The 115,343-nt window shown below is 71.6% G+C and carries 99 protein-coding genes, 1 pseudogene and 1 riboswitch (1 of these 101 running past the window's edge); of the genes and pseudogenes, 32 read left to right on the plus strand and 68 right to left on the minus strand.

What is annotated here, in order from left to right; translation table 11 throughout:
* Positions 1-248 precede the first annotated feature (248 nt).
* Positions 249-2,006: an ABC transporter ATP-binding protein gene (locus tag LXN57_RS28235; protein ID WP_251801257.1), complete on the minus strand. Its 1,758-nt coding sequence runs from the start codon at positions 2,004-2,006 to the stop codon at positions 249-251.
* The gene (locus tag LXN57_RS28240) at positions 2,003-3,802 is read right to left on the minus strand and encodes an ABC transporter ATP-binding protein (RefSeq protein WP_251801258.1); all 1,800 of its coding nucleotides are present in this window, start codon (positions 3,800-3,802) and stop codon (positions 2,003-2,005) included. Before LXN57_RS28240 ends, LXN57_RS28235 begins: the two co-directional genes overlap by 4 nt.
* A gap of 111 nt (positions 3,803-3,913) precedes the next feature.
* On the opposite strand from LXN57_RS28240, the gene LXN57_RS28245 reads away from it, so the two are divergent.
* A complete protein-coding gene (locus LXN57_RS28245; RefSeq protein WP_251801259.1) occupies positions 3,914-4,525 on the plus strand; it encodes a TIGR03085 family metal-binding protein in 612 nt (203 codons plus the stop codon).
* A 65-nt stretch (positions 4,526-4,590) separates the two neighbouring features.
* The gene (locus tag LXN57_RS28250) at positions 4,591-5,892 is read left to right on the plus strand and encodes an APC family permease (protein WP_251801260.1); all 1,302 of its coding nucleotides are present in this window, start codon (positions 4,591-4,593) and stop codon (positions 5,890-5,892) included.
* On the opposite strand, the gene pdxR is transcribed toward LXN57_RS28250, so the two are convergent.
* Positions 5,778-7,184, minus strand: a complete 1,407-nt coding sequence (pdxR, locus tag LXN57_RS28255) for a MocR-like pyridoxine biosynthesis transcription factor PdxR (protein WP_251801261.1) — start codon at positions 7,182-7,184, stop codon at positions 5,778-5,780. The two genes, LXN57_RS28250 and pdxR, sit on opposite strands and share 115 nt — an antisense overlap.
* Before the next feature lie 118 nt (positions 7,185-7,302).
* Between pdxR and LXN57_RS28260 the strand changes: the two genes are divergently transcribed.
* The 3 genes from LXN57_RS28260 (at position 7,303) to LXN57_RS48010 (ending at position 10,293) form a co-directional block, all read left to right on the plus strand.
* Positions 7,303-8,448: a S8 family peptidase gene (locus tag LXN57_RS28260; protein WP_251801262.1), complete on the plus strand. Its 1,146-nt coding sequence runs from the start codon at positions 7,303-7,305 to the stop codon at positions 8,446-8,448.
* Between the two features lie 287 nt (positions 8,449-8,735).
* The gene (locus LXN57_RS28265; protein WP_251801263.1) at positions 8,736-9,950 is read left to right on the plus strand and encodes an MFS transporter; all 1,215 of its coding nucleotides are present in this window, start codon (positions 8,736-8,738) and stop codon (positions 9,948-9,950) included.
* 214 nt (positions 9,951-10,164) lie between these two features.
* Complete coding sequence (locus tag LXN57_RS48010; RefSeq protein ID WP_285904684.1) at positions 10,165-10,293, plus strand: hypothetical protein; 129 nt, start codon at positions 10,165-10,167, stop codon at positions 10,291-10,293.
* Positions 10,294-10,701: 408 nt separating this feature from the next.
* On the opposite strand, the gene LXN57_RS28270 is transcribed toward LXN57_RS48010, so the two are convergent.
* Positions 10,702-11,133, minus strand: coding sequence for a hypothetical protein (locus LXN57_RS28270; RefSeq protein WP_221376084.1), 432 nt, complete (start codon positions 11,131-11,133; stop codon positions 10,702-10,704).
* A gap of 93 nt (positions 11,134-11,226) precedes the next feature.
* Positions 11,227-11,883, minus strand: coding sequence for a membrane protein YczE (yczE, locus tag LXN57_RS28275; protein ID WP_251801264.1), 657 nt, complete (start codon positions 11,881-11,883; stop codon positions 11,227-11,229).
* A gap of 59 nt (positions 11,884-11,942) precedes the next feature.
* On the opposite strand from yczE, the gene yczR reads away from it, so the two are divergent.
* A complete protein-coding gene (yczR, locus tag LXN57_RS28280; protein WP_221376086.1) occupies positions 11,943-13,397 on the plus strand; it encodes a MocR-like transcription factor YczR in 1,455 nt (484 codons plus the stop codon).
* Between the two features lie 363 nt (positions 13,398-13,760).
* Here yczR and LXN57_RS28285 read toward each other — a convergent pair whose 3' ends face one another.
* From LXN57_RS28285 to hisF, 3 genes are all read right to left on the minus strand, one after another.
* Positions 13,761-14,213, minus strand: coding sequence for a pyridoxamine 5'-phosphate oxidase family protein (locus LXN57_RS28285; protein ID WP_251801265.1), 453 nt, complete (start codon positions 14,211-14,213; stop codon positions 13,761-13,763).
* A 292-nt stretch (positions 14,214-14,505) separates the two neighbouring features.
* Positions 14,506-16,329, minus strand: coding sequence for an AMP-dependent synthetase/ligase (locus LXN57_RS28290; RefSeq protein ID WP_251801266.1), 1,824 nt, complete (start codon positions 16,327-16,329; stop codon positions 14,506-14,508).
* A 237-nt stretch (positions 16,330-16,566) separates the two neighbouring features.
* The gene (gene hisF / locus LXN57_RS28295; RefSeq protein WP_251801267.1) at positions 16,567-17,328 is read right to left on the minus strand and encodes an imidazole glycerol phosphate synthase subunit HisF; all 762 of its coding nucleotides are present in this window, start codon (positions 17,326-17,328) and stop codon (positions 16,567-16,569) included.
* 123 nt (positions 17,329-17,451) lie between these two features.
* Here hisF and LXN57_RS28300 point away from each other — a divergent pair, with 123 nt between their 5' ends.
* Positions 17,452-18,366 (plus strand): LysR family transcriptional regulator, encoded by a 915-nt coding sequence (locus LXN57_RS28300; protein ID WP_251801268.1) that lies wholly within the window; start codon positions 17,452-17,454, stop codon positions 18,364-18,366.
* Here LXN57_RS28300 and priA read toward each other — a convergent pair.
* The 7 genes from priA to hisD are packed head-to-tail and all read right to left on the minus strand — an operon-like array spanning position 18,326 to position 23,162.
* Positions 18,326-19,051: a bifunctional 1-(5-phosphoribosyl)-5-((5-phosphoribosylamino)methylideneamino)imidazole-4-carboxamide isomerase/phosphoribosylanthranilate isomerase PriA gene (priA, locus tag LXN57_RS28305; protein ID WP_251801269.1), complete on the minus strand. Its 726-nt coding sequence runs from the start codon at positions 19,049-19,051 to the stop codon at positions 18,326-18,328. The two genes, LXN57_RS28300 and priA, sit on opposite strands and share 41 nt — an antisense overlap.
* Before the next feature lie 22 nt (positions 19,052-19,073).
* The gene (locus LXN57_RS28310; protein WP_251801270.1) at positions 19,074-19,394 is read right to left on the minus strand and encodes a hypothetical protein; all 321 of its coding nucleotides are present in this window, start codon (positions 19,392-19,394) and stop codon (positions 19,074-19,076) included.
* Positions 19,395-19,398: 4 nt separating this feature from the next.
* Positions 19,399-20,013, minus strand: coding sequence for an imidazole glycerol phosphate synthase subunit HisH (gene hisH, locus LXN57_RS28315; RefSeq protein ID WP_251801271.1), 615 nt, complete (start codon positions 20,011-20,013; stop codon positions 19,399-19,401).
* Positions 20,013-20,159: a CG2302 family histidine operon protein gene (locus LXN57_RS28320; protein WP_221376094.1), complete on the minus strand. Its 147-nt coding sequence runs from the start codon at positions 20,157-20,159 to the stop codon at positions 20,013-20,015. Before LXN57_RS28320 ends, hisH begins: the two co-directional genes overlap by 1 nt.
* The gene (hisB, locus tag LXN57_RS28325) at positions 20,159-20,770 is read right to left on the minus strand and encodes an imidazoleglycerol-phosphate dehydratase HisB (protein WP_251801272.1); all 612 of its coding nucleotides are present in this window, start codon (positions 20,768-20,770) and stop codon (positions 20,159-20,161) included. Before hisB ends, LXN57_RS28320 begins: the two co-directional genes overlap by 1 nt.
* Positions 20,767-21,846, minus strand: coding sequence for a histidinol-phosphate transaminase (locus LXN57_RS28330; protein WP_251801273.1), 1,080 nt, complete (start codon positions 21,844-21,846; stop codon positions 20,767-20,769). The genes hisB and LXN57_RS28330 overlap by 4 nt, the downstream gene beginning before the upstream one ends.
* A complete protein-coding gene (gene hisD, locus LXN57_RS28335) occupies positions 21,843-23,162 on the minus strand; it encodes a histidinol dehydrogenase (protein ID WP_251801274.1) in 1,320 nt (439 codons plus the stop codon). The genes LXN57_RS28330 and hisD overlap by 4 nt, the downstream gene beginning before the upstream one ends.
* A 150-nt stretch (positions 23,163-23,312) precedes the next feature.
* Here hisD and LXN57_RS28340 point away from each other — a divergent pair, with 150 nt between their 5' ends.
* Positions 23,313-24,020: an LON peptidase substrate-binding domain-containing protein gene (locus LXN57_RS28340; RefSeq protein ID WP_251801275.1), complete on the plus strand. Its 708-nt coding sequence runs from the start codon at positions 23,313-23,315 to the stop codon at positions 24,018-24,020.
* On the opposite strand, the gene LXN57_RS28345 is transcribed toward LXN57_RS28340, so the two are convergent.
* From LXN57_RS28345 to LXN57_RS28475, 27 genes are all read right to left on the minus strand, one after another.
* Positions 24,017-24,790, minus strand: coding sequence for a hypothetical protein (locus tag LXN57_RS28345; protein ID WP_251801276.1), 774 nt, complete (start codon positions 24,788-24,790; stop codon positions 24,017-24,019). The two genes, LXN57_RS28340 and LXN57_RS28345, sit on opposite strands and share 4 nt — an antisense overlap.
* A gap of 55 nt (positions 24,791-24,845) precedes the next feature.
* Positions 24,846-28,379: a DNA polymerase III subunit alpha gene (gene dnaE / locus LXN57_RS28350; protein WP_251801277.1), complete on the minus strand. Its 3,534-nt coding sequence runs from the start codon at positions 28,377-28,379 to the stop codon at positions 24,846-24,848.
* Positions 28,380-28,495: 116 nt separating this feature from the next.
* Positions 28,496-29,926 (minus strand): MinD/ParA family ATP-binding protein, encoded by a 1,431-nt coding sequence (locus LXN57_RS28355; RefSeq protein ID WP_251801278.1) that lies wholly within the window; start codon positions 29,924-29,926, stop codon positions 28,496-28,498.
* 125 nt (positions 29,927-30,051) lie between these two features.
* Positions 30,052-31,056: a hypothetical protein gene (locus tag LXN57_RS28360; RefSeq protein WP_251801279.1), complete on the minus strand. Its 1,005-nt coding sequence runs from the start codon at positions 31,054-31,056 to the stop codon at positions 30,052-30,054.
* An 18-nt stretch (positions 31,057-31,074) separates the two neighbouring features.
* Positions 31,075-31,959 carry an RluA family pseudouridine synthase gene (locus LXN57_RS28365; protein ID WP_251801404.1) on the minus strand — a complete coding sequence of 295 codons (885 nt, stop codon included), beginning with the start codon at positions 31,957-31,959 and terminating at the stop codon, positions 31,075-31,077.
* Between the two features lie 41 nt (positions 31,960-32,000).
* A complete protein-coding gene (gene lspA, locus LXN57_RS28370; RefSeq protein WP_251801280.1) occupies positions 32,001-32,561 on the minus strand; it encodes a signal peptidase II in 561 nt (186 codons plus the stop codon).
* Between the two features lie 29 nt (positions 32,562-32,590).
* Positions 32,591-33,022, minus strand: coding sequence for a TraR/DksA family transcriptional regulator (locus LXN57_RS28375; protein WP_251801281.1), 432 nt, complete (start codon positions 33,020-33,022; stop codon positions 32,591-32,593).
* Positions 33,023-33,296: 274 nt separating this feature from the next.
* Positions 33,297-34,838 carry a potassium/proton antiporter gene (locus LXN57_RS28380; protein WP_251801282.1) on the minus strand — a complete coding sequence of 514 codons (1,542 nt, stop codon included), beginning with the start codon at positions 34,836-34,838 and terminating at the stop codon, positions 33,297-33,299.
* On the minus strand, positions 34,835-35,164 hold the full coding sequence (locus tag LXN57_RS28385; RefSeq protein WP_251801283.1) for a DUF167 domain-containing protein: 330 nt from the start codon (positions 35,162-35,164) through the stop codon (positions 34,835-34,837). The genes LXN57_RS28380 and LXN57_RS28385 overlap by 4 nt, the downstream gene beginning before the upstream one ends.
* A 45-nt stretch (positions 35,165-35,209) precedes the next feature.
* Positions 35,210-36,055: a hypothetical protein gene (locus LXN57_RS28390; RefSeq protein WP_438872926.1), complete on the minus strand. Its 846-nt coding sequence runs from the start codon at positions 36,053-36,055 to the stop codon at positions 35,210-35,212.
* 38 nt (positions 36,056-36,093) lie between these two features.
* The gene (locus LXN57_RS28395; RefSeq protein WP_221376108.1) at positions 36,094-36,906 is read right to left on the minus strand and encodes a DivIVA domain-containing protein; all 813 of its coding nucleotides are present in this window, start codon (positions 36,904-36,906) and stop codon (positions 36,094-36,096) included.
* 43 nt (positions 36,907-36,949) lie between these two features.
* Positions 36,950-37,255 carry a YggT family protein gene (locus LXN57_RS28400; protein ID WP_221376109.1) on the minus strand — a complete coding sequence of 102 codons (306 nt, stop codon included), beginning with the start codon at positions 37,253-37,255 and terminating at the stop codon, positions 36,950-36,952.
* Between the two features lie 45 nt (positions 37,256-37,300).
* On the minus strand, positions 37,301-38,002 hold the full coding sequence (locus LXN57_RS28405; RefSeq protein WP_251801284.1) for a cell division protein SepF: 702 nt from the start codon (positions 38,000-38,002) through the stop codon (positions 37,301-37,303).
* A gap of 249 nt (positions 38,003-38,251) precedes the next feature.
* Positions 38,252-38,959 (minus strand): YggS family pyridoxal phosphate-dependent enzyme, encoded by a 708-nt coding sequence (locus tag LXN57_RS28410; RefSeq protein WP_251801285.1) that lies wholly within the window; start codon positions 38,957-38,959, stop codon positions 38,252-38,254.
* A gap of 23 nt (positions 38,960-38,982) precedes the next feature.
* Positions 38,983-40,134, minus strand: a complete 1,152-nt coding sequence (gene ftsZ / locus LXN57_RS28415; protein WP_251801286.1) for a cell division protein FtsZ — start codon at positions 40,132-40,134, stop codon at positions 38,983-38,985.
* 296 nt (positions 40,135-40,430) lie between these two features.
* Positions 40,431-41,189, minus strand: a complete 759-nt coding sequence (locus tag LXN57_RS28420; protein ID WP_251801287.1) for a cell division protein FtsQ/DivIB — start codon at positions 41,187-41,189, stop codon at positions 40,431-40,433.
* Between the two features lie 9 nt (positions 41,190-41,198).
* Positions 41,199-42,638 carry a UDP-N-acetylmuramate--L-alanine ligase gene (gene murC, locus LXN57_RS28425; protein ID WP_251801288.1) on the minus strand — a complete coding sequence of 480 codons (1,440 nt, stop codon included), beginning with the start codon at positions 42,636-42,638 and terminating at the stop codon, positions 41,199-41,201.
* 28 nt (positions 42,639-42,666) lie between these two features.
* Positions 42,667-43,779, minus strand: coding sequence for an undecaprenyldiphospho-muramoylpentapeptide beta-N-acetylglucosaminyltransferase (gene murG, locus LXN57_RS28430; RefSeq protein WP_251801289.1), 1,113 nt, complete (start codon positions 43,777-43,779; stop codon positions 42,667-42,669).
* Complete coding sequence (locus LXN57_RS28435; protein WP_251801290.1) at positions 43,779-45,155, minus strand: FtsW/RodA/SpoVE family cell cycle protein; 1,377 nt, start codon at positions 45,153-45,155, stop codon at positions 43,779-43,781. The genes murG and LXN57_RS28435 overlap by 1 nt, the downstream gene beginning before the upstream one ends.
* A 65-nt stretch (positions 45,156-45,220) precedes the next feature.
* Positions 45,221-46,324 (minus strand): phospho-N-acetylmuramoyl-pentapeptide-transferase, encoded by a 1,104-nt coding sequence (gene mraY, locus LXN57_RS28440; protein ID WP_221376117.1) that lies wholly within the window; start codon positions 46,322-46,324, stop codon positions 45,221-45,223.
* A complete protein-coding gene (locus tag LXN57_RS28445; RefSeq protein ID WP_251801291.1) occupies positions 46,321-47,706 on the minus strand; it encodes a UDP-N-acetylmuramoyl-tripeptide--D-alanyl-D-alanine ligase in 1,386 nt (461 codons plus the stop codon). The genes mraY and LXN57_RS28445 overlap by 4 nt, the downstream gene beginning before the upstream one ends.
* Positions 47,703-49,217, minus strand: coding sequence for a UDP-N-acetylmuramoyl-L-alanyl-D-glutamate--2,6-diaminopimelate ligase (locus tag LXN57_RS28450; protein ID WP_438872921.1), 1,515 nt, complete (start codon positions 49,215-49,217; stop codon positions 47,703-47,705). Before LXN57_RS28450 ends, LXN57_RS28445 begins: the two co-directional genes overlap by 4 nt.
* 106 nt (positions 49,218-49,323) lie before the next feature.
* Entirely contained in the window at positions 49,324-51,654 is a 2,331-nt protein-coding gene (locus LXN57_RS28455) for a peptidoglycan D,D-transpeptidase FtsI family protein (RefSeq protein ID WP_251801292.1), read from the minus strand.
* Positions 51,655-51,658: 4 nt separating this feature from the next.
* Complete coding sequence (ftsL, locus tag LXN57_RS28460; RefSeq protein ID WP_251801293.1) at positions 51,659-52,450, minus strand: cell division protein FtsL; 792 nt, start codon at positions 52,448-52,450, stop codon at positions 51,659-51,661.
* 392 nt (positions 52,451-52,842) lie between these two features.
* Entirely contained in the window at positions 52,843-53,904 is a 1,062-nt protein-coding gene (rsmH, locus tag LXN57_RS28465) for a 16S rRNA (cytosine(1402)-N(4))-methyltransferase RsmH (protein WP_251801294.1), read from the minus strand.
* Between the two features lie 286 nt (positions 53,905-54,190).
* Complete coding sequence (gene mraZ, locus LXN57_RS28470) at positions 54,191-54,622, minus strand: division/cell wall cluster transcriptional repressor MraZ (protein ID WP_221376123.1); 432 nt, start codon at positions 54,620-54,622, stop codon at positions 54,191-54,193.
* Positions 54,623-55,179: 557 nt separating this feature from the next.
* Positions 55,180-55,989: a C40 family peptidase gene (locus LXN57_RS28475; protein ID WP_251801295.1), complete on the minus strand. Its 810-nt coding sequence runs from the start codon at positions 55,987-55,989 to the stop codon at positions 55,180-55,182.
* Between the two features lie 6 nt (positions 55,990-55,995).
* Positions 55,996-56,181, minus strand: a riboswitch (cyclic di-AMP (ydaO/yuaA leader).
* A 456-nt stretch (positions 56,182-56,637) separates the two neighbouring features.
* On the opposite strand from LXN57_RS28475, the gene LXN57_RS28480 reads away from it, so the two are divergent.
* The 3 genes from LXN57_RS28480 to LXN57_RS28490 are packed head-to-tail and all read left to right on the plus strand — an operon-like array spanning position 56,638 to position 59,363.
* Entirely contained in the window at positions 56,638-57,858 is a 1,221-nt protein-coding gene (locus LXN57_RS28480) for a Mur ligase family protein (protein ID WP_251801407.1), read from the plus strand.
* Positions 57,848-58,558, plus strand: coding sequence for a type 1 glutamine amidotransferase (locus LXN57_RS28485; protein ID WP_221376124.1), 711 nt, complete (start codon positions 57,848-57,850; stop codon positions 58,556-58,558). The genes LXN57_RS28480 and LXN57_RS28485 overlap by 11 nt, the downstream gene beginning before the upstream one ends.
* 49 nt (positions 58,559-58,607) lie before the next feature.
* Positions 58,608-59,363 carry a TVP38/TMEM64 family protein gene (locus tag LXN57_RS28490; RefSeq protein ID WP_251801296.1) on the plus strand — a complete coding sequence of 252 codons (756 nt, stop codon included), beginning with the start codon at positions 58,608-58,610 and terminating at the stop codon, positions 59,361-59,363.
* A gap of 424 nt (positions 59,364-59,787) precedes the next feature.
* On the opposite strand, the gene leuS is transcribed toward LXN57_RS28490, so the two are convergent.
* Both leuS and LXN57_RS28500 read right to left on the minus strand, forming a co-directional pair.
* Positions 59,788-62,595: a leucine--tRNA ligase gene (gene leuS / locus LXN57_RS28495; RefSeq protein ID WP_251801297.1), complete on the minus strand. Its 2,808-nt coding sequence runs from the start codon at positions 62,593-62,595 to the stop codon at positions 59,788-59,790.
* A gap of 179 nt (positions 62,596-62,774) precedes the next feature.
* Positions 62,775-65,642, minus strand: a complete 2,868-nt coding sequence (locus tag LXN57_RS28500) for a M36 family metallopeptidase (RefSeq protein WP_251801298.1) — start codon at positions 65,640-65,642, stop codon at positions 62,775-62,777.
* A 271-nt stretch (positions 65,643-65,913) separates the two neighbouring features.
* Between LXN57_RS28500 and LXN57_RS28505 the strand changes: the two genes are divergently transcribed.
* Genes LXN57_RS28505 through LXN57_RS28515 form a run of 3 tightly spaced genes read left to right on the plus strand, consistent with a single transcriptional unit; the run spans position 65,914 to position 70,702 of the window.
* Positions 65,914-66,966 (plus strand): AAA family ATPase, encoded by a 1,053-nt coding sequence (locus LXN57_RS28505; protein WP_221376128.1) that lies wholly within the window; start codon positions 65,914-65,916, stop codon positions 66,964-66,966.
* 2 nt (positions 66,967-66,968) lie between these two features.
* A complete protein-coding gene (locus LXN57_RS28510) occupies positions 66,969-68,267 on the plus strand; it encodes a DUF58 domain-containing protein (RefSeq protein WP_251801299.1) in 1,299 nt (432 codons plus the stop codon).
* Positions 68,264-70,702: a transglutaminase TgpA family protein gene (locus tag LXN57_RS28515; protein WP_251801300.1), complete on the plus strand. Its 2,439-nt coding sequence runs from the start codon at positions 68,264-68,266 to the stop codon at positions 70,700-70,702. Before LXN57_RS28510 ends, LXN57_RS28515 begins: the two co-directional genes overlap by 4 nt.
* A 66-nt stretch (positions 70,703-70,768) precedes the next feature.
* Here LXN57_RS28515 and LXN57_RS28520 read toward each other — a convergent pair whose 3' ends face one another.
* From LXN57_RS28520 to LXN57_RS28585, 14 genes and pseudogenes are all read right to left on the minus strand, one after another.
* A complete protein-coding gene (locus tag LXN57_RS28520; RefSeq protein WP_251801301.1) occupies positions 70,769-71,233 on the minus strand; it encodes an STAS domain-containing protein in 465 nt (154 codons plus the stop codon).
* Positions 71,234-71,444: 211 nt separating this feature from the next.
* Positions 71,445-71,831, minus strand: a complete 387-nt coding sequence (locus LXN57_RS28525) for an SCO2097 family morphological protein (RefSeq protein ID WP_221376132.1) — start codon at positions 71,829-71,831, stop codon at positions 71,445-71,447.
* A 100-nt stretch (positions 71,832-71,931) separates the two neighbouring features.
* A complete protein-coding gene (gene dinB / locus LXN57_RS28530; protein ID WP_251801302.1) occupies positions 71,932-73,227 on the minus strand; it encodes a DNA polymerase IV in 1,296 nt (431 codons plus the stop codon).
* Positions 73,228-73,284: 57 nt separating this feature from the next.
* The gene (locus LXN57_RS28535) at positions 73,285-74,460 is read right to left on the minus strand and encodes an alkaline phosphatase family protein (RefSeq protein WP_251801303.1); all 1,176 of its coding nucleotides are present in this window, start codon (positions 74,458-74,460) and stop codon (positions 73,285-73,287) included.
* A gap of 67 nt (positions 74,461-74,527) precedes the next feature.
* Entirely contained in the window at positions 74,528-75,274 is a 747-nt protein-coding gene (locus tag LXN57_RS28540; protein WP_221376134.1) for a methyltransferase domain-containing protein, read from the minus strand.
* 32 nt (positions 75,275-75,306) lie between these two features.
* On the minus strand, positions 75,307-75,687 hold the full coding sequence (locus LXN57_RS28545) for an SSI family serine proteinase inhibitor (protein ID WP_251801304.1): 381 nt from the start codon (positions 75,685-75,687) through the stop codon (positions 75,307-75,309).
* Between the two features lie 35 nt (positions 75,688-75,722).
* The gene (locus LXN57_RS28550) at positions 75,723-79,079 is read right to left on the minus strand and encodes an error-prone DNA polymerase (protein WP_251801305.1); all 3,357 of its coding nucleotides are present in this window, start codon (positions 79,077-79,079) and stop codon (positions 75,723-75,725) included.
* An 8-nt stretch (positions 79,080-79,087) separates the two neighbouring features.
* The gene (locus LXN57_RS28555) at positions 79,088-80,761 is read right to left on the minus strand and encodes a DNA polymerase Y family protein (protein ID WP_251801408.1); all 1,674 of its coding nucleotides are present in this window, start codon (positions 80,759-80,761) and stop codon (positions 79,088-79,090) included.
* Positions 80,762-81,269: 508 nt separating this feature from the next.
* A pseudogene (gene imuA' / locus LXN57_RS28560) lies at positions 81,270-82,031 on the minus strand (DnaE2-dependent mutagenesis accessory factor ImuA'); the annotation flags it as partial.
* A gap of 579 nt (positions 82,032-82,610) precedes the next feature.
* On the minus strand, positions 82,611-83,012 hold the full coding sequence (locus LXN57_RS28565; protein WP_251801409.1) for an SAV_6107 family HEPN domain-containing protein: 402 nt from the start codon (positions 83,010-83,012) through the stop codon (positions 82,611-82,613).
* Between the two features lie 836 nt (positions 83,013-83,848).
* Entirely contained in the window at positions 83,849-84,844 is a 996-nt protein-coding gene (locus LXN57_RS28570; RefSeq protein ID WP_251801306.1) for an NAD(P)-dependent alcohol dehydrogenase, read from the minus strand.
* Between the two features lie 159 nt (positions 84,845-85,003).
* Entirely contained in the window at positions 85,004-85,672 is a 669-nt protein-coding gene (locus LXN57_RS28575; RefSeq protein WP_251801307.1) for a response regulator, read from the minus strand.
* Positions 85,673-86,800: a sensor histidine kinase gene (locus LXN57_RS28580; protein ID WP_251801308.1), complete on the minus strand. Its 1,128-nt coding sequence runs from the start codon at positions 86,798-86,800 to the stop codon at positions 85,673-85,675.
* A gap of 39 nt (positions 86,801-86,839) precedes the next feature.
* Complete coding sequence (locus tag LXN57_RS28585; protein ID WP_251801309.1) at positions 86,840-87,709, minus strand: bifunctional helix-turn-helix transcriptional regulator/GNAT family N-acetyltransferase; 870 nt, start codon at positions 87,707-87,709, stop codon at positions 86,840-86,842.
* A 39-nt stretch (positions 87,710-87,748) separates the two neighbouring features.
* Here LXN57_RS28585 and LXN57_RS28590 point away from each other — a divergent pair, with 39 nt between their 5' ends.
* The 8 genes from LXN57_RS28590 to LXN57_RS28625 all read left to right on the plus strand — a co-directional run bounded on the left by LXN57_RS28590 (position 87,749) and on the right by LXN57_RS28625 (position 94,971).
* Positions 87,749-88,543, plus strand: coding sequence for an SDR family NAD(P)-dependent oxidoreductase (locus LXN57_RS28590; RefSeq protein WP_251801310.1), 795 nt, complete (start codon positions 87,749-87,751; stop codon positions 88,541-88,543).
* 75 nt (positions 88,544-88,618) lie between these two features.
* On the plus strand, positions 88,619-89,881 hold the full coding sequence (locus LXN57_RS28595; protein WP_251801311.1) for a ferredoxin reductase family protein: 1,263 nt from the start codon (positions 88,619-88,621) through the stop codon (positions 89,879-89,881).
* Positions 89,882-89,891: 10 nt separating this feature from the next.
* Positions 89,892-90,380: a YbaK/EbsC family protein gene (locus LXN57_RS28600; RefSeq protein ID WP_251801312.1), complete on the plus strand. Its 489-nt coding sequence runs from the start codon at positions 89,892-89,894 to the stop codon at positions 90,378-90,380.
* 7 nt (positions 90,381-90,387) lie between these two features.
* Positions 90,388-91,035, plus strand: coding sequence for a monooxygenase (locus LXN57_RS28605; RefSeq protein ID WP_251801313.1), 648 nt, complete (start codon positions 90,388-90,390; stop codon positions 91,033-91,035).
* Positions 91,036-91,042: 7 nt separating this feature from the next.
* Positions 91,043-91,621, plus strand: coding sequence for a GNAT family N-acetyltransferase (locus tag LXN57_RS28610; protein ID WP_221376143.1), 579 nt, complete (start codon positions 91,043-91,045; stop codon positions 91,619-91,621).
* Positions 91,622-91,625: 4 nt separating this feature from the next.
* Complete coding sequence (locus LXN57_RS28615) at positions 91,626-92,435, plus strand: carotenoid biosynthesis protein (RefSeq protein ID WP_251801314.1); 810 nt, start codon at positions 91,626-91,628, stop codon at positions 92,433-92,435.
* Positions 92,432-93,538 (plus strand): glycosyltransferase family 2 protein, encoded by a 1,107-nt coding sequence (locus LXN57_RS28620; protein WP_251801315.1) that lies wholly within the window; start codon positions 92,432-92,434, stop codon positions 93,536-93,538. The genes LXN57_RS28615 and LXN57_RS28620 overlap by 4 nt, the downstream gene beginning before the upstream one ends.
* Entirely contained in the window at positions 93,535-94,971 is a 1,437-nt protein-coding gene (locus LXN57_RS28625; RefSeq protein WP_251801316.1) for a phytoene desaturase family protein, read from the plus strand. The genes LXN57_RS28620 and LXN57_RS28625 overlap by 4 nt, the downstream gene beginning before the upstream one ends.
* Here the strand turns inward: LXN57_RS28625 and LXN57_RS28630 are convergent.
* Positions 94,968-96,686 (minus strand): substrate-binding domain-containing protein, encoded by a 1,719-nt coding sequence (locus LXN57_RS28630; RefSeq protein WP_251801317.1) that lies wholly within the window; start codon positions 96,684-96,686, stop codon positions 94,968-94,970. The genes LXN57_RS28625 and LXN57_RS28630 overlap by 4 nt on opposite strands.
* Before the next feature lie 645 nt (positions 96,687-97,331).
* On the opposite strand from LXN57_RS28630, the gene LXN57_RS28635 reads away from it, so the two are divergent.
* Entirely contained in the window at positions 97,332-98,039 is a 708-nt protein-coding gene (locus LXN57_RS28635; protein WP_251801318.1) for a maleylpyruvate isomerase family mycothiol-dependent enzyme, read from the plus strand.
* A 46-nt stretch (positions 98,040-98,085) separates the two neighbouring features.
* Here LXN57_RS28635 and LXN57_RS28640 read toward each other — a convergent pair whose 3' ends face one another.
* The gene (locus LXN57_RS28640; RefSeq protein ID WP_251801410.1) at positions 98,086-99,009 is read right to left on the minus strand and encodes a LysR family transcriptional regulator; all 924 of its coding nucleotides are present in this window, start codon (positions 99,007-99,009) and stop codon (positions 98,086-98,088) included.
* A gap of 71 nt (positions 99,010-99,080) precedes the next feature.
* On the opposite strand from LXN57_RS28640, the gene LXN57_RS28645 reads away from it, so the two are divergent.
* The 3 genes from LXN57_RS28645 to LXN57_RS28655 are packed head-to-tail and all read left to right on the plus strand — an operon-like array spanning position 99,081 to position 102,506.
* Entirely contained in the window at positions 99,081-99,809 is a 729-nt protein-coding gene (locus LXN57_RS28645; protein WP_285904685.1) for a succinate dehydrogenase cytochrome b subunit, read from the plus strand.
* A gap of 4 nt (positions 99,810-99,813) precedes the next feature.
* Positions 99,814-101,760 carry a fumarate reductase/succinate dehydrogenase flavoprotein subunit gene (locus LXN57_RS28650; RefSeq protein WP_251801319.1) on the plus strand — a complete coding sequence of 649 codons (1,947 nt, stop codon included), beginning with the start codon at positions 99,814-99,816 and terminating at the stop codon, positions 101,758-101,760.
* Entirely contained in the window at positions 101,760-102,506 is a 747-nt protein-coding gene (locus LXN57_RS28655) for a succinate dehydrogenase/fumarate reductase iron-sulfur subunit (RefSeq protein WP_221376150.1), read from the plus strand. The genes LXN57_RS28650 and LXN57_RS28655 overlap by 1 nt, the downstream gene beginning before the upstream one ends.
* A gap of 221 nt (positions 102,507-102,727) precedes the next feature.
* Here LXN57_RS28655 and LXN57_RS28660 read toward each other — a convergent pair whose 3' ends face one another.
* The 5 genes from LXN57_RS28660 to LXN57_RS28680 all read right to left on the minus strand — a co-directional run bounded on the left by LXN57_RS28660 (position 102,728) and on the right by LXN57_RS28680 (position 108,411).
* The gene (locus tag LXN57_RS28660; RefSeq protein WP_251801320.1) at positions 102,728-104,026 is read right to left on the minus strand and encodes an MFS transporter; all 1,299 of its coding nucleotides are present in this window, start codon (positions 104,024-104,026) and stop codon (positions 102,728-102,730) included.
* A gap of 60 nt (positions 104,027-104,086) precedes the next feature.
* Positions 104,087-104,581 carry a hypothetical protein gene (locus tag LXN57_RS28665; protein WP_251801321.1) on the minus strand — a complete coding sequence of 165 codons (495 nt, stop codon included), beginning with the start codon at positions 104,579-104,581 and terminating at the stop codon, positions 104,087-104,089.
* Positions 104,582-104,727: 146 nt separating this feature from the next.
* The gene (locus tag LXN57_RS28670; RefSeq protein ID WP_438872922.1) at positions 104,728-105,627 is read right to left on the minus strand and encodes a deoxyribonuclease IV; all 900 of its coding nucleotides are present in this window, start codon (positions 105,625-105,627) and stop codon (positions 104,728-104,730) included.
* The gene (gene pknB, locus LXN57_RS28675) at positions 105,618-107,564 is read right to left on the minus strand and encodes a Stk1 family PASTA domain-containing Ser/Thr kinase (protein ID WP_251801322.1); all 1,947 of its coding nucleotides are present in this window, start codon (positions 107,562-107,564) and stop codon (positions 105,618-105,620) included. Before pknB ends, LXN57_RS28670 begins: the two co-directional genes overlap by 10 nt.
* Positions 107,565-107,679: 115 nt before the next feature.
* On the minus strand, positions 107,680-108,411 hold the full coding sequence (locus tag LXN57_RS28680; protein WP_251801323.1) for a hypothetical protein: 732 nt from the start codon (positions 108,409-108,411) through the stop codon (positions 107,680-107,682).
* Between the two features lie 33 nt (positions 108,412-108,444).
* On the opposite strand from LXN57_RS28680, the gene LXN57_RS28685 reads away from it, so the two are divergent.
* Positions 108,445-108,795, plus strand: coding sequence for an Rv2175c family DNA-binding protein (locus LXN57_RS28685; RefSeq protein WP_221376154.1), 351 nt, complete (start codon positions 108,445-108,447; stop codon positions 108,793-108,795).
* 7 nt (positions 108,796-108,802) lie between these two features.
* Here the strand turns inward: LXN57_RS28685 and LXN57_RS28690 are convergent, their stop codons facing one another.
* Entirely contained in the window at positions 108,803-109,858 is a 1,056-nt protein-coding gene (locus LXN57_RS28690; RefSeq protein WP_251801413.1) for a polyprenyl synthetase family protein, read from the minus strand.
* A gap of 50 nt (positions 109,859-109,908) precedes the next feature.
* Here LXN57_RS28690 and metF point away from each other — a divergent pair, with 50 nt between their 5' ends.
* The 5 genes from metF to LXN57_RS28715 all read left to right on the plus strand — a co-directional run bounded on the left by metF (position 109,909) and on the right by LXN57_RS28715 (position 114,264).
* Positions 109,909-110,832, plus strand: a complete 924-nt coding sequence (gene metF / locus LXN57_RS28695; protein ID WP_221376155.1) for a methylenetetrahydrofolate reductase [NAD(P)H] — start codon at positions 109,909-109,911, stop codon at positions 110,830-110,832.
* Positions 110,833-110,837: 5 nt separating this feature from the next.
* Complete coding sequence (locus tag LXN57_RS28700) at positions 110,838-111,482, plus strand: CDP-alcohol phosphatidyltransferase family protein (protein WP_251801324.1); 645 nt, start codon at positions 110,838-110,840, stop codon at positions 111,480-111,482.
* 153 nt (positions 111,483-111,635) lie between these two features.
* The gene (locus LXN57_RS28705; RefSeq protein WP_251801325.1) at positions 111,636-112,103 is read left to right on the plus strand and encodes a MarR family winged helix-turn-helix transcriptional regulator; all 468 of its coding nucleotides are present in this window, start codon (positions 111,636-111,638) and stop codon (positions 112,101-112,103) included.
* Positions 112,104-112,153: 50 nt separating this feature from the next.
* Positions 112,154-113,593, plus strand: a complete 1,440-nt coding sequence (locus LXN57_RS28710) for an MFS transporter (protein ID WP_251801326.1) — start codon at positions 112,154-112,156, stop codon at positions 113,591-113,593.
* A 47-nt stretch (positions 113,594-113,640) separates the two neighbouring features.
* Positions 113,641-114,264, plus strand: a complete 624-nt coding sequence (locus LXN57_RS28715) for a thymidine kinase (protein WP_251801327.1) — start codon at positions 113,641-113,643, stop codon at positions 114,262-114,264.
* A 145-nt stretch (positions 114,265-114,409) separates the two neighbouring features.
* On the opposite strand, the gene LXN57_RS28720 is transcribed toward LXN57_RS28715, so the two are convergent.
* Positions 114,410-114,886 (minus strand): NUDIX domain-containing protein, encoded by a 477-nt coding sequence (locus LXN57_RS28720; RefSeq protein WP_251801328.1) that lies wholly within the window; start codon positions 114,884-114,886, stop codon positions 114,410-114,412.
* Positions 114,883-115,343, minus strand: the end of a protein-coding gene (locus LXN57_RS28725; RefSeq protein ID WP_285904686.1) for a threonine aldolase family protein. 565 nt of this gene lie beyond the right edge of the window; the window shows 461 of its 1,026 coding nt (coding positions 566-1,026); its start codon lies beyond the right edge, outside the window; its stop codon occupies positions 114,883-114,885. The genes LXN57_RS28720 and LXN57_RS28725 overlap by 4 nt, the downstream gene beginning before the upstream one ends.

Raw genomic sequence — 115,343 nt, forward strand, 5'->3', positions numbered from 1 at the left:
TCACTCCTTCACGACGCACACACCGTGACCGTCTGCCTTACCGCGGCCCGCAGACCCCCGAAAGTGCGAAAGTCGAGAAACCCCGCGGCGTCGGAAAATCGACTGCCTCCTCACCAGCGGGGCGATCGCGGGTTGCTCACACTGGTGGGGCGCACGAGAAAAATAGGGTGTCGCGGGTTGCTCACACTGGTGGGCGCACGGGAGAAATCGGGTGTTGCGGGCTGCTCACACTGGTGGGGGCACGGGGATTAGCGGGTTTGTTCTAACCAGCTTGCGTATAGGTTGGCGTAGATCGAGTCTTCGTTTTTGATTAGTTCCGAATGCGGGCCGCGTTGGACTACGCGGCCGGCGTCCACGACTATGACCTCGTCGGCGGCTTGGGCTGTGGACAACCGGTGCGCGATGGCGACGGTCGTCCGGCCTCGGGTTACTGTGTCCAAGGCCCGTTGTAGGCGTACCTCGGTGGCTGGGTCTACTGCGCTTGTGGCCTCGTCGAGTACGAGCAGGTCGGGATCGGCTACGTATGCGCGTACCAGTGCTACAAGTTGCCGTTCGCCGACGCTCAGCGCCTCGCCTCGCTCGCCTACCGGGGTTTCCAGGCCGTTCGGGAGGGTGGCCAGCCAGTCGGCCAGGCCTAGTTCGGTGAACGCTGTTGCCAAGTGGCCGTCGGTCAAGGTGGGGTCGGCGAAGCGGATGTTCTCGGCGATTGTGGCGTCGAACAGGAAGCCGTCCTGGGGAACCATCACCACGCGTGAGCGCAGGGCCGAGAACCGTACGTTACGCAGTGGTGTTCCTGAGAGCAGCACCTCGCCCTCTGCGGGGTCCATCAGGCGGGTCAGCAGCTTGGCGAATGTTGTTTTGCCGCTTCCGGTCTCGCCTACTACAGCCACCTTCGTACGGGGCTGAATCTCCAGGTCTACGTCGGCCAGGACGATCGGGCCGCCGGGGTAGCGGAACGAGACATCTGCGAAGCGCACCGACAGCGGGCCGGCCCGCAGGTCTACGCCTACGTCGTCCGGGTCCTTGACGTCGGGTTCGAGGTCTAGCACGTCCAGCACGCGGCGCCAGCCGGCCACCGCGTTCTGGGCCTCGTTGAGCATGTCGGTGGCGATCTGCACGGGCTGGATGAACAGCGTCACCAGAAACAGGAACGCGGTGAGCCGGCCCACGGTCAGGCCGCCGTCGACCCCGATGAGCACGCCGACCACCACGACCCCGGCCAGGGCCAGGCCGGCCCCGATCTCGCCGCTGCTGAAGCTGGTCACGCTGGTGCGCATGGCCTTGCGCTGGGAGACCTCGAGCCGCTCGATCGAGTTGTCGAGCCGCTTGCCGGTGCGCCCGGCCACGCCGTACGCCCGAATGACCACGGCCCCGACGACGCTCTCGGCGATGACGCCCAGCATGACGCCGGTCCGCTCGCGGACCGCGCCGTAGACGGCGGCCAGCCTCTTCTGGAACAGGCGGATGACGGCCACAGCCGGGCCGAAGGCGAGCAGCACCACGATCGTGAGCTGCCAGGAGTAGACGAACATCACGATCGTCGAGACGAGCAGCTGACCGCTGGCGAGCAACAGTTGCACGCCGCCGGTCTGCAGGAACAGCGAGATCTGGTCGACGTCGCTGGTCACCCGGGACACCATCGTGCCGCGCCGCTCGGACTGCTGGTGCAACATCGACAGATCGTGGATGTGCCGGAACGTGCGCGAGCGCAGCGCGCCCAGGGCGGTCTCGCTGACGGTGAACAGGCGCCGGGTCATCAGGTAGCCGGCCACTGTCGAGATCATCAGCGCCACGAAGGTGAACGCCACGACCTCGGTCACGAACATCAGGTCGGGGCCGCCGGCGCCGCGGATGCCGTGGTCGATGCCCTGCTGCACGGCGATCGGCACCGCCACCCGGCCCGACATCTGCACCACGGCGAGGGCGATCGTGCCGCCCAGGCCGGGACGCAGCTCGGGCGAGAGGGCCAGGCCGCGCTTGATCGTTGCGTACGTGCCGACGCTCATGCCTCGACCCTTTCGGCGTCGGCCTTTTCGGCCTCGGCCTTCTCGTAGGCGGTCACGAGATCGGCGTAGCCCGCGTGGGTGGCCAGCAGCTCGGCGTGGGTGCCGGTGGCCACGACCTTGCCCTGCGCCAGATAGACGACCTCGTCGGCCAGCGCGATCGTGGCCCGGCGGTACGCCACCACCAGGATCGACGCGCCCGCGTCACCGCCGCGCAGCGAGGCCAGGATCGCCGCCTCCACCCGCGGGTCGACGGCGCTCGTCGCGTCGTCGAGCACCAGCAGCCGGGGAGCCCCGGCCAGGGCGCGGGCCAGCGTGAGGCGCTGCCGCTGCCCGCCCGAGAGCGAGGTGCCGCGTTCGCCGACCGCCGTGTCGAGCCCCTCGGGCAGCTTCGCCACGAAGCCGTCGGCCTCGGCCAGGCGCAGCGCGGCCCAGACAGCCTCGTCGTCGACGCCCTCCCGTTCGAGCGTGATGTTGCCCCGCACGGTGTCGTCGAAGATGAACGGCAGCTGCGGTACGAGGGCGGACGCGCTGGTCAGGCCGGCCTCACTGAGCGCGGGCAGGGGCGTGTCGTCCAGGCTGACCTGGCCCGCGCCGGGGTCGACGAGCCGCACGGCGAGCGACGCGATCGTCGACTTGCCGGAGCCGGTCGCGCCGACCAGGGCGACCGTTTTGCCCGGGGGCACGCGGAACGACACGTCTCGCAGGACCAGCGGACCGTCGCCGTACGCGAAATCGACCTTGTCGAAACGCAGCGTGGCCGGACCGCTCGCGGACGCGGTGGCCGAGCCGTAGGCGAGGTCGCCCTCGGCCGCCAGCACGGACTGCACCCTGTCCCAGCCCGCGACGCTGCGCGGCAGTTCGCCGAGCACCCAGCCGATCGCGCGCACCGGGAACGCCAGCACGGTGAACAGGAAGGCGACGGTGACCAGCTCGGTCACGTTGATCGCGCCGTTCTGCAGCCGCCAGGCGCCGAGCAGCAGCACCGCGAGGGTGCCGACGCTGGGCAGCGCGTCCATGATCGGGTCGAACAGGCCGCGCAGCCGGCCGACCGAGATCAGCGAGTCGCGCAGTTCGTCGACGAAGACCTTGAAGCGGCGGGACTCGTCCTCCTCGCGGCCCATGGTCTTGACCACCAGCGCGCCGTCGAAGCTCTCGTGCGCGACGGCGCTGACCTTCGCGCGCATCTGCTGCGCCCTGATCTGCCGCGGAGACATGCGCCGCGCGTAGAAGGTGTTCAGGGCGAACAGGACCGGGAAGAGGACGACGCCGACCATCGCGAGCACCCAGTCGGTGAGGAACAGCGCCACGACGGCGGCCAGGATCATCACGATCGTGCCGACTGCGAACGGCAGCGGCGCGATCGGCACGAAGGCCGCCTCGACGTCGGAGTTGGCGTTGGACAGCAGGCTGCCGGTGGCGTGCTGCTGGTGCCAGGCCGGGGGCAGCGACAGGTAGCGCCGGGTCACCGCGCGGCGGTAGCGGGCCTGCAGGCGGAACTGCATGTAGCCCGCGCCGAGGCGACGGCCGAAGATGGTCAGGACGCGCAGCGCGCTGAGGCCGAGGAAGGCGGCGGCGATCAGGGCGAGCGTGCCGGTGCCGGTGGAGCCGGTGGAGAAGGCGGGCACGACGACATGGCCGATGACGGCGCCGACCACGTACGAGTTCGCGATGACGAGCAGGCCGAAGAGACTGCTGCCGGCCACGCCGACCGTGAACAGGCGCGGCTCGGTGCGAATCGCCTGGCCCAGCACCCCTAGTCCCCGTACCAGCACATCGCGGCTGGACCTGGTGCTCAAAATTCCTACCTGACTGGTAAGTGTTTGCCGGCGGTTCCGGCCTTACATACCCATCCTGCCGAACGGGGTCGCCGCAGTTCACCTTCGTAACATGTGTCTACGATCACGTTTGTGACCGCCTATGCCCAGCGTGAACGACGCCTGCTCGCCGACCTGCTCCTCCGGCTCGGCCCGGACGAGCCGACGCTCTGCGAGGGATGGACCACCCGTGACCTCGCGGCGCACCTGGTCGTCCGCGACCGCCGCCCCGACGCCGCGGCCGGCGCCATGATCGGCCCGCTCCGGAGCCATGGCGAGCGGGTGCGGCTGCGGACGGCCGCCCGCCCGTACGCCGACGTCGTGCACGAGATGCGTACGCCACCGTGGTGGAGCCCCGTGAGCAATCGCCTGGTCGACGAGGCGGCCAACACGATCGAGTTCTTCGTGCACCACGAGGATGCGCGCCGCGCCCAACCGGACTGGGCGCCGCGCGAGCTCGATCCCGGCCTCGAGACCGCCCTGTGGCGGAACGTGAAGCTCACCGGCCGGCTGGTCCTGCGGCGGTCCGGCACGGCGGTCGAGGTCAGATCGCCCGGGCACGGGTCCTTCATCGTGGGCGACAATCCGGCGACCACCCTGACCGGCCCGCCCGGCGAGCTCGCCATGTTCCTCACCGGCCGCCGGGACAACGCCCGCGTCACGATCGAGGGCGACGGCCTGCGGGACGCCCGGCTGGGTCTGTGATTGGCCCAATTGGTCAGCCCTTGATTGGACCAAAACGCGAGCCAATGCGGCCCTAGCGTAGGCGCATGGCACAGAACTCCGGACTGTCTCTCGCCCAAGGGGCCGCGCTCTGCGTGGGCGCCGTTCTCGGCACCGGCGTGATCTCCATGCCGGCCCTCGCGGCTGAGGTCGCCGGCCCCGCCTCCCTGGTCGCCTGGATCGCCCTGATCGTCCTCTCGGCCCCGCTGGCCCTGACCTTCGCGGCGCTGGGCGCCCGGCACCCGGACGGCGGTGGGGTGTCCACCTACGTCCGGCTGGCGTTCGGCCCCCGTCTCGGCGCGGCTGTGGGCTGGTGCTTCTTCTTCGCGGTGCCGCTCGGAGCGCCGGCCGCGACCGCCTTCGCCGGCGGTTACGTGGCCGATGTGGTCGGCGGTGGCCGCATCACGGCGCTGCTCACGTTCCTGGTCATCGTCGGCGCGGTCTTCGTCATGAACTGGTTCGGGCTGCGCGTCACGGGGCGCGTCCAGCTCGCGCTCACGGGCGTGCTGGCAGCGCTGCTCCTGGTCACCGTCGTGGCCGCGCTGCCGCACGCCCGCTGGGACAACCTCACCCCGTTCGCGCCGCACGGCTGGTCGGCCGTCGGACCGGCGGCGGCCGTGCTGGTCTGGGGGTTCGCCGGGTGGGAGGCGGTCTCGTCGCTGGCCGGCTCCTACCGCAACCCGCGCCGGGACGTGCCCCGGGCGACCGCGATCGCCGTCGTCGTGGTGGGCGCCCTGTATCTCGGGGTCGCAGCCGTCAGCGTGCTCGTGCTGGGCCCGGCGCTGGGCAGCAGCGAGGCGCCGCTGGCCGACCTGCTGGCGTCCGGCTTCGGTGGCCCGGTCCGCGTGATCACGGCGGTCGTGGCGGTCCTGCTCACCGCGGGCGCGGTCAACGCGTACCTGGCCGGGGCCTCGCAGCTCGGGGCGGCGCTGGCCCGCGACGGCGCATTGCCCGCGCGACTTGCCGGCACACCCCGCAAGTCGCTGCTGGTGATCTTCGGGGGCAGCCTCGCCTCGGCAGCGCTGCCGATCGATCTGCACACCATGCTGCTGCTGGTCACCGGGTGCTTCACGCTGGTCTACGTGATCGGCACGGCGGCCGCGCTGCGCCTGCTGCCGCGCGGCGGCTCCCGGGCCGTGGCCGCGGTCGGGCTGGTCTCGGTGCTCGGGCTGCTCTGGCTCAACGGGCCGCCGGCGCTGCTCAGCCTCGTGATCGTCGCCGCGTCGCTCGCCTATCAGTCGTGGCGCGCCAGGAGGCCGGCGAAGATCGCCATCCCTTCGTCGATCAGCGCCGGGTCGGCCGCCCCGAACCCGAACACGAAGCCGTGCCTGGTCGGCGAGCCGGAGTAGTCGAGCAGATCGTCGAGCGCCAGCCCTCGCTTCGCGGCCGCGGCCACCACGGCCGTCGAGTTCACCCCGGTCAGGGCCGCGACGTGCAGGCCGGCAGCGCTGGGGACGATCGTCAGCTCCGGCATTCCGGCCAGCGCGGCCACGATGCGGGCGTGCCTTTCCCCGTACGCCTTCCCGGCCTTCCGGACGTGCCGGGCGAGCAGCCCCTCGTCGAGGAAGCGGGCCAGCGCAGCCTGCACGGCCGGCTGCCCGTAGCCGTCACCGAGCTGGCGCGCCGCGATCAGGGCGTCCCGCAGACCCGGGGTGGCCAGTACGAAACCGGTGCGCACGGCCGGGAGCATGCTTTTGGAGAACGTGCCGACATAGAGCACCCGCCCCGCCGAGTCGAGACTGTACAGCGGCTCGAGCGGGCGCGCCGAGAAACGGAACTCACTGTCGTAGTCGTCCTCGACGATCGCCGCCGGACGGCAGCGGGCCCAGTCGAGCAGCTCGCGGCGGCGGGTCAGGCTCATCGCGCGGCCGAGCGGGAACTGGTGGGACGGCGTGGTGTAGACCAGCCGGCAGTGGGCGGGCAGATCGGCGACGACAAGCCCCTGATCGTCGACCGGCACGAGGCTCACCCGGGCGCCGAGCGCGGCCAGGATCCGGCGGGCCGGCGGGTAGCCCGGCTCCTCGACCGCGACCACGTCGCCCGGCTTCACCAGCACCCGCGCCAGCAGGTCGAACGCATGCTGGGCGCCGTTGGTGACCACCACGTCGGCCCCGGTCGTCCGCACCCCGCGCGAGACACCCAGGTAACGCGCTATCGCCTCGCGCAGGGCGGGGTGGCCGGCCGGATCCCCGTACGTGCCGGGGTTGTTCGCCCGCAGCCGCAGCTCGGCGGTGACCAGGCGCCGCCACGAGTCGAACGGGAACAGGCCCGCGTCGGGAATGCCGGTCCGGAAGTCGTAGTGCGGCGGGCGGACCGCGCCGCTGGTCTCGAGCGGCTCCCACGACCAGTCCTCACGGGGCCGCAGCGGATCGGAGGCGGCGCGCCGCCGCGACCGGCCCCGGGACACCGCGGCCACGAAGGTGCCGGCGCCCACGCGGGACGACAGATAGCCCTCGGCGGCCAGCCGCTCGTAGGCGGCGGCAACACTTCCCCTCGCCACGCCCAGATCGGCGGCGAGCGCCCGGGTCGCGGGCAGCCGCTCGCCCGCCGGAAGCCGCCCGTCCACGATCGCCGTACGCAACGCCCGGTAGACCGCAGCGGTCTTCCCGTCCGTCCCGTCCAGCCGAATGATCAGGTCCACCCGCTCATTCTCCGCGCTATGGCCCAATCGGTATGGCGGCGATCGCGGACCGGCGCGCCTACGCTCTCCTCATTGAAGTGACAAACGTCAATTCAAGAAGCTCCGGGAGAGGAACAGTATGGCGACTCGACGCACCCTGGCCGCCGGCCTGCTCGCCGCGGTCACCGCCGCCGTCGCGGTGGGCACCCCCGCTGCCGCCGCCCCCACGGGGGACCTCCGGATGGCCGACGCCGCAACCGCGATTCCCGACAGCTACATCGTGGTGCTCAAGCCCGGCGCCAAGACGCAGGCCGGCAGCGTGGGCGGGCAGGTCCGGCAGCAGCTGGGCATCGTCAACGGCTACGAGGCCACCATGAGCGCGGCGCAGGCCAAGCGGCTCGCGGCCAGCCCCGGCGTCGCCTACGTGGAGCAGAACCAGACGATCTCCCTGAACGCCACGCAGACGAACGCGACGTGGGGCATCGACCGCATCGACCAGCGCGCCCGGCCGCTGAGCACGACGTACACCTATCCCGTCACGGCCTCGAACGTCACCGCGTACATCATCGACACGGGCATCCGTTACACGCACAACCAGTTCGGCGGGCGGGCCACGGCCGGCTACGACGCGGTCGGTAGCGGCGCGGTCGACTGCAACGGCCACGGCACCCACGTGGCGGGCACGGTCGGCGGCTCGACGTACGGCGTGGCCAAGGCCGTGCGCTTGGTCGGCGTGCGCGTGCTGAACTGCTCCGGCAGCGGCACCACGGCCGGAGTCATCGCGGGCGTCAACTGGGTCGGCAGCCAGACGGCCCGTCCCGCGGTGGCCAACATGAGCCTCGGCGGCGGCGTCAGCTCCACCCTGGACAACGCGGTCAACTCGGCCATCTCGAAGGGCATCACGTTCGCCCTCGCGGCCGGCAACTCGACCGCCAACGCCTGCAACTCGTCCCCCGCCCGCGTGGCCAGCGCCATCACGGTCGGCGCCACCACCAGCACGGACGCCAAGGCGAGCTACTCCAACTACGGCACCTGCCTGGACATCTTCGCCCCCGGCTCGTCGATCACGTCGGCCTGGTACAACTCGAACACCGCGACCAACTCCATCAGCGGCACGTCGATGGCCAGCCCCCACGTGGCCGGCGCGGCCGCGCTGGTTCTGTCCCGCAACACCGGCTACAGCCCGGCCCAGGTGCGCGACAGCCTGGTCAACAACGCCACCACCGGCGTCGTGACCAGCGCCGGCACGGGTTCCCCGAACCGCCTGCTCTTCGTGGTCCAGTAACCGATCGCCCGGCGCCCGGTTCCGCACACGCGGGCCGGGCGTCGCGCTGCCCGCTACGCGAAATCTTCAAGAACGCCGAACCGCCCTGGTCGGCCCGTCCCTAGCCCCCGCCCTCCAGGGGCGATGGGGTCGAAGCTACGCCGCCGTCAAGCCGAACGGGCCGGGTTGTCCACAGGGGCGGGAGTCAGCCGGATTGATGTCTGTGGACGGCGGATTGCGAATGCAGTACATATTCTCCATTGCGTGACCACGAGATTGCGGAACGTGTTCTGGTCCGGAGTCGCGCCATGAGCACGTTGTGGCGCAACCGTGAGTTCACTCTGCTGTGGACGAGCCAGAGCCTGTCGGATCTGGGTGGCGCGATCGCCATGCTGGCGATCCCGCTGCTCGTTCTCGACGTGACCGGCTCGGCGGTCCAGGCCGGCGCGGTCGGCACGGCGGCCCAGGTGGCCAGGCTGCTCTGCCGGCTTCCGTCGGGCGTGCTGGCTGATCAGCTCAACCGGCGGCGGGCGATGCTCACCTGCGACGTGATCCGACTGGTCGCGTTCGTGGCGCTGGCCGCGGCCGTGGCCACCGGGCGTGCGGGGCTGACCGAGATCATCGCGGTGGCCATCATCGACGCCGCCTGCGGGTCGCTGTTCAACACGACGGAACACGCGGCCCTGCGCAGCATCGTGCCGACCACCCAGCTGCCGGCGGCCGTGGCCCGTAACGAGGCCCGCAGTTACGGCACCGCGCTGGCCGGGCCGCCGCTCGGGGGTGTCCTGTTCGGGATCACAGCGGCGCTGCCGTTCGTCGGGAACGCGCTGTCCTATCTGGCCTCCCTCATCGGCATCGCCCTGATCCGCAAGCCGTTGCAGGCCGAGCGTGAGCACGACCATCCGGGACACCGCGCCGCCCTGCTGGAGGGCCTGCGATTCGTCTTCCGCAACCCGTTCCTGCGGACCGTGCTCATCGTCGCCGCCCCCTTGAACCTCGCGCTCTACGGCTCGATGTTCACGATCATCGTCACCCTGCAGGGGCACGGCGTGCAGCCCGGCGTGATCGGCCTGACCGAGACCGTCGTCGGCGCCGGCGGACTGATGGGCGCCCTGGTCGCGCCCACTCTGCAGCGCTGGCTGTCGTTCGCCGTCCTGATCCGCGGCCTCTGCTGGGCGGCGACCCTGTTCCTGGCGGTCAGCGCCTTCTTCACCACCAGCGTCGCCGCGGCCGCCCCGATCGCGCTGGCGATCTTCGTCGGGCCCGCCTGCAACGCGGCGCTCTTCGGCTACCAGGCGGCCATCACGCCCGACCACCTGCAGGGCCGCGTGCTGAGCGTCATCTTCCTGTTCGCCATGTCGGCCGCAACCATGGCGCCGCTGCTGGCCGGGGTCTTCGTCACGGCCTGGAGCGCGCCGGTCAGTATCGCGCTGTTCGCCGCCACGGTCTCGGTGTCGGCGCTGACCGCTACCGTCGCGCCCGCCATCCGCGACATGAAGCCCATCGAGACCCTCACGCCCTGACGCGACCTTCACGCCCCTTCGTCTCGCCATCAGCGCGGCGCAGAAGAAGATCCAGCGGCCGGCTCGGTAGCGCGGCCCGACGCGGACCCGTTCGTCTCGCAATGCGGCCGGCTCTGAAGTGCGGCGCCGTCATCTCGCAGTCAGCACGGCAGCAGCAGAAGAAGATCTACCGCTGCCTCGAAGCCCGGCCGGACACGGCCCTGTTCGTCCCGCAATGCAGCCGGCTCTGAAGTGCGGCGCCGTCATCTCGCAGTCAGCACGGCAGCAGCAGAAGAAGATCCACCGCTGCCTCGAAGCCCGGCCGGACACGGCCCTGTTCGTCCCGCAATGCGCCCGGCTCTGAAGCGCGGCGCCGTCATCTCGCAGTCAGCACGACAACATAAGAAGAAGATCCACCGGCCGCTTCGGAAGCGCGGCCGGAAGGAAGGCCAGATCCGAGAAGCCGCACCATCCTCACCCGAGGCGGCAATCTGAGCGACCGTCCGGAAGGTCGAACGGTTCGGTACGGACCGCACAGCCAAGCGAACGGTGGCCTGCGCGCAGCACGACCAAGCGAACGGCAGGGTGCGCGCAGCACGACCAAACGAACGGCAGGGTGCGCGCAGCACGACCAAACGAACGGCAGGGTGCGCGCAGCACGACCAAACGAACGGCAGGGTGCGCGCAGCGCGACCAGGCGAACGGTGGCCTGCGCGCGGCATGGACAAGCGAACGGTGGGGTGCGGACGGCGCGGCCGCGCGGACGGCGGGATCAGCGGTCGTCGGCGAGGCGGTGACGATATTCGCGTACGGCCTGGGCGTACGCCTGCTCGTCGAGCGCCCAATCGGCGTCGCCGGGCGCGCCGGCGCTTCGGTTGAGCTGGGTCTGCAGGGTCATGACGGCCGAGGAGAGGCCGCTGAACGGACGGCCCCGCCACAGTTGCTCACCGGCCGGGGCCACCTCGACCAGGTCGTCCTCGACGACGATCAGGCCGGCCCCGGCCAGGCGGCGCACGGATTCTTCAAGCTCGGCCCGGTTGGGAATGCTGTGGTGCAGAAAGTCGGCCGCGGCGAGCAGGTCGGCCAGGCTCGCGCCGACCATGGGCAGAGCGGCGTGCTGGGCGCGGTCACGCTCGAGGCGCTCGGCGATGACCGCGGACACGAAGATCCAAGCGTCGTTCCACTGCCAGCCGCCAGCCCCCATGGGGCAATGATGCCGTGCGACCCGGGCACCGGGAAGCGAATGTGTCGCGATGATCACAAAGCTGTGACCGACGATCTTGTGTGCTAAACCGAATCAGCGGCGCAAACCGCTCAGTCCTTTGTGGATCTCAGCCCGCGGCTCGCCGCCGCCCACGGTGCACCACGGCAGGAACACGTGCACGAGCGGGCCGATGGCCAGAGCGTACGCGACCGTGCCGATGCCGACCGTGCCGCCGAGCAGGAACCCCACGCCGAGGACGAGCAGCTCGATCGACGTCCGGACCAGCCGGACGGACAGCCGCGGGAACCGCCCGACGAGGCCGGTCATCAGCCCGTCGCGCGGGCCGGGCCCGAACCTGCTGCCGATGTAGAGGCCAGTGGCAAGACCGTTGAGCAGGATGCCGCCGACCAGGTAGCACACCCGGGCCGGGATCGTGCCGCCCGCGGGCAGGACGTGCAGGGCGGCATCGACCGCGAACCCGACCACGACCAGGTTGGCCAGCGTGCCGAAGCCCGGGCGCTGCCGCAGCGGGATCCACAGCAACAGGATCGGGATGCCGAGCAGGATCACGACCAGGCCGAAGCTGATCCCGGTGACCTTCGACAGGCCCTGGTGGAACACGTCCCACGGGTTGAGGCCCAGCGCCGACTCCACCATGAAGGCCATGCTCACGCCGTAGAGCACCAGCCCCGCGAAGAGCTGCACGGTGCGCCGGACGAGACGACGATCTCTGTTGTCACTGAGGGCCATGAATGCCACTCTGAAGGCCAATTGTGCGAAGCTGAAGAGCCAATTCGCCGGAGGTGGATGTGACGACGACAATACGTGGGGGCCAATTGGCTCGGCTGCTCGGTCAGTGGCATTCACTTCCGGGTCGCCACCGGAGTCCCGACTACGCCGCTCTCGCCGCCGCGGTGCGGGGGCTGCTCTCCGACGGGCGGCTTCCTTTGGGCGTACGTCTCCCGGCCGAACGCGAACTGGCCGAGGCGCTCGCCGTGAGCCGGACGACGGTCAGCGCCGCCTACCGCACGCTGCGCGAGACCGGCCATCTCACCAGCCGGCGCGGCGCCGGAAGCTGGACGACCCTGCCCAACGGCCACCGGGTCGCCACCTCGGGCCTGTGGACCCCCGAGGACGACCGCAACGTGATCGACCTGGGCGTGGCCGCGTCGGCCGCCCCGCCCGAACTGGTGCCGGCCGCCCGGGCCGCAGCCGACGACCTGCCCCGCTATCTGGGCAGCGCCGGCTACCACCCGACCGGCCTGATCGAGCTGCGCGAGGTGGTCGCGGCCGGCTATCAGGCGCGCGGGGTGGCCACCTCGGCCGAGCAGATCCTCATCACCGGCGGCACCCAGCAGGCCCTCGACCTGGTGCTCCGGCTGCTCGCTCCGCCCGGATCGCCCGTGCTGGTCGAAGCACCGACCTATCCCAACGCGCTGGCCGCCCTCTCGGCGCGCCGGGCCCGGATCAGCACCCACGGGCTCGACACGGCGACCGGCTGGGACGGCGAGATGCTGCTCGGGGCGCTGCGGCAGACCCGGCCGAGGCTCTCGTACGTGATCCCGGAGTTCCACAACCCGACCGGACACCTGATGACCACGAGCCTGCGCGAGCGGCTGGTCGCCACGGCCCACAGCACCGGCACCGACCTGGTCGTCGACGAGTCGTGGGTCGACCTGCAGCTCGACGGCGACGAGATGCCCCCGCCGGTCGCCGTGTTCGACCGGCACTCGCGGGTGGTGTCGATCGGCGGCCTCAGCAAGGGCTACTGGGGCGGCCTGCGGATCGGCTGGGTACGCGCCTCGGCCCCGCTGGTGCAGCGGCTGGCGGCCATCCGGGTCGGCGTCGACATGGCCAGCCCGGTGCTCGAACAGCTCGTCGCCGTGCGCCTGCTGGAGCACTCCCCCAAGATCCTGAGCGACCGCCGCGCCGAACTGCGCCGGCAGCGCGACGTGCTGGCCGCCGCAGTGACCGAACTGCTGCCCGAATGGCGCTTCGTACTGCCGCCGGGCGGTGCGACGATCTGGGCCGAACTCGACGGCCCGATCTCGAGTGCCCTGGCCCGGGCCGCCGAGGACGTCGGCGTACGCCTGGCCCCCGGCCCCCGCTTCGGCCTGGACGGCACGCTCGAACGCTTCCTGCGGCTGCCCTTCGCGCTGCCGTCCGAGCAGCTCACCGAGGCGGTCCGCCGCATCGCCTCAGTCCGGCACGACCTCGACCGCGCAACGATCCCTTCCTGGCGAACGCCGTCGGTCATCGCCTGACGCCGGGCCCGGCAGCTGGGCAGCCCGCGACGGACCGACCGAGGGGTCGTCGACCGCTCCGAACGAACAAGCCAACCGAGACGAGACGTCTCGTAGGGCACGGCGCGGCACGGGCATGGCACTGCGCGGGTGCGGGCATCGCACTGCGCGGGTGCGGGCACTGCGCGGGTGGAGTGCAGGCACGGCGCGACTCCGGACACGGCGCGGATGCGAGTGCAGGCACGGCGCGACTCCGGACACGGCGCGGGTACGAGTGCAGGCACGGCGCGGGTGCGGGTGCGGCGCGGGTGCGAGTGCAGGCACGGCGCGGGTGCGGGTGCGGCGCGGGTGCGGGTGCGGGTGCGGGTGCGGGTGCGGGTGTGGTCAGATGAGCCAGACGCCGTCGCGCATGAGTTCGCGGTCGGCGAGTTCGTTCTCCTCGCGCCAGGCCTGGACCCGCGTGGGGCTCAGCACGAGGAAGACGTATGCCTCGCCCGCTGTGCGCGGATCCCAGTCGTTCTGTTCGGCGTAGGCGGCGCCCTCAGCTTCGGCCTCGGTCACGGGGAGCGTCGCCTCCAGCGCCGCCTCGATCAGGATGACGTCGCGGGTGGGGCCGAAGCCGATTCGGGCCCGGCCGGTTGCGGCGATGTTGCGGCCGGTGGGTGACTTGCGGGCGGTGGCGATCAGCAGGCGTTCGCGGAACCAGCCCAGTGTGAGCGGCACCAGGTAGGGCTCGTCGTCCCGGGCCGTCGCGACCCAGGCGTCGGCCACCGGAGCACTCAGCCGCGCGAGCACGTCCGACTTGCGTTGCTGCTTCGACCTCGGTTCCTCAGCCATCGCCGCAGCCTACGACGCGTGACCCCCGCCGCGGCCCAACGCCCCACGACCCTGGCGCGGCCCCGGTCCGACCTCACGGCCACGGCGCGGCCCCGGGAGTGCAATGCCGCCGGCACGTCCCCGGCTACAACGGCCCGCCGCGACCCCACGTCCCAGCCCCCGCCGCGGCCCCGAGGTGCAACGCCACCAGCGCGTCCCTGGGCGCCACGCCCAGCCGCAGTCCACGCCCAGCCGCGGGCGCACGAGAAGCGGCCGGGGCACGAGCCCCGGCCGCTTTCCGGCAAACGCTGCGTCAGATCTGGGCGAGTGAACCCGCGTACATCGTGTCGATCTGCTCGGCGAAGTTGGTCTCGACCGAGCGCCGCTTGATCTTCATGGACGGCGTGATCTCGCCGGCCTCGATGCTGAGGTCGCGCGGCAGGATGGCGAACTTCTTGATCGTTTCCCAGCGGTTGAGCTTGTTGTTGAGTTCCTGCACGTAGCCCTCGACCATCTTCTCGGTCTCGGGGGCGGCCACGATCTCCTCGTAGCTCTTGCCGGCCAGAGGGCCGCCGGCCGCCCAGCCCTTGATGGCGTCCTCGTCGAGCGAGATCAGCATCGTCACGAAGTTGCGGGCCTGGCCGACCACGACCGCCTGTGAGGTGTAGGGGCAGACGGCCTTGAACTGGCCCTCGATCGCGCTGGGGGCGATGTACTTGCCGCCGGACGTCTTGACCAGGTCTTTCTTGCGGTCGGTGATCGACAGGAAGCCGTCGGCGTCTACTTCGCCGATGTCGCCGGTGCGGAGCCAGCCGTCCTCGGTGAAGGTCTCTTCGGTCTCCTTGGGCAGGTTGTGGTAGCCGCGCATGACCGGGCGGCCGCGCAGCAGCACCTCGCCGTCGGTGTCGATCTTGCACTCGAGGTCGCCCAGGGGCAGGCCCACGGTGCCGATCCGGAGCCGGTCGAGGCGGTTGACGAAGTTGGCCGCGCTGCTCTCGGTCAGGCCGTAGCCCTCCATGATCGGCAGGTTGGCGGCCGCGAAGAACTCGGCGATCTCGCGGCTGAGCGGGGCCGAGCCGCTGACCAGCACGCGCAGCCGTCCGCCGAGGCGGGCCTGCAGCTTCGAGAAGACCAGCTTCTCGGCCACGGCGAACTTCAGCTTGAGCCCGGCCGGGATCGGCTTGCCGGCCTGCTCGAGAGCGACCTTCTGCTTGCCGGTGGCGACCGCCCAGTGGAAGATCTTGACCTTCGCGCCGCCGCCGGCCAGGGCCGTGGTGACGGTCTTGTTGTAGACCTTCTCGAAGATGCGGGGCGCGGCGCACATGAGCGTCGGCTGGACCACCGAGAGCATGTCGACCAGCTTGTCGACGCGGCCGTCGACGTAGGTCGGCACGCCCACGTGGATGATGCCGCAGAGCAGCGTCTTGCCGAACGAGTGGGACAGCGGGAGCCAGAGGTATTGCAGGTCGGTCGACTCGAACAGGCCGAGGCCCTGCTGGGCGACGCCCTCCCAGGTCCAGCCGGCGTGCAACAGCTGGACGCCCTTGGGGCGGCCGGTGGTGCCGGAGGTGTAGATGAGGGTGGCGAGGTTGTCGGGGCCGATCGACTCGACCACCTCGTCGATGAGGGTGGGGCGCTCGCGCAGGACGGCGGCGCCCCGCTCCTCGAGCTCGGCCAGGGTGAGCTGGGGCGGGGTGGCGCCCGCGTCGGCCAGGCCGTCGATGAGCACCACGTGCGTCACGTCGGTCTCGACGCCGGCGATCTTCAGCGCCTGCTGGGCGTTCTCGGCGATGAGCACCTTGGACCCGGAGTTGGCCACGATGTAGCTGGCGTCCTCGGGCTCGGTGGTCGGGTAGACGGTGGTGGTGGCGGCGCCCGCGGCGTTGATGCCGAGGTCGGCCAGCACCCACTCGTAGCGGGTGCCGGACAGGATGGCCACCCTGTCCTCCAGGCCCACACCGAGGTCACGCAGGCCCGCCGCGATGGCCGAGGCCCGCTCGCCCACCTGCGCCCACGTGTACCAGATCATGCCCGAGTCGTCGGCGTTGGGCACCGCGAACGCCTGGCCGTTGGGAGTCGCGGCCACGCGCTTGAAGAACATGTCGGGGATCGACCGGTAGGGAACCTCGAGAGCCATCGGCGCCGCCTTATGGTCAGTTGTCCGGGGGGAGTTAACTTCCGTGTTACCGAAGGGTATTGGCACGGCTGCGGGAGGGCTAGTGCCGCCCCGGCGCCGATAGCGAGCTGGGAGCTTCACCGCAAGTGTATCGAGCGCCACATGTCGTCGTCCCACGACGTGAAACGCGTGTTTATCCGCATTTCAGCGGTCACGGTGCCGGACCGGGAAGACGTGGCTCTCAGCACATTGCCAGCTTCAGCGGACAGGATTGCCCGCCGCGCGCAGCGACTGCTTGACCTGACCGATGGACAAGTCGCCGAAGTGGAAGACGCTGGCGGCCAGCACGGCGTCAGCCCCGGCCGACACCGCGGGCGGGAAGTGCTCGACCGCGCCGGCGCCCCCGCTGGCGATGACCGGGATGTCGACGACCTTCCGGACGGCTGCGATCAGGTCGAGGTCGAAGCCCGCCTTGGTGCCGTCGGCGTCCATCGAGTTGAGCAGGATCTCGCCCGCGCCCAGCGAAGCGACCCGCCCGGCCCACTCGATGGCGTCGAGCCCGGCGCTGCGGCGGCCGCCGTGCGTGGTGACCTCCCACCCGCTGGGCTGTTCGGCCGAGCGGCGCACGTCGAGCGACAGCACGAGCACCTGGTTGCCGAACCGCTCGGCGATCTCGCGGATGAGCTCGGGGCGGGCGATGGCCGCCGTGTTGACCCCGACCTTGTCGGCCCCGGCCCGCAGCAGCACGTCGACGTTGCCGACCGAGCGCACCCCGCCGCCCACGGTGAGCGGGATGAAGACCGATTCGGCCGTACGCCGGACCACGTCGAGCATCGTGCCGCGATCGTCGGACGAGGCCGTCACGTCGAGGAAGGTCAGCTCGTCGGCGCCCTGCGCGTCGTACGCGGCGGCCAGCTCGACGGGGTCGCCGGCGTCGCGCAGGTCGACGAAGTTGACTCCCTTGACCACGCGGCCCGCGTCCACGTCGAGACAGGGGATCACGCGCACGGCAACCGTCATGCCGCAAGCCTAACGAGGTCCCGGCAGCCGGCTTCGGGCGGCCGAACGCCAAGCACTGCCGAAAGGGTGCGCCGAACGCCAAGCACTGCCGAAAGGCGCCGGGCGAAGCAGTAGCGTGGCTACATGATGGATCTGGGGCGGCTGCGAGCCCTGCACGCCGTGGCCAGCTACAAGACCGTGCTGGCGGCGGGCGAGGCGCTGCACTGCACCCCGTCCGCCGTGTCGCAGCAGCTCGCCAAGCTCGAGCGGGAAACCGGCGCCACACTGGTCGAGAAGCACGGACGGGGGCTGCGGCTGACCGAGGCCGGCCGGGTGCTCGCCCGGCACGCCGAGAAGGTGCTGGCCACGGTCGACGAGGCCGAGGCGGCGCTGGCCGCCCATCGGGACACGGTCGTCGGGCGCCTCACGGTGGCGGCCTTCGCCACCGCCTGCCGCGCCCTGCTGCCGTACGCGCTGCATCGCCTCGCCTCGGAACATCCGCAGCTCAGCACGGGGCTGGTCGAGGTCCATCCGCACGAGGGTCTCGAGATGCTGCACCGGGGGCACGTCGACCTCGCGGTGCTCGACGACTGGCCCGCGGTGGCGCTGCGCTATCCGAACGGCGTCACCCACATCGAGCTCGGCTGGGACGTGGCCGACCTGATCGTGCCGAGCGACCACCGGTTCGGCGACACGGTGCCGCTGGCCCGGCTCGAGGACGAGCGGTGGATAGCGGCCAAGGGGGGCGACGTCTGCCTCGAGTGGCTGCTGCGGGTGCTGCCGGGTGTTCAGCCCGACTTCCACGTCGCCGAGTTCGAAACCCAGCTGACCCTGATCGCGGCCGGACTCGGCGTCGCGGTCATCCCGCGGCTGGCCCGGTCGGCCGAGCTTCCCCCGGGCGTACGCGTCGTCCGCGTCATCCCCGAGCCCAGGCGCCGCGTCGTGGTCGCCTGGCGCGAGGCCTCCGCCGCGCGCCCAGCCGTGCAGGCGGCGGTGGAGGCCCTCAGGAAATCGTGGATCAGGGCCGGGCGAGAACGTCCAGCGCCTGCCGCACGGTGAACGCGCCCGCGTAGAGCGATTTGCCGGCGATCACGCCCTCGACCCCGACCGGCTCCAGAGCGGCCAGCGCCCGCAGATCGTCCAGCGTGGACACTCCGCCGCTGGCGATGATCGGCTTGTCGGTGGCCGCGCACACCTCGCGCAGCAGCTCGACGTTCGGGCCGCGCATCATCCCGTCCTTGGTGATGTCGGTGACGACGTAGCGCGACGCGCCGGCCTTGTCGAGCCGGGCCAGCACCTCGTACAGGTCGCCGCCGTCCCGGGTCCAGCCGCGGGCCGACAGCGTCCGGCCGCGCACGTCCAGGCCGATCGCCACGCGGTCGCCGTACTCGGCCACGACCCGGTCGCACCACTCCGGGTCCTCCAGCGCGGCGGTGCCGATGTTGACCCGCTCGCAGCCGGTGGCCAGGGCCCGGGTCAGCGACTCGTCGTCGCGGATGCCGCCGGACAGCTCGACCTTCACGTCGAGCCGGCCCACCACGCCGGCCAACAGCTCGGCGTTCGACCCGCGCCCGAAGGCCGCATCCAGGTCGACCAGGTGCACCCACTCGGCGCCGTCGTTCTGCCAGGCCAGCGCGGCCTCGAGCGGGTCGCCGTAGGCCGTCTCGGAACCGGCGGCGCCCTGCACGAGACGCACGGCCTGACCGTCCGCGACGTCGACGGCGGGCAGCAGCTGCAAGGTCATAGTGGTATCTCCAGAGTGTTGGTCAGCCGGCCTTGCGGCCGAGGACGACGACCACGAGGGCCGGCGCGGCGAGGACGAGCACCGCGGTGAGCACGATCCGCAGCGACAACTCGGGCACGAGAAGCCAGACCGCGGCGACGGCGACCGCCAGCCCGAGCAGGATGCCGAGTCGCTGGCTGCGGGTGCGGCGATAGAGCTGCCCGGTCTTGCGGGTACGCGGGGTCAGGCGCTTGACCAGCTGACGCCGGCGCTGCCGCCGCGCCACCTTACGGGCGCGCGCGGCCTTCTCCTTCTCCAGCACGGCGAGACGTTCCTCGCGGCGCCGGGCGCGCTCTTTCGACATCTCTTTACAGTCCGGCGACCCAGTTGCGCAGCAACGCGTAGCCGGCGTCGCCCGACTTCTCGGGGTGGAACTGGGCGGCGCTGAGCGGGCCGAGCTCGACGGCGGCCGCGAAAGGCTGGTCGTGGCTTGCCGTGGTCACCTTCGCGTCGGCCAAAGCGTCAAGATCATTGGCCGCGTACGAGTGGACGAAGTAGAACCTGGTCTCGGCGGGCAGTCCGTCGAACAGTCGCGACCCCGAAGGCACGTCGACCGTGTTCCAGCCCATGTGCGGGATGCGCTCGGCCGACAGCTTGTTGACCACGCCGGGCAGCAGGCCGAGGCCCTTGGTCTCGACACCGTGCTCGACGCCCGCGTCGAACAGGATCTGCATGCCCACGCAGATGCCGAGCACGGGGCGCCCGGCCGCGACCCGCGCCGCGATCATCGGGCCGGCGTCGATCGCCTCGATGCCCGACATGCACGCCGCGTACGCGCCGACGCCCGGAACGACCAGGCCGTCGGCCTCGGCCGCGACGGACAGGTCGCTGGTCACGGTGACGGTCACACCGGTACGGGCCACCGCCCGCTCGGCCGAGCGCAGATTGCCCGACCCGTAGTCGAGCACGACGACGTTCGCCATCAGACCGACCACAGGATGCCGCCGGCCGTGGCCAGGGCGGCGAGCACCCCGACCAGGCCGATGCTGAACTTCGTGGCGCCCGACTTCACCAGCTGAATCACGCCACCGACCAGGAAACCGGCGAGGATGAACAGCGCGATGGCCATCAGAGCACGCCCTTGGTCGAGGGCAGCTGGCCGGCGTTGCGGGGGTCGATCTCGACGGCCTCGCGCAGTGCCCGGGAGAACGCCTTGAACTGCGTCTCGACGACGTGGTGGGCGTCCGGCTTGCCGCCGTCGCGAGCCGCGCGAAGCACGCTGACGTGCAGCGTGAGCCGGGCCGCGTGGCCGAACGACTCGAAGATGTGCCGGGTCATGCTGGTCGGGTAGACCGGGCCGATGTACGGCGCGAGCTCGGGCTCGTCGTGCACGATGTACGGCCGGCCGGAAAGGTCGACCGCGGCCCGCACCAGCACCTCGTCCATCGGGATGGTGGCCGAGCCGTAGCGCCGGATGCCCGCCTTGTCGCCCAGCGCCCGCGCGAAGGCGTCGCCGAGCGCGATGGCCGTGTCCTCCATCGTGTGGTGGGCGTCGATCTCGAGGTCGCCCTCGGTGCGGACGGTCAGGTCGAAGCCGCCGTGCCGGGCCAACTGGTTGAGCATGTGGTCGTAGAAGCCGACGCCCGTGCTCAGGTCGCCCTTGCCGGCGCCGTCGAGGTCGATCTCGACGAGCACCTTGGTCTCGTTGGTGACGCGCTCCACCCTCGCGGTGCGACTCATGGCAGTGCCTCCAGGCTGAGCTTATTCAAGAACGTGTCGGTCTCAGCGGGCGTGCCGGCGGTCACGCGCAGCCAGCCGGGCAGGCCGACGTCGCGGATCAGCACACCGCGGTCGAGCAGCCGCTGCCAAGCGACTTTCTGATCCCCGCCCACCTCGAACAGCACGAAGTTGGCGTCGCTGTCGGCCACCTTCGTCCCCCGCGAACGGAGCGTGGTGACGATGCGGTCACGCTGCTGCTTGATCACCTCGACGGTGGCCAGCAGAGCGTCACGCTGGGACAGGGCGGCGCGGGCGGCGGCCTGGGTGAGCGCGGACAGGTGGTAGGGCAACCGGACCAGCTGCACGGCGTCGACCACGGCCGGATCGGCGGCCAGGTAGCCCAGCCGGCCCCCGGCGAAGCCGAACGCCTTGCTCATCGTGCGGCTGACCACCAGGCGCGGGTGGCCGGGCAGCAGGGCCAGCGCGCTCGGCGTGCCGGGACGGGCGAATTCGGCGTACGCCTCGTCGACCACCACCAACCCCCGGGCCGCCTCGAGCACGGCCGTGACCACCTCGGGGTCGAGCGCCGTGCCGGTCGGGTTGTTCGGCGAGCACAGGAAGATCAGATCGGGGTCGTGCTCGTCGATCTGCGTGAGCGCCGCGGCCGGGGTGAGACCGAAGTCGGGGTCGCGCAGCGCGCCGATCCAGCGGGTGCCGGTGCCCTGGGCCAGCAGCGGGTGCATCGAGTACGACGGCCCGAAGCCCAGCGCCGTGCGGCCCGGCCCGGCGAACGCCTGCAGCAACTGCTGCTGGACCTCGTTCGACCCGTTCGCGGCCCAGGTGTTGGCGCTGGTCAGGCCGTGACCGAGATAGTCGGCCAGGTCGGCCCGCAGCGCCACCGCGTCCCGGTCGGGGTAGCGGTTGAGGTCGCGCAGCTCCGCCTGCACGGCCTTGGCGATCGCGTCGACCACCACGTCGGGCAGCGGATAGGAGTTCTCGTTCGTGTTGAGCCGCACGGCCACGTCGAGCTGCGGAGCGCCGTACGGCGTCCGGCCCCGCAGATCGTCGCGGATGGGCAGGTCGTCGATGGTGGTCACCGCTCACCACCGGGGAAACGAGCCCGCACCGCGTCGCCGTGTGCCGGCAGGTCTTCCGCGTTGGCCAGCGCGACGACGTGACCGGCGACGTCGCGCAGGGCGGCCTCGTCGTACTCGATCACGTGGACGCCGCGCAGGAACGACTGCACCGACAGGCCGGACGAGTGGCGTGCGCAGCCACCGGTGGGCAGCACGTGGTTGGAGCCGGCCGCGTAGTCGCCCAGCGACACCGGCGACCACGCCCCCACGAAGATCGCCCCGGCGTTGCGCACCCGCAGCGCCCACTCACGGGCGTCGCGGGTCTGGATCTCGAGGTGCTCGGCCGCGTACGCGTCGACGACCCGCAGCCCCTGCTCGAGGTCATCGACCAGCACGACGCCGGACTGCTCGCCGGCCAGCGCGGTCTGCACCCGGGCCGCGTGCTTGGTGCTCGCCACCTGCCGCAGCACCTCGGCGTCGACCGCCTCGGCCAGCGCGGGCGAGTCGGTGACCAGCACGCTCGCGGCCAGCGGGTCGTGCTCGGCCTGGCTGATCAGATCGGCCGCGACGTGCCGCGGGTCGGCGGTGTCGTCGGCCAGGATCGCGATCTCGGTCGGGCCGGCCTCGGCGTCGATGCCGACCGTGCCGCGCAGCATGCGCTTGGCCGCGGTCACCCAGATGTTGCCCGGGCCGGTGATGATGTCGACCGGCTCGCAACGGTCACCGTCGCCCGCCCCGTCGGCGCCGTAGCCGAGCATGGCGATGGCCTGGGCGCCGCCGACCGCGTAGACCTCGTCGACGCCGAGCAGCGCGCACGCGGCCAGGACGCGGGCGTCGGGCAGGCCGCCGTTCTCTTTCTGCGGCGGGCTCGCCACGACCAGCGCCTCGACGCCGGCCACCTGGGCCGGCACCACGTTCATGACCACGGTGGACGGATAGACGGCCAGGCCGCCGGGGACGTACAGGCCGACGCGGCGCACCGGGATCCAGCGCTCGATGACCGTGCCGCCCGGCGCTACCTTGGTGGTGACGTCGGTGCGGCGCTGGTCGGCGTGCACCGTGCGGGCCCGCTCGATCACCACCTCGAGGGCGGCGCGCACGTCGGGCTCGAGCGTCTCGGCCGCGGCGGCGATGGCGGCCGCGGGCACCCGTAGCCGATCGAGGGTGACGCCGTCGAACCGCTGGGTCGCCTCGCGGATCGCGGAGAAGCCGTGCTCATGGACCGCCTCGACGACCGGGCGGATCTGCTCGACGGCCACGGAGACGTCGAGCTGGGCACGGGGCAGCAGGCCTCGCGGGTCCCGGTGGGAGCCGCGCAGGTCGATCCGGTTCAGCACGCTGCCAAGTTTAGGCGGAAGGCTCCGCAGAACCGCGTCCGCCGTGGGCGGGACCAGGTCGTGGGATCTCGATCACTCTCTCGCGACCGCCGCGCGGCCGCCACGGGTGGGACGGGTTGACCATGGTGGGGCGACCGATAGGCTGAACCCGTGAGCAATCGGCTGCCGGTGTTCCCGCTGGGTACGGTGCTCTTCCCCGGCCTGGTGCTGCCCCTCCACATCTTCGAGGAGCGTTACCGCACGCTCGTCCGCGAGCTGGTGGCCAGCCCCGAAGACGGGCCGCACGAGTTCGGCGTGGTGACGCTGCGCCGCGGGGCCGAGGCCCCGGCCCCCGAAAGCGCCGACGAGCCCACGCCGGAAAACCCGCCGATCGAGGTCGACGACCTCTACCCGACCGGCTGCACGGCCGAATTGCGCCAGGTCACCGAGCTGCCCGACGGCCGCTACGACATCATGACCGTCGGCCGGCGGCGGTTCACGGTCAAGGACGTGCGCCAGGGTGACGAGCCCTACCTGACGGCCGACGTCGAATGGCTGCCCGACGAGTCGGCCGACGAACTGGCCGAGCTGCTGGCGCCGCGGGCGCTGGCCGCCTTCCGGGCCTATCTCGAGCTGCTGCGCCCCGACTCCGAGGGCCTCGACGCGGTGCCCGGCGACGCGACCGTGCTCTCCCACCTGATCGCGGCCACCGCCCAGCTCACCACCGACGAGCGCCAGCTGCTGCTCTCCGCCCCCGACACGGCGACCCGGCTGCGCACCGAGCTCAAGCTGCTCAACCGCGAGTCCGGCCTGCTGGCGAAGGTGCGCGCCGTCCCGGTGCCGCTCAGCGACCTGGCCCGCCCGGCCAGCCCGAACTAACTACGCGGATCCCCCGGGCGGAAGCCATCCGGCTCGCCCGGCTGGTAATCGCGCGGGTCGCCCGGTGGTGGGTAGCCCTCGGTGTAGTCGCTGTTGGGGCCGTAGCCCGGTTTGGCGCCCGGCTGGTCGAGGTCGGGGTCGTTGGACCAGCCGGCCATCAGCGTCAGCGCGATGGCCGCGGCGAACGCCGGCACCAGCATCGGCCCGAGCGAGTGCACCTCGGGCGGCGCCGCGTAGGTCGCGCCCTGCTGGGCCGTCTCGATCCACTGCTGATAGTCGGACCGGCCCGCCAGCTCGCCCACCCAGGGCGCCACCAGCCAGCCCGCCCCGAGTGTGCCCAGCACGACGCTGAGCAGCAGGAAAGGGCCCCGGTCGCGGCGCAGCAGCAGCCACGCGCCGATCGCCACGAGCAGGCCGAAGCCCAGCCCGAGCAGCGTGAACCAGCCGTCGGCGGCGATGTATTCCTCGGGCGACGGGTCGTTGACCACCACACCCGCCTGGCCCGCGTCGATCACCGGCACGGACGGGGTGAGCCAGCGCCAGAGCAGTCCCAGCGGGCCGCCCAGGGCGAGGATCACCAGCAGGCAGGCGACCGTGACGACGAGCGTGCGCTTCCACGGCCGCGGCGACGACCCACGCAGGTCGACCGGGCGGCCGAAGAAAGTGCGGGCGGGTCCGGACGGGTGGGCCAGCTCGTACCCGTGCGGCGGGGCCTCGTAATCGAAGGCCGGGCGCTCGCCCGGCGGCGCCGGTTCCTGACTCGCGTTCACCCTACGATCCTGCCAGGTGCCGCCTGCCTGCGTCCCGCGTGCCCGGTCACGGTGCTCAGGCCACCGCGGACGGGCCGAGGATCATCTTGAGGTCGGCCCGCAGCGCCGGCGTCGGCGCGACCCGTACCGCGCCCAGCCGCAACACCGTCGTGCGGCTGCCGTTCTGCAGGTGGACGTGCACCTCGGCATCGCCGGGATGGCTGCTCAGGATCTCTTTCAGCTCGGACACCAGCGGCGGCGTGCACCGGGTGATCGGCATGGTCAGCGTGACCGGTTTGCTGTCGGGGTTGATGCTGACGTCGGGCAGCGACATGTCCATGGCCATGATGCGCGGCGTGTCGTCGCGCCGGTCGATGCGGCCCTTGACCACGACGATCGCGTCCTCGGCGATGAACTGGCCGATCACCTCGTAGGTGTTGGGGAAGAACAACGCCTCGACGCCGCCGGCCAGGTCTTCGAGCGTGGCCGAGGCCCAGGCCCGGCCCTGCTTGGTGATGCGCCGCTGCACGCCGGTCAGGATGCCGGCCAGCGTGACGATCTGGCCGTCGGGGACCGTGCCCTCCTCGTTGAGCGCGGCGATCGTGGTGTCGGCCGAGTTCTGCAGCAGCTGCTCGAGGCCGGCCAGCGGGTGGTCGCTCACGTAGAGGCCGAGCATCTCGCGCTCGAAGGCCAGCTTGTCGCGCTTGTCCCACTCGGAGTCGCCGATCGTCGGCATGGCGACCGTGGCCGCGCTGCCGCCCTCGGTGTCGCCGAACGCGCCGAACAGGTCGAACTGGCCGGCCGCCTCGTTGCGCTTCACGCCGGCATAGGCGTCGATGGCCTCGGCGTGCACCGCGAGCAGGCTCTTGCGGCTGTGGCCCATCGAGTCGAACGCGCCCGCCTTGATCAGCGATTCGATCGTCTTCTTGTTGCAGACGACCGCGTCGACCTTGGACAGGAAGTCGTAGAAGTCCTGGTATTTGCCCTTTTCCTCGCGGCAGCGGGCGATCGCCTCGACCACGTTGTGACCGACGTTGCGCACCGCGGCCAGGCCGAAGCGGATGTCCTTGCCGACCGGGGTGAACGGGCCGGAGGACTCGTTGACGTCGGGCGGCAGGACCTGGATGCCCATGCGCCGGCACTCGGCCAGGTACATCGCCATCTTGTCTTTGTCGTCGCCGACGCTGGTGAGCAGACCACCCATGTACTCGGCCGGGTAGTGCGCCTTCAGGTAGGCCGTCCAGTAGGACACCAGCCCGTACGCCGCGGAGTGGGCCTTGTTGAACGCGTAGCCGGCGAACGGGACCAGAACGTCCCACACCGCCTGGATCGCCTCGTCGGAGTAGCCGTGCTCGCGGCAGCCGTCGCGGAACGGGATGAACTCCTTGTCGAGGATCTCCTTCTTCTTCTTACCCATCGCGCGGCGCAGCAGGTCGGCCTGGCCGAGGCTGTAGCCGGCGAGGATCTGCGCGGCGCGCTGCACCTGCTCCTGATAGACGATCAGGCCGTACGTCGGTTCCAGGATCTCGCGCAGCGGCTCCTCGAGCTCGGGGTGGATCGGGGTGATCTCCTGGAGCTTGTTCTTCCGGAGCGCGTAGTTGGTGTGCGACTCGACGCCCATCGGGCCCGGGCGGTAGAGCGCCAGGACGGCCGAGATGTCCTCGAAGTTGTCGGGCTTCATCAGCCGCAGCAGCGACCGCATGGGCCCGCCGTCGAGCTGGAACACGCCCAGCGTGTCGCCGCGGGCGAGCAGCTCGTAGGCCGCCTGGTCGTCGAGCGGCAGCGCCAGCAGGTCGAGGTCCATGGCGTGGTTGAGCTTGATGTTCTTGACCGCGTCGTCGAGGATCGTCAGGTTGCGCAGGCCCAGGAAGTCCATCTTGAGCAGGCCCAGCGTCTCGCACGTCGGGTAGTCGAACTGCGTGATGATCACGCCGTCGGCCGGCCGGCGCATCAGCGGGATGTGGTCGATGATCGGCTCGGCCGACATGATCACCCCGGCCGCATGGACACCGGTCTGCCGGATCAGGCCCTCGATGCCGCGCGCGGTGTCGATCACCTTCTTGACGTCGGGGTCGGTCTCGTACAGCGTGCGGACCTCGCCGGCCTCGCTGTAGCGCTTGTGCTCCTTGTCGAAGATGCCGGAGAGCGGGATGCCCTTGCCCATCACGTCGGGCGGCAGGGCCTTGGTGATCCGGTCGCCGACCGCGAACGGGTAGCCGAGCACGCGGGCGGAGTCCTTGATCGCGGCCTTCGCCTTGATCGTGCCGAACGTGGCGATCTGGGCGACCTTGTCGTCGCCCCAGCGCTCGGTGACGTAGCGGATGACCTCGCCCCGCCGGCGCTCGTCGAAGTCGATGTCGACGTCGGGCATCGAGATGCGCTCCGGGTTGAGGAACCGCTCGAAGATCAGGCCGTGCGGCAGCGGGTCGAGGTCGGTGATGCCCATCGCGTACGCGATCAGGGAGCCCGCGGCCGAGCCACGGCCGGGGCCGACGGCGATGCCGTTGCGCTTGGACCACTGGATGAAGTCGGCGACCACGAGGAAGTAGGCCGGGAACCCCATCGAGATGATCACGCCGAGCTCGTACTCGGCCTGCTTCATGTGGGTCTCGGGGATGCCGCCGGGGAAGCGCCGCTTGAGGCCCTCGAACGCCTCGTGGCGGAAGTATTCCTCTTCGGTGAAGCCGTCGGGGATGGGGAACCGGGGCATCAGGTTCTTGAAGGTGAACATGCCCTCGGTGTCGACCCGCTCGGCCACCAGCAGCGTCGTGCGGCAGCCCTCCTGCCAGGCGTCGGACGAGTCGACCGCGCGCATCTGGTCGGCCGACTTGACGAAGTAGCCGTTGCCGTCGAAGCGGAAGCGGTTGGGGTCGGCCACGTTGCTGCCGGTCTGCACGCACAGCAGCACGTCGTGCGCCGCCGCCTGGGCCTCGTAGACGTAGTGGGAGTCGTTGGTGACCAGCGGCTTGATGCCGAGCTTGCGGCCGATCTCGAGCAGGCCGTCGCGCACCCGGCTCTCGATCGACAGGCCGTGGTCCATGATCTCGAGGAAGTAGTTGTCCTTCCCGAGAGCCTCCTGGTACATCGCGGCGGACTTCAGGGCCTCGTCGAACTGGCCGAGCCGCAGCCGGGTCTGCACCGTGCCCGAGGGGCAGCCGGTCGTGCCCATGATGCCCTCGGCGTGTTCCGCGATGATGTCGAAATCCATGCGCGGGTACTTGCCGAGCTGGCCCTCGATCGAGCCGCGCGAGTTGAGGCGGAAGAGGTTCTTCAGGCCGACGGCGTTGCGGGCCCACATGGTCATGTGGGTGTAGGCGCCGTTGCCCGAGACGTCGTCGCCCTTCTGCTCGGGGCGGCCCCACTTGATGCGGCTCTTGGTGAGGCGGGACTCGGGCGCCACGTACGCCTCGACGCCGATCACCGGCGTGATGCCGGCCGCCTTGGCCTGGGTGTAGAAGTCGTACGCCCCGTGCATGTTGCCGTGGTCGGTGATCGCCGCCGCGGGCATGCCCAGGCGCGAGGCCTCGGCCAACAGCTCCTTGACCCGGGCCGCGCCGTCGAGCATCGAATACTCGGTGTGCACATGGAGATGCACGAACGAGTCAGACACCCGGGCCCCCTTAACTTTTATGCCCTTGCAGTGCGGCGAAGCCGCCTCAGCTGGCACAGCCGAACCCGAGCGACTCTAGCCGGAGCCCCGGACGAGATTCGAGGGCTACACGCGTGTCATTCGGCGAATGGCTCGATCATCACACTGGCCGCCTTGAGCCACGCCGTGCGCGTCTCCTGCTGGAGCTCGCCGTACTCGATCGACGAGCCGACCTCGAGGGCCTGGTCGTAGGGCACGACGGCGACCGCGCGGGTGCGCGTGGCGAAGTGCTTGGCGAAGTCGTCGAGCAGCGGCAGCGGGCCCGGCGAGGGGCACGAGATCAGCGTGACCGCGTTGGAGACCAGGTCGCCCATGCCGCTGTCGTCGAGCACGTCGAGCATCCAGTCGGCGGTGAACGCGGCGTCCTCGCGGGGCACGGTGGTGATCACGAGTTGGTCGGCCTGGCGCATGACGGTCTGCCAGTTGACGCTCTCGACGTTGTTGCCGGTGTCGACGCAGATCACGTCGTGCGTGCGGCGCAGCAGGTCCATCACGCGGCGCACGGTGGCCTGGTCGAGCCGGGCCGCGAAGCGCGGGTTCTCCTCACCGGCGAGCACGTCGTACGAGCCGTCGGAGGCGTGCCGCAGATAGCCGTCGAGCTCCTGCAGCAGCGCGTCGCCGTGCAGGTTCTCGATCTGCATCAGGTCGGCCAGCAGGTGCTTGATCGTGCGGGCGTGGCGGGCGCTGCCGGCCCGCAGGCCCAGCGTGCCGCGCAACTCGTTGTCGTCCCAGGCGAGCACGCCCCGGCCGCGGACGCTGCCGATGGTGGCCGCGGCCAGCACCGTGGCGGTCGTCTTGTGCACGCCGCCCTTGGGGTTGGCGAAGGCCAGCACCCGCGGCTTGCCGAGCTTGCGGCGCATCGCCGACACGGCGCGCTCAAGCTGGTCGTCGGTGCGGCCCTGCCGCCACTCGATGCGGGCGGCAGCCGGCGAGGTGGGCTGCGGCGCCATCGGCGCGGGCGGTGGGGCGGCGGGCCGGGCCGGCGGGGCCGCCGGCATCGGCGGCGGCGCGACCGGCATGACCGGCGCCGCGGCCGACGCCCGGACCTGCGGATATTCGCGACCCGGGGGCGGCGCCGCCGGGGGCCGGGCTCCGGGGTTGAAGAAGCTGTGCTGCTCGTCGGCCTGGGGTGCGGCCGCGGGCGCGGGGGCGGACGCGCGTCGCGGCGACGGCGGCGCGTCAGCCGGGCGGCCCTGCCAGCGCGGGTCGAGCGGGTTGATCGGCCGCTGTGGCATCGGGCGCGGCTCAGGCTGCGGCGGCTCGGGCGGGCGTTGCTCGTAGCGGCCGGCGCCGTACTGGCCGCGGGTCTCGAGCGGGTTGACCGGGCGGCGTGTCGGCAACGGCTGGCCGTACTGCTGTTGCTGGGCCGGCGGCGTGGCGGCAGCCTCCCGCTCCTGCTCCTGCTGTTCTTCGGTCGGCCGGGAACCGTGCCGGGCGCGGTCGAGCAGCGCCCGCCAACGCGGGGCTGGTTCCGCAGGCCGGCCCCAGCCGGTCTCGGTCCCGTCCACGGGTCGTCCTTCCTGCGCTGCTTGACTGCCGGTGATCCACACCCCGGACTCCTCGCCCCTGACAGGCTACGGAGCGAACCCCGATCGGGCCACTGCCCGTTCTCCCGAACCGGCCGGCGAGAGGACTAACGCCCGGATCCGGCTCGAGGTGCTGCTGAACTGCTGGTCGCATCGTGAGCAGGAATCGCGTCCGAAGCAGAGGGTACGGCAGCGCGCTCCTCCGGTGCCGGGGTGGAAGGCGGCGTCGCGCGGACGGCGCCGATCGATGAGGCAGATGTCACAGGCGCCCCGGCCGACGACATTATCGGCGTGGATGGCCGTGGGGCAATGCCCTCGGACCCGGTTGGCACAGCGGGCGAGCGTGGCGGTTCGGCCGGAACTGTGCCGTTCTGCTCCGGCAGCGGCGGGCGGAACTCGGTGCGGTCCAGCTGACGCACCTCGGGAGCCGGGTCGACGGCCCGTACGCCGGGCCGGTCGGCCACCCCACGCAGCGCCGCCGGCGCCGCCCGGACCACGGCCGCGAAGACGCAGGAGCACCCCGAGCGGTAGGCCGAGGCCTCCGCCGCCGCAGTGCCGGCCGCCGCCGCGTACGCCCGCCGGGCCCGCCGCTGGTTCTCGTCGTCCCCGGTCAGGCGGCGGGCCAGCTGCTCGTACTCGGCCTGCTCCCGATCGCGCTCGAGGGCCGTGTTGAGCATGCCGGTGAGCACGTCGGCCGGCAGCCGGTAGACCGGGATCCGCACGACCGGGGTGTGCGCCGTGGCCAGCGGCACCCGGGCATACACCTGGGCCACCGCCGTGCCCGGGAACAGATCGGCCAGCAGCCCGGCGGCCACGTAGTGCTCCAGGCTCACCAGCGCCCACGTCTCGCCCGCGACCGGCGCCGACGGGTTGGTCAGGGCGTCCAACTCGTCGCGGGTCGCGTCGAGGTAGCCGGGCACCGACTGGCCCTGCACCACGCCGACCCGGACGACGTCGCCCGGATCAACGCCCGGCGTTGCCTCGGGCCGGCTCAGCCAGAGCGAGCCGAGCAGCAGCGCCCCGGCCGAGGCGACCGCGACGGCGGCGACCAGACGGGCCGAGGGGGTGCCGCGCAGCGGGTGCCCCCGTACTCGATGACCCGCGGGCCCCACGGTGACAGTGCTCCCGGATCAGCTCGCGTCCTGCAGCACGCTCAGCGCGTACTTCAGGTCGTCCGGGTAGTCGCTGACAAAGCGCACCTCGTCGTGGGTGCGCGGGTGCAGGAAGGCCAGTTCGCGGGCGTGCAGCCACTGGCGGTTGAGCTTGAGCCGGGCCGCCAGCGTCGGGTCGGCGCCGTACTGCGTGTCGCCCGCACAGGGATGCCGCAGGGCCGAGAAGTGCACCCGGATCTGGTGGGTCCGGCCGGTCTCGAGCTTCACGTCGACCAGGCTGGCCGAGCGGAACGCCTCGATCGTGTCGTAGTGGGTGACGCTCGGCTTGCCCGTCGACATCACCGCGAACCGGTAGTCGGCCGTCGGGTGGCGGTCGATCGGCGCGTCGATGGTGCCCCGCAGCGGGTCGAGGTGGCCCTGCACGACCGCGTGGTAACGCTTGTCGACCTCGCGCTCCTTGAACGCCCGCTTGAGCGTGCTGTAGGCCGTCTCGCTCTTGGCCACGACCATGATGCCGGTGGTGCCGACGTCGAGGCGGTGGACGATCCCCTGCCGCTCGGCGGCGCCGCTGGTCGCGACGTTCTGCCCCATGGCGGCCAGGCCGCTCACGACGGTCGGGCCGGTCCAGCCCGGGCTGGGGTGCGCGGCCACGCCGACCGGCTTGTCGACCACCACGATGTCGTCGTCGCTGTAGATCACCCGGAGGCCGTGGACGGGCGCGGCCACCAGCACCGGCACGCTCGCCGGCGCGGGCAGCGTGACCTCGAGCCAGGCGCCGGCGCTGACCTTGTCGGACTTGGGACGCGGGATGCCGTCGACCAGCGCGTCGCCCGATTCGACAAGCGTCGCGGCGGCCGTGCGGGACAGCCCGAACAGCCGCGATACGGCCTGGTCGAGCCGCATGCCGTCGAGCCCGTCGGGCACCGGCAGGGAGCGCTGGGAGCTCACTTCTGCTCGTCCTTCTTCTTCCGTACGGAGATCCGGGTGCCGTCCCGCTGCCGGCCGGTGAGCTCGAGCAGCACCGCGAGCACGACGCCCACGCTGAGGCAGCTGTCCGCGATGTTGAAGACGGCGAAGTATTCCGCGTACGGCCCGAAGAGGCTGATCATGTCAACCACGTGACCGTGCAGGAAGCCGGGGGCGCGGAACAGCCGGTCGATCAGGTTGCCCAGGGCGCCGCCGAGCACGAGGCCCAGCGCCAGCGCCCACGGCACCGAGCGCAGCCGGGTCGCCATGTAGGTGATCCAGCCGATCACGACCAGGGTGATCACCGGGAAGATCCACGTGTAGTCGCTGCCCAGGCTGAAGGCGGCCCCGCTGTTGCGCAGGAGCGACAGATAGATCAGGCCACCGAGGATCCGGACGGGATTCCCCTCGTCCAGGTTCTCGGTGGAGAGCCACTTGACCCACTGGTCAAGGGCCACGGCGACCACGGCGGTGGCGCCGAGGACGGCCACGGCACGCCCGCTGAGCCGGGGTTTCGGCCCCGGCTCCGGCTCGCCCACGGTGGTCGCGCCCGTAGCCTCGTCGGCGTTCAGCGTCGTTCCTCCAGCTGCTTGCAGGACACACAGAGAGTCGCGGACGGGAACGCCGCCAGTCGCTCGACCGGGATCGCGTTGCCGCACCGCTCGCACCAACCGTAGTTGCCCTCGCCGAGCCGGTCGATGGCGCGTTCCACCTGTGTGATGCGCTCCAGCAGATTGTTGGCCAGAGTGATCTCCTGCTCACGTTCGAGCGTCTTGGAGCCGGTGTCGGCCTGGTCGTCGCCGACCGAGTCGGCGACGCGGTCGCGCTGCAGCTCGGTGAGCTCGTTGATCGAGGTGTCGTACTCGGCCTGCAGCTCGTCGCGGCGCTCGACCAGCGCAACCCGGATCTTCTCGGTCTCGGCGGCGCTGCGGGTCCGCCGGCCCTCGCCCGTCGCGGTCGCCTTGGTTCCGGTTGCCTTGGTGCCGGTTGCCTTGGCCATGGTCGCTCCCTCACCCGCCCGAGCGGCGATCAGCGTGCAGATTACGAGCCGCGGGTGCCGCTGAGGCACCCCGGCCCTACCGTCGACGTTGCCCGCCGGCCGGTCGCTCGGGCCGGGCAACGCCGTAGATCTTCCCCCACCGGTCCCACCGGCGCGGCCGAACCCGCGGCCACGCACTCCAGTGGGTGGCAAGGATACGGAACGTATACCGGACCGACAACAGCCCGTACCGGATCTTGCCCCGCAATCCGCGCGAATCTCGGTAAAACAGTGGTTAGATACCGGCCGGATCCTCGTCGCCCTGCTCGCCGAACCAGCGGGCGAGGCTGCCCCGGCGGCTGACCGCCCGCAGGCGGCGCTCGGCGACGTCACGGACCGCGGCGGTGGCCACGATCAGCAGGGCGTCGCCGGTGCGCAGCCGCGTGTCGGGGCCCGGCACGAAGCCGGCGCCGTCCCGCACGACCAGGGTGACCGAGGCGCCCGACGGCAGGCGCAGCTCGTCGATGTGCACGCCGGCCAACCGGGATCCCTCGGCGATCTCCATCTGGAGCAGGTCGGCATTCATCCGCTCCAGCGGCGCGGTCTCGACGTGCACCTCGACCGCCTCGCCGGGGGCGGTGACGCCCAGCATCCGCGCGGCTGGGCCGAGCGTGCTCGCCTGCACCAGCGTGAAGATGATGACCAGCACGAACACCGCGTCGAACAGGCCCTCGGCGCCGGGTGTGCCGGCCGAGAGCGGGATCGTGGCCAGCACGATCGGCACCGCGCCGCGCAGGCCCGCCCACGACAGGAAGGCGCTGCCCCGCCAGCCCACCCGGTTGCCGGGGCGGCGGGGGCCACGCAGGGGCCGGGCCAGCACCGCCGCGATCACCACCGACAGCGGCCGGGCCAGCAACACCAGGGCCACCCCGACAACCAGCGCGGGCACCAGCGCATCGGCCAGCCGGTCGGGCGAGCTCAGCAGGCCCAGCAGCACGAACAGGCCGATCTGAGCGACCCAGGCCAGGCCGTCGGCGAATCCGAGGATGGCCCGGCGGTGCGGGATCCGGCCGTTGCCCAGCACCACCCCCGCGACATAGACCGCGAGGAAGCCGGAGGCGTGGGCAACAGCGCCACCGGCGTACGCCAGCACGGTGAGACCCACTGCCGCGATCGGGTAGAGACCGGCTGACGGCAGCGCGGCGTTGCGCAGCAACCAGCGCCCGGCCGCCCCCACCGCGTAGCCGATCGCCGCTCCCGCCGCCAGCTCGTAAACGACGATCGACAGCTCGTACCACCACGGATGCATCTCCGACAGGTCCGCGCTGAGCAGCACGACCAGCAGCACCACGGGCGCGTCGTTCATGCCGGACTCGGCCTCGAGCGTGGCGACGAGACGGGGCGGCAGCCGCAGCCGGCGCAGGGTGGCGAAGACCGCGGCGGCGTCGGTCGACGACAGCACCGCGCCGTAGAGCAGGGCCAGCTGCCAGGGCAGATCGAGCAGCACGTGGACGACGAGACCGACCACCGCGATGCTGACCGCCACCCCCACCGTGGCCAGCGAGCTGGCCAGGCCCAGCACCGGCCGCAGCGCGCTCCAGCGGGCGGTCAGCCCACCCTCGGCGATGATCATGATGAGCGCGCAGAAGCCGAGCGTCCGGGTCAGCTCGGCGTCGTCGAAGCGGATGCCCAGCCCGGCCTCGCCGATGAGGATGCCGATGGCCAGGTAGACGAGCAGGCTAGGCAGCCCGACCCGGGTCGAGACCCGGACCGCGGCCACCGCCACCAGCAGGACCGCGGAACCGATGAGCAGCGCGTAGTCCAGCCCGCCGGTCACGGCGTGGCCGTGCCGTCCCGCAGCGCGGTCAGGCGCCCGGCGACCCCGGCGGTGGGCGCGGCGACGGTGAACACCTTGTCGCGGCTGGTGGCGCCGAGCCGGAGTGCCACGGCGGCCGGGCGCACCCCGAGAGCGCCGGCCAGCGCCCGCCGCACGGCCTCGGTCGCCTTGCCGTCCACGGCCGGCGCACCCACGGCGATGATCAGGGCGGGCCCGTGCGGCCCCTCGTAGCGCCCGCCGACGCGGTCACGGCCGGCGCCCGGCCGCACCCGAACGGGCACGGAGAGGGCAGTCTCGTCAGGCGGAGGCACGCGGCGCTTGACCATGCCTCATTGTGCCGATCGGTGTCCGGCGTTGGGGAAGTCCGAAGTTCAGCCGCGGGCGGCCACGCCCACCAGCCGGTCGACCGGGCGGCACAGGCCGCACGGGCTGAAGCCGAGCTCGACGGCCTCGCGCACCGGGATCGGCTCGGTCAGGCGGCCGACCAGGCTCGGGCACTCGGGCACGTGGTAGCGCGGCCGGCCGTCGACGACCAGCACCTCGGCGTCGAGGCGGGCCACCCGGACCGCGTCGGCCGGCTGCACCGCCTGCGGCAGCGGCTCGTCGTCGGGATCGTCGGCGGCGGGCTCGGCGAACTCGTCATCGGCCACGTCCGGGCCGGGAGCGGTCGCCTCACGAGCGTCGGCGTCCGGGGCCTCTCGGCGCCAGGCGTCCTCGTCAGGGGCCTCACTGCGAGCGGCGTTGATGGTGGCGGAGGCCCGGCCGTAATCCGGATCCTCGGCTCGGGGGCGCTCATCTGCTGACAAATCGCCCGCAGGGACGCCGGCCTGGTCGGCGAAGTCGGCCTGGTCGGCGAAGTCGGGACCGGCAGAGGGCTTCGCCGCGGCCACGTCGGCCGGGTCGAACTGGACGGTCTCGCGTTGATCGCCGGCGAAGTCGTCGGCGGACCGGCGGGCGGCCATCTCTTCGGCGGCCGCGGCGAACTCGGGCTCGGCCACGTAGACCGCGTTCTCGTCGGTGTCGTCCTCGACGAGAGGAGGTGTCGCGGGTGTCGCGCGCCGCGCGGCGGCGGCCTGGCGCGCGCCGACGACCAGGAAGACGGCGGCCAGCAGACTGGCCACGATGGAGCTGATGAGCAGGCCGCTCGATCCGCCGGTGAGGCCCAGCACGAGCAGCGTCACCGCGACGAGGATGAGCAGCAGGCTAACAACGATCATGGCTCATCCTCGTCGGGTTCCGGAGGGAGAGAGAAAGCTCAGCGCCCGGACTCGATGGCGTTGCGGCCACCGTATGAACCGGCCAGTCCGGCCGCGGCGAGACCACCGCTGCCACCGACGGCACGCCCGGAGTCGGCCCGCGACATCTCCGCCTCGAGGCCCTGACCCCGGCCGTCGAGGTCGCGCAGCTGGCTCTCGAGGTAGGCCTTGAGGCGCGTGCGGTATTCCCGCTCGAACTGCTTCAGCTCCTCGATGTGCTTCTGCAGCGCGGACCGCTTGGCGTCGAGGCCGCCCATGGCCTCCTGGTGACGCTGACGAGCGTCGCGCTCGAGGGCGTCGGCCTTGGCGCGGGCCTCGCGGGTGACCTCTTCCGCCTTGGAACGGGCGTCGGAGAGCAGCTTGTCGGCCTCGCGGCGCGCGTCGGCGACGTGGTCGTCGGCGGTGCGCTGGGCCATCATGAGCACCCGCAGAGCCTGCTGCTCGCCGTCGGCGCCGGCGCCGGCGGCGCTGCCACCGGCCGGACCCTGGGCCCGGACCTGTTCGAGCTCGGCCTGCATCTGACGCGCGGCCTGCTCGGCCTGCGCCTTGTCGCGCTGCACACGGTCAAGCTGGGCCTTGACCTCGTTGAGCTCGGCCGCGAGGCGCGGGTCGGCGCTCGGACCGGCTGGCGCGCCACCCCGACCGCCGCGCTCCACCTGGGCGCGCAGCTCGTTGTTCTCCTCGATCAGACGGGCGAGCTCACGCTCGACCTCGTCCAGGAAGGCGTCGACCTCCTCCTCGTCATACCCCCGCTTGCCGATCGGGGGCTTCTTGAAGGCGACGTTATGAACGTCGGCCGGGGTCAGCGGCATCGAAACTCCTCGGGTCAGTCGCGGCCGCGGTTGGGGCTGCTGTTTAGCTGAAGTTCAGGATCAATCTTTGAAGCACGAACCTCATGAGCACGAACAGGATAACCAGCAGCACGATGGAAGCCAGGTCCAAACTCACGTTACCAATGCGCAGCGGGGGGATCACACGCCTCAACGCCTTGAGGGGCGGATCAGTGACGCTCCACACCGTTTCGAGTCCCGCCGACGCCCCACGACCGGGTTGCCACCGACGCCCGTACTGGAGTACCGCACCCAGCACGAACCTGGCAAGTAGGACCAGGAAGAAGATGTAAACGACTAAATACAATATTTGGAACACGATCGAGAGCACTCGTGCGGATCCCCCATCTGGGTGGCGGGCGCGCGGGCGCCCGCCTCAGGCCTGACCGAAGAACCCACCCTCAGCGATCTTGGCCTTGTCCTCTGCGGTGACCTGGACATTTGCCGGTGAGAGCAGGAAAACCCGGTTGGTCACGCGCTCGATCGTACCGCGAAGGCCGAAAGCCAGCCCGGCGGCGAAGTCAACGAGCCGGCGCGCGTCCCCTTCATCCATTTCGGTGAGATTGATGATGACCGGCACGCCGTCGCGGAAGTGCTCGCCGATGGTGCGCGCCTCGCGGTACGTGGTCGGGTGCAGCGTCGTGATCTGGTAACGCTGCTCCTCCTCGACCGGCCGCGGGCGGGGCTCCGGCTGATGCACGGCCTGCGGGGCCAGGGCCAGGTTCTCGCGCGTGGAGTAGCTCAGCGCGGACGAGTTGTCACCGACCGTGGCGGGCCGGGTGATCGATCGGACGCTCGCGCGCTCCGAACGTTCCGGGCGTTCCACCCGATCGTGGTCCTCCACGTCGGCGTGCGAGGACAGGCGGTCGGACCCGCGGCTGCGCTCCGTGCGCGCACGGGGCACGGGGCGCTCGTCCTCGAGCTCCTCGTCGTCGGCGAACTCGTCGTCGGAGTACCGGCTTCCCGAGTACCGGTTCCGCGAGCGGTAGGGGGCTTCTTCGTACCCGTTGTCGTAACCGCGGTCGTCGTCCTCTTCGACGAGGCCCAGCCAGACGCCCGCCTTGCGAAGCGCGCTCATGCCTTCACCCCGTCCCGCCACCGCGAGTTGACCCGACCAGCCATGTGCCCCCACCTTCGTCCGCCGCGCGGAACGCACCCCCTCGGCGTTACCGCATTCCCCCTTTGCACGGTCGGAAGCTCCGATGCGGACCCTCGTCCCGTGACGTGCCGCGCCGTCGACCCGACGCCGCCGTGGATGATCATGAAACATGCCCACAAACGGTTGTCGCGTAAACAACACCCATGTAGTTTGCTGCCCGCCGCAAGGCTACCGCAGCAGGTTTCGCATTCCGAGCAAAGAAGTGCCGATCCGGACGTGTGTCGCGCCGTGCCGGACGGCGGCCTCGAGGTCCCCGCTCATGCCGGCCGAGATGGCCGTGGCGGAAGGATGAGACTTGACCAGCCGCTCGGACAACCCACGGAGCAGCTCGAACGCGCGGTCGGGGGCCCAGTCCACCGGCGCCACCGCCATGACGCCGCCGAGTCGCAGGCTGTCGGCGGAGGCCACCGAGTCGGATACCCGCCAGAGGTCGTCGCCGGTCACGCCCCCGCGCGCCGGGTCGCCGTCGATGCTCACCTGGATCAGGATCTCGAGCGGATCCGGCCGCCCCTGGGCCGCGCGGGCGAGCGCCTCGGCCAGCCGCACCGAGTCGACGGACTCCACGACGTCGGCGTACCGCACAACCGATCGGGCCTTGTTGCGCTGGAGCTGACCGATGAAATGCCAGCGCGGGGCCGCCCCCGCCGCGCGCGCCTCGGCGGCCTTGGGAGCGGCCTCCTGATCGCGGTTCTCCCCGACGTCGGTGACCCCGAGCCCGGCGAGCAGCACGACATCGCTCGCCGGGTACGTCTTGGTGACCGCGACGAGGGTGACCTCGCCCGCGGCCCGGCCGGCCGCCTCGCAGGCGCGCGCAATCCGGCCGTTCACCTCGATCAAGGCGGCGGCCAGCTCGGACCGCCGCCCGTTGTCAGTCATGCCGTCCCCGATAGGAAAGAGCCTCAGGAGCCGTTCTTCAGGAAGTCGGGCACGTCGACGTCGTCGAAGAGCACCCGGCGCGGCGTCGGCGTGGTGGCCGGCGGCGGCGGCGGCGAGGCGGCGGCCGGGGCCGACACCGTGGTCGCCGGCGCCTGCGGTGTGGTCGCCGCGCGCTCGGCCGGCTGCTGGATGACCTTGCGCGCCGGCTCGGACGGCTTGTACGAGGGCGTGCCCCCGTCGAAGCCGGCCGCGATCACGGTGACCCGCACCTCGTCGCCCAGCGCGTCGTCGATGACCGCGCCGAAGATGATGTTGGCGTCCGGGTGGGCCGCGTCGGTGACCAGCTGGGCCGCGTCGTTGATCTCGAACAGGCCCAGGTCGGAGCCGCCGGCGATGGAGAGCAGCACGCCGCGGGCGCCGTCCATGCTCTGCTCGAGCAGCGGGCTCGAGATCGCCTTCTCGGCCGCCTCGACCGCGCGGTTGTCGCCGCGAGCGCTGCCGATGCCCATGAGCGCGCTGCCGGCGCCGCTCATGACGCTCTTGACGTCGGCGAAGTCGAGGTTGATCAGACCGGGGGTGGTGATCAGATCGGTGATGCCCTGCACGCCGGAGAGCAGCACCTGGTCGGCCTGGCGGAACGCGTCCATCATGCTTATTCCGCGGTCGCCCAGCGCGAGCAGCCGGTCGTTCGGGATGACGATGAGCGTGTCGCACTGGTTGCGCAGCTCGTCGATGCCGGACTCGGCCTGCACCTGGCGGCGCTTGCCCTCGAACGAGAACGGCCGGGTGACCACGCCGATGGTGAGCGCACCGAGCTTGCGGGCGATGTTGGCGACCACGGGCGCGCCACCGGTGCCGGTGCCGCCACCCTCGCCGCAGGTCACGAAGACCATGTCGGCGCCCTTGAGCACCTCTTCGATCTCGTCGCGGTGGTCCTCGGCGGCGTTCTTGCCGACCTCGGGCTGCGCGCCGGCGCCGAGGCCCCGGGTCAGCTCGCGGCCGACATCGAGCTTGACGTCGGCGTCGCTCATCAGCAGCGCCTGCGCATCGGTGTTGATCGCGATGAACTCGACGCCCTTGAGCCCGACCTCGATCATGCGGTTCACGGCGTTCACGCCGCCACCACCGATACCGACGACCTTGATGACCGCCAGGTAGTTGTGGGGAGGTGTCATGGGCTCAGCCTTCCCTTCCAGGGTTGTGGATGTCGTGGGCCCCGTGCGGTCCGGCCAGACCGCACCTTCGACACCCGCTGCCGGACAAGGGAGGGCGAGGAAACCCTCACCCTCTACTAGAGGCTTAGGGTTATGTCAACCACTCAGCCTCTCGTGGCAACGTAAGCGGAGTTCCGACGTCAACCAAAGACCCGGCGCGGCGTGTCGGCGTCCGCTTACGTGGCGAAAATCCGACGGAGCCGTAACCTGAGTCGAAATAAGCCGTTCGTACCTCAATGTCCGCTTAGGACCGGATGTCAGCGGATTGTCACGACCGACGGGGCGCTGACGTCGATCTCCTTGCCGGCCTTCTTCAGCAGGGCCGTCGCCACCTGACTCTTGGTGTCGCTCTGGGTGTCGTCACCCCACACGACCGTCCGGTCCTTGCGCAGCTCGAGACGGATCTGGGCCGGCTTGGGGACTGAGATCGCCAGCACCTGCTCGCGCAGCTCCTCGCTGAGCGAGGCGAGCACGGTCAGCGCCGACGCCGTGTTCAGGTCGGACCGGCCGGGGAAGTCGACCCGCACCAGCGGCAGACCCGGCGGCGCCTCCTTGACCTGGCGGAAGGGCACCCCGGCCCGATCGATCACCGAGAACTGGCCGTTCTGCGGCACGGCGGCCACCGGCGTACGCTCCACGACCTCGACGACCAGGGTGGACGGCCAGCTGCGCCGCACCACCACCCGGTCGACCGGTGCCAGCTCGCGCACGCGCGTGCGCACCGCGCCGAGGTCGACCCGGGCCAGCGGCTCGCCGTGCGGCACGGCGACGGCCTGCTCGACCTGGATCGGCTCGAGCAACTCGACGCCGACGACCTTGACCTCGCGGACTCCCAGCACCGACGTGCCGTAGACCAGCCAGGTCACGCCCCCGGCGACGAGCAGCACGCCGGCGGCGATCGCCCACGGCAGGGCAGCCCGCATCTTGCGCTGGCGGGCCCGGGCCATGAACCGCCGCGCGGACGACGGCACCGCGTCGGTGTCCGCCCGCACGAGCCGCCAGTTACGCCCCGTCATGCCGCCTTCCTAGATCTGAGCCTGTTGGCGGTCGGCTTCGTCGAACGCGGCCAGCAGCTCGTCGCCCATCAGCGAGATCGGCGGGGCGCCCATGGTCACCACGACGTCGCCCGGCCGGCTGCGGCGGAGGACCTCGGCCGGCACGTCCTCCCAGTCGGGCACGAAGACCTTGCGGTCGGCCGGCAGGTCGATGGCCGCGGTCAGCGCCACCCCGCCCTCGCCCGGGCCGCGCACCTCGCCCGGGCCGAAGACCTCCATGCAGATGACCTGATCGGCCAGGCTCAGCCCGCGGGCCAGCTCGGCCTGCAGGTCGCGGGTGCGATACACCCGGTACGGCTGGAAGACCACCAGCAGGCGGCCGTCCCCCGCCACCTCGCGCAGCGTGCGGAGCGCCGCCTCGACCGAGGTCGGGTGGTAGGCGTACTCGTCGTAGACCCGCACGCCGGCTGCGATGCCCTTGCGCTCGAAGCGCCGCCGCACCCCCGGGAACGACGCCAGCGCCTCGACGATCTTGTCGAGCGGCAGGCCGAGCCGGAGCGCGGTCAGCACGGCGGCCGCGCTGTTGAGGCCCATGTGCCGGCCGGGCAGCGACAGCCGGATCTCGCCGAGCGGCTTGCCGTCGAGCTCGGCGAGGTAGCGGACGCCGCTCGCCGTCGAGACCACGTCGCTGAGGCGGAGGTCGGCGGACTCGGATTCGCCGTACGTGAAGACGGCCTTGCCCTTGGCGCGCAGCGCCGCAATGAGGTCCTGCGTGCCCTCGTCGTCGGCGCAGGTGACCACGAAACCGCCGGGGTCGGCGAGCTCGGCGAACTGCAGGAAGCCGGCCTTGAGGCCCTCCAGGTCGCCCCAGTTGTTGAGGTGGTCGCCCTCGATGTTGGTGACGATCGCGACGTGCGGCCGGTAGATCAGGAACGACTTGTCGCTCTCGTCGGCCTCGACCACGAAGTGCGGGCCGGTGCCGTGGTGGCCGTTGGAGCCGGCCTCGCTGATCTCGCCGCCGATCACGAAGGACGGGTCCTGCCCGGCGTGCTGGAAGATCACCGTCATGATCGACGTGGTCGTGGTCTTGCCGTGCGTGCCTGCCACGGCGATGGCCTGGCGGTTGGTCATCGCGGCGGCCAGGGCCTCGGACCGGTGCAGCACCCGCAGCCCGCGCCGGCGGGCCTCGGCCAGCTCGAGGTGGTCGTACGGGATGGCGGTGGAGTAGACGACCGTGTCGACGCCGTCGAGGTTCTCGGCCACGTGGGCCATGTGGATCGTGCCGCCGAGCGCCCGCAACCCGGTCAGCGCCGGCCACTCGCGCAGTTCGCTGCCCGAGACCGGGATGCCGCGGGTGAGCAGCAGGCGGGCCAGCCCGGCCATGCCCACCCCGCCGATGCCGATGAGGTGCACGTTGCCCAGGTCCTCGGCGGTCAACTCGCCGGCCGGCCGCAGCTCCGCCGTGTTCACTGCTGTGCTCCCTCGATCGAGAAAAGGCTCATCGGTTCTTGGCCACCGCTTCGAGAACGAATTCGAGCAGAGCCTCGTCACCGTCGCGACGACCGTACCGGGCGGCGGACTGGCCCATCACGGCGAGGCGCTGCCGGTCGCGGGCCAGCGGGATGACGTTCTGCTCGATCCACTCGGGGGTGAGCTCGTCGTTGTCGACCAGGACACCGCCGCCCGCCTCGACCACCGGCAGGGCGTTGCGCTTCTGTTCCTGGTTGCTGAACGGGTAGGGCACGTAGACGGCCGGCACACCCAGCGCGGTCGTCTCAGCCACGGTGATCGCGCCGCTGCGGCAGAGCATGAGGTCGGCCGCGGCGTAACCCAGCTGCATGTCCGAGAGGTAGGGAATCACCTTGTACGGCACCGGCAGGTCGGCCGGAACCTCGAACGGGTCGTTGCGCCCGCCCTGCACGTGCAGCACCTGGACCCCGGAGTGGGCCAGCCGCTTGGCTGCCGCGGCGACGGCCAGGTTGATCGTGCGGGCGCCCGAGGAGCCGCCCGAGACGAACAGCACCGGCAGGTCGGGGCGCAGCCCGAACTGGTAGAGCGCCTGCGGCCGCAGCGCGGCGCGGTCGAGATGGGTGAGGGCCGTACGCAACGGGACGCCGACGACCCGGGCGTCCTTGAGCGATTCGGCCAGCTGCGGCTGCGTCGGGAAGCCGACCGCCACGTTCTTGGTGAACTTCATGCCCATCCGGTTGGCCACGCCCGGCGGCACGTTGACCTCGTGGATGACGATCGGCGTCTCGCGCCGCCAGGCCGCCAGGTAGGCCGGCACCGACACGTAACCACCGAAGCCGACCACCACGTCGGCCTGCACCTCGTCGAGGATCTTGCCGGCCGCGTGGGCCGACTTCCACATCCGGTCCGGAGTGCGCAGCAGGTTCAAGTTCACCGAGCGGGGCAGCTGGAACGCGGGGATCACGCGGAGGTCGTAGCCGGCCGGCGGGATCAGCTCGTTCTCCATGCCCTTCGGGCTGCCCAGCGTGGTGATCCGCACCTCGGGGAAATGCCTCTTCACCGCGTCGGCGAAGGCGAGCAGCGGATAGATGTGACCGCCGGTGCCTCCTCCGGCGAGCACGACCGACCGCAGCAGACCCATCACCGTCTCCCCTCAGCCCCCGCCTTGGCTTTGGCCGGAGTCGGCTTCGGCCGCCGCGACGGGGGAAGCGGCGGCAGCGGGGCCCAGACTAGCCGTACCCATCGAGCGGGCGGACGCGCGTTCAGTGCCAGTGACGCCTGCGGTTCGGCCCGGGCGAACGAGGCCAGCATGCCGACCGCCGCCATGGTGACGACGAGGGCACTGCCACCTGCGGAGATGAACGGCAGCGGGAGGCCGGTGATGGGCAGCATGCCGGTCACGCCGCCAATGTTGATCACCGCCTGGGCCACCAGCCAGGTGGTGATCGCGGCGGCCGCCAGCCGGCGGAACGGGTCCTGCGAGCGGCGGGCGATCCGGAAGCCGGTGTACGCCAGCACCGAGAACAGCGCCAGGACGACCGCGCAGCCGACCACGCCCAGCTCCTCGGCCACCACGGCGTAGATGAAGTCGTTGTCGGCCTGCGGCAGCCAGTTCCACTTGAGCGCGCTCTTGCCCAGGCCGACGCCGAACCAGCCGCCCTCGAAGATCGCCGAGCGGGCCTGGATGATCTGGTAGCAGGCGTCCAGGTCGCACTGGTCGAGCGGCTTGAGGAAGTCGGTGAGCCGGGCCAGCCGGTAGTTCGCCTCGCCCTCGCGGCCCGAGCCGGCGCCGCCGGACGCGGCCGCGATCAGCAGGCTGATGCCGGCCAGGCCGAGCACGCCGAGCGCGGCGAAGACCCGCAGCCGCACGCCGGCCGCCCACAGCAGCCCGACGATGAGCGCGAGCAGCACCAGCATGCTGCCCAGGTCGTTGTAGCCGACGAGAACGAACAGCAGGCCGACCACGGGGAAGAGCGGGCGGGACAGCTCGCGCCAGTGCCCCAGCGCGGGACCCTTGCGGGCGATCACATCGGCGCCCCACAGCACCATGCCGAGCTTGGCGAACTCGGCCGGCTGCAGACCGATCGGGCCGAAGTAGAGCCACAGCAGGTCGGCCCGGACCGGGCCGATCTGCGGCTTGCCGAGCACGCCGACCGAATTCAGCGCGCCCAGCAGGTCGAGGATGCAGAGCAGCACGATCGCCGCGCCCAGCACGAACGTGCCGAGGTCGCGCAGGGTGCCCGCGGGCAGCCGCTGGCACACCCAGAACGCGAACAGGCCGAGCAGCGCGAAGACGGCCTGGTTGGCGATCGCGCTGAAGGCGTTCCCGTTCTCGGCGAAGGCCTTCACGCTGGTGGCCGAGAAGACCATGGTGAGCCCGATGAGCAGCAGCAGGCCGGAGCTGGCGAGCAGCAGATAGTACGAGGAGAGCGGGCGCGCCAGGAGCCCGTGCACCGCGGGCAGCAACTGCCGGCTCAGTGACGGGCGGGGTGCCTGTTGAGTCCGGTCTTCCGCCATTCACTCATCTTCGTACCGGCGACACGCCAAGCCCGGTCATGAACCTGGCGTGTCGTCAGAGATCTCTATCCCATGATGGCCAGGAAGTCTGAATAGAACAGTCCCAGGCCGATGGCGACGCAGATGCCGGCCACGATCCAGAACCGGACCACGATGTTGACCTCGCTCCACCCCGCCAGCTCGAAGTGGTGCTGCAACGGCGACATCCGGAAGACCCGCTTGCCGGTGGTCTTGAACGAGATGATCTGGATGACCACCGACATCGTGATGATCACGAAGAGACCGCCGATGATGACCGACAGCAGCGTGGTGCGGGTGGCCACGGCCAGGCCGCCGATGAGACCGCCGAGCCCGAGCGCGCCGGCGTCGCCCATGAAGATCCGCGCCGGCGAGGTGTTCCACCACAGGAAGCCCACACAGGCGGCCGCGGCCGCCGCCGCGATCATGGCGATCTCCAGCGGATCTCGGACCTGGTAGCAGTAGTCGTTGACCCGGGCGTAGTCGGAGTCGCCGCACCAGTGGCGGTACTGCCAGAAGCCGATCAGCGAGTACGCCCCCAGCACGAGGATGGACGCGCCGGTGGCCAGACCGTCGAGGCCGTCGGTCAGGTTGACGCCGTTCGACATCGACATGATGACGAACACGAAGACCAGCACCGAGCCGACCTTGCCGACGTCGAGCCAGCTGATGTCGCGGATGAACGAGATGTGCTCGCTGGCCACCGTCTCGCCGTTGGTGCTGGGCACATAGAGCGCGACGATGGCGAACGCGCCGCCGACGATCAGCTGGCCGAGCAGCTTGCCCTTGGCACTCAGGCCGTCCGAGTTGCGGCGGCGCACCTTGAGGAAGTCGTCGAGGAAGCCGACCACGCCGCAGAACACGAACAGTCCGAGCAGGACGAGCGCCGTCATGGTCGGCGACTCCTGCGCGATCTGCCGCTCGGGCAGCGTCGTCAGGGCGACGTGCCCGGCCGCGTACGCGAGGACCGTCGCGATGATGAAGACGACACCGCCCATCGTGGGCGTGCCCTTCTTGCCCTGGTGGCTCGCCGGCCCGACCGTGCGGATCGGCTGACCGGCCTTCAGCGCCGTGAACACGCGGATGGCGATCGGCGTGCCGAACAGCGAGATGATGAACGCGACCGCGGCCGCGACGATGACTGCCCTCACGGGCGAACCTCCTCGGGGCGCAGTGAGTCCACCACGTCCCACGTGCGGTACCGGGAACCCTTGACCAGCACGACGTCGCCGCCGTGGAGGTCGCCGTCCAGGATCTCGATGGCGGCGGCCTGGTCGGCCACGACGGTCGCCACGCCCTTCCACCCGTCGACGGCGAGCGCGCCGTCCGCGACGGGCGCGGCCTCGGCGCTGACCACGATCAGCCGATCCACGCCGAGCTCGGCGGCGAGCCGGCCGACCTCCTCGTGGCCGGAGATCTCGTGCTCGCCGAGCTCGGCCATGTAGCCGAGCACAGCGGTGGTGCGACGCCCGCCGGCCATCGAGGCCAGCGCGCGCAGGGCGGCCGCCATCGAGGACGGGTTGGCGTTGTACGTGTCGTCGATGACCACGGCCCCGTCGGGCCGGGTGAAGACGTCCATCCGCCGGACCGAGGCGATGCCCACCTCGCCCAGCGCGGCCGCCAGCTCGTCGAACGGCAGGCCGGCCGAGAGCGCGACGCCGGCCGCGGCCAGGGTGTTGGCAACTTGATGGCGCCCGGCCACCGCCAGGTTCACCTCGGCCGTACGCCCGGAGAAGCGCAGCGTGTAGGACGCCCGCCCGGCGGCGTCGACGCTGACGCCCGTAGCCCGCACATCGGACATTTCCGATTCGCCGGTCAGCAGGACTTTCGCTGCGGTCCGTGGCGCCATTCCCGCGACGAGCGGATCGTCCGCGTTGAGGACGGCGAAACCGTCTGCGGGAAGCGCCTCGACCAGCTCGCCCTTGGCCTGTGCGGTGCCCTCGACCGAGCCGAACTCCCCCAGGTGCGCCGCGCCGATGTTGAGCACCGCGCCGATCGACGGCCGGGCGATGTCGGTGAGATAGCGGATGTGGCCGATCCCCCGCGCGCCCATCTCGAGCACGAGGAAGCGCGTCTCGGTGGTCGCCTGGAGCACCGTGTACGGGAAGCCCAGCTCGTTGTTGAGCGAGCCGGCCGGCGCCACCGTCGGCCCGAGCCGCGCCAGCAGCTGACCGATGTAGTCCTTGGTCGTCGTCTTGCCGTTCGAGCCGGTCAGCCCGACCACGGTCAGCCCGTCGAGCCGCGCGACGACGGCCTGGGCCAGCGCGGCCAGGGCGGCCAGCGGCTCCTCGACGACGACCCCCGGCTGTCCGGTGTCGCGCGTGCTGAGCACGGCCGCGGCGCCCGCGGCGACGGCGGTGCCCGCATACTCGTGCCCGTCGACCTTCTCGCCCTCGAACGCGACGAACAGGCCCCCCGGGCCGATCTTGCGCGAGTCGTACTCGACTCCCCCCGTGACCGCGAGCGACGGTTCCGCGTGCACCACGCGGCCGCCGGAGATCTTCGCGATCTCGGCCAGTGTCAGACGGATCACGAGCGGCCCCCGGCCGCCGCGGTCAGCGCCTCCGCGAGTTCGATCCGGTCGTCGAACGGCAGCATCTGCCCGTTCACCTCCTGGCCCCGCTCGTGTCCCTTGCCCAGTAACGCGATCACGTCGCCCGGTCCGGCCAGCCGGACCGCTTCGTCGATCGCCGCCCGCCGCCCGGAGACTTCGATGATCTTCGCAGCGGCGCCGGACTGCTCGGCGCCGGCCCGGACCGCGGCTCGCACCTCCGCCGGGTCCTCCGTGCGCGGGTTGTCGTCGGTGACGATCACGAGATCGGCGCCGCGGGCGGCCGCCGCACCCATCAGCGGGCGCTTGTCCTTGTCGCGGTCGCCACCCGCGCCGAGCAGGCCGATCAGCCGGCCGCCACGGCTGGTGGCCAGCTCGCGCAGCGCGGCCAGGGCGGCCACGATCGCGTCGGTCTTGTGCGCGTAGTCGACGACGCCCAGCACCTCGCCGGGGGCCGACACCCGCTCGAGCCGGCCCGGCACGCCCGGACAGGCCGCGATGCCGTCCGCGGCCACCCGCGCGCCGATGCCGGCGGCGACCAGCGCGGCCAGGGCGAGCAGGGCGTTGGCCACGTTGTGCCGGCCGGGCAGGGCCACACCCGCCTCGACCTCGACGCCGGGGCCGTGCGCGACGAACCGCTGGCCGAACTCGGACGGGCGGACATCGGTGGCCCACCACGTCGCCGCCGGGTCACCGTCCGCCGAATAGCTGATCGTGCCCGGCTTGAACAGCGGCCGCAGCGCGGGGTCGTCCAGGTTGAGCACCTCGAACCGGCAGCGCCCGTCGAACAGCTTGGCCTTGGCGGCGAAGTAGTCGTCGGCGTCGGCGTGGAAGTCGAGGTGGTCGAGGCCGAAGTTGGTGTAGCCGCCGACCGTGAAGCCGATGCCGTTGACCCGCCCGATCGCGAGGGCGTGGCTCGACACCTCCATCACCACGGCGCCCACCCCGCGCTCCAGGCCGGCGGCGAGGATGGCGTGCACGTCGGTGGCCTCGGGGGTGGTACGCACGCTGTCGACCACCAGATCGCCGATGCGCGTCTCGACCGTGCCGATCAGCCCGGTGACCACGCCGGCCGCCCGCAGGCCCGATTCCACGAGGTACGCCGTCGACGTCTTGCCGGCCGTGCCGGTGATGCCGATCATCGTCAGCCGGCCCGACGGGTCGCCGTAGATCGCCGCCGCGGCCGTGCCGAGCACCGCCCGCGGGTCCTCGGCCACCAGCACCGGCAGGCCCGCAGCGGCCGCGACCGCGTGGCCGGCGGCGTCGGTCAGCACGGCGGCCGCGCCGGCCGCGGCCACGTCGCTGATGAACTCGGCGCCGTGCCGGACGGCGCCGGGCAACGCCGCGTAGAGATCGCCCGGGCGGACCGCGCGGCTGTCGTGCGTCACGCCGCTGACCTCGGCATCGACGCCGGTCAGCGTGGCCGGCAACAGCGCGGCCAGCCGGGCCAGCCGGTACGGAGCGACGGTATCGGGACGGGGAATGCCGGGCACGGCGTCAGACCCTACCCCGTGCCCGGCTTCGTACGGAAAACGCCATGCGACGCCGGCTCAGCCTTCGGTCCGTTGCCGGGCGGCGGCGGGGTGGCGGGACGGGCGGTCATGGGTGGATCTTGAACGTCGGCGGCTTGGTGCTGGACGGCGGCACCCGGCCGTGCAGCAGCGCGAACGACATCATCTTGGCGAAGGCCGGCGCCGCCACGTCGCCACCGGTGCCCTTGGGCACGTCGGCCGAGACCGCGATGACGTACCGCGGGTTGTCGGCCGGCGCCATGCCGATGAACGAGCCGTAGTTCGCGCTCGTGTACTGGCCGTCGATCAGCCGCTTGCCGGTGCCGGTCTTGCCCGCCACCCGGTAACCGGGGACGGCCGCCTGGGTGCCGGTGCCGCCCTTGGTGTCGACCACTGCCTCCATCATCAGGCGCAGCTCGGCCGCCACGTGCGGATCGAGCACGCGGTGCCGCTCCGGCTTCGCGGCGTGGGTGACCTTGCCGCCGCGGCCCGAGATCATGGACTTGATCAGGTGGGGCTGGATGTACTCGCCGTCGTTGGCGATCGCCGCGTAGCCGGCCGCCATCTGCACCAGCGTGGCGTCCACACTCATGCCGATCGGCACCGAGCCCGACGCCGAGCCGCTCCACTCGTCCGGTCCGAGGATCTTGCCCTCGGCCTCGCCCGGCATGCCCTCGCCGGTCGACCTGCCCAGCCCGAACTTCTGCTGGTACTCGATGACCTTCTCCTTGCCGAGCATGTCGGCGATGAGGATCGTGCCCACGTTGGACGAGTACGCGAGCAGCCCCGGCATCGTCATCTTGGTGCCCTTGGGCTGCAGGTGGCCGTCCTGGAAGCGGTAACCGCCCCGCTCCAGGGCCGGACCGATGGTCAGCACCGAATCCGGCTTGATCAGCCCCTCCTGCAGGGCCGCGCCGAAGATGAACGCCTTGTGGATCGAGCCGGGGTCGGCCACGATGCTGCTCGGCACGTCCTCGCGCTCGGTCGGCGTGAAGTCGCCCGGCTTGGCCGCGTTGTAGGCGGGATAGCTCGCCTGGGCCACCACCTCGCCGGTCTTAACGTCGATCACGACGGCGCCGCCGATGGTGGCCTTCACCTGCTTCATCTGCTCGGCCAGGATGCGCTGCACCTCGTACTGCAGGTCGCCGTCGATGGTGAGCTGGAGCGAGGTGCCGGGCTGGGGCTCGGTGTGCTGCTCGAAGCCGCCCGGGATCGGCTTGTTCAGGTCACCCGCGCCGATCTCGAACTTGCGCTGGCCGTCGGTGCCGCGCAGCAGCGAGTCGTAGCGCGCCTCGAGACCTTCCAGACCGGAGTTGTCGGCGCCGGTGAAGCCGATCAGGTTCGCCGCCAGGTCGGCGTTCGGCACGTCGCGCCGCTCGTCCTCCTTGACCACGATGCCGGGCAGCTCCATCGCGCGGATCCGTTCGCCGGTCGAGATGTCCACGCCCTGAGCCAGGAACTCGAACCGGGACTCGCCGCCGCCGGGCCGATCGTGCGGCGTCATCAGCGGGACCAGCTTCGACTGGGGCACCCCGATGATCGGCGACAGGATCGACGCCGTCTGGGCCGGGTCCTTGACCAGCTCAGGGTCGGCGCCGACGAAGCGCGCCTCCACGCTGTGGGCGAGCACGGTGCCGTCCCGGTCGAGGATGCTGCCGCGTGGCGCCGGCAGCCGCACCTCGGCCAGGCGGCTCTCGCGCAGCTCGATCAGCCGGTCGGCGTCCTCGGGCGACGCCGCCACCTGGAGGATCACCAGCCGGACGCCGATCATCACGAACAACGACAGCGCGAGGACGGCCCCGATCCGCAGACGCCGGGTGCTGTTGGCCAGCTTGGGCGGCTCGGTCGCGACCGCGCGGACGGCGCGGTCGACCCGCGGTCCACTCACGGTCCGTCGTGGTGCGGCCTTCCCCGGCGTACGCGGTGAGGCCGTGACCCGCCCCGGCCGAGCCGGCTTGGTCGCGGTCGTCCGGCCACGCGGCTTGTCGGCCACTGTGCGCGCGGCCGACCCCGTGCGGGCGGTCGTGCGGCCGCGCCGGCGGTCGAACTCCTCCGGCTCGTCGTCGAAGTCGAGCTCGGGCCGGCGGCTGCGAGGCGGCTGCTTCCTGTCCTTCTTCTCCGGTTCGACCGGGGTCTCGCGCTCGGCCGCCGGGCGCCCGCGGCGCGGCGGCTGCCCGCCGTCGAGCACCTGGAGCGCCGGGCGGAACGGATCGGAGGTGCGCCCGGCCCGCGGCGAACGGGTGCGCTGGTCGCGCTCGGCCACGGTGCGCCCGCGCGGGGTGTAGGCCCGCGCGTCACCGATGCCGCCGAATCCCCGGCTCGGCTTGCCCGTCGCGTCGTCGTCGGCCGGCACGTCACGAGACGTGCCGCGCCGGGGCTGAGCGCCCCGGCGCGGTGGAGTGTCGTCAGCCCGCGGCATCCGGCTACCGCCCGGCGCCGTCGGCGGGCGTCACGTTGTCGGCCCCCTTGTCGGTCACCGGCGTGCCCTCGTTCAGTCCCTCCTGGGCGGTCGGCGAACGCTTGCCGGTGGCCGGTCCCCGGAAGTTGATGATCTTCCCGTCCGGGAGCCGGATCTGGGCCACGTCGTCCGCCTTGACCAGACCGAGGCGGCGGGCCGCGGCGTCCAGGTTGCCGATGCTCGACGCCTCGACCACCTGGTTCTCCAGGTCCTGACGCTGGTTCTCGAGCGCGGTGTTCTGGTTCTGCAGGTCGGCGATGCGGAACGAGTTCTCGTTGGTCTTCGTATTGACCAGCAGGATGCCCAGCACCCCGACGATCACTACGCCGATCACCGTCGCCACGAACGGCGCCCGCGGTCCACCGTGGATCGGCGGCGGCGGGGCGACCCGCAGACGAGGAGCGGCGGCCGCGTCGGTCGCCCGCAGCGGCTCGGCCGAGACCTCGAGCTTGAGCGCGGCGGCGCCGTCGACCGGAGCCTCGACCTTGCGGCCGCCCGCGATCCGGCCCCGGCCCCCGAGCACGCCGGCCTTGCGGTCCCGCGTTTCCCGTACGCCCGAAGCCTCCCGCGCCTTGGCCCGCACACCTTCCGTGTCCCGGCCCCGGGCCCGAACCGCGCCGGTGTCGCGCGCCTTGCCCCGCACACCGTCGGTGTCGCGCGCCTTGGCTCGCACACCATCGGTGTCGCGCGTCTTGGCTCGCACGTCGTCGCGCGCCTTGGCCCGCACGCCGTCCGTGTCCCGCGTGCGGCTGCGCACGCCGTCCGCATCCCGGCTCCGGGCGCGAACGCCTTCCGTGTCGCGCGCCTTGCCGCGGGGAGTTCCGGCTTCCCTGGTCCGGTTGCGCACCGCCTCGGTGTCGCGCGGCTCACCCCGTACGGAATCGGAACCCCGCGGCGCGGAACGCGCCGGACGTGCCTCGCCCCGCTGCCGGCTCGCGTCGCGATCGTCGCTCCGCATCCCTGACCGGCGCGTGTCGGACCGGCGTGGCCCGCCGCCGTCCTCGGCACCGGTGAATCGCCGCGCCCCCCGGCCGGCGTTTCCCGGAGCGTCCGCATCGCGGCTCACACCCGTCGTGTCGCGGCGCCCGGTGGTCGGACGCTGCGGATCCGCGGTCCGGCCCCCCGACCGCGGCGCCTGGTTGCGCTCGCTCATGCTTCCCCCTCCCCCTCTTCACGTGCCCCCGGGCGTAACCGCCCTTGTCCCCCGTGCGTTGTAGACAGTCGGGGCCGTTCGCGGGCGGCCCCGGTAGTTCCGTCGTGCCGATCGAGGCGCTCGACCGCGCGCAGCTTCACCGAAGCCGCTCGCGGGTTCTCCGCGACCTCCTGCTCGCTGGGCGGTTCTGACCCCCTTGTCAGCAGCCGCAGCGTCGGACCCGTCCCGGGCAGTTCGACCGGCAGGTCGACCGGCCCGGTGCTGCGCGTCCTCGCGGTGAGGGCGCGCTTGACGATCCGGTCCTCCAAAGATTGGTAGCTCATCACCACAAGGCGCCCTTTCGGCGCCAACGCGTCCAAAGCCGCCGGGATGGCCGCTTCGAGCGTGGCGAGCTCGCCATTTACCTCAATACGTAGCGCTTGAAACGTTCTTTTCGCGGGATTTCCACCCGTTCGCCGCGCGGCGGCCGGGATCGACTCCTTGACCAGCTCGGCCAGTCGCGCCGTCGAGGTGATCCGGCCCTTCTGGCGCTCGCGGACGATCGACGAGACAACGCGGGTGGCGAACTTCTCCTCGCCGTACTGGCGCAGGATGCGCACCAGCACCCCCGGCTCGTACTCGTTGACGACCTGCTCGGCCGTGAAGCCCGTCGTCTGGTCCATCCGCATGTCGAGCGGAGCGTCCTGGGCGTACGCGAAGCCGCGGTCCGCCTCGTCGAGCTGCAACGACGACACACCGAGGTCGAACAGTCCGCTGTGGAACTCGGTGAGGTCGAGTTCCTCGAGCACCCGCGGCAACTCGTCGTAGACCGCGTGCACCAGGCGCATGCGGCCGGCGTACCGGGCCAGGCGATGACCGGCGTGGGTCAGCGCCTCGGTGTCGCGGTCGAGCCCGACCAGCACAACCTCGGGAAATCGCTCGAGGACGGCCTCGGCGTGACCGCCCAGGCCCAGCGTGAAATCGACGTGCACGGCGCCCGGCAGCTCGAGGGCCGGGGTGAGCAGCTCGAGGCAACGCTCGAGCAGCACCGGCACGTGCGTGCCGCGAAGCTCCCCCATGTCGACCCCCACTCGCTGTCACGCGCGCCCGCCGGCACCGACCTGCCGGTTGTCTCTCACACCGCCGCGTCCGTCACCGTTCCGCGACGCTTCCCGGACGCCCGTCCGTACCGCCAGATCCCCATCCGCTCGTGCCCGGGTGCTCGCCCGTTGCCATCGGGCTCGCCCTGGGCCGTACACGCGCCTGGCGCCGGGGAAGAGGCGCCAGGTGCGGGAGCGGCTGGAGATCTCGCAGTACGGAAAACGCGACGTCCGGGCCTTCGCGGGCCCAGCCGAGTGCCACGCCTCACAGTCCGCCCGGCAGCACCCCCTCTTCGATGTCGGCGAACTCGTCCTCGCTCGCCGCGAGGTAGTCCTCCCAGGACTGCTTGTCCCAGATCTCGACACGGGTGCTGGCCCCGATCACCACGAGCTCACGGTCGAGACCCGCATAGCCCCGCAGGTGCGCCGGGATGGTGACCCGGCCCTGCTTGTCGGGGATCTCGTCGTGCGCGCTGGCGAAGAAGACCCGGCCGTAAGCCCGGGCCGCCTTGTTCGTGACCGGCGCTTCCCGCAGCTGACCGGCGATGCGCTGGAATTCCGGCATCGGGAAGACGTACAAGCAGCGTTCCTGCCCCTTGGTGATCACGACGCCTCCCGCCAGCTCATCTCGGAACTTCGCCGGAAGGATCAGCCGCCCCTTGTCATCGAGGCGTGGGGTGTGCGTGCCGAGGAACATCGGCGCCCACCCCCTGCCCCCGGGCGGTTCGCGGTCCGCCTGTCAACTCGGGTCGGCAGGTCGCTCAGGTGAGGTTCGCCATCGGCCCTGCCACTGTGCTCCACTCTACTCCACTTCCCTCCACCCGCAAGCGGAATGGACGGGGTCGCGAAGGTTGCTCGCACACGAAACCCCAGCTCAGGGAGGGGGGTGCCGAGTGGAGGGCGAGACCATGATCAACCCCGTCCGGTTTCCGACATCCTCCAGCGCGCCCGCTGAGAATCGTGACGAACACGCCCAAAGCCGCCAGACAAGAAACCTGTCAACCCACCCGGGGGAGGAAAGTGGAGGACCGCGGGGCGGATGGTGGGCGCCAGGCAGTGAGCGGTGGACCCCGGGGCGGATGGTGGGGCGCCGGGCAGTGAGCGGTGGACCGCGGGCCGGGTAGTGGAGCGCCGCACGGGCCACTCGCATATATAAGGACAGCCCGGCCGGCTGTGCCGGTCGGGCTGTCCTTGACAGCAAGGGCGCGACCGAACCGGTCGCGCCCCGCTGAGTTGCTGATCCGTGCCCGGTTGTCAGACCAGACGGCGGACCACGTAGTTGGAGCCGTACATCTTGCGCTTCGAGACGCGCGCGCCCGTGTGCGGCGAGTCGTACATGTAGCCGCTGCCGGCATAGATGCCGACGTGCGACCCGTACGAGCCGCTCCGGAAGACGATCAGGTCGCCGATCTGCTTCTTGCTCTTGGCGACCGACTTGCCGTACTTCTGCTGCAGGTTCGCCTTGTGCGGCAGCTTCTTGCCGATCGTCTTCTTGTAGACGTACATCGTGTAGCCCGAGCAGTCGAAGCGCGTGGGGCCGGCCGCACCGAACTTGTACAGCGAACCGACGTGCCTCTTCGCCTCGTTGATGATCTTGTTGCCGTTCGGCACGACGCTCACATACGTCTTGCCGCCCGTCAACGAGGCGAACTTCGCGGATCCGGCGTAGACGGCGCGCAGGTAGCCGCTGGTGCCAGGCTTGAACGAGAGCGCGACCGAGCCGCTGCTGCCCAGGTTCTTCGACGTCTGGTTGACCCACTTGCCCTTGCGGAACGCCTGCAGGCGCACCGTGCCGGACGTGACGACCTTGCCGTTGACCGGGTTGATGTACTTGGCGGTCACCTTGACACTCTTGCCGGACTTGACCTTCCGGGTGGAGTACGAGGTCTTGACCACGGGCTTGACCTTCGCCGAGGCAGCCGCCGCCATGATGGGGGTGACGGTGGCGGCGCTGGCCGGCGAGGCTGCGACCAGCTGGCCGGCGCAAAGGCAGAGACCCAGTGACAGTGCGATGGTGCCGGCGCCACGCATGCGGCGGCCACGGCTCGAACTGTGTTCGTGCACGGTAGAGATATCCCTCCGGCACGCCTGCGAGGTTAGCTGTCGGGTTCGGGCGGGAAGGCTGCCCGGTCACCGTTAGGCGACTTCACCCCAAGGTCTTCTCCGTGGTCGCCACCGGAGCGGGTGGCGCGGAGAGGACCAGAATTGGGTCCCCCGTCCCTGCCCCCGTATGCCTGTGTTGGTCGTACATGGTGCTCGGGTGGTCGCGTCGACCGGCCCGGGGCAGGGCTCGGCGTGAACCAGGTCGTCGCGAGTCGGGCAGCGGGTGCCGCCGGCCAGACCTTGCTACCCGAATTTCTCGAAGGTTGCAGTATCCGCTTTCGTCACTGAGAGTGTTTGGCATATCGACCACTGTCCGATTTGTTACCAGGCGACGATAAATGCCATAACGAGGAGTGATCGACAAATCACTACCGGTCTACAGTTACGGGTGAATCAGAACACATAATTCTTCGCCACCATCGGGGTGACGGTCGCCCGATATTCACTCTTCCGCTGTTCAAACCTTTCTCACCGGCCAAAATGGGGTGGGCCGAACGGCCGATCTCGATGGCTGTCCGGAGCGTCCGCCCCGGGACGCTGAAATCGGACTCTCGGCAACTCGACGTAACCTGCCGTTCCGGTACCCTCGTCGCCGTGACGGACGGGAAAATGCCCCTGCGCGCCAAGGTCGCGACCTCCGTGTCGAAGACCGCGGCCGCGCTCTCCAGGGCTGCGGGACGCGGCGACGGCTCGGTCATCGGCGGCTGGATCGGCCTCAAGATCGATCCGGAGCTGCTGACCCACCTGGCCGCCGGCCGGGCGATCGCGCTCGTGTCCGGCACCAACGGCAAGACGACCACCACCCGGCTCGCGGCGGCCGCGCTCGGGGTGCTCGGCCCGGTGGCCACCAACTCCTTCGGCGCCAACATGCCCACCGGGCACACGTCGGCGCTGGCCAAGGCGGGCGCCACACCGTTCGCCGTGCTCGAGGTCGACGAGCACTACCTGGCCCGGGTGATCGACGAGACCAACCCGCGCGTGGTGGCGCTGCTCAACCTCTCGCGCGACCAGCTCGACCGGGCCAAAGAGGTCGCGATGATGGCGCAGATGTGGCGCACCGCGCTGGCCGGCCACCCCGACGTCTCGGTGGTGGCCAACGCCGACGACCCGATGGTGGTCTGGGCCGCGCAGGGCTCCTCGCACATCACCTGGTTCAGCGCCGGCCAGCGCTGGCTCGACGACTCCTTCGTCTGCCCCGAGAGCGGCCACCCGATCGAGCGCGCCAACGGCGACTGGTGGTGCACCGGTTGCCCGCTGCGCCGCCCGCAGGCGCAGTGGCGGGTCGAGGACGACGGCGTGGTCGACCCGCGCGGTGACTGGCACCTGGTGAAGCTGCAGCTGCCGGGCACGGTGAACATCGGCAACGCGGCGACCGCGCTGGCCGTGGCGGCCGAGTTCGGGGTCCGCCCGATCGAGGCGCTCCCCCGGCTCTCGACGGTGGCCTCGATCGCCGGGCGCTACGCCCAGGTCGACCGGGACGGCCGCAACATCCGCCTGCTGCTGGCCAAGAACCCGGCCAGCTGGCTCGAGGCGTTCGACATGGCCGAGCAGGCGCCCACGCTGCTCTCCATCAACGCGCGGGACCCCGACGGGTTCGACACCTCGTGGCTGTACGACGTCGACTTCTCGCCCCTGCACAACCGCCCGGTGCTGATCACCGGCGACCGGGCGTTCGACCTCGCCGTACGCCTCGAAGTGAACGGAATCCCGTTCCGGCACGTGTTGAGTTTCGAGGAGGCGATCCGGTCGGTCCCGATGGGGCGCCTCGAGGTGATCGCCAACTACACGGCGTTCCAGGACATCCGAGCGGAGTTGGACCGTGTCAACTGAGGCCCTACGCATCGTCTGGATCTTCCCGGACCTGCTGTCGACCTACGGCGACCGCGGCAACCTGCTGATCCTGGCCCGGCGCGCGGCGATGCGCGGCATCCCGGTCGAGACCTACTCCGTGCGCTCCGACCAGCCGATGCCTTCGACGGCCGACATCTATCTGATCGGCGGCGGCGAGGACGGCCCGCAGGCTCTGGCGGCTCAGCGCCTGATCAACGACGGCGGTCTGCACCGCGCGGTCAACCAGGGCGCAGCCGTGCTGGCCATCTGCGCGGGTTACCAGTTGTTCGGTCACTCGTTCTTCGCCAAGGGTGCCAAATGCCCCGGGCTGGGCCTGCTCGACCTGCACTCCGACCGGGGCGAGACCCGCGCGGTCGGCGAGATCCGCGGCGACATCGACCCCCGGCTGGGGCTGCCCCCGCTGAGCGGTTTCGAGAATCACGGCGGCCGCACCCACCTGGGTCCGGGCGTCGCCCCGCTCGCCCGGGTGACGGCCGGTATTGGCAATGACGGGCAGACCGAGGGAGCATGGCACGGGAAGATACTCGGCACGTACTCCCACGGGCCCGCTCTCGCTCGCAACCCAGCTATAGCCGATCTGCTACTGCGTTGGGCGACAGGCGCGGATAGTCTTTCCCCGGTCGACGACACCTGGCCCGACAAACTGCGAGCGGAACGACTCGCCGCCGCCGGCGCCTGATCCTGACCTGCATGATCCTGACCCGACGAGCATTGGGCGGTAACCCTGCATGACTGACATCCTGATCGCCCCGCGGGGCGCACAGCCCGCGCTGGACTCTCAGGTTCCTCAGCCTTCGCAGCAGCACTCCGCCACCTCGATGGGCTGGAAGCGGCGTCTGATCCGCTTCGGCATCCTCGGTCTGGTGGTGGCCACTGTGGCCGTCGCTGCCGCCGTCCTGCCGCTTCAGGACATCGCCGACCAGTTCGCCCGGCTGGGCCCCGCCGCCGCCGTCGTCATGGCCGTCGTGGGTGGCCTGCTCCTGTCCGTCCTGGTTCCCCGCACCGCCATCACGCTGGCCTGCGGTGCGGTGCTGGGTGCGGCCACGGGCGCCGCGACCGCCCTGGCGGCCGCGGTGATCGCGGCGGCTGCCACCTACTACGCCGGCCGCTGGGTCGGCCGGGGCGCTCTTTCGGCCCGTACGGGCGGCCGGCTCGAGCGTCTCGACGGCTGGCTCAACCGTCGCGGCCTGTCGGCGGTGCTGCTGGTCCGCTTCCTGCCGCTGGCCCCGTTCGGCCTGATCGGCTACGCCTACGGCACCACCAGCGTCTGCCGCAAGCGCTACCTGCTCGGCACCACGCTGGCCTCGATCCCGTCGGCCGTCTCGTACGCCGTGATCGGCGCCGCGGTGGTGCGCCCGGGCGAGATGAGCCCCCTGTCGCTGGCTCCGGCCCTGATCGGCTTCACCCTGACGACGTCGATCATCATCTGGTGGAAGCGCTCCGCCAAGAAGGCCGCCGCCACGGCCGCCCCCGCGACCGCCTGACCAACAGCCACAACGGGCAGCGCCCACGATCAGCATCAAAGCCGAACCCGCCGGTACTCCACCGGCGGGTTCTCGCTTGTCCCGGGCACGAGATTCCCGGCAGCACTCCACTCCCCGGCGGCTCACGACTTTCTGAGGTGCAACTCGTCCGGGGGCACGACCTCCCCGGGCTGCGACACGACTTTCCAGGGCTGCGACCGTCCGGGCGCACAACTTTCCTGGGCTGCAACGCGTCTGGGGGCGGCCTGCCGGGCCAACAGGCTGCGCCTCGGCCCAGACCGGTCCGCACGTAGCCCGTACGGAATGAGAAGCGCAAGGAAAAACCCGCCGTGACCAGCACGGCGGGTTTGCCTTCAAGGACCAGCACGGCGGGTTTGCCTTTGATGGCCGGCACGGCGGGTTTGCTCTTGCAGCAAGGAGCGGGTCAGACGACTACGCTCACCAGCCGCCCGCTCACGACGATGACCTTCTTCGGCGGACGCCCGGCCAGAGCCTCCACCACCGACGCCAGAGCCGCCTCGCGCACCTCCGCCTCGGCGGCGGTGGGTGACACCTCGACGCGCGCCTTGACCTTGCCGTTCACCTGCACCGGATAGGTGATCGACTCGGCCTTCAGCTGCTCCGGGTCGGCCACCGGGAACGGCGCGTAGGCCAGCGTGCCCGCGTGGCCCAGCTTGGCCCACAGCTCCTCGGCCAGGTGCGGCGCGAACGGCGACAGCATCAGCACCAGGGGCTCGACCGCCTCGCGGGACACCGTGGGCAGCGGGGTCAGCGTGTTGGTCAGCTCGATCAGCTTGGCGATGGCCGTGTTGAAGCGCAGCTCGTCCAGGTCCTCGCTGACGCCGGCGATGGTGCGGTGCAGGTGCTTGCGCACCGCCGGCTCCAGCGGCTCGTCGCTGACCCGGGGCGCCCCGGACTCCTCGTCGACCACCAGGCGCCACACGCGCTGCAGGAAGCGCTGCGACCCCACGACGGCGCGGGTCTCCCACGGGCGCGAGACGTCCAGTGGGCCCATCGCCATCTCGTACACCCGGAAGGTGTCGGCGCCGTACTGCTCGCACATCTCGTCGGGCGTGACGACGTTCTTCAGCGACTTGCCCATCTTGCCGTACTCGCGGATGACCTCGACGCCGTTGAACAGGTACTTGCCGTCGCGCTCGGTGACCTCCTCGGCGGGCACGATGACGCCGCGGGCGTCGCGGTACGCGTAGGCCTGGATGTAGCCCTGGTTGAACAGCTTACGGAACGGCTCGAACGACGAGACGTGGCCCAGGTCGTACAGCACCTTGTGCCAGAAGCGGGCGTACAGCAGGTGCAGCACCGCGTGCTCGACGCCGCCGACGTACAGGTCGACGCCGCCGCAGTCGCCGTCGCGCTGCGGGCCCATCCAGTAGGCCTCGTTGTCGGGATCGACCAGGGCCTTCTCGTTGTTCGGGTCCAGGTAGCGCAGCTCGTACCAGCAGGAGCCGGCCCACTGCGGCATGGTGTTGGTCTCGCGGGTGTACGACTTCAGGCCGTCACCCAGGTCCAGCTCGACGTTGACCCAGTCCTTCTTGCGCGACAGCGGGGTCTCGGGCTCGCTGTTCGCGTCGTCCGGGTCGAAGGTGCGCGGCGAGAAGTCGTCGACGTCGGGCAGCACGACCGGCAGCATCGAGTCGGGCAGCGCGACCGGCAGGCCGGTCTCGTCGTAGACGATCGGGAACGGCTCGCCCCAGTAGCGCTGCCGGCTGAACAGCCAGTCGCGCAGGCGGAACGTGGTCGCGCCGCGGCCGTGGCCGTGCTGCTCCAGCCAGGTGATCATGTCGGCCTTGGCCTCGACGACGCCCTTGCCGTCCAGCCAGTCGCTGTTGATCGCCACGCCGTCGCCGGTGTACGCGCCCTCGAAGTCCTCCGGGGCCTGCACCGTACGGATGATCGGCAGCTCGAAGACCTCGGCGAACGCCCAGTCCCGCTCGTCCTGGCCGGGCACCGCCATGATCGCGCCGGTGCCGTAGCCGGCCAGCACGTAGTCGGCGATGAAGACCGGGATGCTCGCGCCGTTGACCGGGTTGGTCGCGTACGCGCCGGTGAAGACGCCGGTCTTCTCCTTGCCCTCGGTGCGCTGCTCGTCGGTCTTGGCCGCGGCCTCGGCCCGGTACGCAGCGATCGCCTCGGCCGGGGAACCGTGCCCGCCGGTCCACTTGCCGTTCGTCGACGACGGCCACGCGGCCGGCGTGATCCGGTCGACCAGCTCGTGCTCGGGCGCCAGCACCATGTACGTCGCCCCGAACAGGGTGTCGGGCCGCGTGGTGAAGACGGTGATCTTGTCGTCGCCGACCGGGAAGTCGACGTGGGCGCCCCGCGATCGGCCGATCCAGTTGCGCTGCATCATCTTGACCGGCTCGGGCCAGTCCAGCGTGTCCAGGTCTTCGACCAGCCGGTCGCCGAACGCGGTGATCCGCATCATCCACTGCTTCAGGCTGCGCTGGAAGACCGGGAAGTTGCCGCGCTCGCTGCGTCCGTCGGGCGTGACCTCCTCGTTGGCCAGCACCGTGCCCAGGCCGGGGCACCAGTTGACCGGCGCCTCGCTGACGTAGGCCAGGCGGTGGTCGTCGATCAGCCGGCGGCGCTCGACGGGCGACAGCTCGGCCCAGCTCTTCCCGGGCGCCGGGCGGGTGCCCGCCTCGAACTCGCTGATCAGCGCCGAGATCGGCCGGGCCTTGCGCACCTGGGGGTCGTACCAGGAGTTGAAGACCTGCAGGAAGATCCACTGCGTCCACCGGTAGTAGTCCGGGTCGGTGGTCGAGAACGAGCGCCGGTCGTCGTAGGCCAGGCCCAGGCGGCGCAGCTGGTTCTTGTAGCGCTCGACGTTGGCCGCCGTGGTGACCGCCGGGTGGGTGCCGGTCTGCACCGCGTACTGCTCGGCGGGCAGGCCGAACGCGTCGAAGCCCATCGGGTGCAGCACGTTGAAGCCGGCCATCCGCTTGTAGCGGGTGTAACTGTCGGTGCCGATGTAGCCGAGCGGGTGACCCACGTGCAGGCCCGCACCCGACGGGTACGGGAACATGTCCTGGACGTGCAGCTTGGGCGCCCCGGCCCGCGGGTGCCCGGGGTCGGCCAGCTCACCGGCCGGGTTGGGCGCGTGGAAGGTTCCGTTCTCGGCCCAGTAGGCCTGCCAGCGCGGCTCGATCTCGTTGGCCAGCGCGGCGGTGTACCGGAACTTCGGGGTCTCTGACTCGCTCATCGTCGGCATCCGTCTTCTCGTCTATTGGTGGCTGGGCACAAAAAAACCCCTCACGCAGGAGGGGTCGCCGTGCTGGTCCGCTAGAGGCGGGAGCAGCACGGCCGGCTAAGAAGCAGGAAACGCCGAGCCATGGATTGCATGATACCGGTCGCCGCCCGAGAGCGGCGACCGGTATCTGAGCCAGCTCGCTACGCCGCCGGTCCGTAGACCGACAGTTCGGTGCTGTCCAAGAACACGCAGCCGCTGACGGTCGGCGGCTGGCCGGCCGGGCAGAGGCCCGCGTCCTGACCCTGCGTGGTCAGCATCGTGTAGCGGACGAACTGGATGCCGTCGCCCGTGCCCGCGGCCAGCGCGACCGGGGTGGGCGTGACGGTGCCGACCGGGAAGGTGCCGCTCGCGGCGACCGCCCACGTCGTGCCGTCGACCGAGGTCTCGACACGGTAGCCACCGGTCGAGGCGGTCTCGTCGTCACCACAGGTGGCCGACGGGTTGATCACCAGCTCGGACACGTCCACCGCGCCGGAGAGCCGGATCACGGCGTTCTGTCCCTCCGGGGCCACGTCGGAGCCCCAGCCCGCGATCTGCGACTGGTCGATCAACTGCGCCGGGCCACAGCCGAACGGCGTGTAGTCGGGCCCGGTGAAGCTGACGATCCCGGCGCCGCCCGAGGAGCCCGCCCAGTCCTTGCGGACCGACCAGTTCTCGGTCTTGGTGCCCGAGTTGATCGACAGGGTCTTCACGACGATGTCGTAGCCGGCGCCGCGCGCGAACACCTTGGCGTACGTGCCCGGGATGATCCCCGGGATCGAGTACGAGCCGTCGGCGGCCGTGGTGGCCCGGTAGTCACCGGCGAAGCCGGAGGCGTGCCCGCCGAAGGCGACGGTCAGACCGGCCACGGCAGCGCCGGTGTCCGAGTCGGTGGCCTTGCCCTTGAGGGTGCCCCGCGGCGTGTTGGCCGACGGCGGCATCGAGAAGTCCTCGACCGGCTGGGCGTCGTCGCCGTCGATGGCGGCGGCGAAGTAGCCCATGCCCCGCTTGGCGAAGACCTTCCAGATCGCCTTGGCGTTCTTGCCCTTGTCGACGACCCGGTCGGCGGCGAGGATCGAGTTGCGCATGTCCAGGAAGGACGGGTTGGACGGGGAGAGCTCCATGCCGCGCGTCACGATCGACTGCGCGGTCTTGCTGCCGACCGCCTGCCGCAGGTCCCACAGGGTCTGCGCCCAGATCTCACCGTCGGCGTGCACCTCGGGGCCACCGCCGTAGATCTTGCCGTAGTCGCCGTAGGTGAAACCGCCGGCGCCCGCGCCCGGGGTTCCCGCGCAGTTGGCCGCCGTCGAGCCGACGGGGCAGTCCAGAGCCTCGTAGCGGATCGTGCCGCCCGCGGTCCAGTACTTGCCGATCAGCACCTCGCCCGCCTTGGCGGTGTCCTTCTCGAGGCCCTTGGCCACCAGGTAGTCCCAGGCGTAGAAGTCGCTCCACGCCTCACCCATCGCGCCGCCCTGCTGGCCGCTGAGGGTCGAGTTGCCGTCGGCGTCGACCACCAGGCGGTTGGACAGACCGTGGGTGTACTCGTGGAACACCACGTCGGCCTCGTCGCCGGTGTTGGCGGCGACCGAGGCGGGGCCCGGACTCAGCAGGTACATCTGCATGACCGGCGGGATGCCGTCGGGCGGGGTGTTCATGTTGGCGTTGTCGACGTGGTTCGGGTCGGGCAGGCCGTCCGCGGTGTTCGCGCCGTCCATGGCCTGGCCCTGCACGGCGTCGCCGTCACGCGCCTCGAAGTTGCCGGCGGCCCGGGTGAAGCCGATCGGGCCGGCCTTCAGGTGGTCGTGGAAGGTGCCCAGCAACGCGAACAGCTGCACCGCGTTCTGCTTGCGGTTGGTCTGCCACGAGTTGGGCGTCTCCGGGTCCCACGAGCAGGGGTACGCGTCGGAGCAGAGGCCACCGACCTCGTCGTTGAAGTCGACGAAGGGGTAGTTCCACTTGCGGACGCCGGAGGGACCGACCTCTTCGGACGCGTCGGGCAGGTCGTTGTCGTTCACGTCGGACCAGACGTGGGCGACGTTGCCGCTCAGCACGCGCGCGTTGTTCGGCAGCCAGCCCTTGCCGGTGATGTCGACCGGCTTCTGCTTCCCCCCGCGGGCGGCGCCCGGGTAGTTCTCCCACACGTCGGCGGTGTCATTGGCAACCGTGCTCTTGCGGTAGAGCACCTCGCCGCTGGCCGCGTCGATCACGTGGACGTAGCCCTCGTCGACGACGATCGTCTGCCAGGCCAGGCGCGGGCCCGACGCGGTCTGGAACCAGACCTTCTTGGCGTTGCCGTTGTCGGCGAACACGGTCTTGGCGCCCTCGGTGCCGGTGACCTTGGCCGCGGACGTGCCGAACACGTCCTTGACCGCGGCGGCGCGGGCGGCCGAGGCGGACAGCTTCGCGGCGCCGGCGGCGGCGGGGAGCGACTTCAGCGGCGCCCCGTCGACCTGCACCAGACGGCCGTCCTTGGCCACGTGCGCCTTCAGGCCGTTGCCGAAGACGGGCACTCCGTCGGCCACCTGCACCCAGCTGAGGTGGTGGGTGCCCTCGATGTCGACGTAGTCCTGACGCAGCTCGAGGCTGGCCAGGTCAGCGGCGTCGAGGCCGAAGACCTCGGGATGGGCCCGGATGTAGTCGAGCGCGATCTTCGCCGGCTTCTTCTTGCTCGGCCCGGTGAGGAAGCCGTCGAGCTTCGCCACCCGGCGCGGGGTGCCGGTCGCCCGGTCGATGTCGACGATGCCCTGGACGCCCAGGGAGTCACGCAGAGTGTTCACCGCGGAGCCGGAGGGTGCCGGAACGGCGGCACGGCTCAGGGCGGCGGTCGGTGCGGCGGCCGCGGCAGCGGCCAGGTTCTGGCGGGAGTCGTAATCGGCTCGCCGCTGCGACTTGCTGTCGGTCGCCCCCGAAACAGCCCCGGGCAGCGGCGCGGCCTGTGCCTGCGCCGGCAGCAGCGATGCCAGCAGGATGACACCCGCGGCTGCCGCCCCCAACCGCCGGGTCGCGGACGGTACGGATAACGGTCTCAATTCAGCCCCTCTCGACCGGGCCTCACTGGTGAGACCCGTCGATGGCTGACTCTGGTTGCTGATCGGCAAATATAACTAGAGCGATGTCTGATTCTTTACCTATCCGATACACCTGTCCGGTTGACGGTTGTCGAATCAGCCCGGCGGCCGACCTCGGCGAGTTGCTGTGATCGGGCTAACCTGTGGTGACGGGGCGGAGCGCTCAGCCTTTTCGGTGATCTTTCGCCCCCGCGCCCCAGGATGGGCGCGCATACATACCTGGAGGAGGCCCGTGACAACCCCGACCTGGGACGAGCCCGGTGGACCGATGCCGAGCGACGAGTTCCGAGCCGCGACGTCGGCCATCATGACCAACATCGAACAGGTCATCGAGGGCAAGGGCGCAACGGTCCGGCTCGCGCTGGCGGTTCTGCTGGCCGAGGGCCACCTGCTCATCGAGGACGTGCCCGGTGTGGGCAAGACCAAGCTGGCCAAGGCGCTGGCCCGGTCCATCGACTGCTCCGTGCGCCGCATCCAGTTCACGCCCGACCTGCTGCCCAGCGACGTGACCGGCGTCAGCGTCTACAACCAGGAACAGCGCGACTTCGAGTTCCGGCCGGGCGCGGTCTTCGCGAACCTGGTGGTCGGCGACGAGATCAACCGCGCGTCGCCCAAGACCCAGTCCGCCCTGCTCGAGTGCATGGAGGAGCGGCAGGTCACCGTCGACGGCACGACCTACGAGCTCCAGGCGCCGTTCATGGTGATCGCGACGCAGAACCCGATCGAGATGGAGGGCACGTACCCGCTGCCCGAGGCCCAGCGCGACCGGTTCACCGCCCGCATCGCCATGGGCTACCCCGACCCACGGGCCGAGCTGGCCATGCTCGACGGGCACGACGCGCACGACCCGCTGAACGATCTGCGCGCCGTCACCGACGCCGCACAGGTGCGCCGGCTGATCGCCACCGCGCGTGACGTGCACGCGGCCGAGGCCGTCCAGCAGTACGCGATCGCGCTGGTCACCGCCACCCGCGAGGCGCCGGAGCTCCGGCTCGGCGCGTCCCCGCGGTCGACGCTCCAGCTGATCCGCACCGCGAAGGCGGTGGCGGCGCTCGAGGGCCGCGACTACGTGCTGCCCGACGACCTGCAGGCGCTGGCCGTGCCGGTGCTCGCGCACCGCATCATCCCCACCGCCGACGCGCAGCTCAACCGGCGCACGACCGACGCGATCGTCTCCGAGATCGTGCACCGCCTGCCGCTGCCGCACGACCGCAGCCGCTCGCCGTACGACACCCGGAACAACAGCGGCGGTCCCACCAACCAGTACGAGCCTCGGGGGCGCTGAACATGCGGGAGGCCCTGCGCGGCCTGACCACGCGCGGCCGCTCCTTCCTGGCCGCGGCGGCCGCGGCCGGCATCTCCGCGATCATCCTCGGCGAACGTGACCTGCTGCGGGTGGCGATCCTGCTGGCCGCGCTGCCGTTGCTGGCCGCCGCGTACGTGGGCCGCAGCCGGTACAAGCTGGCCTGCACCCGTTCGCTCGACCCGGGCCGGGCTCCGGTCGGCTCGAGCGCGCGGGTGATCCTGCGCCTGCAGAACATGTCCCGCCTGCCCACCGGCACGCTGCTGCTGGAAGATCGGCTGCCGTACGCGCTGGGCAGCCGCCCCCGGGTGGTGCTGGAACGGCTCGGCGCCCACCAGGCGAGCAGCGTGGCCTACACGGTGCGAGCCGACGTGCGGGGCCGCTACCCGATCGGCCCGCTGGTTATCCGGCTGACCGACCCGTTCGGTCTGTGCGAGCTGACCCGCTCGTTCCCGAGCGTCGACCGGCTCACCGTCATCCCCCAGGTGGTCACGCTTCCGGCCGTCCGGCTGGCCGGCGAGTACGCGGGCACCGGCGACAGCCGCGCCCGGTCGGTCGCCGTGCACGGCGAGGACGACGCCGCCACCCGCGAGTACCGGCGCGGCGACGACCTGCGCCGGGTGCACTGGCGCTCGACGGCCCGCACCGGCGAGCTGATGGTGCGCCGCGAGGAGCAGCCCTGGGAGAGCCGGGCCACCGTGGTGCTCGACACCCGGGTCTACGCCCACCGCGGCGAGGGGCCGACGGCCAGCTTCGAGTGGGCCGTCTCGGCCACCGCCAGCATCGCCATGCACCTGCGGCAGGCCGGCTACAAGCTGCGGCTGGTCACCGGCTCGGGCATCGACATCGACGCCGCCGAGGTCACCGGCGAGGGCATCATCCTCGACAGCCTCGCCGACGTGAAGCTCGCCCAGAACGGCGACATCTCGACGCTGGTCGAACAGGTCCGCCGCCGCTCCGACGGGGGCCTGGTGATCGGCATCTTCGGCGCCCTGACCGTGCCCGAGGCCGAGCTGCTGTCCCAGCTGCGCGGCAACGGCGCGACCTGCATCGGCTTCGCGATCGACAGCTCGACCTGGGTCAACCTGGCCCCCGGCGAGCGGCAGGAAGCCGACCGTGAGCATTCCGCGGCGGCGCTCGCCCTGGTGCACAGCGGCTGGCGCTCGGTGCCGGTCGTGCACGGGTCGACGCTGCCCGCGCTGTGGCCGGCGGCGGCGCGGGGCTCCAGTGGCTTCGCGTGGCGCGCGGCCATGGCCGAGACAGTGAGTGGAGTGAACCGATGAGCGGCCGGCGCCGTCTCGGGCTCGTCGCGGCGGGGGCCACCCTGCTCGCGGCGGCGCCCATCTCGTCGATCTTCGACAGCTACACGTGGCTCATGCAGTGCCTGCTGACGGTGGGCCTGATCGCCGGCGCCGCGGTCGGCGCCCGGACGCTGCGCTTCCCGGCCTGGGCCCAGGCGCTCAGCATGATCGTGGTGCTGCTGTTCACGCTGACCTGGCTGTTCGGAAGCGGTGAAGAGTTCCTCATCCCGACGCCGTCCACGTTCAGCCACTTCGCCGAGCTGTTCACCCAGGCTGGGCAGGACACCCGCTCGTACGGCGTGCCCGTGCCCGACCGCGACGGCCTGCTGTTCGTCACGGTGCTCGGCATCGGGTCGGTGGCGATCGCGGTCGACCTGCTGACCGTCGTGGCGCGCAAGCCGGCCCTGGCCGGTCTGCCGATGCTGGCGATCTACTCGGTGCCGGTCGCCGTCTACGTCAACAGCGTCCCGGTGCTGCCGTTCATCGTCGGCGCCGCCGGCTTCCTGTGGCTGCTGGTCAGCGACAACATCGACCGGGTACGCCGGTTCGGCCGCCGCTTCACCGGCGACGGGCGCGACGTCGACGTGTGGGAACCCTCCCCGCTCGCCTCGGCCGGGCGCCGCCTGGGCGCCGTCGGCGTGGTCGCGGCCGTGCTGCTGCCGCTGCTGGTGCCGACGATCAGCGGCGGGCTGCTCTCCCAGCTCACCCAGAACGGCGCCGGCGTGGGCGTGGGCACGGGCAACGGCAGCGGTGGGCGGATCAACCTCTTCGCCTCGCTCAGCGGTCAGCTGAGCCAGACCGAGGTGGTCGAGCTGGTGCGGCTCAAGACCGACGAGAGCACGCCCTACTACCTGCGCTTCGGCGTCGCCGACCAGCTCACCGACAACGGCTTCGGCAGCACCACCCCGACCGGCGAGAACATCGCACAGGGCCTGCCCGACCCGCGCACCGGCACCGCGGGCGGGTCGTTCGCCGAGCACCGGGCCGAGGTTCAGGTCAGCGACAAGCTGCAGCAGGGCATGCTGCCGGTCTACCAGAACACGGTGGGGCTCGACGGGCTTCAGAACGGCTGGTACTTCGACGACAACCAGCAGGTCGTCTACTCGAACCGGCGGTCGACCAAGGAGCTGACCTACAACTTCGAGTACGTGCGGGCCCGCTACACACCGGCGCTGCTGCGCCAGGCCGAAGAGCTGAACCCGGACGACCCGATCGTCCGGCGCAACACCAGCCACCCCGACGACGCGGCCGTCGCGGCGCTGGTCAAGCAGCTCACCGCGGGCAAGCAGACCGAGTACGACAAGGTGCGGGCGCTCTACGAGCACTTCTCGACCAGGAACGGCTTCACCTACCGGCTGTCGACGCAGCCCATCGCCAACAGCTCCGAGATCGCGTCGTTCCTCGAGACCAAGGTCGGTTACTGCCAGCAGTACGCGGCGGCGCTGGCCTGGATGGCGCGGGAGGCCGGCATTCCGGCGCGGGTGGCGTTCGGCTTCACCCGGGGCGAGAAGGACGGTGACACGTACGTCATCACCAACCGCAACGCCCACGCGTGGACCGAGGTCTACCTGAAGGGCTTCGGCTGGATCCCGTTCGACGCCACCCCGGCCGCGAACGTGCCCGGCGCGGCCCGGTCCGACTTCGCGCCCGACGTCGACCTGCCGGTGCCGTCCAGCACGGCGTCGGAGTCGGCGGCAGTGCCCGACGCCGACCCGTCGGCGGCCGCGGGCGGCGTGGAGCGGCCCGACCGTCCCGACTTCAGCGACCAGAGCGCATCCGGTTCGTCCGGATCGAACGCGGGTGTCCTTTCGAGCACCGCGCTCGTGGTCATCGGCCTGGCCGCGCTGCTCCTCGCGCTGCTGCTGGTGCCGGCCCTGCGAAGGGTGCTGACGCGGCGGCATCGGCACGCGGTCACCGTGCCCCGGCAGCCGAAGGTCACCTCTCTGGAGGGCCCGGCCGACATCGTGGTGACGGCCGAGACCGTGAAGGCCCGGGCCGACGCGCACGCCGCCTGGGACGAGCTGATGGACACCATGGTCGACTTCCGGATCCCGATCGACCCGACCGAGACGCCCCGGGTCACGGCCCAGCGGCTGGTCACCGACGCGGTGCTGCTCGAAGAGCCGGCCGCGGCGGCGACCCTGCTCGGCACGGCGGAAGAGAGGGCACGGTACGCCCGCAAGCCGCTCGAGGGCGGCGAGCTGACGGTGGCCCTCAACCGGGTGCGCAAGGGACTGGCCCGGTCGGCCAACCGGCGGACGCGGATCGTGGCGGTCCTGATGCCACCGTCGGTGCTGATGCGCTGGCGGCTGGGCCTGGCCGAGGCGTCGGCCAGGCTGGTCACCGCCAGTGGCCGGGTGCGCGACGTCCTCGCCAAGGCCAGCCCGCGCCGGCTGCTGCCGCATCGCGGTCGCTGAAACCTGCGGTTCCCCGATGCCGCTCCCTCCTCGCGAGGGGGCGGCATCGCTGCTTCGGGGGCGCGGTCAGACTTCGCGTATGTCGTGGGCCATGCGGCGGGAGGCGGCAAGAACCTCGTAGGCGCGGGCGATAACGGCGTCCCGGCGGCTGACCGGGCTTGTCCGGGGGTGCGCCGTCGCGCCGGACGGGCCGCGGCGGTGACCGCTCAGGGCGGCGAAGGTGCCGGTGTCGGCCAGCACCTGGGCGACGGCCGGGCTGGGGTGCAGCAGGCGCAGGGTGCGGCCCTGCACACGGGCGTCTTCTTCGCAGTTGACCAGGGCGTTCACGACGGCGGCGTCGATGAACGTGACCCCGGCGACGTCCAGCGCGACCGCACGGTGCCCATCGGCGAACGTCGCCTCGACGAACCCGATCAGGGTGTTGCGATTGTCGCGGTCGAAGGCGCCGCGGGCGGACAGCAGCGCGTCACTGCGGTTGGAGTTGGTCAGGGCGATGGTGCCCTGCGGTGTCGGCGTTTCCTCGGCGTCCATGCCATCCCCTGCCCGGCGAGCTGGCCTGCTTCCACCGTTCATCGTTACCCGGATCGGCCGAAGGGACTACACGCGAAGCGAATTTGGCACGTGAGGAAAACCCGACACACGAAAAAGCCCGATGGCGGCCTGAGGCCGCCATCGAAGAGCTTGTGCAGGTGCCGCGGCTGGGGTTGCTGCGTCCCCGGTCAGCCGCGGGCCTGTTTGTCGGTCAGCGGTGACCTTCGGGCCGCTGGCGCCAGCGGTCCTCGAGGCGGTCGAGGAAGCCTGACTTGCGGGTCTGGCGGGTGCGGCGCGTGGCGGTGCCACCGACGGCCTGCAGGTCGGGAGCCGAACCCTTACGGCGCGACTGCATGGCGAACGCGGCGGCGCCCAGCATGACAACGAAGCCCGCTACGCCCAGCGGCGTCGTGCGGCTCACCGTGCCATAGACGACCAGCGCTAGGCCGAGAACGATGACGAACGCGGCGACGAGGAGCCGGCGTCGCGCGTGAAAACGCGGGTCGCTGGCCCGCACAGCCGAGGCGAACTTGGGGTCCTCGGCAAGCGACCGCTCGATCTGATCGAACAGCCGCTGCTCGTGCTCCGAGAGCGGCACGGCATTCCTCCCCGGGCGCAAATCCAACCCCCCAGGCGGGGTCGGGGTAACACTAAGGTAAGTGGCGCGGGACAGCCGTCGGCTGCCTTACCGAGCAAGTCTACGAGGGGCTTGGCGGGTCGGAAAGCGGGACGACCGTCGAGTGCGGGTGATTTTCGGTTCTGCGCAGGTCGCTTCGTCCCAAAAGACTGGCCGGAGAGAGCCCGGCCGGGCCGAAACGGGCGACGACAGCGTCGCGCGCGGCCTCCGCCTCGCGCCAGCCACGTTCCGGCTCACCCAGGCTGAGCTGCCGCGATGTGGTTGCGGCGGGCGTGAGCCCCTCGACCCGCACCCCGACGAGGCGAATATGTTCGCGGGCGCCGAGCGCGGTGAACATCGACCAGGAAATCTCAAATATCTCGCGGGCAACATCGGTGCTCGTGTGCACCGTGCGCGACCGGTTGACCGTCCGGAAGTCGGCCAGACGCACTTTGATCGCCACCGTCCGGCCGACGACGCCGGCCGCGCGCAGCCGGGCGCCGACCTTGTCGGCCAGGGCGAGCAGGCTCTTGCGGATCACCGCCGGGTCGGCGACGTCGGTGTCGTACGTCATCTCGGCGCCGATCGATTTCTCTTCCCGTTCCGGGCTGACCCCGCGCGGATCGCGCCCCCAGGCCAGCTCGTGCAGGTGGACGGCGGACGCTTCGCCGAGGGCGCCGCGCAGCATGCCGACGGGCGCGTGCGCGATCTCGCCGACGGTCGTCAGGCCGAGGCGGCGCAGGGTCTCGGCGGCCCGCTCGCCGACGCCCCACAGCGCGTCGACCGGCAGCGGGTGCAGGAACTCGAGCACCAGCGCGCCCGGCACGACGATCAACCCGTCGGGCTTGGCCCGGGTGGAGCCCAGCTTGGCCACGAACTTGGTCGGGGCGACGCCGACCGAGCAGGTGAGCCGCTGCTCGTCCTGCATGCGCCGCCGGATCAGCCCGGCGATCTCGGTGGGGCTGCCCAGCAGGCGCCGGGCGCCTGCCACATCGAGGAACGCCTCGTCGGACGAGAGCGGTTCGACCAGCGGTGTCACGTCGCGGAAGATCGCCATGACGGCCCGGGACGCCTCGCCGATGGCCGGCCCGTCGACCGGCAGAAAGACCCCCCGCGGGCAGAGCGCTCGCGCGCGGGCGGTGGGCATGGCGCTGCGCACCCCGAACCGGCGGGCCTCGTAGCTGGCCGAGCTGACCACCCCGCGCGGCCCCACGCCACCGACGATGACCGGCCGGCCGCGCAGCTCGGGCTGCGAACGCACCGCGACGGAGGCGAAGAACGCGTCCATGTCGACGTGCAGAATCGTGCAGCCCGCGTCATCGGCGCCCGGGCCGAAGCGCGGGTCGCGCCCCTTCGGCACCGCCTGGCTGCGTCCCACGTCAGGAGGCTAGCCCGACCCCCCGACAAAAACGGATCGCCACCGCTGAGCGCGTGTTCAGCGGGCGATGAGCAGGGGGATCTCCATTTCGGCGGCGGTGACTGAGGCGTGGTAGGCGATCAGGCGGCCGACCGTCGGCGGCTCCCAGCCGCCGGCCAGGGCGATCGTGCGGCCCTGGCAGATCACGGCGATGTCGCCGATGCGGTCGCGGTGGTCGGCGGGCACGGGGCCGAACCAGCCGGCGTCGATGGCTTCGTCGCGAGTGAGGACCCACGCCGCGTTGCCGAAGACGCCGCGCCAGGTGGCCAGCACGTCGTTCAGGGCGCCGGGGGCGGTGTAGAGGTAGCGGACGCGAGGCTCTCCGGCGACGCCGATCACCCCGTTGCGCAATTCCGGAATGTCAGCCATGTCGAAACGTGCGTCAGCCGGCACGTTGAGCTGGCCGTGATCGGCCACCACCAGCAGGGCGGATCGCGGTGGCAGGCCGTGCACCAGCCGGTCGAGCAGCGCCTCGACGCCGCGGGCGGCCTCCCTCCAGCGGGGTGAGTCGACGCCGTCGCCGTGACCGTAGTGGTCGAGATCGGCGTGGTAGCCGTAGACGAGGGCCGGGCCGGTCGCGGCGGCCAGGGCCGCGAGCATGCGGGCGGCCAGGGCGTCGTTCGCGGGCGCGTACGCGGCGCCGCGATAGGCGGAGACCGTCAGCCCGCTGCCCTCGAACTCCGGCTTGCTCACCACGGTCACCTCGAACCCGGCCGCTGCCGCGAGCTCGAACCGGGTCGGCACCGGCTGCCACTGGGCCGGGTCGGGATCGTGCTTCCACTGGATGTGATTGAGCACCCGTCCGTCCGGGCGCTTCGTGGTGAAACCGAGGATGCCGTGCGCGCCCGGCGGCACACCCGTGCCGAGCGTGACCAGGCTGACCGGGGTGGTCGACGGGAAGCCGGCCGTCAACGTGCGTCCCCGCCCGGCCATCTCGGCCAGGACCGGGGCGTACGGGGTGATGATCGGCAGTTGATGGACCCCGAGCCCGTCGACGAGCAGCACCGCGATGCGCTCGATGCCGTCGAGCTCACCCCGCAGACCCAGCACGTCGTGCGCACCGGGCACACCGAGCACCGCTGACACGCTGGGCAGCACGTCGGCGAGACTGCCCGACCCGTACGCGGGCCGCACCGGCTCCAACGCCGACGGCGGCAGATGATCGGCCGGCACGACCAACGGCTCAGCGGTCACGACGCCCACCCGCCGCACGCGCCTGGGCGGCGGCCGGCGCGGGACGTCCCGGGGCGAGGCGAGGCGGTCACGGCTTGCGGGCGAAGAGGTGCAGCTGGGAGGCGATGTCGCGGAACGGCGGGCGGGCGGACAGCTCGAGTTCGAGGTCGAGCAGCGCCTGCGGGTCCTCCTCGACGACGGCTGCCGGCAGCAGGTCGGCCAGGACGCGTACGCCATGGGTCTGTTCGATCGTCAGGCCGGCCGTGGTGAGCAGGGCCGTGGCGCTCTCGGCGTCGTACCGGCGGCGCAGCGTGTCACGCGCCCCGGCGCGGCCCTCGGGGTCGGCCGCGACGGCGCCGGCCGCCCGCAGGTGGCCGTTGATCGCCCGGCCCAGGATGGCCGCCGCCCGGCCCGCCACCAGCACGCTGACCGCGCCGCCGGGCCGCAGCGCCCCGGCCATGGCGGCCACCACGCCGGCTGGGTCGTCGACGACCTCGAGCACCGCGTGGCAGAGGATCAGGTCGACGCTGCCCGGGGCGACCAGCCCGGCCAGCGCGTCGCCGTCGCCCTGCACCGCGCGGATCCGGTCGGCGACCCCGGCATCGGCCGCCCGGCGGGTCAGCGCGGCCAGCGCGTCGGGGCTGGCGTCGACGACGGTGACGGTGTGTCCCGCCTCGGCCAGCGGAACGGCGAAGCCGCCGGTGCCGCCGCCGACGTCCAGCACGGTCAGCTCACGGTCGGCGTGCCGTTCCAGCTCGCGGCGCAGCACCGCCCAGACGGCGGCGGTGCGGGCGGAGACGAGCGGGCGCGCTGTCCGCGTCGATGCGTTGTCCACACGGGCAGAGTAACGGCAGCCGGGTGCGGGTTTCAGAACCGGAACAGGTCCCCGGTGGCGCGGCGCATCTCGCAGGTGTTGCCGAAGCGGTGCGTCCAGCTGACCTCGCGGCCCCGCCAGGCGCCGCTCAGCGTGGCGGTGACCGGCTTGTAGAGCAGGATGCAGGCCGTGGTCGTGCGCTTGATCCGGCTCGGGTCGCCGCCGGCCTGATCGAGGGTGGCGCAGGCCTGCACCGCGCGGGGGTGGCCGCCGCCGGGCGGGTCACAGGTGAGCTTGACCGCCATCGCGAAGCCGGCGTCGGCCATGTAGCTGACGGTGAGGTTGTCGGAGGTGGGGCGGGGTGGGAAGCCGTAGGTGGGCGGCGGGTCGGGCACGGGTCCGATCAGCGCGGCGGCCAGAAGAAGCGGAAGCATGCCACTAAAGGTACAAAATAGGGCGAAGCCACTGTTCAGCGGAAGTCCCGAGATGCGGGCGACACCGGCGGGGTGAGCGCCTCGAGCCGGTCCGCGACCAGGTTGAGCACGCCCTCGGCACTCTCGAGCCGGCCGCGCACGATCAGCGCCGAACTGGTGCGGGCCACCCGCCGGTAGCGCTGCCACAACCCCGGGGAGCAGGTCACGTTCAGCATCCCGGTCTCGTCCTCCAGGTTCACGAAGGTCACCCCGCCCGCGGTCGCCGGGCGCTGCCGGTGGGTGACGATCCCGCCCACCCGGATGCGGGTGCCGGCCTCGACCCGGCCCAGCTTCGAGATCGGCAGGGCGCCGGCCCGGTCGAGCTCGGCCCGCAGGAACTGGGCCGGGTGCGTCTCGGGCGACAATCCGGTGGCCCAGACGTCGGCGACCAGCTCGTCGACCGCGCTCATGCCGGGCAGCATCGGCGCGTCGGTGCCGGTCACCGTGCCGGGCAGGCGGTCGGGCCGGTCCTGCGCGGCCGCGCCGGCGGCCCACAGGGCCTCGCGCCGGGTGAGGCCGAACCCGGCGAAGGCGTCGGCCGTGGCCAGGGCCTCGAGGTGGGTCGTGGAGCATCCCGTACGCCGGGAAAGGTCGGTCATGCTGCGGTACGGCCCGTTCGCGCGGCGCTCCTGCTCGATGCGTTCGGCCAGCTCCTCGCCGAGCGTGCGAATACTGGCCAGACCCTGCCGGACGGCCGGGCCACCCAGGCCCCAGGCGTGCGGCGGCTCGTTCTTGAGGGCGCCCCAGCGAGTCTTCGGCGTCGACTCGAGAGTGGCCTTGGCGTCGCTGCGATTGATGTCGGGCCGGCGCACCTCGACCCCGTGCCGGCGGGCGTCGTCGACCAGCGACTGCGGCGAATAGAAACCCATCGGCTGGGCGTTCAGCAACGCCGCGCAGAAGGCCGCCGGGTGATACCGCTTGAGCCACGCGCTGGCGTACACCAGATAGGCGAAGCTCATCGAATGGCTCTCCGGAAAACCGTAGTTGGCGAAGGCGGAGAGTTTCAGGAACAGGTCGTCGGCGAGCTCACCGGTGATCCCGTTCCCGGCCATCCCCTCGTACAGCCGCCTCTTGATTTTCTCCATCTTCTCGACCGACCTCTTCGAGCCCATCGCCCGCCGCAACTGGTCGGCCTCGGCCGGGTCGAAGCCGGCCACGTCGATCGCCAGTTGCATGAGTTGCTCCTGGAAGAGCGGCACACCGAGCGTTTTCTCGAGCGCATTGCGCATCAATGGATGCGGATAGGTGACCTCCTCCAGACCGTTCTTGCGCCGGATGAACGGGTGGACCGAACCGCCCTGGATCGGGCCCGGACGGATCAGCGCGACCTCCACCACCAGGTCGTAGAACACTCGCGGTTTGAGCCGGGGCAGGGTCGCCATCTGGGCGCGGCTCTCGACCTGGAAGACGCCCACCGAGTCGGCCCGGCAGAGCATCTCGTAGACCTCCGCATCGGTCAGGTCCATGGTGGAGATGTCGAGGTCGGAATCAATCATTTCGTACGCGTATCGCAGCGCGGAAAGCATGCCGAGCCCCAGCAGGTCGAACTTGACCAGCTCGATCACCGCGCAATCGTCCTTGTCCCACTGCAACACCGTGCGGCCCGGCATGCGCCCCCATTCCACCGGGCACACCTCGATGATCGGGCGGTCGCAGATCACCATGCCGCCCGAGTGGATGCCCAGGTGGCGGGGGAAGTCCTGCACCTGGTTGGCGAACTCGACGACCTGGGCCGGGATGTCCTCGACGTCGACCGTGGCCACGCTCCCCCACCGGTCGATCTGCTTGCTCCAGGCGTCCTGCTGGCCCGGCGAGAACCCGAACGCCTTGGCCATGTCGCGCACCGCCGACCGCGGCCGGTACGAGATGACGTTCGCGACCTGGGCCGTGTGCTCGCGGCCGTACTTGCGGTAGACGTACTGGATGACCTCCTCACGCCGGTCCGACTCGATGTCGACGTCGATGTCGGGTGGGCCGTCCCGCTCCGGCGCGAGGAACCGCTCGAAGAGCAGGTTGTTCGCCACCGCGTCCACATTGGTGATGCGCAGCGCGTAGCAGACCGCGGAGTTGGCGGCGCTGCCCCGGCCCTGGGCGTAGATCTTCTGCTCGCGGCAGAAGCGGACGATGTCGTACACGACCAGGAAGTAGCCGGGGAAGCCGAGCTCGTCGATCATCCTCAGCTCGTACTCGATCTGCTCGTAGGCCCGGGGATGCGCCTGGGGCGGGCCGTACCGGTCGCGGGCGCCGCGCAGGGTGAGCTCGCGCAGCCAGGTCATCTCGGTGTGCCCCTCTTCGGGGATCTGAAAGTCGGGCAGCCGCGGCGCGATCAGGTCGATGTCGAACGCGAGGCCCTCACCGAACATCGCGGCGTTGTCCACCGCCCCCGGATAGGCCGCGAACCGGCGGGCCATCTCGTCGCCGCTGCGCAGGTGGGCGGTGCCGGCCGCGGGCAGCCAGCCGTCGATCTCGTCGAGGCTGCGGCGCGAACGGACCGCGGCCAGGGCGGTGGCCAGCCGGCGGCGCGCCGGGGTCGCGTAGTGCACGTTGTTGGTGGCCACGACCTCCAGGCCGCGGCTGCCGGCCAGGGCGAAGAGGGCGTCGTTGCGGTCGTCGTCGTACGGGTCGCCGTGCGAGGTCAGCTCGACCGCCACGTTCGGACGGCCGAACAGGGCGACCAGGCGGTCGAGTTCGGCCGCCGCGTCGTCGACGCCCCCGGTCGCCAGCGCCGACGGGACCGGCCCCTTCCGGCAGCCGGTGAGGATCAGCACGTGGTCGCGCAGCGTTTCGGCGATGTCCTCCAGATCCCCGTACTCGGGCTTGCCCTTCTCGCCGCCGGCCAGCTGCCCGCGCGACAGAACAGCGGCCAGGCGGGCGTACCCCTCGTGGCCGTGGGCGAGGGCGAGCAGGTGGCGGCCCTCGGGGTCGGCCTCGCCGTTCTGCGGCTTGCTCAGGTCGAGCGACAACTCGGCCCCGAAGATCGTGGGCAGGCCGAGTTCGCGGGCGGCCTGCGAGAACCGCACCACGCCGTAGAAACCGTCGTGGTCGGTGACGGCGAGCCCGTTCAGACCCAGGCGGGCGGCCTCCTCGGCCAGCTCCTCGGGGTGGCTGGCGCCGTCGAGAAAGCTGAAATTCGTGTGGCAGTGCAGTTCGGCGTACGGGGTGACCCGCTCCCGGCGCACCAGAGCGGGCGCCTCGTACGGTTGCCGCTTGCGCGACCAGGCCGGCGAATCGCCCCCGTCCCCGTCGACGGCGAGCGGGTCGACGACGGGGTGCAGGCGCCGCTCTTCCCGGCCCCCGCCGGAGAGCGTCTTCTCCAGCTCCGACCAGGACATCTTCGGGTTATGGAAGCCCACAGCTCCGCCTAGTCATAGATCGCCTCCACGGCCCAGTGACCGGCGGCCAGACTCAGCAGCAGGGCACGGCCGTCCGCCAGAACCACCTGGAAGCGGGCCCGCCGCCGCGACTCGTCCGGGGCCCACCAGCGTTCCTCCACCGGCCACGGTCCGGCCCACCCGGCGATGGCGACCGGGTGAGCGCGCTCGACGACCAGGGCGGCCGGGGCGCCGGTGAGTTCCAGGCGGGCGCTGACTCCCACGAGGTCGCCCTTGTCGTCGAGCACCACCGCCGGCAGCGGCCGGGTGGGCACCAGGGCGGGCGCGGGCTTGGGCAGCCGGCCGGGCCACGGCGGCAGCACAGGAGGCTTGGCCGCCCGCTTGCGACGACGGCCGTCGGCATGTTCCTGCTCCTCCGCCCCGGTGATCGCGAGCGTGGGCTCGGTGTGAGCGGCCAGCACCGGATGGGTCCGGACGCCGGGCACCGGATCGGAGTGGGGCGCGGCGGGGCGGTGGGGGTCACGTTCGTCGCCCCACGGAACCAGGCGGATCTGGTCGTCGGCGTTGCGCCCGCCGCTGAACACGGGCGTGACCACCGAGTCGGGGCCGAGCAGGCCCTGCACGCGGCTGAAGGCCCGATGTGCCCGCTCGCGGTCGGCCCCGGCGTCACCCCAGAGACCCGGCTGGAGTCCGAGGTGGACCAGCACGCCGTCCGGGACCAGGCGCAACCGCACCAGGCCGGCGGTCGGGCGGGCGGGGGCGCCGCGGCGGGCGCCGGTGAGCCAGCCGTCCAGCTGCCAGCGAACCCGTTCGGCGATCGCGGCCGCGGTCAGCATGCCGTCGTGGCGCCAGACGCGGTGCAGCTCCTGGCCGTTCGCGGTGACCGCCTCGATGCCCAGGCGGGTGCAGGCCAGCCCGTGCGCGGCCAGCTTGTCGTGCAGCCGCTCGGCCAGCGCCCGGCCGGCGAACGCGGCCACGTCCACCCGTTCCAGCGGCTCGTCGTAGGTCTCGGCGACCTCCAGGTCGGGCGGCGGCCGGCGCACCGCGAGCGGCCGATGGTCGAAACCGGCCGCGAGCCGGTGCGCGAGCGCCCCGTCGAAACCGAACCGGGTCAGCACGTCCCCCGCCGGCAGCGCCGCGAACTCGCCCAGCGTCTTGAGGCCGAGCCGCTTGAGCAGGTCGGTCAGCTCGGGCCGCTCGATGGCCTCGACGGGCTGCCCCCGCAGGAAGCCGGGCGTCCCGCCGGGCGGGATCACCTGCCCGCCACGGGCCGCGAGCCCCGCCGCGAACACCCCTTCGGCGATGCCGACCTGGCTCTCCACTTCACACGCCTGAGCGACCTGCTCGACTATCCGCTCGGCCGCGGCCTCCTCCCCGCCGAAATACCGGGACGGCCCGCGCGCCGAGAGCGCCAGCGCCCCCGGCCGGATCACCTCGACCCCGACCGCCACCTCCTCGACGGCGGCGACAACGGCTTCGAAGGCCCGCGCGTCCCGCCCCGGATCATGCTCGACGGCGACAACCTGCGGGCATCGGCTCTGCGCCTCCCTCCTGCGCAGACCCCTTCGTACGCCCTCCCGCCGAGCCGCCTCCGAACAGGCGATCACCCGGTTCCCGAGCAACACGATGACCGGCTGCGCGGCCGGCGTGCCCAACACGATCTCCGCCGCGACCACCGGCCAGTCCGGGCACCAGACCACCATGGTCCGCCCACCCACACTCTCCGCCCCCACCTCACATCACCGCCGGCCGATTCCCCCGGCGCTCGGCCTTTTCGGCCTTCTCCACCGGAAACGCCAGCACCCGCCCACCATCCACATCAGACGCGACCGCCGAACCCGTGCCCGGCCGCACCGGCTCGTCCGTTGCCGTCCCCGCAGACAGCGGCAGCTGCGAAACAGCCCCTGCCGAAACGGAGGCCGGTCGCCGACGATCCGCGCTGGCCGCTGGGGACAACGGCCGTTGCGACACAGAGCCCGACCGCTGACGATCCATACCTGCCGCCGGAGACAACGGCCGCTGCGAAACAGCAGCAGCGGGAACAGAAGCCGGCTCCGCACGATCCGCGCTCGCCGCCGGCGACGCTGCGGGAACGGAGGCCGACGCCAGGTGATCCGCGCTCGCCGCCGGGGACGACGGCCGCTGCGGAACGGTAGGTCCGTGAATGGCGGCCGGCCTCGGGCGATCCGCGCTGGCCGCTGGAGATGAGGGCGGTTGCGGGGAATCTGTGGGGACGGGGACCAGGTGGGGACGGGCAGGAATGTCCACCGTGGACTGGTTGGCTGGGGTCGGGCCGGTGGGTGGAGGCAGGGTCAGCGGGCGGATCGTGACGCCCGGCATCCACATGGTCACCTCCTTGGGGCGGGCCGCGGCGCCGCGGCCGCGGGCCAGCACTCGCACCTGGCGGCGACGCAGGCGGCCGTGGCCCTCGTCGAGGCCTTCCCAGCGGCCCTCGAGGACGCGCAGGGTCACGTCGGCGCCGGACCAGTCGCCGTACGGCACCAGGACGCTCCCCCGCTGGCGGGCCCGCGCCACCAGGCGGGAGGCGATGGATGCGGAGACGCCGCCGGGCACGGCCAGCACGATGACGTCGACGCCGTCGATCAGGGCGGCCACCACGGTGGGCCAGTCCGGGCCGGGGTCGGGCACCAGGGCCAGCCGGTCGAGGGCGATGCCGCTCTCGGCGGCGGCGATCGCGCCCAGCGAGGGCACGCCGACCACCGCGCACCAGGAGCCCGTCCGGGAAGCCTCGGACAGCAGGGCCAGCAACAGGGACGTCCCACCGGCGGCGGTGGCGGACTGCCCGGCGGACACCGCCACGGTGCTGCCGCGACGCAGCCCATGACCGGGCAGCAACGAGCTCAGCTCGGGCACCACCGGAAGCGTCCGGTGGAGTCCCGCCGTCTCCGTCTCACCCGCCGCCCGAACCAGTTCAGCAAGGGCGGCCGCACCGCTGATCATGCGTCCCGCCATGTGTTGCCTCGCTCTGTTGCTCAGTTTCCCGCCCGCTCGACACGAGCCGGCCCCGCCTCGGCCGCCCTTCCCGATTCGCCCGTCCGCCCTCCCGCACCTGAAGCCCGCCCCGCGAAACCACCACCCGCGCACGAACGTCACCGTCCGCCGAACCAGACCTGAAGAACGGCCCGCGAAACCACGACTCGCACACGAACATCACCGCCCTCCGCGAAACCCGATCCAAGGGCCGACCCGCGAACCACACGAACATCACCGCCTTCCGCAGAACCGGACCTTCCCGATCACTACGCCGCCGTCTCGGCGGCTCACCGCCGCGACCGAGCAGCGCCGGAACAATCAACGCCCGTCCGTCGGAAGCCGGGCAGAGCCAGGCCGATCACTACGCCACCGCCGCCCGGCGCGGCATCAGCGGCTCGCCGCCGAGAAACGAGCGACGTCGGGCGCTGCCGAGTCGCGTCGGTGGCAACGGTGAAGTGGCACGGCGGGCTCGACGACGGGACGCTCGCCGAAGTGGGTGGCGAGCGCTCTCGCCGGGGTGTCGCCGGCGGGGAAGCGGGAGGGTCGTCAGGCAGCCGGTCAGGCGGCCAGCGGGGGCTGGTAGGTCAGGCCCAGGGCGGACTCGACGACGGCCACGAACTGTTCGGCGGCTCGCAGCAGGTCGTCGGCCTCGCGGGGGCTCACCACGCGTGGGATGCCGGCCTCGGCCGCGGCGCGCTTGGAGGCGCCCAGGGCGAAATAGTTGGCCCACTCGCCGAAGTCGGGCGCGACCAGCACCAGCAGGGACCAGACGCTGGTCACCCGGCTGCGGCGGCTGGCCGGAGCGGGACGGGCCCGGGCCGCGAGCACGGCGGCCGCGGCGCGCAGGGCGGCCAGGTGGGCCGCGGCGTAACGCAGGCCGTCGGGGCCGGTGCGCGCCGCCTCGGCCAGACCCTCGCGGGCGATGGTCAGCAACTGGGCCGGGGTGCGCTGGGGCAGCATGTGCGCCGGCACGGTGGGTGCGTCGGCCCGGGCGGCCGCAGTCGGCGCGTGCGCCAGCCCGGGAACGACCGGGCTGGGAACAGCCACGCCGGGAACAGCCGGACGGGGCGCAGCCTGACGAGGCACGGCCAGACCAGACGCGGCATAACCCGGCGCAGCCTGAGCAGACGCGGCATAAGCCGGCGCAGCCTGCCCAGACGCGGCATGGCCAGGGGCGGCATGACCGGGTGCGGCCGGGCGGGGCGTGGCCTGATGAGGCACGGCGTGGCCAGGCGCGGCCGGACCGGGAGCCGAGGGGGCCGTGAACGCCGGGGCGCGCGCGGGTGTGCGGGCCGGGGCCGGGCCGGAGGCCGACGGGCCGGGGCGGGTGGCCGGGGCCAGGTCGGGAGCCGGCCAAAGGCTTGGCGCTGTGTGGCTCGCCATCTGTTTCTCCTCGCGTGTCTCGCATCCGACGTTCCGGGTCGAACCGAGGCGTCTGCGGAGGAAGGCGCAGCAGCCCGTGGTGGTGACCGGCCGGGTGTGAAGCTTCCCCACACCACACCCGGCCGGACCTGCCGGCGGGTCCGTCGTCCGCCACCCGGGGGTCGGGGGCAGCGGACGACGGTCCTGCCTTGTCTGAAGGCGCCGGGCCCGCGAATGCCCGGAGCCTTACGCGTGGCACTTCGCGGGTGCCACGCTCGGGAGCCGTGCCGCGAAACACCGCTCCCGTCGCCAGCCCGGAGGCTCGAACCTTCAAAGTTCGAAGGTGTTCGAACATCCGTTCTAACTACGAAGAAGACTAGCACTGACGTACGACAAAAATGCAAGACGACGAGGCCGGCCACGGCCGGAAGAGTTCACACTGTGATGACGACCTTGGCCCGGGCGTGCTCCTCCTCCAGGTAGCGGATCGCCTCCGGCACCTCGGCGAGCTGGTAGGTGCGGTCGATGGCCGGGGTCACCCGGCCCGCCTCGGCCAGCTCGCGCAGCCCGGCCAGCAGCTCGCGGCTCGGCGATGTCGCCGGCACCACGATCCGCGGGCCCGAGCGGGACAGCCTGGCCGCGATCTGCGCTCCGATGATCAGCCGCATCGGCCCGAACAGCCGGGCCCGCCCGCGGGACGTGCCCCCGCCCGAGAGCACCAGCACCCCGTCCGGCGCCACCACCCGCCGCAGGTCGTCCAGCGACCGGTTCCCCACCAGGTCGAGCACCACGTCGAAGCGGCGGCCGAGCCGGGTGAAGTCGCTCCCGGTGTAGTCGACCACCTCGTCCGCCCCGAGCGAGCGGACCAGTTCGACGTTGCGGGGGCTGCACACGGCCGTCACCGAGCCGCCGAGCGCCTTGCCGATCTGGACGGCGAAGGTGCCAACCCCGCCCGAGGCCCCGTTGATCAGCACGCTCCGGCCGGCCCGCACCCGGCCCACGTCCCGCAGCGCCATCAGGGCCGTCCCGCCCGCCAGTGGCATCGCCGCCGCTTCGGCCCAGCTGAGCCCGGCCGGCTTGAACTCGATCTCGTCGGCCGCGGCGCAGACGTATTCCGCGAACGCCCCGTGCGCGTCCCCCAGATCGCCGTACACCTCGTCGCCGGGCCGGAACCGGTCGACCCCGGCGCCGACCGACTCGACCGTCCCCGCGAAGTCGGTGCCCCGGATCCGGCGCCGCGGCCCGCGCGGGCCCATCACCGCGGGCAGCATCAGCCGCCCCAGCACGGGGTCGCCGCGCATCACGTGCCAGTCGCGGGCGTTGATCGAGGCCGCTCGCACGCGCACCCGCACCTCGCCCCGGCCGGGCTCCGGCTCGGCCACGTCCTCGAGCACCGGAACGCCGTACCTCTTCTGATAGATAGCCTTCATGGTGCTCAGCGTGCCGATCGCGGGCCGCCGGCTCATCGGAGCGGAGGCCGGAGCAGACCCGGCACAAAGAAGGAGCCGCGCCGACCCAAAGTGCTAGAGCTCATCCGGTGGATCACGCGGGAGCGAGGCGAGGTCCAGGTCGTGATCCACGGATAAGCCCTAAGGACGGCCGGGGGCGCGGCCCGTCTCGTAGGCCCACATGGCGATCTCGACCCGGTTGCGAACGATGAGCTTGGCCATCAGCGAGGTGATGTGGGTCTTCACCGTGCTCAGGCTGATGTGCAGCCCGGACGCTATCTCGGCGTTGGTGCGGCCACGGGCCACCAGCGCCAGCACCTCTTCCTCGCGGTCGGTCAGCGGGTCGACCGGTTGCGGGGGCGGACCGGACGGGCCGGTGTCGGCGAACGCCTTGAGCAGGCGGGTGGTGATGCTCGGAGCGATCAGGGCGTCGCCCCGGGCGGCGGCGTGCACGGCCTGGCTGAGCAGGGCGGTGCCGGCGTCCTTGAGCAGGAAACCGCGGGCGCCGGCGCGCAGGGCGGCGTAGACGTGGTCGTCGAGGTCGAACGTGGTGATGACGACGACGGCCAGCGGATCGGTGACGGCGGGGCCGGCCAGGCGGCGGGTGGCCTCGATGCCGTCCATGCCGGGCATGCGGATGTCGAGCAGGCACACGTCGGGGCGCAGCCGCTGGGCCAGTTCGACGGCGCGGCGGCCGTCGGGGGCCTCGCCGACGACGCGGATGCCGGGCTCGGCGTTGAGGATCATGACCAGGCCGGTACGCACGATCTCTTGATCGTCGGCGACGACCACCCGGATGTCATCGGACATTCAGGCTGCCGCCCCGGTGCGCGGCAGCGCCGCGCTGACCGTCCAGCCGCGCCCCGGGCCGGGACCAGCCTCGCAGGTGCCGCCGAGCAGACCGGCCCGCTCGGCCATGCCGGCCAGGCCGAACCCGCCGGCCGCGGAGGCCCGGGGGGCCTCGCCGTCGTCGCTGACGTGCAGGCGCACCAGCGAGCCGTCGGCGGCCACGCGGACCGTGATGCGGCTGGCGTGCCGGGCGTGCCGCCGCGCGTTGGTCACCGACTCCTGCGCGAGGCGGTAGATGGCGGTGCCGACAGTGGCGGGCACGTCATCCAGGTCGCCGGTCACTTCGACCGAAACCGGCAGACCCGACGGCGACGGCCCGGCCAGGCCGCGCAGTTCGGCCAGGCCGGGACTGGGCGACAGGTCGCCGGCCTGAGAGAAGCGCAATGCGCCCACCATCGTGCGCATCTCGGCCAGGGCGCGGGTCGCCTCGGCCTCGATGACCCGCAGCGCCTCGACCGCCGCCTCGGGCTGCCGCTGGGCCACCGCGATGCCGGCCTGGGCCCGGATCGCCATGGCCGAGACGTGGTGGGCCACGGTGTCGTGCAGGTCGCGGGCCAACCGTTCGCGTTCGAGCAGCTTGGCCTCGCCGAGCCGGCGCTCGAGCAGCCGGGCGCGGTAGCGGAACGTCGTGGCCAGCGCGAACGCCGCGATCATGGCCACGAACCCGAGCAGCATGTCGGAGACGCCGATGTGGCCGAGGGCGGCCGCCACCGAGATCTTGGCGAAGATCAGCGCGGCGCCGGCCAGCGCCTCGCGCCCGGAGCCCCAGCGGAACAGCGCGTACGGCAGGATCAGCAGATAGGCCAGCGTGCCGTTGCCGGGATCGCCCCAGAACAGGCAGACCAGGAACGCGATCGCGACCATCAGGAACGGCCGACTGCGGCGCCACAGCAGGGTGGGGGCCAGCACGAGCCCGAGGATCATGCCGGACCAGGCCGAGGTCAGCACTCCCTCGAGCACGGTGGCCACGACGACCAGGCCCAGGAGCACCCAGTCGCGCCGGACGCGGGTCGGCACGCCAGGCGACCGCGGCTCGAGCCACACCGAGAGCCAAACCGAGCGCCACGCCGAACTGAGAGTCTCGCGCACGCCACGATCGTACGAAGGAAGCCCGGAAACCGGACCCGCCTAAAGTACTACTCGTTTCTCGAAGGCGAGCTGGTTGTACGGCGACGAGTCGTCGGACGGCACCTCGCGGTAGCCGCCGGCCCGGTAGAGCGCGATCGCCTCCGCGAGAACCGAGTGCGTGCCGAGCCGGATCGACGTGATGCCGTGCCCGGCCGCGTCCTGTTCGAGCGCGGCCAGCAACCGCCGTCCCAGTCCGAGCCCCCGGGCGTCCGGGCTGACCCACACATGGCGGATCTCCGCGACCGGCCCGCTCCCCTGCCACAGCCCGCAACCGACCGGCCGCCCGTCCTCGCGGGCCAGCAGGAACGCGCCCCCGGTGAGAGTGAGAGCGCCGGGCGCGATCAGCGCGGCCGGGTCGTAGCCCTCGGGAAAGCGCAGGTCCAATTCCACGGCGTACGCCTGCAGGCACGCGCGAGCCGGAGGCGCGTCATCCGGCTCGGCCTCGATAGTGATGGTGGCCAGGCGCGTCAGGCGCCGCACCTGCCCCTGAGCCTCGAGCAGCCGCTCCCGCTGCGCCGGAGTGAGCGGATCGAGCAGCGCGGCCACACTCTCACGGGAGCGCGCCTCGAGGTCGGCCCGTTCGCGCTGCCCGGACTCGGTCAGCACGGCTGTCCGCACCCGGCCGTCGGTGGGGTGCGGTCCGACCGTGACCAGCCCCTCGCCGCTGAGCGAGCGCAGCAGCCGGCTGAGGTAACCGGAGTCGAGCCCGAGCCGGGAACGCAGCTCGCGCAGGCCGGCGCCGTCGCCGATCTCGAAGAGCAGCCGCGCCTCGCCGAGCGGACGCCGCTGCCCCAGGTAATGATCGTTGAGCACGCCGAGACGCTGAGTGTAGAACCGGTTGAAGTCACGCACGAGTTCGATCTGATCCACAATCTCTGACCTTAGTCAGAGAAAGCCTTGGGAGGAACCATGAGCCGGACCGTCGTCGTGACCGGAGGCAGTTCGGGCGTCGGGCTGGCGGCCGCCGAGCAGTTCGCGGCCGCGGGCGACCGGGTCGTGCTGGTCGGCCGCACACCAGCACGCCTCGACGAGGCCGCAAAGCGCGTAAGCGCCGACAAGATCCTCAGGGCAGACTTCGAAGACTTCGATCAGGTACGCGATCTGGCCGCCCAGATCAAAGACGTCTGCCCGAGGATCGACGTCCTGGCCAACAACGCCGGCGGCATGGTCGAGCACTACCGCCGTACGAAGGACGGCTTCGAAGCCACCATCCAGGGCAACCACCTGGCCCCGTTCCTGCTCACCCACCTGCTCCGCGACCGGCTCACCGGAGGCCGGGTGGTCAACACCGCCTCGCGGGCCCACATGCGGGCCGCCCCCGACCCCGGCGATCTCGTCGGCGACCCGGCCCGGTACCGCGCCTTCCCCGCCTACGGCGCGGCCAAGACAGCCGACATCCTGTTCGCCGCCGAGGCCGCCCGGCGCTGGCCCGAGATCACCAGCGTTTCGTTCCACCCGGGTGTCGTCCGCAGCAACTTCGGGGCGGGCAAGGCGACGCGGTTCTTCTACAAGTACGCGCCGTTCCTGGTCACGCCGGAAAAGGCGGGCGCGCTGCTGGTCTGGCTGGCCACCACCGGCAACGTGCGCAACGGCGCCTACTACGTCGGGCACGAGGTCGCCAAGACCGCGCCCTACGCGAGCGACCCGGCCGCCGCAGCCGCGCTCTGGGCCGCCAGTGAAGAGGCCACCGGCGTACGGGAATAACGGAAACCTGAGAAACCGAGGGCTTGTTCACCTGCCCCTGCCGCCGGGGCCTGCGGAAACGTACGGTCACGCCTCGTGCGGAAGACGGCGGCCCTCACTCTGCTCATCGTCACGGCACTGTGGACGGTGGGCCTGGACGACGCGCCCACCGGCCCGGCCGCGTGGGGGCGGCTGGCCGCGCTGTGGTCGGCCGACCTGCTGCTGATCCAGGTCGTGCTGATGGCCCGCATCCCGTGGGTCGAGCGGGCGTACGGCCAGGACACGCTCGCCCGCCGGCACCGGTGGACCGGCTTCGCGTCGTTCCTGCTGTTGGTGGCCCATGTCGTGCTCGCCGTCACCGCGTACGGAACGAGGGCCCCGGACCCGGGGATGCTGTGGGCCTACGTGGCTTTCGCCGCTTTGATCCTGGTCGTGGTCACCTCGGTGCGCCGCGTGCGGCGGCGGATGCGCTACGAGTCGTGGCACCTGCTGCACCTCTACGCCTATCTGGGCGTCGGCCTGGCCCTGCCGCACATGCTCCTGCTGGGCAGCGACTTCCGCTCGCCGGTGGCCCGCGCCTACTGGTGGAGCCTGTACGCGATCGCCACGGGCTCGGTCGTCGTCTTCCGCCTCGGGCTGCCGGTGTGGCGGACGCTGCGGCATCGGCTGACCGTCGACCACGTCGACCCGGAGGCGCCCGGCCTCGTCTCGGTCTATCTGAGCGGGCGGCGGCTCGACCGGTTGCCGGTCCGTGCCGGGCAGTTCTTCGTCTGGCGCTTCCTCGACGGCCGGGGCGGGCTGCGCGGCCACCCGTTCTCGCTGTCCGGGCCGCCGCGCAGCGACAGCCTGCGAATCACGGTGAAGGTGGTCGGCGACGGCACGTCGCGGGTCGCGGCGCTGCGGCCGGGCACGCGGGTGCTGATCGAGGGCCCGTACGGGCGGATGACCGCGGCCGCCTACGCCGGCGGGCCGGTGACGATGCTGGCCTGCGGCACCGGGGTGACGCCACTGCTGGCGCTGCTCTGGGACCTGCCGTACGCCCATGGCCGGGCCACCCTCGTCTACCGCACCCGGCATCCGCACGAGGTGGCATTCCTCAATGAACTGGAATGGCTGGCCGAGCACCGCGGCGTACGCCTGGTGCCCCTGGTCGGCCCGCGCGCCGAGCCCGGGTCGTGGCTGCCCGCCGAGTACGCCGACTACGACGACGCCCAGGCGCTGCGGTCGCTCGCCCCCGACCTCGCCGGCCACGACGTGTACGTCTGCGGACCGGACGCCTGGGCCGCGTCGGTGTTCCGGGCCGCCCGCGCGGTGGGCGTACCCCCGGCCCGCCTGCACCGGGAACGGTTCGGGTGGTGAGAATGGGCTGATGAGGGAACACCCCAACGTCATCGCCGTGCAGGACGCATTGGATGCCGCGGGCGCGCACACCGCCGACGACGCCCCGTCCATGGTCATCATCTTGGACTCGGCCGCGCACACCGCGGCGGCGGCCGCCGAGGCGCTCTGCATCGAGGTCGGCCAGATCGCCAACTCGCTGATCTTCGACGCCGACGGGGAACCGCTGCTCGTGCTGACCTCGGGCGCGCACCGGGTCGACACGGCCAAGGTCGCCGCCGGCCTGGGGATCGGGAAGCTGCGGCGGGCCACGCCCGAGTTCGTCCGCGAGCACACCGGGCAGGCCATCGGCGGGGTCGCTCCGCTCGGGCACCCCAAGCCGGTCCGTACGCTCGTCGACACCGCGCTCGAGCAGCACCGCGACATCTGGGCGGCGGGCGGGGTGCCGCAGGCGGTCTTCCCGATCACCTTCGCCGAGCTGGTGCGGGTCACCGCCGGCACGCCGGCCGACGTGGCCTGACCCTCCGATGCCGATCACGCTCCATGTCTGGCGGGTGCCGCGGCGCCGGGTCGTGACCGCCATGTTCCGCCTGGCCTTTCCGGGCCCGCACCGGACGTCGTTCGCCAAGTTCCTGGGTACGGCCGATGGCTTCCGCCCCGGTGACGCCGATCTGACCCGATATGCGGCCGTGACCGTGAGCGACGATCCCGTCATCCTCCCCAAGTGGGACAGATTGGCGGTCAGTTCGGCCCGCATAGACCTGACGCCCCTGCACAGCCGGGGCACCTGGTCCCGACAAAAACCCTTCGAGTCGGATAGATCGCCCAGCCGGGGCGGCATGGTGCTGGCGCTCACCCGGGCCCGGTTGCGCCCGACCCGGGCCGCGGCGTTCTGGAAGGCCATCGCCCCGGTCGCCCCGGAAGTCGATCAAGCGCCGGGCCTGCTCGCGCACTTCGGCATCGGCGAGGCGCCGATCGGCTTCCAGGGCACGATCAGCGTGTGGCGCGATGCGGCGGACCTGGCCCGATTCGCGTACCGTCAGCCGGAGCATCGCGCGGTGATCGCACGGACGCCGACCGATGGGTGGTACGCCGAGGAGCTTTTCGCCCGATTCGCGGTCGACGAGATCTCGGGCGACCGCGACGTGCTCGGCTGGAACGTAAGAGGGGCGTGACTCGACGATGAGGCTCGTGGCGTGGCAGCCGGACGACCTGCTGCGGCGGCTCGACGACGTGGTGAGCGTCTACGGCGAGGCGATGGGCTACCGCAAGGAGCTGCTGCAGACCCGGCGCGGCTACATCGGCGCCCATGTGCGCCGGGCCGGCTTCCGGGCCGTCGCGACCCTCACCACCGACGGGCGGCTCGCCGGTTTCGGCTACGGCTACACGTCGGGCTCCGGCCAGTGGTGGCACGACCAGGTGCGTTCCCAGCTGGGCGAGGACGACCGGCAACGCTGGCTGACCAGCTGCTTCGAGGTCGTCGAACTGCACGTGCGCCCGGCGGCACAGGGCCACGGCGTGGGCGCCCGCCAGCTGCGCGCGCTGCTGGCCATGGCCGACGGGGAGACGGTGCTGCTCTCCACGCCCGAGGCCGACGAGCAGAAGTCGCGGGCGTGGCGGCTCTACCGCCGGTTCGGCTTCGCCGACGTGCTGCGCCACTTCCACTTCCCGGGCGACGAGCGGGCGTTCGCCATCCTCGGCCGGGATCTGCCTGTCGTCGAACGCCCCGCGGAAGACGCCCCCGGCATTGTCGGTATCTAAAGCAATGCTTCAGTCCGTTTTGGGGCGGCGGGCGGGGCGGTCGGACTGGCCGTGGGCGCTGCTCGGGGTGCTGGTTCTCGCCCAGATCTGCTATCCACTGACTTCCGGCGGGACGCGGGCCGCGTTCACCGTGGCCACCGTCGTGATCGGTTACCTGTTGTCGGTCACGCACGCGCTGCTCAGCCGCGGGCCGCGGGCCGCGCTCGCCCTGGTCGGCGCGGCCACGCTGGGCGGCTTCGCGGTCGAGGCGATCGGCGTGGCCACCGGCTTCCCGTTCGGCACCTACGTCTACTCGGGTCAGCTCGGGCCCAAGCTGCTCGGCGTCCCGCTCATCATCCCGCTCGCCTGGACCTGGATGGCCTGGCCGGCCTGGCTGGCCGCGCAGCGCCTGCCGATCGCCCGCTGGGCCCGGGTCGGGGTAGCCGCGTTCGGCCTGGCCGCCTGGGATCTCTTCCTCGACCCGCAGATGGTGGCCGAGGGCTATTGGCGGTGGCTCTCCCCGACGCCGGCGCTGCCCGGCGTGCCCGGCATCCCGGTCGGCAACTATCTGGGCTGGCTGGGCTTCGCGGTGGTGCTGATGACCGCGCTGAGTCACTTCTCCCGCGTGCACGAGCCGCGGCCCGGTGACGCTCCCATGCTGGGTCTCTGGTTCTGGACGTACGCTTCGTCCGTGCTCGCCCACGCCGTCTTCCTGAGCCTGCCCGCCTCGGCGGCCTGGGGCGGCGTGCTGATGGGGGCGGCCGTGCTGCCCGTGGCCATTCGCCTGCTCATCCCGGCCCGGCCCGGCGCGGACCTCCGCCGGGTACGGCCGTGAGGTGGCTGGCGTTGCTGCCGTGGGCCGCCCTGACCGCCCACACCGCCGTGAACGCCCTGCTGCTGCGCCGGCCCGGTCCGGCGGCGGCGTCGAGCGAGCGGATCGCCGTGCTTCTCCCCGTGCGTGACGAGGCGGAACGGGTCGGCGCGTGCCTCGAGTCGTTGCTGGCCCAGCGGGGCACGCCGGATCTGACGATCTACGTGCTCGACGACGGCTCGACCGACGGAACCGCCGAGGTCGTACGGTCGCTGGCCGGCGACCTGGCCGGCGACAAGGTGCGGCTGCTGACGGGGGCGCCGCTGCCGGACGGGTGGCTGGGCAAGCCGCACGCGTGTCAGCAGCTGGCCGACGCCGTGGCGGACGCCGGCGTGCTGTCGTTTGTGGACGCTGACGTGGTGCTGGAACCGGAGGCGATCGCCGCGGCCGTCGCCGAGCTGCGCCGGGCCGGGGTGGGGCTGCTCTCGCCGTACCCGAAGATCACCGGCGCCGGGCGGCTGGTGCAACCGCTGTTGCAGTGGTCCTGGCTGACGTTCCTGCCGTTGCGGGCGATGGAACGCTCGCCGCGCCCGTCGCTGGCCGCGGCCGGCGGGCAATGGCTGGTCGTCGACGCCGAGGCGTACCGGCGGGCGGGCGGTCATGCGGCGGTGCGCACCGAGATCCTCGAGGACATCGCGCTGGCCCGCGCGGTCAAACGCACCGGCGGCCGCATCGCGCTGGCCGACGGCTCGCGGCTGGCGACCTGCCGCATGTACGACTCGTGGGCCGAACTCACCGCGGGCTACACCAAGTCGCTCTGGGCGTCGTTCGGCTCGCGGTCCGGCGCGGGCGCCGTCGTGGTCATTCTGCTTTTTCTGTACGCTTTCCCGCCGCTCGCCACTGTGGTGCTGACCTCAGCCGGCGCTTCGTCATGGGCCGCGATCGCCTTGGCCACCTACCTCCTGGGCGTGACTGGCCGCGTGGTAGCCGCCCGAGCGACCGGCGGCCGCGCCTGGCCCGACGCCCTCGCCCATCCCCTCTCGATCGTGCTGTTCGCCCGCCTGGTGGCCCGCTCGTTCCGCCTGCGCGCCCGCGGCGGCCTGACCTGGCGCGGGCGGCCCGTATGAGCGACATCGTGGTGATCGGGGCGGGGGTCGGCGGGTTGACGGCGGCGGCCCGGCTGGCGGGTGCGGGACACTCGGTGACGGTTTTCGAGCGCTCCGGCGAGGTCGGGGGCAAGCTGGCCGTGTACGAGCGGGACGGGTTCCGCTTCGACACCGGACCCAGCCTGCTCACGCTGCCGCAGGTGTTCACCGAGGCGCAGCCCGACCTGGTGCCGCTCGATCCCGTGGTGCGGCACGTCTTCGCCGACGGCACGGTGCTCGACTCGTCGCCGGTGCACGCCGAGTTTCTCGATCGCATCGCGGCCGCCCTCGGCCCCGAGGCGGCGCGGGACTGGGACCGGTTCTGGCAACGCGCGCGGCGCATCTGGGACGCGTCGTGGCGGTCGGTGCTGCGCAAGCCCGTGACCGCGGCGTCGCTGGCCCGGCTGACGTGGCGGGTCGGCGACCTGGCGGCGATCGCGCCCGGCCGCTCGCTGCGTGCGCTGGGACGTCAGTATCTGCGCGACCCCCGGCTGCGGACGATGCTCGACCGGTACGCGACCTACACCGGCGCCGACCCGCGACGGGCGCCGGCCGCGCTCGCCGCCGTCCCGTACGCGGAGCTGGCGTTCGGCGGCTTCTACGTGCCGGGCGGGCTGGGGACGCTGGCCACGGCGCTGCGGGAGCGCTGCTCCGCCGCGGGCGTGCGGATCGTGCGGAACGCCGAGGTGCGGCGGATCACGACCGAGGGCGGGCGGGTCACCGGCGTACGGCTGGCCGGCGGGGAATGCGTGCCTGCGACCGCCGTGGTGTCGAATGTGGACGCGCTGACCGTCTACCGCGACCTGCTGCCGGCGCCGAAGCGGCTGGCCGGGCTCACCGACCGCAGCCTGGGCGGCTTCGTGCTGCTGCTGGGCGTGCGGGGCGAGACACCGTCGCTGGCTCACCACACCGTCTTCTTCCCGTCCTATTACGACAGCGAGTTCGACGACATCTTCGGATCGGCGTCCCGGCGGGCCCGGCCGGCCGGCGATCCCACGGTCTTCGTCACCCGGGCCGTCGACCCCGAGGTAAGTCCCGCCGGCTGCGAGGCCTGGTTCGTGCTGATCAACGCGCCGCGCCAGGGCACGGCGTGGCGGGCGGTGGACTGGCGGCGGCCGGGACTCGCCGACGCCTACGCCGATCATGTGCTCGCCGTGCTGGCCCGGCGCGGTCTCGACGTACGCGACCGGTTGCTCTTCCGCGAGACGCGCACGCCGGCCGACCTGGCCGCCGCGACGGCCGCACCGGGCGGCGCCATCTACGGCACGGCGGGTGGCCTGATGCGCCCGGTCAACCACGGCCCGGTCGAGGGGCTGCACCTGGTCGGCGGCTCGGTGCACCCGGGTGGCGGCCTGCCGATGGTCACGCTCTCGGCGCGGATGGTCGCCGACCGCATCGGCCCCGCCCAGGACTAGCGCGGGGCGTGGGCCGCCAGGAACGCCTTGGCGATGGCCGAGGACAGGTCGGCCGGGTTGGTGGCCGGGAACGCCTTGCCGCCGGTGGCCTCGGACATTGCGGTCAGGGCGTTCATGTCGACGTCGGGGCCGTAGCCGAGGGCGAGAACCGGCACCGGGCGGCTCGGGTCCTGCTCGGCGGCAAGCTTGGTCATGAACTGGGCCTGGGTCATCTTGAACGTGGACTCGCCGTCCTCGCCGTCGGTCAGCACCACGACCAGGGTGACCGTGCCGGGCGAGACCTTCTCCCGCATCTCGGCCACGCCGTCGAGCACCGTCTTGTAGAGCGGCGTGCCCGAGTTGTCGGCCGCCCGGTAGTCGACCATCGCCTTGGCCAGCGCCTGGCGGCGGGTCTTGCCGTTGACCGGCGCGGTGATCGGGCCGTAGGACACGACCTCTTTGTGCGGCGGGCTGGTCGGCGTCGGCTGGCCGAAATACCACATGCCGACGGTGGTGTCCTCGGCGAACAGCTCGGCCGCGAACCGGCCCGACTCGCGCAACAGTCCGGCCCGCGTGGTGGTGCCGCCACCGGGCGCCGTGATCTTCTTGTTCATCGAGCCCGACGCGTCGATGAGCAGCAGCACCTGGGTGCTGAGCGACTTGTACTCGCTCCACATCGTCGCCATGGCCAGCAGTTGTTTCGGCTGGGCGGGCAGCGGCAGCGTGTTGGGCAGCGGCGCCGGGCGGAAACCGGCCTTGGTGAGCGACGAGCGGGTGATCGCCGCGCGCAGCTGGGCGGTCAGCTCGATGTCCTGATTGTTCTTGGCCACGGCGAACGGGTAGTCGGCCTCGACCTGGCCGTCGGCCGGGAACGCGCCCTTGAGCTGGACGGTGTGCTTGCCCTGCTGGTAGGTGCGCAGCTGCTGCTCGGTGGTGGGGAAGACACCGACGTCGTAGACCACGCCGTTGGTGTTCCACTGCTCGGCGATCCGGGACATCAGCTTGGTCGGGTCGGCCGTGGCCTCGGAGAGCCGGCTGCGCAGGGTCAGCGCCCGCAGCTGGGCGATGCCGGCGTCGGGCGTGGTGCGGGCCATGGCCGCGTTGACGCCGTAGACCGAGAGCAGGCCGGTCGTGCTGGCCTGCGCGTCGGGCATGGTCACGGCGGGCAGCCGGCCGGCGGCCAGGGCCCCGGTGAGCTGGGCCCACGAGGTCTGGTCGCCCTTGGCGATCGACGTGGTCACCGCGACCGGGGCGGCCAGCATGATCGGCGAGTGGGCCAGCGGCTTGCCCTCGGCGGTGAAGGCGGCGCCGCCCGCGTTGGCGATGCCCAGCCAGACGCTGCTGGACGGGATCCAGACGTCGGGCTTGGCCGCGTTGGCCACGGTGAGGCCCGGCTCCTCGGCGACGACCTCGATGGGGTCGCACGGCTTGGCCGGGTCGTCGTCGAGCGTCTTGGCCGCGGCGCTCACCACCGGCGCGATTTCGGGGGCGGCGACGACCCGCAGCTTCACGCCGGGGCAGGTGGAGGCCGACGGCGAGCGCGCCGGGACGGCGGAGTTGGAGGTCGGGGCGGGATCGCGGGTGTACATCCACCAGGTCGTGCCGCCGGCCACGGCGACCAGCAGCAGCACGATCGCGGCCGCGAGCAGCACCCGGCCGGCGCCGCCACCGGGCGGCCCGTGGTGAGTGATCGGCTGATCGACCGGCCCCTGATCGCCCCTCGGCAGCTCCGACATCGCACCCACCTCTCCCTCTGTTCCGCCCGCACCGATCGAGATCTCTCCATCGAGCAGGCTGGTCCGACGTGAGCGAATAGTAATCACATATCGGCGACTGACGACGGTCGGCCCCTATTGGCACGTTGCCGATAGACAGAAAGTGTTACACCACCTACCCTGCGGCCGCTCCATCGCAACTGCGATCAATTCTCCGTCCTCACCAGTATCAACAGGGTTGTGGGCCGACCCGCCACGGACCGTGTCCACATCGAAGCCCACCGCTTCGTCGGCGGCCCTCAACGCGTTCCCCGACCGAAAACGCAGCGTGGCGGAGCTCATGAGTTCGTCACTGTGAGTAAATACATAGTGCCGAGTTGCCGAGACCGCAGCTTCGGCCACTAAATCTACATTCATCCATGCGTTGACGCTCCCACCGGCGGGCCGACGTGAGCCGACGGGATTCCCGGACGACCACGCGCGGGCCTTCGGATCGCGGCAGTGAAGATCAACCAGCCCGCCCGCGGCGCAACACCCGCAAGGTCAACAGCCACTGCTCGTCACTGGCGAGTAACTGCGCCTGGTGACTCGTCATCGGAAGCGCCTCGGCCCCCACGGTCTTCCGAATTCCCCACGGCACACCGCCCAGACACTAGGGTCGATCCCATGGAATGGCTGGCCCCCGAGCGCTACGCGGCCGAGCTCGAGGCGGAGGCGGGGCGGCTGGGCGCGGCGGCGGCGCGGCTGCCGATCGCGACGATCGTGCCCACCTGCCCCGAGTGGACGGTCCACGAACTGGTCACGCACGTCGGCTCGGGCCACCACTACGCCACGGACGTCCTCGCGGCCGGCGGCCCGGTGGCATACGAGCGCGTCGGGGCACCGTCCGATCCGGACATCTGGACGCCGTGGCTGCTCGACGGCGCGCAACGGCTGAACGCCGCCGTGGCCGACCGGGGCTTCGGCAGCGAGGTGTGGAGCTGGCACCCGAGGTGCCAGACAGCCGGGTTCTGGCTGCGGCGCATGGTCCACGACCAGGTCATCCACCACTTCGACGCCGACCCGACCGGCGACGTGGCCCCCGACCTGGCCGCCGACGGGGTGTCCGACCTGCTGCTCTGCTTCGAGATGTTCGAGGCGCTGCGCGGTCACGGTGAGACCCTTCAGTTCAGCGCCACCGACATCCCGCGAAGTTGGCACGTCACGCTCACCAGCAGCGGCATCACGTGGAACGACGGCGACCACGGGGCCGACGTGACGCTGACCGCCCCGGTGCGGGAGCTGTTGCTGATTCTCAACCGGCGCCTGCCCGCGCCCCGGGCCGACGGGGACGCCGCTCTGTGGGAACGGTGGCAGGAGGGCTCGCGGTTCTGAGCGCCGCAGGAGGCTTGCGCTCGATGGCGCGTACGAAATCCGCTTCTCAGAGAGGACGGACGCCGAGCGGGAGTTCCTCGGTCGCGATGTGATGCAGCAGGGTCGCCCGCAGCGCCTCGGCGGCATGCGGCAGAACCGAGCGCTTGCGATGGGCCAGCGCGATCGTACGGCGCATGCCGGGCGGAGCCAGCGGGGTCGCCCGCAGCAGCGGCCGGTTGGCCAGCACCATGCTCGGCACCAGGGCCACACCCAGCCCGGCCTCGACGAAGGCCAGCACGGCATCCATCTCGCCGCCCTCGACGGCGAACTTCGGGGTGAAGCCCGCCTTCTGGCAGGCCTCGAGGGTGACGCCGCGAATGTCGTAGCCGGCGCGGAACATGACCAGCGGCGTGTGCTCGAGTTCGGCCAGCGCGATCTGCGGATTCGCGGTGGGCGGCGGCCCGTCGGCCACCGACGCCACGACGAGGCTCTCGCGCAGCACGGGAGCGGCGCTCAGCGAATCGTCGACGCCCTCCTCGGGCTGGACGATCAGGGCCAGGTCGAGCGTGTGGGCCAGCAAGTTCTCGATCAGGTCCTGCGAGCCGCCCTCGTTGACGTACAGCTGGATCTCGGGATGCTGGGCCCGGAACGTGCGAAGCACCTCGGGCACGAGCGACGAGCACAGGCTCGGGGTGGCGCCCAGGCGCACCTCGCCGCGACGCAGGCCGACGATGTCGGCGACCGCCTCCTGGGCCGCGTCGGCGTCGGCGACCATCCGCTGAGCCAGCGGCAGCAGCGTCTGCCCGGCCGCTGTCAGGGTCACACCACCACGAATCCGCTCGAAAAGGGGTGCCCCGAGGTTCGCTTCCAGCGTGTGAACTTGCTTACTGAGAGTCGGCTGAGAGACGCCCAAAATGTCCGCTGCTTGGGTGAAGTGACGGGTTTGTTCGACTGCGAGAAAGTACCGAAGCTGCTGGAGCTGCACCTCGATAGTTTATCTCTATGATCACTGCGTCGATCATGCATTAGACGAATCGTCACCCGCTCCCTACCGTCCAGTGTGTGGCGGTAGATACTTCGACCCGGAAGTCGGCGGCGCCAGCGCCCGCTCCGGGCAAAACGGCGCGGCGCCGGTCCTCGGTCGCCCTCAAGCTCTTCATGGCGGTGACCGGCCTGCTGCTGGTCGCCTTCCTGTACGTGCACATGATCGGCAACCTGAAGATCTTCTTCGGCGCCGAGACCTTCGACCACTACGCGCATTGGCTGCGGACCATCGGCACGCCGTTGCTCCCCGAGGCCTGGTACCTCTACATCCAGCGCGCCGTGCTGACCGTGGCAGTGGTCGGGCACATCGTGGCGGCGACGATCCTGGCCCGCCGGGCCCGGCTGGCGCGCCCGGTCAAGTACGCGCACCGGCCCAAGGTGCAGGGCAGCTACGCCGCCCGCACGATGCGCTGGGGCGGCGTGATCGTCCTGCTCTTCGTGATCTACCACATCCTCGACCTGACCACGCTCACACTGAACCCGCACGGGGTCAGCGGCGAGGTGTACCGCAACGTGGCCGAGGACTTCGCGCCCGGCCGCTGGTACGTGACGCTCTTCTACACGCTGTCGATCGTCGCGGTCGGCTTCCACCTGCGGCACGGCCTCTGGAGCGCGGTGCGCACCTTCGGCCTGCAGAGCCCGCGCGGCGAGCTCTACGCCCGCGCGACGGCCCTGGTGCTGTCGCTGGTGCTGGTCGTCGGCTACCTCTCGGTGCCGTTCGCGGTTCTCGTCGGATTGGTGGACTGAACACATGGGTGACTTCTGGAACGACGGCGACCCGATCGCCGACACCGCCGCCCCCGAGGGCCCGATCGAGACCCGCTGGGAGCGCCGTCAGTTCAGCGCCAAGCTGGTCAACCCGGCCAACCGGCGCAAGCTGACGGTCATCGTGGTCGGCACCGGCCTGGCCGGCGGCTCCGCGGCGGCGACGCTGGCCGAGGCCGGCTATCAGGTCAAGTCGTACTGCTACCAGGACAGCCCGCGGCGGGCCCACTCGATCGCCGCTCAGGGTGGCATTAACGCCGCGAAGAACTACCGCAACGACGGCGACTCGATCTACCGGCTGTTCTACGACACCGTCAAGGGCGGCGACTTCCGCGCCCGCGAGTCGAACGTCTACCGCCTCGCGACGGTGTCGGTGAACATCATCGACCAGTGCGTGGCCCAGGGCGTGCCGTTCGCCCGCGAGTACGGCGGCCTGCTCGACAACCGCTCGTTCGGCGGCACGCAGGTCTCCCGCACGTTCTATGCCCGGGGTCAGACCGGCCAGCAGCTGCTGCTCGGCGCGTACCAGGCCATGGAGCGCCAGATCGGCCTGGGCAACATCGAGATGAACGCCCGGCACGAGATGCTCGAGCTGATCGTCGTCGACGGCAAGGCCCGCGGCATCGTCGTGCGCGACATGGTCACCGGCGAGATCACCACCGAGATGGCCGACGCGGTCGTGCTCGCCTCGGGCGGCTACGGCAACGTCTTCTTCCTCTCGACCAACGCCAAGGGCTGCAACGTCACCGCGTCGTGGCGGGCTCACCGCAAGGGCGCGCTGTTCGCGAACCCGTGCTACACGCAGATCCACCCGACCTGCATCCCCGAGTCGGGCACGCACCAGAGCAAGCTCACGCTGATGAGCGAGTCGCTGCGCAACGACGGCCGGGTGTGGGTGCCGAAGTCCTCCTCGGACTCGCAGAAGCCGGCGGCGGAAATTCCCGAGGCCGACCGCGACTACTACCTGGAGCGGATCTACCCGTCGTTCGGCAACCTGGTCCCCCGCGACATCGCGTCGCGCGCGGCCAAGAACGTCTGCGACGAGGGCCGCGGCGTCGGTCCCGGCGGGCTCGGTGTCTACCTCGACTTCGCGGACGCGATCAAGCGGCTGGGCAAGAAGGCGGTCGAGGCCAAGTACGGCAACCTCTTCGAGATGTACCAGCGGATCACCGGCGAGGACCCGTACGAGGTCCCGATGCGGATCTACCCGGCGGTGCACTACACGATGGGCGGCCTCTGGGTCGACTACGACCTGCAGTCGACCATCCCCGGCCTGTTCGTCGTGGGCGAGGCCAACTTCTCCGACCACGGCGCCAACCGTCTCGGCGCGTCCGCGCTGATGCAGGGCCTGGGCGACGGCTACTTCGTGCTGCCCACGACGCTCGGCAACTACCTGGCCAACGGCCCCTACGAGAAGATCTCCGAGGATCACGAGGAGGTCGTCGCGGCCCGCGCCGAGGTCGAGAACCGCATCAAGCGCCTCCTGGAGATCGACGGCGACCGTACGGTCGACAGCTTCCACCGCGAGCTCGGCCACATCATGTGGGAGTACTGCGGCATGGAGCGCACCGAGGAGGGCCTGACCAAGGCCATCGGGCTCATCCGCAGCCTGCGCGACGAGTTCTGGCTGCGGGTCAAGGTGCCCGGCACCGGCGAGCAGCTCAACCAGAACCTCGAGAAGGCCGGCCGCGTCGCCGACTTCTTCGAGCTCGCCGAGCTCATGTGCATCGACGCGCTGCACCGCCGGGAGTCCTGCGGCGGTCACTTCCGCGGTGAGTCGCAGACCCCCGACGGCGAGGCCCTGCGTCACGACGACGAGTTCAGCTACGTCGCGGCCTGGGAGTACGCCACCGGCGACAGCGGCAAGCCCACCCTGCACAAGGAACAGCTCGAATTCGAGTACGTCCACCCGAGCACCCGGAGCTACAAGTAATGGACATCAAGGTACGGGTCTGGCGGCAGACCGACCCGGACACCGCCGGGAAGATGGTCACCTACGGCGTCAAGGACATCTCGCCCGACGCCAGCTTCCTCGAGATGCTGGACGTGCTGAACGAGTCGCTGATCCTCGACGGTGACGACCCGATCGCGTTCGACCACGACTGCCGCGAGGGCATCTGTGGCGCGTGCAGCATGGTGATCGACGGCGTGGCCCACGGCCCCGAGAAGGCCACCACGACCTGCCAGCTGCACATGCGCCACTTCTCCGACGGCGACGTCATCGACGTGGAGCCGTGGCGCGCCGCCGCCTTCCCGGTGATCAAGGACCTGGTCGTCGACCGCAGCGCCTTCGACCACATCATCGCGTCCGGCGGCTACATCACCGCCCCCACCGGCGCCGCTCCCGAGGCGCACGCCACCCCGGTGCCCAAGGCGGACGCCGACCTGGCGTTCGAGGCAGCCACCTGCATCGGCTGCGGCGCCTGCGTGGCAGCCTGCCCGAACGGCTCGGCCATGCTCTTCACCGCGGCCAAGGTCGCCCACCTGGGCCTGATGCCGCAGGGCCAGCCCGAGCGCGACACCCGCGTCATCGACATGCTGCAGGCGCAGGACGACGCCGGCTTCGGCGGCTGCACCAACATGGGCGAGTGCAGCCAGGTCTGCCCCAAGGGCATCCCGCTGACCCTGATCGGCCGGCTGAACGCGGACTACCGCAAGGCCGTCCGCAAGAAGATCTGAGCACTACCTGACGAAAGGCCGGGCACAGCGTTGTGCCCGGCCTTTCCCTTATCCGCGGCGCCGCGCCCACCGCCGGCCGGTCCGCACCTCGGGCCCGTTCTCAAGCGCGCGCCGTTTGAAGCGCACGCCACGTTTGAAATGCACGTGCCATTTGAAGCGCGCGCTGTCTGAAGCGCACGCGCCCTGTGAACCGCACCCGTCGTCTTTGAGCGCGGGCCGTTTCAACCGCGCGCCGTTTCCAGAGCGGCCGCCGCATTCCGCCGTCTGCTCGCCCCTCGCAGCGCGATCACTCCGGCCGCGACGCCGAGGACGGCGGCGGCGATCAGCGGCAGGACGGCGCCCAGATGAACGAGGGCGGCCCCCAACGGGATGCCGACGGCCACCGGAGCGAACATCACCGTGGTGGAGGTAGCGGCGACCCGTCCGAGCAGGTGGTCCGGCGTCAGGGTCTGCACGGCGGTCACGGCCGCGATCAGGGTCCAGGGCAACCCGACGCCGATCACCACGCTGCCCACGATCATCGCCGGCCACCACGGCAGCGCCTGGGCCAGGCAGCCGGCCGCGAACAGGACAGCCCCTACCCCCACCACCGTGAGCGGCGCCGTCCGAGCGAGCAACCGCCCGACCACGAGCCCCGAGACGATCGACCCCGCCCCCTGCGCCGTGCCGAGATACCCCAGGCGCGTCGCCGGCAGATGCAGATCGTGCACGAGGTGGGCCAGCACCGCCGCGTCCTTCAACCCCGACGCCCCGATGGCGACTGCCGCCAGCAGCACCGGCCCCCGTACGGCAGCCACCCCGAACAACGCCCGCAGCCCGGCCCGGAACCCGCGCCCTTCGTCGGGCCGGCCCGCCTCTCCCACTCCCGCCGCGCCGACGACCGCCCCCGCCACACCCTCAGCCGCCCCTCCCGCGCCGATGACCGCCCCCGCCGCGTCCTCGGCCGCCCGTCCCTGGTTGACGGCGGCCGGCGCGTTCAGGCGAACCGCGGTGTAGCAAGCAGCCGTGAGCAGCGGCATGGCGGCGCTGAGGATGATGACGGCCGTCGGCCCCTGCCAGGCGTACAGGCTCGCGCCGGCCAGGGGCGCCACCAGTTTCATGCCTTCCTGGGCGCTGGAACGCCAGCCGTTCACGTCGGCCAGGATCTTCCGGGACAGGGCCGACGGCAGGATCGCGGTCTCGCCGGCGTCGATCAGCACGTAGCCGACGCCCCGGACCAGCAGCACCGCGAAGATCAGCCAGGCCGCCCCGGCGGACCGGACGGCCAGCAACGCCAGCATGATGCCACCCAGGGCCAGGTCGACCACGATGAGCAGCGGGCGCCGGGGCAGGCGGTCGGCCAGCCCGCCCAGCCAGGGCGCGGCGAACGTGGGCGCGTAGACGCAGACGGCGGTCAGCGCGGCCAGGCTGACCGAGCCGGTGAGGTCGTAGACCCAGATGCCGGCGGCCAGCGTCATGGTCGTGCTGCCGAAGCCGGACAGCAGCGAGATCAGCACGAACAGAAGCGCGTTGCGCCGCATGCCGCCTCCGGAGGATTGAGTGGCGCGGACTCATATCCTGCAGAGTTGAGCGGCAAACTGTCAATGTTTTGGTGACGCTGCGGCCAATGCTTGCCGCAGACGGTCGACGGCGGCACGGGTGGTGGCCGGCAGCGGGCGTTCCGCCGAGGCGGCTGCGGCGTCGAGGTCGGTGGTCACCGCCTCGACCAGGGCGAACAGGGCGCCGCCGGTCGCGCCGGGCACGGCCGCCAGTGTCTCGCGCACGAGCACGGCGCGGGTGAAGCGGCGGTCCCAGCGCCGGTCGGCGCCCACCCGCCGGTGCAGGTCGAGTGCCGATTTACGCAGCTCAGCGATCTTTTCGCCGTACTCGTCGGGCTCGGACGGCGCGGCGCGGACAGCAGCGACAAGACGCAACCGCCGCTGCTCGGCCGCCTGCCGGCTGCCCAGGCCGAGCGCGTCCGCGATCTCGCCCCAGGTGGCGCCCGCGCGCCGGGCCTGGTCGATGAGGTCGAGCTCGCGAGCCTCGAGCCGCGCCCGTGCGGCCGGAATACCCCGCAAGTCAGTCAGATCAGCCACGCCGCCACCCTAGCAATGTCAACACGTAATTGACATACCCAGCGCGTACAGCACGGGTCCGGCGGGCTGTGATGGCCCGGGATTCGCCAACCGGCAGGAGGAGGCGGCGTCCAGCGGAAAAGGCCGTCCGGAGCAGGCCGCAAGAATCAGGCTGTCGGGCGCAGAGACTTCAGCAGGGCGATGTCGGCGGCGTGGCCCTCGTGCTCGACGGTCGGCGTCTCCACGATCACCGGGATGCCGGCCGTCGCGGGATGGGCCAGCAGCTCGGCGAAGGGCGCCGCCCCGATGCGTCCCTGACCGATGGTCTCGTGCCGGTCACGGGTGGACCCGCACTCGTCCTTGGAGTCGTTGGCGTGGATCAGCTGGAGCCGGCCGGGACCCACGGACGCGACCAGGGCGTCCAGCGTGGCCGTCATGCCGCCGGGCGTGGCCAGGTCGTGCCCGGCCGCCCAGGCGTGGCAGGTGTCGAAGCAGACGCCCAGGCGCGGATGGTTGTCGACGGCGTCCAGATACCGCGAGAGATCCTGCACCTTGGAGGCCAGGCTGCGCCCGCCACCGGCGCTCGGCTCGACCAGCAGCTGCGGCAGGCCGTCGCGGTCGAGCAGCGGCAGCAGAGCCTCACGCAGCTGGTGGAACGCCTTGTCGTCGTGCGCCTCGTCGACCGAGCTGCCCGCGTGGAACACCACGGCGGTGGCGCCGATCGCCTTGCCCCGCTCCAGCGCGTGGGCCAGGACGGCGATGGACTTCTCGACGGTCAGCCCGGTAGGTGAGCCCAGGTTCACCAGCAGCGAGGCATGGATGTAGGCCGGAACCTCGCGCTCGCCGATGCCGTCGCGGAACAGCACGTCCTGCTTCGGGTCGCCCGGCGGCAGCGCCCAGCCGCGCGAGTTCGACACGTACACCTGCAGCGTCTCGGACCCCGCGGCGTCGACGTACGGGAGGGCGGCCTTGGCCAACCCGCCCGACGTCTTGGTGTGCGACCCGATCCGGCGGTGGGCTGAGTCTGACCGCGGCGGAAAACCGAAAGATTCCTCGATCAGAAGCACTGCAGAGCCACCTCGGTCTGCGGCTCGACCTGGGTATTGCCGCCCGGCTGCTGGCTGCGTACGAAAGCATTGGCATTGAAGTCGATGCGGACGCGCAGACCCAGTTGTTCGAGGGCGGCCTTGGCCTGCTGGCACGGCTGGTTGGTCAGGTCGGGCACGGTGACCAGCGGCGGGCCCTTGCTGACGTCGAGGGTGACCTCGTCGTCCTTGTTGGCGCCGGTGCCCGCCTTGGGGTTCTGCCCGATGACCGCGTCCTTCGGCTGGTCGCTGTCCTTGTAGCGCTCGGCCGCGGTCAGCCCCAGCTGGGCCAGCTCGTTGCGGGCGTCGTTGATGTTCTTGCCGGTGAGGTCGGGCACCCGGATCGGGGCGCGGCCCTTGCTGACCACGACCGTGACCGTCGCCCCGCGCTTGAGCTGCGTGCCCGTCTTGGGGTCGGACGAGATGACCGCCCCCTCGGGCACCGTGTCGCTGTACTGGCTCACGCCCTCTTTCACCTTGAGGCTGAGCTGTTCGAGCTCGCCCCGGGCGGCGGCCAGCTCGGCCCCGGCCAGGTCGGGCACCGCGAAACGCTCCGGGCCCAGCGACAGCGTCACCGTGATGACGCCACCCTTGACGACCTTGCCGTCCGGCGCCGGGTCCTGCGACACCACCGTGTCCTTGGGGGCCGACTCGCTGTACGCGCCATCGCCGTACAGGATCTCGAAGCCCTGCTGCTGTGCGCTCAGCTCGACCTGCGCCTTGGTCTGGTTGATCAGCGAGGGCGCGTCGGTGTAGCGGCCCAGCGTGACCCACCACGTGCTGCCGACGACGACCAGCACCATCACCGCGATCGCGGCCGACAGCAGGATGCGCCGACGGTCGGGGCCGTCGCTGCCCCGCTTGGCCGATCGCGGGAGCCGGCCCGCGGTGTATTCCTGACCGCGCGGGGCGGCCTGGTTGGGCAGCCGCGCCCACGAGGGCCGGTCGCCGGCGCCGACGGCGGGAACCACCGCGGTGGCGTCGACCATCGCGCCCCGGGAGGGCGGCACCTGCCGTAGCAGCGCCGTCTCGACGTTGGCGGCGCCGAGGTCGTCGCGCACGGTCTGCACCTCGGCCAGCAGCGCGCCGGCGTCGGTCGGCCGGGCCCCCGGGTCGCGGCGGGTGGCCCGCGCGGTGAGGTCGTCGAGCACCTTGGGCAGGCCCTTGACCACGCTCGACGGGGCCGGAACGTCGTTGTCGACGTGCTGCCAGGCGACCGCCACCGGGTCGTCGCCGTCGAACGGCACCCGGCCGGTCAGCATCTCGAACAGCACGATGCCGGCCGAGTAGACGTCGGTGCGCGCGTCGGCGTGGCCGTCGGTGACGAGTTCCGGCGCCACGTAGGCCACCGTGGCCATGAGCTGACCGGAATCGTCGGCGCTGCTCGCCTCGACGGCGCGCGCGAGCCCGAAGTCGGCCACCTTGACCACGGCGTCGACCAGGTTGGCCAGGCCACCGCTGGGCGCCTCGGCGACCAGCACGTTCTCGGGCTTGACATCCCGGTGGACGAGGCCGGCCCGGTGGGCGGCGGCGATCGCGGCGAGCATCTGCTCGAGGATCGCCAGCGCCTCGACCGGACTGAGCCGGCGGCGCTGGGTGAGCAGGTCGCGCAGGGTGCGGCCCTGCACGTACTCCATGACCAGATAGGGCAGGCCCTGGTGGCGGCCCTGGTCGTACACGGCGACGACGTTGGGGTGGGTGAGCCGGGCGATCGTCTTGGCCTCGTCGGTGAACCTGTCCACGAAGTGGACGTTGGCTGCCTGCGACGGGTGAATGATCTTCAGGGCGACGGTGCGCTCGAGTCGTTCATCGGTGGCTGTGTAGACGGTTGCCATGCCACCACGGGCCACGCGACCGGTGATCCGGTAGCGGCCGTCAATCGTCGTGCCGATCAACGTGTCGGCGACTGTGGTGTCCATCGGCGTGAAGTGTATGTGTCTTTCGCGTGAGGGCGGTCCAGGATGTCACAGCTGAGTCCAAACGGGTACGGAGGCATGCGTCACCTCCGCCCGAACCGCCCCGGCAAATGAGGATTTAGTGGTTCCGCCGATGGCGTCTACCGTCCCAGGAACGGCTCGGCGACGGCACTGCCGAGCCGTCCGCGGACTCGCTCGGCGAAGGGCTGGAGCTCGGCGGCACCGATGCGGAGGGGGTCGGTGACGGCGTGGGCGACGGCGACGAAGGCGCGGTCGGCGTCGGCACGGGCGGTTGGCAGTGACATTCCGGATTTGCCGGCTTCACCGTCCGGGTCGGACCCTTCGCCGCCGGCGCGGCAGGCGGCGGCGCGGCAACGGGCAGTGCCCGGTCCGCGGGCGAGGGCGGGGCCGGGGGCGGGACGACGGCCACGGTCCGGCGCGGGGTGACCACGGTGGCCCGCGTCCTGGTGGTGGTGACGGGCCGGGACGAGGGTCCCGTTCCGACGCCGGCGGTCACCGCGGCCCGCGGCGGGAACGTGTCGGCCGCGGCCGGCTTCTCGGCCGTCAACGAGCCGAGCCCGTTCACCACGGCCAGGTACGCCCCGGCCGCCCCGACCACGGTCAGCGTCCCGAACGCGGTCATCGCCACGGCCCGGCGCGGCCGGCGGGCGGGCGGCGCCGGTTCGGGTCCGGCCTGCTCGACGAGGCCGTCCAGGCCCCAGGTGCCCATCCCGGTCGACGTGACGTCGGGTCCGTCGGCGGGCGGCTGGACCGGGTCCCGGCCCAGGTCGTAGCGCAGCGAACGCCACGCGCCGGCCACCTCCGTGCGGGTCCTGCGCAGCACGCTCATCGGGTTCCTTCTCCGCTCTCGTACGCTGTAGGTGTGAGCGATTCCGTAACCGCCGGACCGGCCGAGTGGGTCACCCTGCCCGACGTGTCCACGAAGCTCGATCTGTCGATCAGCAAGGTCCACCAGATGATCCGCGACGGGCACCTGCTCGCGGTGCGCCGTGACGGCATCCGCGTGGTCCCCGCCGACCTGGTGGCCAACAGCACAGTGCTGAAGCACCTCCCCGGCGTGCTGAACTTGCTGCGCGACGCCGGGTACAACGACGAAGAGGCCCTCCGGTGGCTGTACCAGCCGGACGACACACTCGATGGGAACGCCGCCAAGGGCCTCGGCGGCGACCGCGCCCGCGAGGTGAAAAGACGCGCTCAGGCGCTGGGGTTCTAGACCGGCGTCAGACCGTACGCCGGGTGGCGGCGTCGGCGAGGCGGTGCAGGACCTCCCGCGCCTCCTCGTCGATCCGCGCCTTGTCGAGGGCGGCCAGCGACGCTGCCATAAGCTCGTCGATGCGCCGCTCGGTGGCGGCCAGCGCGCCGCTCTCGCGGATCAGCGCGCGCAGACGGGTCACGCCGTCGAAGTCGAGCCCCTGGTCGCCCAGTCCGGCGTCCAGCTCCGTACGGCCGGAATCATCGAGCCCCGCGAAGGCCGCTGCCACCAGATAGGTGCGCTTGCCCTCCCGCAGGTCGTCGCCCGCCGGCTTGCCGGTCTGCGCCGGGTCGCCGAAGACTCCGAGCACGTCGTCCCGCAGCTGGAAGGCCTCGCCCAGCGGCAGCCCGAACGCCGAGTACGCCTCGTGCACCTCGGCCGGCGCCCCGGCCAGCGCCGCGCCCAGCAGGAGCGGCCGCTCGACGGTGTACTTGGCCGACTTGAACCGGGCCACCTTGCCGGCCCGGTCGAGCGACGTGTCGGCCGTGGCCTGGGTCAGCACGTCCAGGTACTGCCCGACGGTGACCTCGGTGCGCATCTCGTCGAAGACCGGGCGTGCCCGGGCCAGGTCGGACGGGACGACGCCCGAGGTGTGCAGCAGCTCGTCCGACCACACCAAAGCCAGGTCGCCCAGCAGCACAGCGGCGCTGTCGCCGAACGCCGCCGCCCCGCCCCGCCAGCCGGCCGCCGTGTGCCGCGCCTCGAATCGGCGGTGCACCGAGGGCTCGCCGCGGCGGGTGTCCGAGCGGTCCATCAGGTCGTCGTGGATCAGCGCGCTGGCCTGCACGAGCTCGAGCGCGGCGACAGCGGTGACGATCTGGTCCGAGTCGGGCCCGTGGGCGCCCCGGAACCCCCAGTAGGCGAACGCCGGCCGCAGCCGCTTGCCGCCGCCCAGCACGAAATCCTCCAGCGCCTCGGCCACCGCGGCCAGCGCGGGATCGATGCCGGTGAGGCGGGAACGCTGCTCGGCGAGGAACGCGGCGAGCGCCTTGTCCACGCGGGCGCGCAGGTCAGCGGCTTCCAGGGGGGAGGTCACGGGACGACGCTAGCCCAAGCCGCCGGTAGAGTCTCCCTGTGGCTCTCGGACTTCCTTCCCGTCTTCCCGGCACGCCGGCCATCGGCGAGCTCATCCGCGGGGGCGTCCCGACGTTCTCGTTCGAGTTCTTCCCGCCCAAGACGCCCGAGGGCGAGCGCCTGCTGTGGCGTGCGATCCGCGAGCTCGAGCCGCTACGGCCCAGCTTCGTCTCGATCACCTACGGCGCGGGCGGCACGACGCGCGACACCACGGTCGCGGTGACCGAGCGCGTCGCCACCGAGACGACGCTGCTGCCGATGGCCCACCTGACGGCGGTCAACCACTCGGTGGCCGAGCTGCGCAACGTGATCGGCCGTCTGGCCGGGGCGGGCATCCGCAACGTGCTCGCGGTGCGGGGCGACCCGCCCGGCGACCCGATGGGCGAGTGGGTCCGGCACCCCCAGGGCGTGCACTACGCCGAAGACCTGGTGCGCCTGGTCAAGCAGTCGGGCGATTTCAGCGTCGGGGTGGCCGCGTTCCCCTACAAACACCCGCGCTCGGCCGACATCGAGACGGACACGGCTCATTTCGTACGCAAATGCCGGGCCGGCGCCGACTTCGCCATCACCCAGATGTTCTTCGAGGCCGACGACTACCTGCGACTGCGCGACCGGGTGGCGGCAGCCGGCTGCGACACCCCGATCGTGCCCGGCGTGATGCCGGTGACCCGGATGGCCACGATCGAGCGCTCGTCGCAGCTCTCCGGCGCCCCGTTCCCGCCCGCGCTGCTGGCCCGCTTCGAAAAGGTGGCCCACGACGAGGCCGCGGTGCGCGCGCTCGGCGTCGAGGTGTGCGCCGAGATGTGCGCCCGCCTGCTCGACGAGGGCATCCCCGGGATCCACTTCATCACGCTCAACCGGTCGACGGCGACGCGCGAGGTGTGGCAGCTGCTGGCCCCCTCGGACGTGGCCGCGGCCGCCTGACCCCCGTGCTCTGGGACGACTACGCCGGGGCGTGGTCCCGGCTGCACGGCGGCTTCGACCCTCGTCAGGCCAATTTTCTCGTACGGGGCTGGGTGCGGATCGCGTACGCCGTCGGCTCCTGGCTCGGCCGCCACCGCGTCGGCCCGATGGCCGTGACCACCGCGGGCCTGCTGATCTGCTTCCTGGTGCCCGCGTCGGTGCTGCTGCTGGACCGCCCCGGCGTATTCCTGGCCGCGGTTCTGGTGCTGGCGGCCGCCCTGGCCGACGGCCTGGACGGCGCCGTCGCCGTCCTCACCGGCCGGACCACCCGCCTCGGCTACGTCTACGACTCGGTGGCCGACCGGCTGGGCGAGCTGGCCTGGCTGGCCGCGTTCTGGCTGGCCGGCGCGCCGGGCTGGCTGGTCGTCACCGCCGGCGCCGCGAGCTGGCTGCAGGAGTACGCCCGGGCCCGGGCCACCGCGGCCGGCATGTCCGAGATTGGCGTGGTCACCGTCGCCGAACGCCCGACCCGGGTCCTGGTGACCATCTTCGGCCTGCTGGCCGCGTTCGCCTACGCCCCGCTGATCACCGCGGCCACCGCCGTCTGGCTGGCCCTGGCCGCGGTCGCCGGCCTCCAGCTGCTGCTCGCCATCCGCCGCGCCCTGCGGTGATCGTTAATCGGTTGTAAGGGGCAGACCACACACCGTACGGTTGTCCACATCGGAGCCGCCGGGCCGGGCGGCGGGCCGACACGGGGGCAGGTCCGCCGACCGTCCCGGCCCCGTATCGTCCGCTTACGGATGATACGGCGCTAGGCTGGATCGGTGTCCGCCCCCGAACGCACCGAACGCGACGTCACCGGCCTGCTGAACATGGCCGGCCACGCACTCTCGAACCGCCTCGCGGCAGCGCTGGCCGACGTCGACCTGACGCCGCGCATGCAGTGCGTGCTGGCACACGCCCTCGAAGAGGAACGCACCCAGATCCAGCTGGCCGCCCTGGCCGACCTCGACAAGACCACCATGGTCAGCACGGTCGACGACCTGGAACGCCGCGGCTACGCCGAGCGCAGGCCCTCGGCGACCGACCGGCGGGCCCGGGTCATCGCCGTCACCGAGAAGGGCCGCCTCGCCGCCGAGGAGGGCCAGCGCATCGTCGACCGCGTCCACGCCGACGCCCTGAGCAGCCTGCCCGACGCCGCCCGGGCCGCCTTCGTCGAAGCGCTGCGCCAGCTGGCCGACACGACGCGCGACCCGGGCCCCCAGCCGGTCCGCCGGGCCCGGAACCGCTGAAGGTTCGCCAGCATATAGTCCCGTAACAGATTATCTGTTACGGTCGGCCCATGAGTGCTTCTCCGAAAGCGCGCGCGGGAGCCCTGGCCGTGCTGTGCGCCATGTCCTTGATGATCGTTCTGGACAGCACAATCGTGGCCGTGGCGGTGCCGGACATCCAGCGCGACCTCGGCTTCTCCGACGCCGGCGTCGCCTGGGTGGTGAACGGCTATCTGGTCGCCTTCGCCGGGCTGCTGCTGTTCGCGGGGCGCCTCGGCGACCTCGTCGGGGCCTGGCGGGTCTTCCTCGCGGGCCTCGGCGTCTTCACCGTCGCCAGCCTGCTGTGCGGGTTCGCCCCCACCGCCGGAACGTTGATCGCCGGGCGCTTCCTGCAAGGAGCGGGCGGCGCGCTGGCCGCGGCCGTCGTGCTCGGCATGATCGTGCGGCTCTTCCCCGGCCCCGAGGAGCAGGCCCGGGCCATGGGCGTCTACAGCTTCACCCAGGCCGGCGGCGCCGCGACCGGCTTCGTGCTCGGCGGTGTGCTGACCGACGCGCTCGGCTGGCCCGTCATCTTCCTGATCAACGTGCCCATCGGCCTGGCCGTGTGGCTGGCCGGCCGCCGCCTGCTCCCCCGCGAGGCCGGCCCGGGTGTGGGCCGGGGTCTCGACCTGCCGGGAGCTCTGCTGATCACGGCGGGTCTCTCGTCCGGTGTGTACGCGATCGTCAACACCGCCCCCGTCGCCGCCACCGCCGCCGTGCTGTTCCTGGCCGGGTTCGTGCTGCGCCAGCGTCTGGCCCGGCGCCCGCTGATCGCGCTGCGCGTGCTCGCCCGTCCCTGGCTGCTGATCGCCAACGCCGCCGTCGTGCTGGTCTTCGCCACCGGCATGGGCTTCCAGTTCATGAACGCCCTGTTCGTACAGCGAGTGATGGGCTACGACGCGTTCGGCACCGGCCTCGCCTTCCTGCCCACACCGATCGTGATCGGCCTCGTCTCACTCTTCGTGGCGCCCCGCCTGACCGGCCGCTTCGGCCCGCGCCCGGTGCTGCTCGGCGGCCTGGCGCTGCTGTTCGCCGGCGTGCTGCTGCTCCACCGCATGCCCGCCGCCCCGTCCTACTGGGCCGACATGTTCCCCCCGCTGATCATCATGGGTCTCGCCGTCGGCGTCACGGTCCCGTCGATCATCATGCTGGCCATGGCCGGTGCCGCCCCGGCCGACACCGGCATGGTCTCCGGCTTCAGCAACACCGCCCAGCAGGCCGGCGGCGCCCTGGGCCTCTCCGTCCTGGCCATCGTCGCCGCCACCCGCACCGCCGCCTCGGAAGCAGGCGTCCCCGAGGTGGTGGCCCTGCACGTGGGCTACAGCCAGGCTTTCCTGGTGGCGGCCGGCTTCGTCCTCGCCGCCCTGCTGATCGTCATCTTCGCCCTGCGCCGCGCGCCCGCCCCAGCCGTGCAAGCCGAGCCACCAGTCACGGCCGCCTTCGGAAACGCCGCGGCACCACCAGCACGATGATCGGGGCCAGGTATTGTTCCTCCCCGGTCTGGGGAGGCGAAGGCACGGTGGCTCAACTGCATTTCCGGTACGCGGCGATGAACAGCGGCAAAAGCACGATGGTGCTGCAATACCGGCACACGTACGCCGCCTGCGGCCGCAACGGGCTGCTGATGACCCGCCTCGACCGGGCCGGCGAGGGAATAGTGTCGTCACGCATCGGCATCAGCGCGGACGCCATCGAGTTCGGCGCGGCCACCGACCTGGCCCACCTCGTCATGGTCCATCCCGGCGCCCGCGTCGACCACCTCATCGTCGACGAGGCGCAGTTCCTCTCGTCCGAACAGGTCGACCAGCTGGCCTGGCTCGTTGACGACCAGCACCTCGACGTCTTCACCTTCGGCCTGCTGTCGGACTTCCGGGGCGAGCAGTTCCCCGGCTCGGCCCGCCTGGTCGTCCTGGCCGACGTTGTCGAGGCGTTGCAGGTCTATCCGATGTGCTGGTGCGGCCAGCCGGCCCGGATGAACGCCCGCGTCACCGGCGGCGTGATGGTCCGCGACGGCGACACCGTCGTCGTGGGCAACACCGACACCGACGCCGACGCCGACATCAGCTACGTCGTCCTGTGCCGCCGCCACCACCGCGCCGGCCAGCCGTACTCCCCCGCCCCGGTCATCAGCCTGGTGGCCTGACCGAGGTCGCACAAACCCGGATGAAGTGATCTCGTTCGTCCCCGTACCCTCCCGGCTGTGACTACTCGCGACCCGCCCCGTCGGGGCCGGAAGGCTCTCGACACCTTCGTCGTGCCCGCGATGCCGCAGCTCAGCGGCCGGCTCGTCAGTGGCCGGCGAGCCGGGTCGGTGACGCCGGCAGATCGCCGGCCAGCAGGGGCGGAAGCAGCGTGAGCAGTTCACGCGGCGAGAAGATGTCGGCCGACTCGGCGATCTCGGGCAGCCGCCACCAGCGGAACTCGCCGACGTTCTCGGCGGCCAGCTGGTCGGGGGTCAGGGTGCCTTGCGCGGTGAAGGCGGGCAACCGGACCAGGTAGTAGTCGTTGATCGCGCCGTCGAAGCCGGGGAGGTAGTGCGACACCCCGATCGACTCGCGGTGCCAGACGTGCGGGGGCATGCCGGTCAGGACCAGGCCCGCCTCTTCGGACAGTTCCCGCCGCAGCGCCTCGAGCAGCGTCTCCCCCTGCTCTATGCCGCCGCCGGGTGGCACCCACAGCGTGGCGTCACCCAGCGGCGTGGCATAGAGCAACAGCCGGTCGTCCGGGTCGACGACCAGCCCGCGTACGGAATGACGCAGCCTCACGCCGAGCGGAGCAGCCCGCTGAGCACGTCGATCGTCCGGTCGAGCCCGGCGTCGTCGATGTCGAGGTGGGTGATCACCCGGGCGATCGAGGGCAGCATCGGGGAGATCAGCACGCCCTGCTCGGCGGCCAGCGCGGTCAGGGCGGGCGCGTCGAGCGTGCTCTTGGACAGGTCGAGCAGCACGATGTTGGTGCGCACGGCGGCCGGGTCGACCACGCCGTGCGGCGCCAGGGCCTCGGCCAGCCGGCGGGCGCGGGCGTGGTCGTCGGCGAGCCGGTCGATGTGGTGTTCCAGCGCGTGCAGCCCGGCCGCGGCCAGGATGCCGACCTGCCGCATGCCGCCGCCCAGCCGCTTGCGGATCACCCGGGCCTGCGTCATCTTGTCGCGGCTGCCGATGACCAGCGAGCCGACCGGCGCGCCCAGTCCCTTCGACAGGCACACCGACAGCGTGTCGAACA

The sequence above is a fragment of the Paractinoplanes hotanensis genome, from assembly GCF_023717965.1.
In the GTDB taxonomy this organism is placed as follows: domain Bacteria; phylum Actinomycetota; class Actinomycetes; order Mycobacteriales; family Micromonosporaceae; genus Actinoplanes; species Actinoplanes polyasparticus.

Coding starts and splice junctions, on each gene's coding strand:
- LXN57_RS28545 (WP_251801304.1), bottom strand. CDS start 75,687: ATGCTTCCGCTTCTTCTGGCCGCCGCGCTGATCGGACCCGTGCCCGAC.
- LXN57_RS28600 (WP_251801312.1), top strand. CDS start 89,892: ATGAGGGAACACCCCAACGTCATCGCCGTGCAGGACGCATTGGATGCC.
- LXN57_RS28320 (WP_221376094.1), bottom strand. CDS start 20,159: ATGGCCATCGCGCTGTTCATCCTCGCCGGTTTCCTGGTCGGTGGCGTG.
- LXN57_RS28390 (WP_438872926.1), bottom strand. CDS start 36,055: ATGATCGTTGTTAGCCTGCTGCTCATCCTCGTCGCGGTGACGCTGCTC.
- LXN57_RS28630 (WP_251801317.1), bottom strand. CDS start 96,686: ATGTCGGAGCTGCCGAGGGGCGATCAGGGGCCGGTCGATCAGCCGATC.
- LXN57_RS28615 (WP_251801314.1), top strand. CDS start 91,626: ATGCTTCAGTCCGTTTTGGGGCGGCGGGCGGGGCGGTCGGACTGGCCG.
- leuS (WP_251801297.1), bottom strand. CDS start 62,595: ATGCCGACGATGAGCGAGTCAGAGACCCCGAAGTTCCGGTACACCGCC.
- LXN57_RS28405 (WP_251801284.1), bottom strand. CDS start 38,002: ATGAGCGCGCTTCGCAAGGCGGGCGTCTGGCTGGGCCTCGTCGAAGAG.
- LXN57_RS28455 (WP_251801292.1), bottom strand. CDS start 51,654: ATGCCGCGGGCTGACGACACTCCACCGCGCCGGGGCGCTCAGCCCCGG.
- LXN57_RS28285 (WP_251801265.1), bottom strand. CDS start 14,213: ATGGCTGAGGAACCGAGGTCGAAGCAGCAACGCAAGTCGGACGTGCTC.
- LXN57_RS28490 (WP_251801296.1), top strand. CDS start 58,608: ATGACTGACATCCTGATCGCCCCGCGGGGCGCACAGCCCGCGCTGGAC.
- LXN57_RS48010 (WP_285904684.1), top strand. CDS start 10,165: ATGCAGCCGGCTCTGAAGTGCGGCGCCGTCATCTCGCAGTCAGCACGG.
- LXN57_RS28365 (WP_251801404.1), bottom strand. CDS start 31,959: ATGCGGCTCGACCAGGCCGTATCGCGGCTGTTCGGGCTGTCCCGCACG.
- hisF (WP_251801267.1), bottom strand. CDS start 17,328: ATGACGGTTGCCGTGCGCGTGATCCCCTGTCTCGACGTGGACGCGGGC.
- LXN57_RS28510 (WP_251801299.1), top strand. CDS start 66,969: ATGCGGGAGGCCCTGCGCGGCCTGACCACGCGCGGCCGCTCCTTCCTG.
- LXN57_RS28270 (WP_221376084.1), bottom strand. CDS start 11,133: ATGGGGGCTGGCGGCTGGCAGTGGAACGACGCTTGGATCTTCGTGTCC.
- LXN57_RS28635 (WP_251801318.1), top strand. CDS start 97,332: ATGGAATGGCTGGCCCCCGAGCGCTACGCGGCCGAGCTCGAGGCGGAG.
- LXN57_RS28300 (WP_251801268.1), top strand. CDS start 17,452: ATGATGGATCTGGGGCGGCTGCGAGCCCTGCACGCCGTGGCCAGCTAC.
- LXN57_RS28410 (WP_251801285.1), bottom strand. CDS start 38,959: ATGACTGACAACGGGCGGCGGTCCGAGCTGGCCGCCGCCTTGATCGAG.
- LXN57_RS28395 (WP_221376108.1), bottom strand. CDS start 36,906: ATGCCGCTGACCCCGGCCGACGTTCATAACGTCGCCTTCAAGAAGCCC.
- LXN57_RS28565 (WP_251801409.1), bottom strand. CDS start 83,012: ATGCTGCCCCAGCGCACCCCGGCCCAGTTGCTGACCATCGCCCGCGAG.
- hisB (WP_251801272.1), bottom strand. CDS start 20,770: ATGAGTCGCACCGCGAGGGTGGAGCGCGTCACCAACGAGACCAAGGTG.
- LXN57_RS28250 (WP_251801260.1), top strand. CDS start 4,591: ATGGCACAGAACTCCGGACTGTCTCTCGCCCAAGGGGCCGCGCTCTGC.
- LXN57_RS28710 (WP_251801326.1), top strand. CDS start 112,154: ATGAGTGCTTCTCCGAAAGCGCGCGCGGGAGCCCTGGCCGTGCTGTGC.
- LXN57_RS28680 (WP_251801323.1), bottom strand. CDS start 108,411: ATGAGCGTGCTGCGCAGGACCCGCACGGAGGTGGCCGGCGCGTGGCGT.
- pknB (WP_251801322.1), bottom strand. CDS start 107,564: ATGGACACCACAGTCGCCGACACGTTGATCGGCACGACGATTGACGGC.
- LXN57_RS28660 (WP_251801320.1), bottom strand. CDS start 104,026: ATGCGGCGCAACGCGCTTCTGTTCGTGCTGATCTCGCTGCTGTCCGGC.
- LXN57_RS28650 (WP_251801319.1), top strand. CDS start 99,814: ATGGGTGACTTCTGGAACGACGGCGACCCGATCGCCGACACCGCCGCC.
- LXN57_RS28480 (WP_251801407.1), top strand. CDS start 56,638: ATGCCCCTGCGCGCCAAGGTCGCGACCTCCGTGTCGAAGACCGCGGCC.
- LXN57_RS28605 (WP_251801313.1), top strand. CDS start 90,388: ATGCCGATCACGCTCCATGTCTGGCGGGTGCCGCGGCGCCGGGTCGTG.
- LXN57_RS28625 (WP_251801316.1), top strand. CDS start 93,535: ATGAGCGACATCGTGGTGATCGGGGCGGGGGTCGGCGGGTTGACGGCG.
- LXN57_RS28260 (WP_251801262.1), top strand. CDS start 7,303: ATGGCGACTCGACGCACCCTGGCCGCCGGCCTGCTCGCCGCGGTCACC.
- LXN57_RS28385 (WP_251801283.1), bottom strand. CDS start 35,164: ATGGTCAAGCGCCGCGTGCCTCCGCCTGACGAGACTGCCCTCTCCGTG.
- LXN57_RS28555 (WP_251801408.1), bottom strand. CDS start 80,761: ATGGTGGTCTGGTGCCCGGACTGGCCGGTGGTCGCGGCGGAGATCGTG.
- hisH (WP_251801271.1), bottom strand. CDS start 20,013: ATGGCGAACGTCGTCGTGCTCGACTACGGGTCGGGCAATCTGCGCTCG.
- LXN57_RS28575 (WP_251801307.1), bottom strand. CDS start 85,672: ATGTCCGATGACATCCGGGTGGTCGTCGCCGACGATCAAGAGATCGTG.
- rsmH (WP_251801294.1), bottom strand. CDS start 53,904: ATGGGGGAGCTTCGCGGCACGCACGTGCCGGTGCTGCTCGAGCGTTGC.
- priA (WP_251801269.1), bottom strand. CDS start 19,051: ATGACCTTGCAGCTGCTGCCCGCCGTCGACGTCGCGGACGGTCAGGCC.
- LXN57_RS28590 (WP_251801310.1), top strand. CDS start 87,749: ATGAGCCGGACCGTCGTCGTGACCGGAGGCAGTTCGGGCGTCGGGCTG.
- LXN57_RS28235 (WP_251801257.1), bottom strand. CDS start 2,006: ATGAGCGTCGGCACGTACGCAACGATCAAGCGCGGCCTGGCCCTCTCG.
- LXN57_RS28570 (WP_251801306.1), bottom strand. CDS start 84,844: ATGAAGGCTATCTATCAGAAGAGGTACGGCGTTCCGGTGCTCGAGGAC.
- mraZ (WP_221376123.1), bottom strand. CDS start 54,622: ATGTTCCTCGGCACGCACACCCCACGCCTCGATGACAAGGGGCGGCTG.
- ftsZ (WP_251801286.1), bottom strand. CDS start 40,134: ATGACACCTCCCCACAACTACCTGGCGGTCATCAAGGTCGTCGGTATC.
- LXN57_RS28520 (WP_251801301.1), bottom strand. CDS start 71,233: ATGGACGCCGAGGAAACGCCGACACCGCAGGGCACCATCGCCCTGACC.
- LXN57_RS28435 (WP_251801290.1), bottom strand. CDS start 45,155: ATGGCGGAAGACCGGACTCAACAGGCACCCCGCCCGTCACTGAGCCGG.
- LXN57_RS28515 (WP_251801300.1), top strand. CDS start 68,264: ATGAGCGGCCGGCGCCGTCTCGGGCTCGTCGCGGCGGGGGCCACCCTG.
- yczE (WP_251801264.1), bottom strand. CDS start 11,883: ATGGCCCTCAGTGACAACAGAGATCGTCGTCTCGTCCGGCGCACCGTG.
- LXN57_RS28265 (WP_251801263.1), top strand. CDS start 8,736: ATGAGCACGTTGTGGCGCAACCGTGAGTTCACTCTGCTGTGGACGAGC.
- LXN57_RS28655 (WP_221376150.1), top strand. CDS start 101,760: ATGGACATCAAGGTACGGGTCTGGCGGCAGACCGACCCGGACACCGCC.
- LXN57_RS28290 (WP_251801266.1), bottom strand. CDS start 16,329: ATGGCTCTCGAGGTTCCCTACCGGTCGATCCCCGACATGTTCTTCAAG.
- murG (WP_251801289.1), bottom strand. CDS start 43,779: ATGGGTCTGCTGCGGTCGGTCGTGCTCGCCGGAGGAGGCACCGGCGGT.
- LXN57_RS28420 (WP_251801287.1), bottom strand. CDS start 41,189: ATGACGGGGCGTAACTGGCGGCTCGTGCGGGCGGACACCGACGCGGTG.
- LXN57_RS28310 (WP_251801270.1), bottom strand. CDS start 19,394: ATGTCGAAAGAGCGCGCCCGGCGCCGCGAGGAACGTCTCGCCGTGCTG.
- LXN57_RS28375 (WP_251801281.1), bottom strand. CDS start 33,022: ATGGCCAAGGCAACCGGCACCAAGGCAACCGGAACCAAGGCGACCGCG.
- LXN57_RS28610 (WP_221376143.1), top strand. CDS start 91,043: ATGAGGCTCGTGGCGTGGCAGCCGGACGACCTGCTGCGGCGGCTCGAC.